This is a genomic window from Geothrix paludis (assembly GCF_022808815.1).
Classification (GTDB): domain Bacteria; phylum Acidobacteriota; class Holophagae; order Holophagales; family Holophagaceae; genus Geothrix; species Geothrix paludis.
This window is the reverse complement of sequence record NZ_JAKZLC010000001.1, coordinates 956,504-1,071,477: the sequence shown is the minus strand read 5'-3', so window position 1 is coordinate 1,071,477 and position 114,974 is coordinate 956,504. Positions and strand designations below refer to the sequence as shown.

92 protein-coding genes and 1 pseudogene (2 of these 93 running past the window's edge) are annotated in these 114,974 nt (G+C 69.0%); 53 read left to right on the top strand and 40 right to left on the bottom strand.

The window, feature by feature from the left end; genetic code table 11:
* Together carB and MLE64_RS04840 are read left to right on the top strand one after the other, a co-directional pair.
* Positions 1-2,683: the 3' portion of a carbamoyl-phosphate synthase large subunit gene (gene carB / locus MLE64_RS04845; protein WP_243316664.1), read on the top strand. The gene continues 527 nt to the left of window position 1, outside the view; 2,683 of the gene's 3,210 nt are visible here — the last part of the coding sequence; its start codon lies beyond the left edge, outside the window; it ends in the stop codon at positions 2,681-2,683.
* A 124-nt stretch (positions 2,684-2,807) separates the two neighbouring features.
* Positions 2,808-3,209, top strand: a complete 402-nt coding sequence (locus tag MLE64_RS04840; RefSeq protein WP_243316663.1) for a CoA-binding protein — start codon at positions 2,808-2,810, stop codon at positions 3,207-3,209.
* Between the two features lie 79 nt (positions 3,210-3,288).
* Here the strand turns inward: MLE64_RS04840 and MLE64_RS04835 are convergent, their stop codons facing one another.
* Entirely contained in the window at positions 3,289-4,323 is a 1,035-nt protein-coding gene (locus MLE64_RS04835) for a hypothetical protein (protein WP_243316662.1), read from the bottom strand.
* A gap of 51 nt (positions 4,324-4,374) precedes the next feature.
* Between MLE64_RS04835 and MLE64_RS04830 the strand changes: the two genes are divergently transcribed.
* From MLE64_RS04830 to MLE64_RS04810, 5 genes are all read left to right on the top strand, one after another.
* Positions 4,375-5,274: an ACP S-malonyltransferase gene (locus MLE64_RS04830; RefSeq protein WP_243316661.1), complete on the top strand. Its 900-nt coding sequence runs from the start codon at positions 4,375-4,377 to the stop codon at positions 5,272-5,274.
* 87 nt (positions 5,275-5,361) lie between these two features.
* On the top strand, positions 5,362-7,137 hold the full coding sequence (locus MLE64_RS04825) for an HD-GYP domain-containing protein (protein ID WP_243316660.1): 1,776 nt from the start codon (positions 5,362-5,364) through the stop codon (positions 7,135-7,137).
* 21 nt (positions 7,138-7,158) lie between these two features.
* Positions 7,159-7,683, top strand: a complete 525-nt coding sequence (locus MLE64_RS04820; protein ID WP_243316659.1) for a type II secretion system protein — start codon at positions 7,159-7,161, stop codon at positions 7,681-7,683.
* 10 nt (positions 7,684-7,693) lie between these two features.
* On the top strand, positions 7,694-8,830 hold the full coding sequence (locus MLE64_RS04815) for a D-alanyl-D-alanine carboxypeptidase/D-alanyl-D-alanine-endopeptidase (RefSeq protein WP_243316658.1): 1,137 nt from the start codon (positions 7,694-7,696) through the stop codon (positions 8,828-8,830).
* Positions 8,831-8,870: 40 nt separating this feature from the next.
* Positions 8,871-9,776, top strand: coding sequence for a DMT family transporter (locus tag MLE64_RS04810; RefSeq protein ID WP_243316657.1), 906 nt, complete (start codon positions 8,871-8,873; stop codon positions 9,774-9,776).
* A gap of 1 nt (position 9,777) precedes the next feature.
* On the opposite strand, the gene MLE64_RS04805 is transcribed toward MLE64_RS04810, so the two are convergent.
* From MLE64_RS04805 to MLE64_RS04795, 3 genes are read right to left on the bottom strand one after another with little or no spacing between them, the layout of a single operon-like run.
* A complete protein-coding gene (locus MLE64_RS04805; RefSeq protein ID WP_243316656.1) occupies positions 9,778-11,067 on the bottom strand; it encodes a carbohydrate porin in 1,290 nt (429 codons plus the stop codon).
* A 3-nt stretch (positions 11,068-11,070) separates the two neighbouring features.
* Complete coding sequence (locus tag MLE64_RS04800; RefSeq protein WP_243316655.1) at positions 11,071-12,372, bottom strand: ABC transporter ATP-binding protein; 1,302 nt, start codon at positions 12,370-12,372, stop codon at positions 11,071-11,073.
* 7 nt (positions 12,373-12,379) lie between these two features.
* Positions 12,380-14,125, bottom strand: coding sequence for an ABC transporter permease (locus tag MLE64_RS04795; protein ID WP_243316654.1), 1,746 nt, complete (start codon positions 14,123-14,125; stop codon positions 12,380-12,382).
* A gap of 285 nt (positions 14,126-14,410) precedes the next feature.
* Here MLE64_RS04795 and MLE64_RS15715 point away from each other — a divergent pair, with 285 nt between their 5' ends.
* Positions 14,411-17,575, top strand: coding sequence for a protein kinase domain-containing protein (locus tag MLE64_RS15715; RefSeq protein ID WP_279342874.1), 3,165 nt, complete (start codon positions 14,411-14,413; stop codon positions 17,573-17,575).
* Here MLE64_RS15715 and MLE64_RS04785 read toward each other — a convergent pair.
* Both MLE64_RS04785 and MLE64_RS04780 read right to left on the bottom strand, forming a co-directional pair.
* On the bottom strand, positions 17,572-17,925 hold the full coding sequence (locus MLE64_RS04785; RefSeq protein ID WP_243316653.1) for a hypothetical protein: 354 nt from the start codon (positions 17,923-17,925) through the stop codon (positions 17,572-17,574). The genes MLE64_RS15715 and MLE64_RS04785 overlap by 4 nt on opposite strands.
* 43 nt (positions 17,926-17,968) lie before the next feature.
* Positions 17,969-18,919 carry an AAA family ATPase gene (locus tag MLE64_RS04780; RefSeq protein ID WP_243316652.1) on the bottom strand — a complete coding sequence of 317 codons (951 nt, stop codon included), beginning with the start codon at positions 18,917-18,919 and terminating at the stop codon, positions 17,969-17,971.
* A 110-nt stretch (positions 18,920-19,029) separates the two neighbouring features.
* Here MLE64_RS04780 and MLE64_RS04775 point away from each other — a divergent pair, with 110 nt between their 5' ends.
* From MLE64_RS04775 to glgP, 3 genes and pseudogenes are all read left to right on the top strand, one after another.
* Positions 19,030-23,310, top strand: coding sequence for an amylo-alpha-1,6-glucosidase (locus MLE64_RS04775; RefSeq protein ID WP_243316651.1), 4,281 nt, complete (start codon positions 19,030-19,032; stop codon positions 23,308-23,310).
* A gap of 26 nt (positions 23,311-23,336) precedes the next feature.
* Positions 23,337-25,226 (top strand): annotated as a pseudogene (glgB, locus tag MLE64_RS04770) (1,4-alpha-glucan branching protein GlgB); the annotation flags it as partial.
* Positions 25,227-25,256: 30 nt separating this feature from the next.
* On the top strand, positions 25,257-27,380 hold the full coding sequence (gene glgP / locus MLE64_RS04765) for an alpha-glucan family phosphorylase (protein WP_243316649.1): 2,124 nt from the start codon (positions 25,257-25,259) through the stop codon (positions 27,378-27,380).
* A gap of 4 nt (positions 27,381-27,384) precedes the next feature.
* Here glgP and glgA read toward each other — a convergent pair whose 3' ends face one another.
* Together glgA and glgC are read right to left on the bottom strand one after the other, a co-directional pair.
* Positions 27,385-28,815, bottom strand: a complete 1,431-nt coding sequence (glgA, locus tag MLE64_RS04760) for a glycogen synthase GlgA (RefSeq protein WP_243316648.1) — start codon at positions 28,813-28,815, stop codon at positions 27,385-27,387.
* Positions 28,816-28,818: 3 nt separating this feature from the next.
* The gene (glgC, locus tag MLE64_RS04755) at positions 28,819-30,078 is read right to left on the bottom strand and encodes a glucose-1-phosphate adenylyltransferase (protein ID WP_243316647.1); all 1,260 of its coding nucleotides are present in this window, start codon (positions 30,076-30,078) and stop codon (positions 28,819-28,821) included.
* 249 nt (positions 30,079-30,327) lie between these two features.
* Here glgC and MLE64_RS04750 point away from each other — a divergent pair, with 249 nt between their 5' ends.
* The 5 genes from MLE64_RS04750 (at position 30,328) to MLE64_RS04730 (ending at position 38,818) form a co-directional block, all read left to right on the top strand.
* Positions 30,328-31,476 (top strand): thiolase family protein, encoded by a 1,149-nt coding sequence (locus MLE64_RS04750; protein WP_243316646.1) that lies wholly within the window; start codon positions 30,328-30,330, stop codon positions 31,474-31,476.
* A 34-nt stretch (positions 31,477-31,510) separates the two neighbouring features.
* Positions 31,511-33,874, top strand: a complete 2,364-nt coding sequence (locus MLE64_RS04745; RefSeq protein ID WP_243316645.1) for a 3-hydroxyacyl-CoA dehydrogenase/enoyl-CoA hydratase family protein — start codon at positions 31,511-31,513, stop codon at positions 33,872-33,874.
* A 128-nt stretch (positions 33,875-34,002) separates the two neighbouring features.
* A complete protein-coding gene (locus MLE64_RS04740) occupies positions 34,003-36,042 on the top strand; it encodes an elongation factor G (protein WP_341482256.1) in 2,040 nt (679 codons plus the stop codon).
* Positions 36,043-36,263: 221 nt separating this feature from the next.
* Positions 36,264-37,742, top strand: coding sequence for a DUF512 domain-containing protein (locus tag MLE64_RS04735; protein WP_243316643.1), 1,479 nt, complete (start codon positions 36,264-36,266; stop codon positions 37,740-37,742).
* A 170-nt stretch (positions 37,743-37,912) separates the two neighbouring features.
* Positions 37,913-38,818 (top strand): DMT family transporter, encoded by a 906-nt coding sequence (locus MLE64_RS04730; RefSeq protein WP_243316636.1) that lies wholly within the window; start codon positions 37,913-37,915, stop codon positions 38,816-38,818.
* Positions 38,819-38,861: 43 nt separating this feature from the next.
* Here the strand turns inward: MLE64_RS04730 and MLE64_RS04725 are convergent, their stop codons facing one another.
* From MLE64_RS04725 to MLE64_RS04710, 4 genes are read right to left on the bottom strand one after another with little or no spacing between them, the layout of a single operon-like run.
* On the bottom strand, positions 38,862-39,356 hold the full coding sequence (locus tag MLE64_RS04725; RefSeq protein ID WP_243316634.1) for an ExbD/TolR family protein: 495 nt from the start codon (positions 39,354-39,356) through the stop codon (positions 38,862-38,864).
* The gene (locus tag MLE64_RS04720; protein ID WP_243287948.1) at positions 39,356-39,856 is read right to left on the bottom strand and encodes an ExbD/TolR family protein; all 501 of its coding nucleotides are present in this window, start codon (positions 39,854-39,856) and stop codon (positions 39,356-39,358) included. Before MLE64_RS04720 ends, MLE64_RS04725 begins: the two co-directional genes overlap by 1 nt.
* Before the next feature lie 59 nt (positions 39,857-39,915).
* Positions 39,916-40,644 carry a MotA/TolQ/ExbB proton channel family protein gene (locus MLE64_RS04715; protein ID WP_243294054.1) on the bottom strand — a complete coding sequence of 243 codons (729 nt, stop codon included), beginning with the start codon at positions 40,642-40,644 and terminating at the stop codon, positions 39,916-39,918.
* A gap of 51 nt (positions 40,645-40,695) precedes the next feature.
* Positions 40,696-41,496 carry an energy transducer TonB gene (locus MLE64_RS04710; RefSeq protein ID WP_243316632.1) on the bottom strand — a complete coding sequence of 267 codons (801 nt, stop codon included), beginning with the start codon at positions 41,494-41,496 and terminating at the stop codon, positions 40,696-40,698.
* A gap of 262 nt (positions 41,497-41,758) precedes the next feature.
* On the opposite strand from MLE64_RS04710, the gene tgt reads away from it, so the two are divergent.
* Genes tgt through secD form a run of 3 tightly spaced genes read left to right on the top strand, consistent with a single transcriptional unit; the run spans position 41,759 to position 46,123 of the window.
* Complete coding sequence (tgt, locus tag MLE64_RS04705; RefSeq protein ID WP_279342872.1) at positions 41,759-42,907, top strand: tRNA guanosine(34) transglycosylase Tgt; 1,149 nt, start codon at positions 41,759-41,761, stop codon at positions 42,905-42,907.
* Complete coding sequence (gene yajC, locus MLE64_RS04700; RefSeq protein WP_243316622.1) at positions 42,908-43,222, top strand: preprotein translocase subunit YajC; 315 nt, start codon at positions 42,908-42,910, stop codon at positions 43,220-43,222.
* A gap of 54 nt (positions 43,223-43,276) precedes the next feature.
* A complete protein-coding gene (secD, locus tag MLE64_RS04695; RefSeq protein WP_243316621.1) occupies positions 43,277-46,123 on the top strand; it encodes a protein translocase subunit SecD in 2,847 nt (948 codons plus the stop codon).
* Between the two features lie 54 nt (positions 46,124-46,177).
* On the opposite strand, the gene MLE64_RS04690 is transcribed toward secD, so the two are convergent.
* Positions 46,178-47,194 (bottom strand): alpha/beta hydrolase family protein, encoded by a 1,017-nt coding sequence (locus MLE64_RS04690; RefSeq protein ID WP_243316612.1) that lies wholly within the window; start codon positions 47,192-47,194, stop codon positions 46,178-46,180.
* Between the two features lie 58 nt (positions 47,195-47,252).
* Complete coding sequence (locus MLE64_RS04685; protein ID WP_243316610.1) at positions 47,253-48,143, bottom strand: polysaccharide deacetylase family protein; 891 nt, start codon at positions 48,141-48,143, stop codon at positions 47,253-47,255.
* A gap of 122 nt (positions 48,144-48,265) precedes the next feature.
* Here MLE64_RS04685 and MLE64_RS04680 point away from each other — a divergent pair, with 122 nt between their 5' ends.
* From MLE64_RS04680 to MLE64_RS04650, 7 genes are all read left to right on the top strand, one after another.
* A complete protein-coding gene (locus MLE64_RS04680; RefSeq protein WP_243316608.1) occupies positions 48,266-49,249 on the top strand; it encodes a hypothetical protein in 984 nt (327 codons plus the stop codon).
* Positions 49,250-49,380: 131 nt separating this feature from the next.
* Positions 49,381-49,857, top strand: a complete 477-nt coding sequence (locus tag MLE64_RS04675; RefSeq protein ID WP_243316606.1) for a 4Fe-4S dicluster domain-containing protein — start codon at positions 49,381-49,383, stop codon at positions 49,855-49,857.
* A 12-nt stretch (positions 49,858-49,869) separates the two neighbouring features.
* Positions 49,870-51,720, top strand: coding sequence for an aldehyde ferredoxin oxidoreductase family protein (locus MLE64_RS04670; RefSeq protein ID WP_243316604.1), 1,851 nt, complete (start codon positions 49,870-49,872; stop codon positions 51,718-51,720).
* Between the two features lie 13 nt (positions 51,721-51,733).
* The gene (locus MLE64_RS04665) at positions 51,734-52,978 is read left to right on the top strand and encodes an NAD(P)/FAD-dependent oxidoreductase (RefSeq protein ID WP_243316603.1); all 1,245 of its coding nucleotides are present in this window, start codon (positions 51,734-51,736) and stop codon (positions 52,976-52,978) included.
* Positions 52,975-53,229, top strand: a complete 255-nt coding sequence (thiS, locus tag MLE64_RS04660) for a sulfur carrier protein ThiS (RefSeq protein WP_243316602.1) — start codon at positions 52,975-52,977, stop codon at positions 53,227-53,229. Before MLE64_RS04665 ends, thiS begins: the two co-directional genes overlap by 4 nt.
* Entirely contained in the window at positions 53,229-53,513 is a 285-nt protein-coding gene (locus MLE64_RS04655; protein WP_243316600.1) for a hypothetical protein, read from the top strand. Before thiS ends, MLE64_RS04655 begins: the two co-directional genes overlap by 1 nt.
* A gap of 29 nt (positions 53,514-53,542) precedes the next feature.
* Positions 53,543-55,015, top strand: a complete 1,473-nt coding sequence (locus MLE64_RS04650) for an MFS transporter (protein ID WP_243316597.1) — start codon at positions 53,543-53,545, stop codon at positions 55,013-55,015.
* Positions 55,016-55,031: 16 nt separating this feature from the next.
* Here the strand turns inward: MLE64_RS04650 and MLE64_RS04645 are convergent, their stop codons facing one another.
* The 4 genes from MLE64_RS04645 to MLE64_RS04630 are packed head-to-tail and all read right to left on the bottom strand — an operon-like array spanning position 55,032 to position 59,487.
* On the bottom strand, positions 55,032-55,727 hold the full coding sequence (locus tag MLE64_RS04645) for a PilZ domain-containing protein (RefSeq protein ID WP_243316594.1): 696 nt from the start codon (positions 55,725-55,727) through the stop codon (positions 55,032-55,034).
* A gap of 13 nt (positions 55,728-55,740) precedes the next feature.
* Complete coding sequence (locus tag MLE64_RS04640; RefSeq protein WP_243316584.1) at positions 55,741-56,475, bottom strand: metallophosphoesterase family protein; 735 nt, start codon at positions 56,473-56,475, stop codon at positions 55,741-55,743.
* A 34-nt stretch (positions 56,476-56,509) separates the two neighbouring features.
* On the bottom strand, positions 56,510-57,661 hold the full coding sequence (locus MLE64_RS04635) for a shikimate kinase (RefSeq protein WP_243316582.1): 1,152 nt from the start codon (positions 57,659-57,661) through the stop codon (positions 56,510-56,512).
* 38 nt (positions 57,662-57,699) lie between these two features.
* Entirely contained in the window at positions 57,700-59,487 is a 1,788-nt protein-coding gene (locus tag MLE64_RS04630; RefSeq protein ID WP_279342871.1) for an ABC transporter ATP-binding protein, read from the bottom strand.
* 90 nt (positions 59,488-59,577) lie between these two features.
* On the opposite strand from MLE64_RS04630, the gene MLE64_RS04625 reads away from it, so the two are divergent.
* Genes MLE64_RS04625 through MLE64_RS04610 form a run of 4 tightly spaced genes read left to right on the top strand, consistent with a single transcriptional unit; the run spans position 59,578 to position 64,709 of the window.
* Complete coding sequence (locus MLE64_RS04625) at positions 59,578-61,329, top strand: M28 family peptidase (RefSeq protein ID WP_243316580.1); 1,752 nt, start codon at positions 59,578-59,580, stop codon at positions 61,327-61,329.
* Positions 61,326-62,390 carry a 3-dehydroquinate synthase gene (locus MLE64_RS04620; RefSeq protein WP_243316577.1) on the top strand — a complete coding sequence of 355 codons (1,065 nt, stop codon included), beginning with the start codon at positions 61,326-61,328 and terminating at the stop codon, positions 62,388-62,390. The genes MLE64_RS04625 and MLE64_RS04620 overlap by 4 nt, the downstream gene beginning before the upstream one ends.
* Entirely contained in the window at positions 62,383-64,242 is a 1,860-nt protein-coding gene (locus tag MLE64_RS15940) for a tetratricopeptide repeat protein (RefSeq protein ID WP_243316575.1), read from the top strand. The genes MLE64_RS04620 and MLE64_RS15940 overlap by 8 nt, the downstream gene beginning before the upstream one ends.
* A gap of 2 nt (positions 64,243-64,244) precedes the next feature.
* Positions 64,245-64,709, top strand: a complete 465-nt coding sequence (locus tag MLE64_RS04610) for a hypothetical protein (protein WP_243316573.1) — start codon at positions 64,245-64,247, stop codon at positions 64,707-64,709.
* Between the two features lie 38 nt (positions 64,710-64,747).
* On the opposite strand, the gene MLE64_RS04605 is transcribed toward MLE64_RS04610, so the two are convergent.
* From MLE64_RS04605 to MLE64_RS04585, 5 genes are all read right to left on the bottom strand, one after another.
* A complete protein-coding gene (locus MLE64_RS04605) occupies positions 64,748-65,581 on the bottom strand; it encodes a S1/P1 nuclease (RefSeq protein WP_243316570.1) in 834 nt (277 codons plus the stop codon).
* Positions 65,582-65,695: 114 nt separating this feature from the next.
* A complete protein-coding gene (gene lepB, locus MLE64_RS04600) occupies positions 65,696-66,574 on the bottom strand; it encodes a signal peptidase I (protein WP_243316568.1) in 879 nt (292 codons plus the stop codon).
* Positions 66,575-66,595: 21 nt separating this feature from the next.
* Positions 66,596-67,240: a hypothetical protein gene (locus tag MLE64_RS04595; protein ID WP_243316566.1), complete on the bottom strand. Its 645-nt coding sequence runs from the start codon at positions 67,238-67,240 to the stop codon at positions 66,596-66,598.
* On the bottom strand, positions 67,240-69,750 hold the full coding sequence (locus MLE64_RS04590; RefSeq protein WP_423748238.1) for a Tex-like N-terminal domain-containing protein: 2,511 nt from the start codon (positions 69,748-69,750) through the stop codon (positions 67,240-67,242). Before MLE64_RS04590 ends, MLE64_RS04595 begins: the two co-directional genes overlap by 1 nt.
* Positions 69,751-69,816: 66 nt before the next feature.
* Positions 69,817-70,827, bottom strand: coding sequence for a CobW family GTP-binding protein (locus tag MLE64_RS04585; RefSeq protein ID WP_243316562.1), 1,011 nt, complete (start codon positions 70,825-70,827; stop codon positions 69,817-69,819).
* A gap of 116 nt (positions 70,828-70,943) precedes the next feature.
* On the opposite strand from MLE64_RS04585, the gene MLE64_RS04580 reads away from it, so the two are divergent.
* On the top strand, positions 70,944-72,227 hold the full coding sequence (locus tag MLE64_RS04580) for a 3-deoxy-D-manno-octulosonic acid transferase (protein WP_243316560.1): 1,284 nt from the start codon (positions 70,944-70,946) through the stop codon (positions 72,225-72,227).
* Positions 72,228-72,241: 14 nt separating this feature from the next.
* A complete protein-coding gene (locus MLE64_RS04575; protein ID WP_243316557.1) occupies positions 72,242-73,153 on the top strand; it encodes an ATP-binding response regulator in 912 nt (303 codons plus the stop codon).
* Between the two features lie 52 nt (positions 73,154-73,205).
* On the opposite strand, the gene trxA is transcribed toward MLE64_RS04575, so the two are convergent.
* From trxA to ribB, 3 genes are read right to left on the bottom strand one after another with little or no spacing between them, the layout of a single operon-like run.
* A complete protein-coding gene (gene trxA, locus MLE64_RS04570) occupies positions 73,206-73,526 on the bottom strand; it encodes a thioredoxin (RefSeq protein WP_043483480.1) in 321 nt (106 codons plus the stop codon).
* Positions 73,527-73,543: 17 nt separating this feature from the next.
* Positions 73,544-74,038, bottom strand: a complete 495-nt coding sequence (locus MLE64_RS04565) for a cyclic nucleotide-binding domain-containing protein (protein ID WP_243316555.1) — start codon at positions 74,036-74,038, stop codon at positions 73,544-73,546.
* Positions 74,035-75,135, bottom strand: coding sequence for a 3,4-dihydroxy-2-butanone-4-phosphate synthase (ribB, locus tag MLE64_RS04560; RefSeq protein ID WP_243316552.1), 1,101 nt, complete (start codon positions 75,133-75,135; stop codon positions 74,035-74,037). Before ribB ends, MLE64_RS04565 begins: the two co-directional genes overlap by 4 nt.
* A 103-nt stretch (positions 75,136-75,238) precedes the next feature.
* On the opposite strand from ribB, the gene MLE64_RS04555 reads away from it, so the two are divergent.
* The 3 genes from MLE64_RS04555 (at position 75,239) to MLE64_RS04545 (ending at position 78,412) form a co-directional block, all read left to right on the top strand.
* Positions 75,239-76,288, top strand: a complete 1,050-nt coding sequence (locus tag MLE64_RS04555; RefSeq protein ID WP_243316550.1) for a DUF4388 domain-containing protein — start codon at positions 75,239-75,241, stop codon at positions 76,286-76,288.
* Between the two features lie 112 nt (positions 76,289-76,400).
* Positions 76,401-77,486: a hypothetical protein gene (locus MLE64_RS04550; protein ID WP_243316548.1), complete on the top strand. Its 1,086-nt coding sequence runs from the start codon at positions 76,401-76,403 to the stop codon at positions 77,484-77,486.
* A complete protein-coding gene (locus MLE64_RS04545) occupies positions 77,483-78,412 on the top strand; it encodes a cell division protein FtsX (RefSeq protein ID WP_243316545.1) in 930 nt (309 codons plus the stop codon). The genes MLE64_RS04550 and MLE64_RS04545 overlap by 4 nt, the downstream gene beginning before the upstream one ends.
* A 9-nt stretch (positions 78,413-78,421) precedes the next feature.
* On the opposite strand, the gene MLE64_RS04540 is transcribed toward MLE64_RS04545, so the two are convergent.
* From MLE64_RS04540 to murC, 4 genes are read right to left on the bottom strand one after another with little or no spacing between them, the layout of a single operon-like run.
* The gene (locus MLE64_RS04540) at positions 78,422-79,318 is read right to left on the bottom strand and encodes a carbohydrate kinase family protein (protein WP_243316543.1); all 897 of its coding nucleotides are present in this window, start codon (positions 79,316-79,318) and stop codon (positions 78,422-78,424) included.
* Positions 79,315-79,896, bottom strand: a complete 582-nt coding sequence (locus tag MLE64_RS04535) for a UbiX family flavin prenyltransferase (protein WP_243316540.1) — start codon at positions 79,894-79,896, stop codon at positions 79,315-79,317. Before MLE64_RS04535 ends, MLE64_RS04540 begins: the two co-directional genes overlap by 4 nt.
* 22 nt (positions 79,897-79,918) lie before the next feature.
* A complete protein-coding gene (locus MLE64_RS04530; RefSeq protein ID WP_243316539.1) occupies positions 79,919-82,546 on the bottom strand; it encodes a M14 family zinc carboxypeptidase in 2,628 nt (875 codons plus the stop codon).
* 7 nt (positions 82,547-82,553) lie between these two features.
* Positions 82,554-83,921: a UDP-N-acetylmuramate--L-alanine ligase gene (murC, locus tag MLE64_RS04525; RefSeq protein ID WP_243316538.1), complete on the bottom strand. Its 1,368-nt coding sequence runs from the start codon at positions 83,919-83,921 to the stop codon at positions 82,554-82,556.
* 291 nt (positions 83,922-84,212) lie between these two features.
* Here murC and MLE64_RS04520 point away from each other — a divergent pair, with 291 nt between their 5' ends.
* Positions 84,213-84,902, top strand: coding sequence for a hypothetical protein (locus MLE64_RS04520; RefSeq protein ID WP_243316537.1), 690 nt, complete (start codon positions 84,213-84,215; stop codon positions 84,900-84,902).
* A 63-nt stretch (positions 84,903-84,965) separates the two neighbouring features.
* Here MLE64_RS04520 and MLE64_RS04515 read toward each other — a convergent pair whose 3' ends face one another.
* The 4 genes from MLE64_RS04515 to MLE64_RS04500 all read right to left on the bottom strand — a co-directional run bounded on the left by MLE64_RS04515 (position 84,966) and on the right by MLE64_RS04500 (position 89,374).
* Positions 84,966-85,913 (bottom strand): diacylglycerol/lipid kinase family protein, encoded by a 948-nt coding sequence (locus tag MLE64_RS04515; protein ID WP_243316536.1) that lies wholly within the window; start codon positions 85,911-85,913, stop codon positions 84,966-84,968.
* A gap of 25 nt (positions 85,914-85,938) precedes the next feature.
* Positions 85,939-87,459 (bottom strand): hypothetical protein, encoded by a 1,521-nt coding sequence (locus MLE64_RS04510; protein ID WP_243316535.1) that lies wholly within the window; start codon positions 87,457-87,459, stop codon positions 85,939-85,941.
* Positions 87,456-88,424, bottom strand: a complete 969-nt coding sequence (locus MLE64_RS04505; protein WP_243316534.1) for a glycosyltransferase family 2 protein — start codon at positions 88,422-88,424, stop codon at positions 87,456-87,458. The genes MLE64_RS04510 and MLE64_RS04505 overlap by 4 nt, the downstream gene beginning before the upstream one ends.
* Before the next feature lie 80 nt (positions 88,425-88,504).
* Positions 88,505-89,374 carry an RluA family pseudouridine synthase gene (locus MLE64_RS04500; RefSeq protein ID WP_243316533.1) on the bottom strand — a complete coding sequence of 290 codons (870 nt, stop codon included), beginning with the start codon at positions 89,372-89,374 and terminating at the stop codon, positions 88,505-88,507.
* Positions 89,375-89,465: 91 nt separating this feature from the next.
* Here MLE64_RS04500 and MLE64_RS04495 point away from each other — a divergent pair, with 91 nt between their 5' ends.
* Positions 89,466-92,582, top strand: a complete 3,117-nt coding sequence (locus tag MLE64_RS04495) for a C45 family autoproteolytic acyltransferase/hydrolase (protein WP_243316532.1) — start codon at positions 89,466-89,468, stop codon at positions 92,580-92,582.
* A 47-nt stretch (positions 92,583-92,629) separates the two neighbouring features.
* On the opposite strand, the gene MLE64_RS04490 is transcribed toward MLE64_RS04495, so the two are convergent.
* Positions 92,630-93,058: an RrF2 family transcriptional regulator gene (locus tag MLE64_RS04490; protein WP_243316531.1), complete on the bottom strand. Its 429-nt coding sequence runs from the start codon at positions 93,056-93,058 to the stop codon at positions 92,630-92,632.
* 121 nt (positions 93,059-93,179) lie between these two features.
* Between MLE64_RS04490 and cysK the strand changes: the two genes are divergently transcribed.
* From cysK to MLE64_RS04450, 8 genes are all read left to right on the top strand, one after another.
* On the top strand, positions 93,180-94,136 hold the full coding sequence (gene cysK / locus MLE64_RS04485) for a cysteine synthase A (protein ID WP_243294010.1): 957 nt from the start codon (positions 93,180-93,182) through the stop codon (positions 94,134-94,136).
* 10 nt (positions 94,137-94,146) lie between these two features.
* Positions 94,147-94,644, top strand: coding sequence for a DUF4395 domain-containing protein (locus MLE64_RS04480; protein WP_243316530.1), 498 nt, complete (start codon positions 94,147-94,149; stop codon positions 94,642-94,644).
* Positions 94,645-94,680: 36 nt separating this feature from the next.
* On the top strand, positions 94,681-95,310 hold the full coding sequence (locus MLE64_RS04475) for a CAP domain-containing protein (protein ID WP_243316529.1): 630 nt from the start codon (positions 94,681-94,683) through the stop codon (positions 95,308-95,310).
* Between the two features lie 10 nt (positions 95,311-95,320).
* On the top strand, positions 95,321-96,130 hold the full coding sequence (locus tag MLE64_RS04470; RefSeq protein WP_243316528.1) for a transporter: 810 nt from the start codon (positions 95,321-95,323) through the stop codon (positions 96,128-96,130).
* 38 nt (positions 96,131-96,168) lie between these two features.
* Positions 96,169-96,957 carry an MlaE family ABC transporter permease gene (locus MLE64_RS04465; RefSeq protein WP_243316527.1) on the top strand — a complete coding sequence of 263 codons (789 nt, stop codon included), beginning with the start codon at positions 96,169-96,171 and terminating at the stop codon, positions 96,955-96,957.
* The gene (locus tag MLE64_RS04460) at positions 96,942-97,622 is read left to right on the top strand and encodes an ATP-binding cassette domain-containing protein (protein WP_243316526.1); all 681 of its coding nucleotides are present in this window, start codon (positions 96,942-96,944) and stop codon (positions 97,620-97,622) included. Before MLE64_RS04465 ends, MLE64_RS04460 begins: the two co-directional genes overlap by 16 nt.
* The gene (locus MLE64_RS04455; RefSeq protein ID WP_243316525.1) at positions 97,619-98,584 is read left to right on the top strand and encodes an MlaD family protein; all 966 of its coding nucleotides are present in this window, start codon (positions 97,619-97,621) and stop codon (positions 98,582-98,584) included. Before MLE64_RS04460 ends, MLE64_RS04455 begins: the two co-directional genes overlap by 4 nt.
* A gap of 196 nt (positions 98,585-98,780) precedes the next feature.
* Positions 98,781-99,335, top strand: coding sequence for an OsmC family protein (locus tag MLE64_RS04450; RefSeq protein WP_243287898.1), 555 nt, complete (start codon positions 98,781-98,783; stop codon positions 99,333-99,335).
* Between the two features lie 50 nt (positions 99,336-99,385).
* Here the strand turns inward: MLE64_RS04450 and MLE64_RS04445 are convergent, their stop codons facing one another.
* On the bottom strand, positions 99,386-99,679 hold the full coding sequence (locus MLE64_RS04445) for a YciI family protein (protein ID WP_243316524.1): 294 nt from the start codon (positions 99,677-99,679) through the stop codon (positions 99,386-99,388).
* 23 nt (positions 99,680-99,702) lie between these two features.
* Entirely contained in the window at positions 99,703-100,650 is a 948-nt protein-coding gene (locus tag MLE64_RS04440) for a carbamate kinase (protein WP_243316523.1), read from the bottom strand.
* Positions 100,651-100,783: 133 nt separating this feature from the next.
* Here MLE64_RS04440 and MLE64_RS04435 point away from each other — a divergent pair, with 133 nt between their 5' ends.
* Positions 100,784-102,574 carry a tetratricopeptide repeat protein gene (locus MLE64_RS04435; RefSeq protein ID WP_243316522.1) on the top strand — a complete coding sequence of 597 codons (1,791 nt, stop codon included), beginning with the start codon at positions 100,784-100,786 and terminating at the stop codon, positions 102,572-102,574.
* Between the two features lie 28 nt (positions 102,575-102,602).
* Here the strand turns inward: MLE64_RS04435 and MLE64_RS04430 are convergent, their stop codons facing one another.
* Positions 102,603-103,136: a GNAT family N-acetyltransferase gene (locus MLE64_RS04430; RefSeq protein ID WP_243316521.1), complete on the bottom strand. Its 534-nt coding sequence runs from the start codon at positions 103,134-103,136 to the stop codon at positions 102,603-102,605.
* 58 nt (positions 103,137-103,194) lie between these two features.
* Here MLE64_RS04430 and MLE64_RS04425 point away from each other — a divergent pair, with 58 nt between their 5' ends.
* The 7 genes from MLE64_RS04425 (at position 103,195) to MLE64_RS04395 (ending at position 113,443) form a co-directional block, all read left to right on the top strand.
* Entirely contained in the window at positions 103,195-104,136 is a 942-nt protein-coding gene (locus MLE64_RS04425) for a glycine--tRNA ligase subunit alpha (protein WP_243316520.1), read from the top strand.
* The gene (gene glyS, locus MLE64_RS04420) at positions 104,133-106,205 is read left to right on the top strand and encodes a glycine--tRNA ligase subunit beta (protein ID WP_243316519.1); all 2,073 of its coding nucleotides are present in this window, start codon (positions 104,133-104,135) and stop codon (positions 106,203-106,205) included. Before MLE64_RS04425 ends, glyS begins: the two co-directional genes overlap by 4 nt.
* 64 nt (positions 106,206-106,269) lie before the next feature.
* Complete coding sequence (locus tag MLE64_RS04415; RefSeq protein ID WP_243316518.1) at positions 106,270-108,222, top strand: hypothetical protein; 1,953 nt, start codon at positions 106,270-106,272, stop codon at positions 108,220-108,222.
* Positions 108,219-110,222 carry a DUF3857 domain-containing protein gene (locus MLE64_RS04410; protein WP_243316517.1) on the top strand — a complete coding sequence of 668 codons (2,004 nt, stop codon included), beginning with the start codon at positions 108,219-108,221 and terminating at the stop codon, positions 110,220-110,222. The genes MLE64_RS04415 and MLE64_RS04410 overlap by 4 nt, the downstream gene beginning before the upstream one ends.
* 33 nt (positions 110,223-110,255) lie before the next feature.
* Complete coding sequence (gene guaA, locus MLE64_RS04405) at positions 110,256-111,785, top strand: glutamine-hydrolyzing GMP synthase (RefSeq protein WP_243316516.1); 1,530 nt, start codon at positions 110,256-110,258, stop codon at positions 111,783-111,785.
* Entirely contained in the window at positions 111,785-112,231 is a 447-nt protein-coding gene (locus MLE64_RS04400; RefSeq protein WP_243316507.1) for a hypothetical protein, read from the top strand. The genes guaA and MLE64_RS04400 overlap by 1 nt, the downstream gene beginning before the upstream one ends.
* A 129-nt stretch (positions 112,232-112,360) precedes the next feature.
* On the top strand, positions 112,361-113,443 hold the full coding sequence (locus MLE64_RS04395) for an HD domain-containing phosphohydrolase (protein WP_243287888.1): 1,083 nt from the start codon (positions 112,361-112,363) through the stop codon (positions 113,441-113,443).
* A 3-nt stretch (positions 113,444-113,446) separates the two neighbouring features.
* On the opposite strand, the gene dsrP is transcribed toward MLE64_RS04395, so the two are convergent.
* Both dsrP and MLE64_RS04385 read right to left on the bottom strand, forming a co-directional pair.
* Positions 113,447-114,700, bottom strand: coding sequence for a sulfate reduction electron transfer complex DsrMKJOP subunit DsrP (gene dsrP, locus MLE64_RS04390; RefSeq protein WP_243316506.1), 1,254 nt, complete (start codon positions 114,698-114,700; stop codon positions 113,447-113,449).
* A gap of 4 nt (positions 114,701-114,704) precedes the next feature.
* Positions 114,705-114,974 carry the end of a 4Fe-4S dicluster domain-containing protein gene (locus MLE64_RS04385; protein WP_243316498.1) on the bottom strand. It continues 657 nt past the right edge of the window, so the window shows 270 of its 927 coding nt (coding positions 658-927); its start codon lies beyond the right edge, outside the window — the gene reads right to left on this strand; it ends in the stop codon at positions 114,705-114,707.

Sequence of the window (114,974 nt, the reverse complement as noted above, 5' to 3'; positions counted from 1 at the left end):
GAGCGGCGGCGGCATCGCCTACAACGTGGACGAGTTCGAGACCATCGTGGCGCGGGGCCTGGATCTGAGCCCCACCAAGCAGGTGCTCATCGAGGAGAGCATCCTGGGCTGGAAGGAGTTCGAGCTGGAGGTGGTGCGCGACCTGGACGACAACGTCGAGGTGATCTGCTCCATCGAGAACCTCGATCCCATGGGCGTCCACACCGGCGACAGCATCACGGTGGCCCCGGCCCTCACCCTCACGGATCCCGAATACCAGCGCATGCGCGACGCGGCCCTGGCGGTCATCCGCGCCGTGGGCGTGGAGACGGGCGGATCCAACATCCAATTCGCCCTGGATCCCGAGACCAGCCGCATCATCGTCATCGAGATGAATCCGCGCGTGAGCCGCAGCTCCGCGCTGGCCTCCAAGGCCACGGGTTTCCCCATCGCGTGGGTGGCCACCAAGCTGGCGCTCGGATATCGGCTTTGGGAACTTCCGAATGCCATCACACGCATGACCAAGGCAGCTTTCGAGCCGGTGCTGGACTACGTGGTGGTGAAGATCCCGCGCTTCACCTTCGAGAAGTTCCCCCAGGCGGAAAAGGTGCTGGGCACGCAGATGAAGAGCGTGGGCGAGGTCATGAGCCTGGGCCGCAGCTTCCAGGAGGCCCTGCAGAAGGCCATCCGGTCCCTGGAGGAAGGCCACCGCGGCATCTCCGGCGCCCTGGAGGGCAAGCTGGACCTGGGCCGCCTCAAGGAGCACCTGCTCATCCCCGGGCCCCAGCGCATCTTCTGGGTCTATCACGCGCTGAAGGCCGGGCACAGCGTCGAGGAGCTGCACCGCCTCACGAAGATCACGCCCTGGTTCCTGCGCGAGATCGAGGAGATCGTGGTGCTGGAGGGCCGCCTGCGCAGCTTCCCGGTGGACCGGCTCCCGGTGGAGCTGCTGGAGAAGGCCAAGCGCGCCGGGTTCGCGGATGACCAGATCTCCGTGTTCTGCTCGGGAACGGAAGCCGAAGTCGCCGCCCGCCGGGAGGCCCTGGGCCTGCGCCCGGCCTACAAGCGGGTGGACACCTGCTCGGGCGAGTTCAAGGCCGAGACGCCCTACCTCTACGGCACCTGGGAGGATCACAGCGAGGCGGAACCCACGGACCGCCCCAAGGCCATCGTGCTGGGCAGCGGCCCCAACCGCATCGGCCAGGGCGTGGAGTTCGACTGCTGCTGCGTGCAGGCCGTGGAAGCCATCCGCGCCAGCGGCGTGGAGGCCATCCTCGTCAACTGCAACCCCGAGACCGTCAGCACGGACTTCGACACCAGCGACCGCCTCTACTTCGAGCCCCTCACCTTCGAGCACGTGAAGGCCGTGGTCGATCGGGAGGCCGCCGGGGGCAAGCTCCTCGGCGTCTTCGCCCAGTTCGGCGGGCAGACGCCCCTGAAGCTGGCCTCGCCCCTGGACGCCGCGGGCGTGAAGCTGCTGGGCACGCCGCTGAATGCCATCCTCGACGCCGAGGACCGCGAGCGGTTCGGCCAGGCCCTCAAGCGCCTGAACATCCCGGCGCCCGCCTGGGGCATGGCCACCAGCTTCGAGCAGGCCAAGGACATTGCCCAGCGCCTGGCCTACCCGGTGATGGTGCGCCCCAGCTTCGTGCTGGGCGGCCGGGCCATGGCCGTGGTCTTCGATGACAAGGGCCTGGAGAAGTACATGCGCGAGGCCGTGGCGGTGAGCAACGACCAGCCTGTGCTGCTGGATCGCTTCCTGGACGGCGCGCAGGAGCTGGACATCGACGTGGTGTGCGACGGCGAGGATGTGGCCATCGCGGGCCTGCTGGCCCACATCGAGGAGGCCGGCATCCACAGCGGCGACAGCTACGCCGTGATCCCGGCCCTGGGCGTGCCTGAGGACATCCTGGAGACCGTGAAGGGCTACGCCCGGAAGCTGGCTCTGGACCTGGGCGTGAAGGGCCTCATGAACCTGCAGTTCGCCGTGAAGGATGGCGTCGCCTACTGCCTGGAGGCCAACCCCCGGGCCAGCCGCACGGTGCCCTTCGTGAGCAAGGCCACGGGCGTGGACTGGGCCGGCGTGGCCGCCCGCATCGGCCTGGGCCAGAGCCTCAAGCAGCAGGGCGTCACGGATGGCGTGCCCCGCGCCGTGTCGGTCAAGGGCGTGGTCTTCCCCTTCGCCAAGTTCCCGGGTGTGGACCCGGTCCTCGGCCCTGAGATGAAGAGCACGGGCGAGGTCATGGGCATCGGCGAGGGCTTCGGCGAGGCCTACGCCAAGGCCCTGCTGGCCGCGGGCATCCCGCTGCCCCTGTCGGGCACCGTGTTCCTCACGGTCAACGACCGGGACAAGGCCCGCCTGCCGGAGCTGGCCCACAAGCTGGTGGCCCTGGGCTTCGGCCTCTGCGCCACGGAAGGCACGGCCCGCACGCTGGAGTCCGTGGGCCTCAAGGTGCGGAAGATCTTCAAGGTGAACGAGGGCCGGCCCAACGCCGTGGACCTCCTGAAGAACGGCGAGGTGCAGTGGGTGATCAACACACCCCTGGGCCGCGACGCCTTCTTCGACGAGAGCGCCATCCGCCGCGAGGCCCTGCGCCTGAAGATCCCGTGCCTCACCAACCTCAGCGCCGCCCTCGCCGCCTGCGAAGCCGTCGAGACCCTGCGCGGCGAGATGACGGTGCGGGCCATCCAGTCGTTGAAATAAGAACTGGAACCGCGAAAGACACGAAATGGCGCGAAGGAAGTGAAAGCGGACATTCCGCCTTCATTTCCTTTTCGCGATCTTTCGCGTTTTTCGCGGTTAGAGTCTTCTCCTCCCGGAGGTTCCCATGTCCGTCCAAGAGCGCATCCAGTCCTTCCTGACTTCCGGCCCCTTCGCGGTGGTGGGGGCCAGCACGGATCGCTCGAAGTACGGCAACAAGGTGCTGCGCTGCTACCTGCAGCACGGGCACGAGGTCTATCCCATCAATCCCAGGGCGCCGGAGGTGGAGGGGCTGAAGGCCTATCCCTCGCTGGCGGCGCTGCCCGTGAAGGTGCCGGCCATCTCCGTGATCACGCCGCCCGCCACCACGGAGCAGGTGGTGCGCGAGGCCGCGGCGGCGGGCGTGAAGCACATCTGGATGCAGCCCGGGGCCGAGAGCGACGAGGCCGTCCGCACGGCGGAATCCCTGGGCATGAACGTCATCGCGGGAGGGCCGTGCCTGCTGGTGGTGATGGGCTATCACGAGTGAATTCGCTGCGCGAATTCACATAAGCATTTCGCTACGCGAATGCAGAAAAGCAGTTCCCATCTGAATTCGCGTAGCGAATTCAGCTCAGGCGAGGCCCAGGCTCCGCCGAACTTCCATCCGATCCGCCTCGTGGGCCTGGATCAGCTTGGGCACTTCGTTCCGCCACAGCTTCGATAAATCGGCGAAGGAGATGGTCGGCTTCGCTTCGGCGCCAGGGGTCGAGGGTTCGGTTGAGTCCTGCGAGTACGTCCCGCGGGTACCAGGTTCGGGGGTCATGGGTTTGGATCCTCAGTAGGGAAAGGTAAGCGGTCTGGAGCTGGTAGGCAACCACGGAATCGACGGGCTTGGGGCGGGCCCGCACGGCGGCGATGGCTTCGTGCCCCGTGGTCATGAGATCCGGGCCCTCGTCCTCCACGCGCACGTGGTAGAGCCGCAGGGAGCGGCCCGCCCGGGGGGCGAAGCCCAGGAAGGTGAAGGGGGCCCAGGCGTGGGCCCGGGCCATGCGATCCAGGGGCACGTAGCGGCCTTCGCGCTCGGAGCGGGCCAGCATGGCTTTGAGGGCGCCGCCGGGGTCGCGGTCGGTGTAGGCGAGGTGGACCTCGTGGCTGCCCGCGCTCCGGATGCGGTCCAGGAGGAAGGCCACGCCATCGGGATCCGTGTGGGGCGCGTCGAACACGGCGCCGAAGGCGGAGCCGAGCGCCAGGGCGTTGGTGGTCTTCCCGGTGGCCTGGCCGCCCATGAAGATGATCACCGGCCCGCCCTGGGCCTGGGCGAGGGCCCGGTCCCGGAGGCGCTTGCCGAGCGCGTTCAGGTGCACGGCGGCCCGGCCGGCGGGATCTTCCAGGGCCTCGTAGCCCTGGGTGGGGTTCTGCTGGAGGGTGGGCAGCAGGGTGGCGAGCAGGTCGCCATTCACCAGCTGGCCCTTGAGGGTGCCGGGCCGGGCGGCGTAGTCGTCGAGGGCGGGACCGGCGTGGCGGGCCAGGTCCGCGGCCTCGGCCTCCAGGGCTTCGCGCAGCTCCTTCCTCTGGCCTTCGTCCAGCTCCCAGTAGGAGCGGCGCTCGTGCCAGGGGACCTGCTGCCAGGGCAGCGGGGCCGGGGAGGGAAGGGGGGACATGGCCCCCAGCCTACTGGATGACGGGGGATCCGGCACCCTATCCTCGAGACCATGTCCGCGCCCGCCTCCATCCTCCTGTTTCCCGGCCAGGGCACCGAGGCCGTGGGCATGTCCCAGGGATGGGAGGCCCACGAAGCCTGGGTGGCGACCCTGGCAGCCGCGGAGGCCCGCACGGGCAGGCCCTTGCGGCAGGCCATGGCGGAGGGCCCCCTGGACCTGCTGCGGTCCCAGCGCCTGGCGCCCTGCGCCGTGCTGGCCCATTCCGTGGGCGTCTACCGAGCCTGGCGCGCGGCCGGCCTGCCCCTTCCTGTCGCCGCCACGGGGCACAGCATGGGGTTCTACTCCGCCCTCGTGGCGGCGGGTGTGGTGCCGCTCGAGGCGGCCCTCGACCTCATCTCCGCGGTGGAGGACCTCAGCGAGGCCACCTTCGGCCCAGGGACCATGGGCATGGCCTTCCTCATCGGGGTGCCGGAGCTGGAGGTGCGGCGCGCCCTGACGGATCACCCGGACCTGGTGCTCTCGAACCGCAACGGCCAGGCCCAGTTCACGGTCTCGGGGCCCGTGCCCGCGCTGGAGGCGCTGGTGGCGGCGCTGGGCCCCTCCGCCCTGAAGGCGGGGCTGCTGCCGGTGCGCCATCCCCTGCACGGTCCCCACATGGCGGCCCTGCTGCCCGCCATCACCCGGAGGCTGGCGGCGGTGGCGCCGGCGGAACCCGCGTTCCCCCTGATCTCCCACTTCGACGGGCGGATCCTGGACACGGGCGCGGCGGCCTGGGACGAGGGCATCGCCTCCGTGGCCCTGCCCGTGGACTGGCTGGCGGTGGTGGCCCGGCTGAAGGTGCTGGGCGCGCCCCTCGCCGAGTGCGGCCACGGCCGGCAGCTGGCGGGGCTGACCCGTTGGGCGGCCCGGGACCTGACGGTGGCATCGCTCCAGATGGTCCCGAAGCCGTAAAAAAACGTTTCGACAACCGCCCCTGCATCTAGATATGCAGGATGTCGGTCTGCCATGATGGGCCTTCTTTCGGTCTGGATGCGTCCCATGCCGGTGTCCCCCCTCATCCTCGGTGAAGCGCTGGCGAATCGCTGCTCCCAGGTGCTCTACCGCTGCATGGAAGAAGTGGGCAGCACCAAGGGCGCCCTCTACCTCCGCGTGCCCGGGCAGGGCGCCTTCGAGGTGGTGAGCTTCTACGGATGGCCGCGGGGCACCCGCCCACCCGTATCCATCCCGGAGGGCCATCCGCTCCTGGTGAGGACCCAGCGGGCGCGCCGCACCTACGTGGTGAACGATGCGTCGGAATCGCCGGAGCTGTCCGCCTTCGGCCAAGGCGGGGAATGGCCCCGCTACCTCATCACGCCGGTGTATCTCCAGGGCGACTGGGTGGGCCTCCTGATCCAGCGGGACCGCATCAAGGGCGGAACCTTCGAGGTGGAGCGGGACGAACCGCCCACCCTGGCCATCTGCGGGGACCTTGTAGCGGCGCTGAAGGAATTCCACTTCTTCGGCGGCGCCCGCGCGGTCAGCCCCGCGCCTCCCATCGGCCCGGGCGTGGTGCCGGAAGGCCTGCCCACCGCGGCCGATCTCCTCGAGGAGCTCGCGCCTGCGCCGGAACCGCTCCTGGCGCCGGCCCGGCCCACCGAGCACTCGCGCGCCCCGGGGCCGGGGGTCCACTCCGCCGGTCCTTCGACCCGGGAGCGCCTCTACGGCTTCCCCGGTGGCAGGGAAGGCTACGGTTCGCTTCCCTGGGAGCCGGACCGCTCCCTCAGCGGCTGGGTGGCCCCCGCCCCGGCGAATCCGGATCGCCAGAAGGGCATGGTGCGGCCCGAGCAGCGGACCTTCTTCTGGGAGATCGCCGGGCTCATCAGCCAGATCCTGCCGGCCACCGCCGTGGCGCTCTGGATCGAGGATCCCGAGGAGATCCGGCCCATCCTGGCCTTCAGTACGCTGCCCCTGTCGCCGGACCTGCAGCAGCAGATCCTTGCCCACGCCACCTTCCACCTCCCCACGGTGAGGGAGCCGGACCTGCGCCTCATCACCCGGACCGAGATGCCGGAAGTGCCGCCGCTGACGGGCGCCTTCGCCACCTACATGCCCCTCCTGCTCAACGAGACACCCCAGGGGCACGACCTGGTGATGGTGTTCCGCCTGGAGGACCAGTCCTTCTCCCTGGCCGAGATCGAGGCCATCCGCCAGCTGAGCCGGGTGCTGGCCCTCCACCTGCAGGAGGCGCGGCTCCACGAGCGCTACCACCAGGCCTTCCTGTCCGTGAGCCATCGCATCCTGCAATCCAGCGAGATCCGCGTGCCCAACCTCCGGCCCCACAGCCTGGCCACCGCGCGCCTGGCGAGGGATCTGGCGCTTCTGCTCGATCTGCCCACGGAGGAAGTGGAGGCGGTGAGCATCGCCGCCATGCTCCATGACGTGGGCCTGCTGCTGCTGGACCCCCAGATGCTCGCCAAGCCGAAGCTGAGCGACGAGGAGATGAAGAAGGTCCGCAGCCATCCGGAGCTGGCGGCGGTCTTCCTCAAGGACCTGCGGTTCCCCTTCGATGTGGTCCGCATGATCCGCCATCACCACGAACACTGGGACGGCCGGGGCTACCCGGACGGCCTGCGGGAGACGGCCATCCCCATGGGCAGCCGGATCATCGGCCTCATCGAGGCCTACGAGGTCATGACCAGCGGGAAGGGATACCGCCGGCCCCAGGGCTTCCGCCAGGCGCTGGCGGAGCTGCGTAACGAGGCGGGTTCCCAGTTCGATCCCGCCGTCGTGGAAGCTTTTGGCGAGCTCATGGCACGTAAGGGGGAACGGGCCTGATATTTTAGGCCTGGAGCATTCATGCGGACCGCCTCCCCATTCCGTACCCAGCGCGGCTTCACCATGGCCCTCGCCCTGGCCATGGCCGTCGTGATGGGCGTGATGCTCATGAAGGCCGGTCCCGTGATCAGCGCGGAGGTCCAGCGGGAGAACGAGGCCGAGCTGATCTTCCGGGGCGAGGCCATCGCCGCGGCCCTGCGGGTCTATTTCGCGAAGAACAACCGCTACCCCACGGATCTGGACGAGGTCATGAAGGTCAGGCCCCACATCCTGCGACAGAAGTACCGGGATCCCATGACCAGCAATGGCGAGTGGGAATACCTCACGCAGGTGCAGCCCGGAGCCTCCGGCGACACGCAGGGGCTGCCCATCGTGGGCGTGCGCAGCCGCTCCGAGAAGGACAGCATCCACGCCTACCAGGGCAAGACCCTGGTGCGGGACTGGCTGTTCAGGGCCGACGAGAACCTGCTGGGAGGCAACACCACCGAGAACGAGCGGACCCGGCGCAGCCTCCGGGGAACCACGCCGACCGTCTCGAAGCCCTGAGGTCCCGGGCGTGGCGATTCGGCTTCTCATCTTCCTGCTGCTGTGTGCGCTTCCCTCCCGTGCCCAGGGTTTCCGGACCTGGGTGAGGGGCCTGGAGGCCCGCGGGGTCACGGTGTCCGCGGGGATCTGGGACGTGGACACGGGCAGGGCGCTGGAGCGCCATGATGACGGCGTGTCCCTTGTGCCTGCCAGCACCACCAAGGTGGTCACCACCTACGCCCTGCTGAAGACGCTGAAGCCCGACACCACCATCGAGACCGAGGTCTGGGGCGACCTGAGGGACGGCGTGGTGCAGGGGGACCTCGTCTTCAAGGGCGATGGCGATCCGCTCTTCACCAGCGAGCGCGTCTGGATGCTGGCCCAGTCCCTGAAGAAGGAGGGCCTCCGGCGGGTCCTCGGCACCGTGCGCCTGGACCAGAGCGCCTTCGACGCCCAGCGGGAGCCCCAGGGCTGGGAGAACACCTCGGTCGACACCCTGCCCGTGGTGCGGGCCCTGTCCGTGGATTTCAACCGGGACGACCGGGGCCGCATCCTCGAGGATCCCGACCGCCAGGCCCGGGAGATCATCCTCAGGATCCTGCGGGAGACCGGCATCACGGTGGAGGGCGGCGCCGCGGGGCCGGAGGTGCCGCGCAAGCTGGCCACCTGGACCTCGCCGCCCCTGCGCGCCCTGGTGCAGGACATCAACAAGTGGTCCAACAACTTCATGATCGAGATGCTGACCCGCCGCTTCGGCGCGGGCTCCTGGCCCCGGGGCGTCCAGCGTATCCAGGCCTTCTACCAGTCCGCCTTCAACCTGGGGCCGGAGGCCATCCGGATCACGGATGGCTCGGGCCTCAGCAAGGAAAACCGCCTCTCGGCCCGCACCCTGGCCATCATCCTGCGCGGGGCCTACCACGACTTCGAGGTGGGGCCGGAGTTCGTCTCGTCGCTGAAGATCATCGGCGGAGAACCCTGGAAGCTGAAGATCAAGGACCCCAACCTCACGCGGCGGATCCGGGTGAAGACGGGCCACCTCGATCGCGTCACCAGCCTGTGCGGCTACCTGCAGACCTTCGACGGGAAGGTGCGGGTGTTCGCGATCCTGCTGAACGGACCCACCCGGGACGAGGACGTCTGGGAGCAGGTCTCCCGCTGGGCGAACTGACGCCTTGCGTGTGCCGCGCATCGGCGGCGATCCTGGAAGGATGGATGAGACACGGGCGGGGACGCCGGATCCGAGAGGCCTGGCGGCCCTGATCCTCGGGGCTTCGCTCCTGGGGTTCGCGGCCATGCTCGTGCGCTGGGCGGCGCCCGCGGGACCGCTGGCGGTGGGCTTCTACCGCATGGTCATCGCCCTGCCGCCCGTGGCCTGGCTCGCCTGGCGGGCCCGGAACTCGGCAAGGCGCGAGGCCGGGAAGGCCCGTCTCTGGGCCGGTGTGGCAGGCCTCTGCTTCGTGGGGGACCTCTGGATGTGGCACTCGTCGCTCCATCACACGAGCGCCGCCAACGCCACGCTGCTGGTGACCCTGGCGCCCATCTGGGTGGCCGTGGTCTCCGTGGCCTGGCTCGGAGCGAAGCTGCGGCGCCGGTTCTGGCTGGGCGTGGCGCTCGCCCTGGGTGGCGCCCTCATCCTGGGCCTGGCCAAGGGCGCCCGCTGGGGCACGGGCCTGGGCGAGCTGCTGGGGGCCCTCGCCTCCCTGGCCTACGGGGCCTTCACGCTGGCCCTGGGCCGCGCCCGCCAGGAACTCAGCGCTCCGGAGGCCCTGTTCTGGGTGGTGCTCTGCTGCACGGCGGGGTTCGGGGTCCTGGGCCTCGCGCAGGGAGAGGCCTTTTCTGGCTATCCCGCCCGGGCCTGGTGGGCCCTGGCCGGCCTGGGTCTCGTCGTGCAGGTCGTGGCCTGGTGGCTCATCACCTGGGGCATCGGCCACGTGTCCACGAACCTGGGCGCCATGGGCCTCATGACCCAGCCCGTGGCCACGGTCATCCTGGGGTGGCTGCTCCTCGGGGAATCCGTGAAGCCCTTGCAGGGCCTGGGCACCCTGCTCGTGCTGGCGGGCATCGCGGCCTGCGCCTTCGCGCCGCCGGTGGCTTCCGGATCCGCGGAGCCGTAGGTCAGACGCTGAGGCGGAGCCGGAGGCCGAACACTCGGGCGGGGCCCCGGTCGCGGTTGTAGCCGGGGTTGCGGATCAGCTGCAGGTCTGGCGATAGGCGCAGCCAGGGGCGGGGAGCCCAGGCGTAGTAGATCTCGGCCACCTGCTCCCGGGCCGGGGAGAGCCGGCCGTCCCCGAGGACGAACCCGGTCCCGCCGGCGGCCAGGTAGGCCCGGTGCTCCCGCGACAGGTCCTGGATGGACAGCGCCAGGCCCCAGCGGTCCTCCGCCGCCCAGCCTCTGCCCTGGCCGCCGAAGGACAGGGAGCGGTCGGCCTCCGTGAAGGCGAAGGACTCGGTGTGCCCGTCGTTCCAGCCCGCCCGCAGGAAGAGGCCCGAGGCGCCGTCCGGGGCCAGGGGCTGCTCCAGGTTGAGCACCCAGCCCCGCTTCGCGCGGCCCGGCGCGCGGGTGGCGATGATGTCCGGGATGATTGCCTGGGCGAGGGCCGCCGCGTAGTCGCCCATGCGGGCGTGGTTCACGTAGCCGAGCAGGCGGACGACGGGTCCGCCTTCGGGCATGAGCGTGAGCTGGACGTTGTCGCTGTGGGCCCGGGCTAGCTCGCCGTCGAGCACGTTCCCGTTGGCCTCCGTGGGCATCTGGAAGCGGCCGAGGGCCAGGGCCCAGCTGGTGAGGCGCAGCTCCGCGGCCACGCCGCGGGTGTAGCCCCGGGTGTCCGCCGCGAAGTCCCAGGCGGGCGCGTTGAACAGGCTCCAGTTCATGAACTGCGTCCGGGGGGCTCCGGCGAAGGCGCTGGTGTCGAAGAGGTCGTTGGCCGCCAGTTTCCCGAAGGTGACCACCAGGCGCTGCGCGGGCACGCGCCCTGGAAGCTGATCCATGCCGCGCTCGACGGCCTCCTCCCCGCCGCCGAGGGGCAGGGTCCACCGGCCAAACAGCCGGGCCAAGTAGGGCGCCTGCCCGAGATCGGCAGAGCCCGCGCGGATGGCGTCGCCATTCGGAAGACCGGCGAGGCCCACCGTCCGCCCTACGCCCGAGCCCCGGAACAGCTCCACGTCCAGGTAGACCTGGAGCCGTGCTGTGAGCTGGGATCCGAAATAGGCCCCGTAGGTCTGCGTGACGGCGCGGTCCCCGTCCCCGGTGAGGCTGTTGGGGCCGGCATAGGGGCTGGCGAAGGGCCGCAGGTCCTGGCCGATGAACGTGGCCTGGAGGCCCAGCAGCCGGGGCATGGCCGACTGCGCGGCGAGCGCGGCGGGCAGGGCGAGGCCCAGCAGGAAGGCGCGAGCCTGGATCCGCACGGGCTACTCCGGCGTGAGGATGCCGCGCTCTTCGCGGTAGGCGAAGATCTCGCCGAAGCGGCCCCAGGTGACCAGGGTGTCGAAGGTCTGTTCCGAATTCTCCATGGGAAGGCGCTGCTGGAGTTCCGAAAGGAGCTCGTCTTCCTTGAGCTCGCCGTGATGCAGCTCGATGAGCTCCATCACCATCCGGAAGAGGCGGAGCTCCAGGAGCTGGGCCTTCCAGATGTCCTTGCGGTCATCCATGTTGGCGCGCACGAAGCGCTGGCCCAGGGCGTTCAGGATGACCTGCCGCTTGGGGGTGTCCACGAAATCGAGCATCTCCGCCCCCTTCACGGAGACGAGCACCTTCTCGAACGGCACGTGGGTGGCGGTGGCCACCTGGAACAGATCCGAGGTTCCGCCCTGGGTCTCCAGGTATTCGAGCAGGCCGAGGATGTCCGAGGAGGAGGTGGCGGGCAGCGGTTCGACGAGGTCCGGCAGCAGGCTGGGCTCCGGCGCGCTCACCTCGACGTCCGGCAGCTCCGCGCTGGTGATGATGTCGTGGAGCTGGTCGACCAGGCGCAGGAACTCGGGGCTCCGCATGTCCCGGGGGCGGGGCAGGGGGTTCTCGACGATGGTGCGCACGCGGCCCGGGTTGGCGGACAGCACCACGATGCGGTCGGCCATGTAGGCCACTTCCTTGATGTCGTGGCTCACCATGAGGATCGAGGAGGGGTTCCGCTCCGCGTCGTCCCAGATGTCCAGGATCTCGGCCCGGAGGCCCTCGGCCGTGAGGGCGTCCACATGGCTGAAGGGCTCGTCCATGAAGAGGATCTCGGGGTCCACGCTCAAGGCGCGGGCCATGCCCACCCGTTGCTTCATGCCGCCCGAGAGCTCGCGAGGGTAGGCCTCCTCGAACCCCTCGAGGCCCACGAGGCGGATGGCGCGGTTGGCCTTGGCCTTGATGGTCTCCTCGTCCAGCCCCTTGGCCTGGAGGACGGTCTTCACGTTGGATTCCACGGTCATCCAGGGGTAGAGCGCGAAGTTCTGGAACACGATGGCGACGCCCGGGTTCAGGCCCTTCATCTCCTCGCCGTGGTAGTAGGTCCGGCCCTTCGTGGGCTCGATGAGGCCCGCGAAGATCCGGAGGATCGTCGATTTCCCGCAGCCGGACGGGCCGATGAGGCAGGCGACCTCGTTGGCGCGGATGTCGAGGTTGATGTCCTCCAGCACGCGCAGGGGCTTGCCCGTGCCGCGCTCGAAGGACTTCTGGATGCCCTTCAGCTCGCAGATGACATCGTGGCTGGCGTTGACGGCGTGGATCATGTCGCCCTCACTTGGACAGGGAATAGCGGGTGCTGGCCAGCCGGTACAGGGGCTTCCAGACCATGCGGTTAAAGAGCACGACCGTTCCGGCGAGGACCAGGGTGGAGGCCGCCAGGAGGGCGAAGTCCTTGTCGGCCGTGGCCTGGCTCACGATGGCCCCCAGGCCGAAGGTCTGCAAGGTGTAGCCCTTCAGGGACACGTACTCGGAGACGATGCTGGCGTTCCAGGCGCCCCCCGCGGCCGTGAGGCAACCCGTGATCAGGTAGGGGAAGATGGCGGGGAAATAGAGCTCCTTGAAGCGCTGCCAGCGGCCGAAATTGAAGGAGGTCGCCACCTCGCGGAGGTCGCTCGGGATCGCGCTGGCGCCGGCGATCACGTTGAAGAGGATGTACCACTGGGTGCCCAGCAGCATCAGCACGATGCTGCCCCAGCCGAGGCCCACCTTGAGGGTCGCCAGCAGGGCGATGACGGTGGGGAACAGCATGGGGGCCGGGAACGAGGCCGCCACCTGCACCACGGGCTGGAAGATCCGGGACAGGCGGTCGGAAAGCCCGATGGCCAGCCCCGCGGGCAGGGCCCAGGCCACGCCGATGCCCATGGAGATCATCACGCGGGAGAGGCTCAGCGCGTCGGCCTTCAGGAGGCGGATCCAGGCTTTCCCGGGCAGGTGGGCCAGGAGGTGGTAGATGCCCACGGTCCCCACCAGCAGGAGGGTCGTGACCACCCCGAGGGCGCCCAGGGCCATCCAGGGGGCGACCTGTTCGGCCCTGCGGGTTCCGGTCCGCTCGCCAGCGCGATGGCGCAACCGGTGCGCCCGGATTCGGCGCCGGCGGGCGAGCCAGAGATCCCACCACCGGATGAGGCGGCTCCTCCTCACGAAGTCGAGGAACCAGCTCGAGGGGGCCTCGCTCTGGACCGTGTCCTCCACCTTGAAGCGCTGGGCCCAGACCACGATGGGCCGCCACAAAACCTGATCGAGGAACACGATCATGAGGATCATGGCGAGGATGGCGTAGATCTGGGCTCGGCCGTTGCCCTGCTCGACGGCCACGCTCATGTAGGAGCCGAGCCCCGGCAGGCGGAAGTCCTTGTCGCCCACGGTGAGGGACTCGTTGATCATGAGGAAGAACCAGCCGCCGGCCATGCTCATCATGGAGTTCCAGGCCAGGCCGGTCGTGGCGAAGGGCAGCTCGATCCACTTGAACCGCTGCCACCAGTTGAACCGGTAGACGGTGCCCGCCTCGTGGAACTCCGAGGGCACGCTCTTCAGGCTGTGGTAGAGGCTGAAGGTCATGTTCCACACCTGCCCCGTGAAGATCGTGAGGATGGCGGTGATCTCCAGGCCCACGTTGCTGTGGGGGAAGAGGGCCACCATCACCAGCAGCAGGGGCATGAGGAAGGTGAGCACGGGGATGCTCTGGAGGATGTCGAGGAGCGGGATCAGCAGGCGCTCCGCCCGGGCGTCCTTGGCGGCCCAGTAGGCGTATATGAGCGTGAACACGAAGGACAGCGCGTAGGCAGCCAGGCCGCGCATCATCGAGAAGAAGGTGTACTTCGGAAGGGCTAGGGGCGAGAGGTCCACCTGGATCTGGGGCCGCTGGAGGGCGGTCCATTCGTGCCCGAGCAGGATGAGGCCGTAGAGCATGCCGAAGGCCGCCGCGACGAGCAGCAGGTCCACCCATCGCCGGCGGCGGAAGGGCGCGAACAGGGCGTTGGCCTGGCCCCACATCGTGTCGAGGATTCGGTGCATCATGGCCGGTCCGGAGACTCGGAAGGGGCGCGGACGAGCGCGCCGCCATCCCATTCAGGGTGCGGATTCGGGGGAGCCGGGGATGGCCGCCTCAGCGGACGGCGCACCACGACGGAGGTTCAGAGATGTCGGATTGTCGTCCCATCGAACCTCCTTTCCGGCGCCGGGGCCATGGCCAGTCTGACCGCCCGGCACGGGGGGGGTCAACCCGGGAAGTGCTTCACCTGCAGCCCCAAAAGGGGCACCATGAACGGTCCAACGGGAGCGGAATCGTGCGTGAAGGCAGTCATGGCGACCGCTGAGGAGCGGGTGCTGGCCTTGGCCGTGGCCCGTGGCCTGCTCGAGCCCGCCGACGCCGCCTCCCGCGGGCTCGACGAGCTGGTCGCCGCCGGGCGCCTCGCGGAAGGGGACCGGCGGATGCTGGAGCAGGACCTGGCCGATCTGCAGGCGGCGGACTCGACCCACTGGTCCCTGGAGGTCACGGCCCAGGCACGGGAGACACCGGACGGGGCCCTGCCGGAAGTGGCCCTCCTGGCGGATCCGTCGGACCCCGCCCTCGAATCGGCCCTTCCCCCGGCGGCCCATCGGCAGAGCGGGATCTTCCGGGCCCGGACCCTGGAGCGCTGGGGCCGCTTCGAATCCCTGGAGCTGCTCGGCGAAGGCGGCATGGGCCGCGTGTTCCGCGCCACGGACTCGCGTCTCCGCCGGGTGGTGGCCCTGAAGCTCCTGCGGCGGGACGATCCTGAGCTCATCCGGCGGTTCATCCACGAGGCCCAGCTCCAGGCCCGGGTCGATCATCCCAACGTCTGCCGGGTGCATGAAATCGGCGAATGGCGCGGCCAGCCCTACATCGTCATGCAGTTCATCTCCGGCGAGACCTTCCTCCAGGCGGCCCGCACCCTGTCGCTGGAAGAGCTGCTCCGCCTGATGAAGGAGGTCTGCGAAGGGGTCCACGCGGCCCATCGCATGGGGCTCATCCACCGGGACCTGAACCCGGCCAACCTGATGGTGGAGCGGCTGGAGGACGGATCCACCCGGGCCAGCGTGCTCGACTTCGGCCTGGCGCGGGGCCTCGGCGAGGGGCGGCTCACGGAGACCGGCCGGGTCATGGGCACTGTCAGCTACATGTCGCCCGAGCAGGCCCGCGGGCACACGGCCCTGCTGGACCGCCGGACGGACGTCTACTCCCTGGGCGCCACCCTCTACGAGCTGCTGACCGGGAACCCGCCCTTCGAAGGGGAAGGGCTCGAGCGGATGTCGCGCATCGTGAGGGACGACCCCGTGCCGGTCCGGAGGCTGGTGCCCACGATCCCGGCCGACCTCGATACGGTGGTGCTCACCTGCCTCCAGAAGGATCCGCGCCGCCGGTACTCCACGGCCCGGGCCCTGGGAGATGACTTGCAGCGCATCCTGGACGGCGAGCCCATCCAGGCCCGCGCGGCCACGCGCCTGGAGCAGCTGGGGCGCTGGATTCGGAAGCACAAGGCCCTGGTGACGGCTTCGGCGGCGATCCTCCTCACCGCCGCCGTCTTCGGCGGATTCGCCCTGAGGGAGCGGCTGCGCGCCCAGGCCCAGGCCGCCTACGCCCAGCGGTTCGCCCAGGCCGCGGAACGGATCGAGGCCCTGGCCCGCTACCTGCGCATCCAGCCGACTAGGGACCTGACCCGGGACCAGGCGGATCTCCGATCCCGGGTCGAGGCGCTATCCCAGGAGGTCCAGGCCGCGGGATCGCTGGCCGCGCCGCCGGGCGCCTACGCCCTGGGGCGGGCGCGCCTGGCCCTGGACGATCCCGCCGGGGCCCGGACCCAGTTGGAACGGGCCTGGGCCCTGGGGTTCCGGACGCCGGAGGCGGCCCATGCCGAGGGCCGGGCCCTGGCCGCGATCTACCAGATCGAGCTGGGCAAGGCCTCGGCCCTTCCGGATCCGGAGCTGCGCCGGCGCCGGCTCGATGAGCTAAAGGAGACGCTGAGGATGCCCGCCGCGGATTGGCTGCGCCGGGGCGCCAGCGCCAGCCTCGAGCCCCAGGCCTTCCGGACGGGCCTGCTCATGCTGATGGAGGGCCAGCCCCAGGAGGCGATCCGGCTGGCGCGGGAGGCCCAGGCGCAGGCTCCCTGGTTCTACGAGGCCCTGCGCCTGGAGGCTGAGGCCTGGCTGGTCCAGGCCCGCTTCGCCCAAGAAGCGGCGGTGGCCAGCCCGGCCCTGGAGGCCGCAGGCAGGGCCCTCGCGGAGGCTGAGCTCAGGGCCCCCTGCGACGTGGACCTCCTCGAGCTGGATCTGCGGCGCTGGCAGGAGGCGGTGGCGCAGGGCTGGCAGACCGGGGCGGACCCGGAGATCCCGGTCCTGGCCCAGGTGGCCGTGGCCGACCGCTGGGCCCGGCTCGAGCCCACCGCGGCCGCGCCCTTGGCCTGGCGGGCCCGGGCTCGCGGGGAGATGGCGCGGTTCCTGGCCTTCCGGGACAAGGATCCCGGAGCCTGGCTGATCCGGGCCAAGATGGACGCGGAAGAGGCTCTCCGCAGGGATCCCGGCGAAGTCGAGGCCTCCGCGGCCCGGGCCTCCGTGCTCCGGACCGAGGGCTTCCGCCTGATGAGCCAGGGGGAGGATCCCTCGCCGCGGCTGCAGGAGGCCATGGCCGCCGCCGATCAGGGCCTCCGCCAGGATCCGGCGCACATCGTCCTCATGAACATCCGCAACTCCGCCCTGCTGGCCTGGATCGACCATGCCCGCCTGAGGGGCACGTACCAGCGCGCCGCCGCGCTGCCGTACCTTCAGCAGGCCCGGGCGGAGGCGAAGGCGCACCCCGGCGATGCGTACTTCCAGGCGAACCTCGGGGGTGTGGCCCTGGCCGTCGCTAGGGCCGAGGTGGATTCCGGCGGAGATCCCTCGGCGGATGCCGAAGAGGCGGTCCTGGCCTACGAGGCCGCCCTGAAGACCCAGCCCCGCCATGTGGGATTCCACCGGGGCATCCTCATGGCCCGCGCCGCCCAGGCCCGGGCGATGACCTGGGACGGGCGAGATCCCGAGGTTGTGCTGGCCCAGGCGCGAACCGAGTTCCAGCGGGCCAGGGAAGCTCAACTCCCGTTGGCTACCCTGGCGCCTTATGTCATGGACGCCCTGCTTTCTGCCGCCACCAGGGCTCAGACGCAGGGCCGGAATGGCCGGGGCTACCTGGATGAGGCCAGCCAGCTGCTCCCCCACCTGGAATCGACCACGGAGGATCCGGTGGAGCTGGGCACCATCCGGCTCCACTACATCGTGCTCATGCTGCGCTCGGGTTCGACGGACCTTCGTGGGTCGGGGGAGGCCGTGGCCCGGTCGCTGGTCCGGCTCCGGCCTGTGAACCCGTCCTTCTGGATGACCCTGGCCGAGTTCCGGGATGCCTGCGGCGACGCCGATGCCGCGGCCCAGGCCCGGGCCCGGGGCAGGGCCCTGAATCCGAAGGGCCGGTTCTTCTAGCCGTTCGTCGGGTTCATGGTGCTCTTGCAGAGGAACGCCGGGGTCGTGCCATCGGGTTTGGGCAGGGTCCAGAGCTGGTCCACCACGGCAGGGTTTATCAGGATGTCGGGCTGGTCGCCGATGAGGCTCACGGCCTGGGGAAAGTGCTGGAGGAAATCCTCCCGGGTCATGCGCTTGCCTTCCGCCGGACCGCCCTTGTCGTAGAACTTGCGGAACACCTGCACGGCCCGGTCGCTCCACACGAGCGCATCGGAGGTGGTGGGATCGATGACGTGGGCCTGCGTCGTGCCGTCGGGCATGAGCACGTCCAGGGTGATGCCGGTGATTTTGGGCCGGGGTGCGGTGGGCATGGGACCTCCTGTGGGATGAGCCGGAGGGTGGGCTCGGTCCGGCTCAGGGGCGGGGCACGGCTTGGAGCAGCTGGGCGATGACCTGGTCCGTGGTGGCGCCGTCGGCCTCGCTCTCGAAGGTGAGCAGCAGGCGGTGGCGCAGCACGTCTGGCGCCAGGTCCACCACGTCCTGGGGCAGCACGTGGTCGCGGCCCTGGAGGTAGGCCAGGGCGCGGGTGGAGGCCTGGAGCGAGAGCGAGGCCCGGGGACTGGCGCCGCAGCGCAGCAGCTCCTTGCCCTTCCACACCTTGCCGTGGCCGGGCCGCGTGGCCTGCACCAGCTTCACGATGTAGGTGCGGATGGCGTCGTCCAGCCGCACCTTCTGGGCTTCGCGGCCTGCGGCCAGCAGGCTGGCGGCGTCCACCACGGGGTTCACCTCGTCGCCGTTCAGGTGGGCGCGGCGCAGGACCTCCACTTCCTCCTCGGCCTTGGGGTAGTCCACCCGGAGCTTGAAGAGGAAGCGGTCCATCTGGGCCTCGGGCAGGGGGAAGGTGCCCTCCTGCTCCAGGGGGTTCTGGGTGGCCAGCACCAGGAAGGGATCCGGCAGGCGGAAGCTCTCCTCGCCCAGCGTGACCTGCCGCTCCTCCATGGCCTCCAGCAGGGCGGCCTGCACCTTGGAGGGGGCCCGGTTGATCTCGTCCGCCAGCACCAGGTTGGCGAAGATGGGGCCGCGCTTGGGCGTGAAGGTGAGCTGCTTGGGATCGAACACCAGGGTGCCCACCACGTCGCTGGGCAGCAGGTCCGGCGTGAACTGGATGCGGTGGAAGCTGGTGTGGCTGGCCGAGGCCAGGGTCTTGATGGTGCGCGTCTTCGCCAGGCCCGGCAGGCCCTCCAGCAGCACGTGGCCTCGGCAGAGCAGGGCCACCACGAGGCGGTTGAGCAGCTGGGGCTGGCCCACGATCACCTTGCGGCATTCGGCGAGCAGGGGTTCGAGGGCGGCGGAGGCGTTGGACATGGTGCGACCATTCTGACCGGCCCCCTCAGGGCCTGGGAACCCGCAATCGGAGGATCCGGCAGAGGGGCCTGGTCGGGCGTACCATGGGGGCACGTCCGCCCGGGGGAGCGATGCTCCGACCCGCCATGACACCCGCGCCTGGGGACCACGTCGTGCGCTACGTGGGCGACCGTTTGCGCGTGGACCTGGCCCACCCCGCGCCGGGGCAGGCCGGCTGGCGGGCCTTCCTCCGCACGAACCTCACCCGGGGCGACCGCGCCCGGGAGGAGATCCTGGCGCGGGCCGGCACCCTCCCGGGCGAGGCCCGCACCTTCGCCGGGGCCGCCTGGCGGGACCTGCCCCTCCAGGCCGAAGAGGGCGGCTGGTCCCTGGACCTGGCCCTCACGGAGCCGGGCCCCTTCCGTGCCAAGGCCTACGCGGTGGACTCCGCCGGCTACCAGCACTGGCCGGCGGGGGACGACCTGGGCGTGAGCGTCCTGCCGGACCGGCTGCGCACGGCCAACCTCGTCTACTGCGCCTTCCCCCGCATGTTCGGTCCCGCCCGCGCCTTCCGGGAGACGCGGGATCCCGCCCGGGAGGCCGCCTGGGCGGAGCTCGACGGGCAGGGGATGACGGTGATCCCGCCCTCGGGCACCCTGCGGGACCTCACGGCCTGCCTGCCCCACATCTTCGACACGCTGGGCTGCCGCATCCTGCACCTGCTGCCGGTGGGGCCGGTGCCCACCACCTTCGCCCGCATGGGGCGCTTCGGCAGCCCCTACGCCCAGCTGGACCTGACGGCCATCGACCCGGCCCTGGTGGTCTTCGACCGGCGCACCACGGCCGTGGACCAGTTCCGGGAGCTGGCGGACGGTGTGCACCTCCGTGGCGGAAGCCTCTTCCTGGACATCGTGGTGAACCACACGGGCTGGGGCTCCCGGCTGATGGAGACTCGTCCGGAATGGTTCCGCCGCGAGCCGGACGGGAGCTTCCACAGCCCCGGCGCCTGGGGCGTCACCTGGGGTGACCTGGCGGAGCTGGAGGGCGGTCCGCCGGCCTTCTGGGAGACCGTCGCCGAGTCCCTGCTCACCTGGTGCCGCCGCGGGGTGGACGGCTTCCGCTGCGATGCCGGGTACCTGGTGCCCATGCCTGTCTGGCAGTACCTCGGCGCCCGGGTCCGGCGGGAATTCCCCGACTGCGCGTTCCTCCTCGAGGGCCTGGGTGGAAGCTGGGAGGACACGGAGCGACTCCTGGGCGAGGGCGGCCTGCAGTGGGCCTACTCGGAGCTGTTCCAGAACTACGAGCCGCGCGCCGTGGCAGCCTACCTGGACCACTGCATCCGCCAGGCCTCGCGGATGGGCCCCCTGGTGCACTACAGCGAAACCCACGACAACGACCGCCTGGCCGCGCAAGGGGCCGCCTGGTCTTTGATGCGCACCCGGCTCTGCGGCCTGGCGAGCCACAGCGGGGCCTACGGCTTCACCGCCGGCGTCGAGTGGCTGGCGGCTGAAAAGCTGGATGTCCATGAGGCCCGGGGCTTGGCCTGGGGCGCCGAGCCGAACCTTGTGCCGGAGCTGGCGGCCCTCCATCGCCTGCTGGCGGAGCATCCCTGCTTCTTCGACGGCGCGGCGGTGGCGCGCCTGAGCCCGGAGGATTCGCCGGTGCTGGCCCTGGCCCGCCGCTCCGCCGAGGGCCAGGACCGCTGCCTGGTGCTTGTGAACCTGGATGTGCGCGAGCCCCGGGAGCTGGTCCTGGCGGAGGCGGTCTGGACCGGCCTGGGCGCGCCCGCTCGGGACCTGTTGGGCTCTCCGCCGGAGATCCGGCGCTCCGACGGTCGCGTGCGGGTCGTCCTCCACCCCGGCGCGGCCCACTGCCTGGCGGACCGGCCTGCCCCCGCAGGGCTCTCCGGCGAGGCCTATCGCGCCCGGCGGGCCCAGGCCGCCTGGGGCTTCCAGCGGCTGGCTGAGGCCATCCCCGCCGAGGCCATCGGGCCCTGTGACTGGCGCCTGCTGGCGGCGTGGGTGGACCGGGATCCCGCGGCCTTCCTGGCAGCCCTGCCGCGCCTGGACCCGGTGCGGGCCTCGGCGGACCTGCTTGGCGCCCTGGACGCGGCGGCGAGCGGGGAACGCTATCCCGCCGTGGTCCGCTGGGGACCCGGGGATGCCGCCCGTATCCTGCCCGTGCCGCCGGGACACTGGGTCCTCATCGAGGATGCCCTGCCGTTCTCCGCGACCCTCCGCAGGGCGGGGGCCCTGGATCTGAACCTGCGCTCGATCCCGGCCGGCGGCCGGCACCTCGCCGCGCTGCCCCCGCGGTCCGGCGACGCGGCCGGCCTGGCGGACCTCCACCTGGACCGCTTCGGCGAGGAAGGGCCCCCGATCCGGGGCCAGCTCCGGTTCTGCCCGACGCTCCCGCGCTTCTCCGGCCACGGGGAACAGGGGCTGGCCCTGCTCACCAATGGCCGCGGTGGTATGGCCAGGCTGCACGCGGACCTGGGGGCCATCGCCTCGAAGTACGACTGCCTGCTGGGCGCGAACCTGCACCCGGACCTGCCCTGCGACCGCCAGGTGCTGGCGAAGCGGCTCCGGGCCTGGGTCATCGCCGACGGGTTCCTCTCGGCCCTCGGGGCGGACAACCTCGAGCGCTTCGAGCCCGGTCCGCCGGTCCGCTGGCGCTTCCGGGCCCACGCCGGGGACGGGCGCACGGTGCCCGTCCACCTCGAGGCCGAGATGCCGGAGGGCCGGAACGCCGTGGTGCTGCGGTTCAGCCGCGGGGTGGAGGAGGAGATCTCCGGAGAGGTCCGCGTGGACCTCACGGTGCGGCTGGACCTGGAGGACCGCAGCTTCCACGAGGAGACCTCCTGGAGCCCGGAGCTGGACCGCCACTTCGTCGCAGCCACCACTCCGCTGAGCGGCCGGCCGGGCTTCCAGGTCCGTCTGGCGCCGAACCGCGAGCTGCGCGCCTGGAGCGAAGGGGGGGCCTACCACCCCGAGCCCGAGTGGTGCCGGGGCATCCCGCATCCGGTGGAGGCTGGCCGGGGGATGCGGGCTCAGGGGGATGCCTGGAGTCCCGGCTGGTTCGAGCTGCCCCTTCCTCCGGGCGGCAGCCTGTCGATCACCGTGGATGCGGATCCGCGGGAGCGGTCCGCGAGGATCACCCTGGAACCGCCCCTCTCCAACAGGCCCGGGGCGGACAGCTTCGGCCGGCAGCTGGAGACCGCCTGCGCGGCCTTCCTGGCACGCCGGGGGGCGGGGACCACGGTCATCGCGGGCTATCCCTGGTTCCTCGACTGGGGCCGCGACACCTTCATCGCTGTGCGCGGACTGCTGGCCGGGGGCTGGATCCGCGAGTCCCTGGAGATCCTCCGGACCTTCGGCGCCCTGGAGCGGCAGGGCACGCTGCCCAACCGCCTGGCGGCCTCGGAGGACGGGGACCGCGACACCTCCGACGCGCCGCTCTGGTTCGCCCTCGCCCTGGCGGAGGCCGCCGCCGTTTTGGGTCCCGATGTCTATGCGGCCGACGCGGGAGGGCGGCCCCTGGGGTCAGTGCTGCACAGCATAGCGGCGGGCAACTTGGCGGGCACGCCCAACGGCATCCGCGTGGATCCGGCTTCCGCCCTGGTCTGGAGCCCCGCCCACTTCACCTGGATGGACACGGCCCATCCCGCCGGCACGCCGCGCGAGGGCTACCCGGTGGAGCTGCAGGCCCTCTGGATCCGCCTGCTGCGCCAGCTGGCGCGGCTCGATGGCGAGGCTTCCGGGCGCTGGGACACCCTGGCCCTCCAGGCGGAGGCCTCGCTGGACCGCTTCTGGCTGCCCGCCTCCGGCTGGTACGCGGACCTGCTGGCCGCGCCGGCGGGGCTGCCTGCGGCCCAGGGCGTCCCCCAGGAACACCTGCGCCCGAACCAGCTCTTCCTCGTGAGCCTGGGACTCCTGCAGGGGGCCCGCGCCCGCCGGGTCGTGGAAGCGGCCCAGCGTCACCTGCTGGTGCCCGGCGCGCTGCGGAGCCTGGCGCCGCTTCCCGTGGCCTCGCCGCTGGAGATCCGCGACGCCGCGGGCCACCTGCTGAACGACCCGCGGCACCCGTACTGGGGCCGCTACGAGGGCGACGAGGACACCCGGCGCAAGCCCGCCTACCACAACGGCACGGCCTGGGTGTGGCTGCTGCCCACGTTCTGCGAGGCCCTCGCCGCCGCCTGGGACCAGGCGCCCGAGGCCGTGGCCGCGGCCCGGGCCATCCTGGGAACCCTTGAGACGCCGCTCGCGGAGGGCTGCGTGGGCCACCTGCCCGAGCTGCTGGACGGCGACGCCCCGCACGCCCAGCGGGGCTGCGACGCCCAGGCCTGGAGCGCCACGGAGGCGCTGCGGGTGTGGATCCAGCTGTCCGGAGGCCTCTGGAGCGGAGGACGCTGATGCCACGGAACCCGTTCCCGTCGCGGCTGGGGCCGCTGGACCACCACCTGCTCGCCGAGGGCACGCACCGCCGGGCCTACGAGAAGCTGGGCGCCCATCCGATGGTCCTGGACGGCGTGGCGGGGACGGCCTTCACGGTCTGGGCGCCCAACGCCCGCCGGGTGAGCGTGGTGGGGCCCTTCAACGCCTGGGACGGCCGCCGGCATCCCATGCGGCCCAGCGACGCCGGCGTGTGGGAGTGCTTCATCCCGGAGGTGGGGCCGGGCGAGCTCTACAAGTTCGAGCTGCACGGCCCGCGGGGGAACCTGCTGCCCCTGAAGGCGGACCCGTACGCGTTCCGCTGCGAAGTTCCGCCCGGCACGGCCTCCGTGGTGCACGGCCTGGGCGACTACGCCTGGGGCGATGCCGAGTGGATGGCGGCCCGGGGCCGCGTCCCCATCCACCGGGCACCATTCAGCGCCTACGAGGTGCACCTGGGCTCCTGGCGCCGCCGCCCGGACGGCCGCTACATGAGCTACCGCGAGATCGCCGAACAGCTCATCCCCTACGTGCGCTACCTGGGCTTCACCCACGTGGAGCTGCTACCGGTCGGCGAGCACCCCTTCTACGGCTCCTGGGGCTACCAGCCGCTGGGCCTCTTCGCGCCCACGGGGCGCTACGGCACGCCGGAGGACTTCAAGGCCTTCGTGGACGCCTTCCACCAGGCGGGTCTCGGGGTGGTGCTGGACTGGGTGCCCGCCCATTTCCCGGGGGACGCGCATGGCCTGGCCTTCTTCGACGGGACGCACCTCTACGAGCATGCCGATCCCCGCCAGGGCCGTCACATGGACTGGGGCACCCTGATCTACAACTACGGGCGTCGGGAGGTGCAGACCTTCCTCATCTCCAACGCCCTGTACTGGCTGGACCGCTTCCACATCGATGGCCTGCGCGTGGACGCGGTGGCCTCCATGCTCTACCTGGACTACAGCCGGAAGCCGGGCCAGTGGATCCCCAACCGCTACGGAGGTCGGGAGAACCTGGAGGCGGTGTCCTTCCTCCGCCGCTTCAACGAGACGATCTACGCGGAACACCCGGACACCTTCACCGTTGCCGAGGAATCGACGGCCTGGCCCATGGTCTCCCGGCCCACGTCCGTCGGCGGCCTGGGATTCGGCTTCAAGTGGAACATGGGCTGGATGCACGACACGTTGGGCTATTTCGCCCGCACCATGCTCCACCGGCGGTACCACCAGGATGAGCTGACCTTCAGCATGCTCTACCACGGCACGGAGAACCACGTGCTGCCGCTCTCCCATGACGAGGTGGTCTACGGCAAGCGGAGCCTGCTCGGCCGCATGCCGGGCAGCGAGTGGGAGCGACTGGCGAACCTGCGGCTCCTGCTGGCCTGGGCCTTCGCCCACCCGGGCAAGAAGCTGGTCTTCATGGGGACGGAGCTGGGCCAGACGCGGGAGTGGAACCACTCGACGGCGCTGGAGTGGGAGCGGCTCGACCAGCCGGAGCCCAAGGGCATCCACGATCTGCTCCGGGACCTGAACGCGCTGCACCGGGCGCGTCCGTCCCTCCACGAGGGCGACTGCGAACCCTGGGGCTTCGCCTGGATTGATTGCGGTGACCGCGCCAACAGTGTGCTCTCCCTGCTCCGGAGGGGCGCTGATTCCCGCGATGCCACCGTCGCGATCCTCAATTTCACGGCGATGGTCCACCGGGACTACCGCGTGGGCGTCCCCTTCCAGGCGGATTGCCGGGAGATCTTGAACACGGATGCCCAGGCCTACGGCGGCCAAGAGTTTGTAAACCCGGGGAGACTGCGTCCGGAACCCATCCCGCGGCACGGGCACGGCCGCTCGCTGGCCTTGACCCTTCCACCCCTCGGCGCGGTCTTCCTGGCGGCCGAGGCTGGAGATGAAGCGTAGAATACCCGCCAGAGAATCGAGGCCGGCGCCATGGAGATCCTGCGGCAGAAGCTCGAACGACTCACCCAGAACCTCTGGTGGACTTGGCGGCCCGAGGTACGCTCCATCTTCCGGGACCTGGACCTGGACCTGTACCAGCGCGCTCACCGCAACCCCATCTCCGTGCTGCGCCAGATCGACACGCGGCAGATGGAGAACCGGGCCATGGAGGTGGACGTGCCGGCGCGGATCGACCGTGCCCTGCGCCAGCTGGACGAGTTCCTGCATCCCGTGACCACCTGGGGCCTCTTCCACGCGGGCCCTCTGAGCACGCGGCCAGTGGCCTACTTCTGCATGGAGTTCGGCATCCACGAGTGCATTCCCATCTACTCGGGCGGCCTCGGCATCCTGGCCGGGGATCACCTGAAAGGCGCCTCCGACCTGGGCGTCCCCCTGGTGGGGGTCGGCCTCCTGTACCACCAGGGCTACACCAACCAGGTGCTGGATCCGTCCTTCTGGCAGCAGGACGTGCTGGAGCCCTTCGACCTGAAGGACCTGCCCCTGCGGCCCGCGCTAACCTCCCGGGGCGAGCCCGCCCGGGTGGGGGTGGAGATGCCGGGACGGACCGTCTGGGCCCAGGTGCTGGAGGCCTGCGTGGGTCGCGTGCGCCTCATCCTGCTGGACACCCGGGATCCCCAGAACAGCGAGGCGGACCAGGCCCTCGCGGCCCGCCTCTACGGCGGCGACCAGCGCACGCGCATCCAGCAGGAGCTGATGCTCGGTGTGGGGGGCGCGCGGGCGCTGCGGGAGCTGGGCATCACCGCCAGCGTGTTCCACCTCAACGAGGGGCACACCGCCTTCGCCATCCTGGAGCGGGCCCGGCACAGGGTGCAGGCCGATGGCCTGGAGCCCTGGACGGCGCTGAAGGAAGCGGCTGCGGCCACGGTGTTCACCACCCACACCTCGGTGGACGCAGGCCACGACCGGTTCCCGGTGGAGCTGGCGGAAGAGCACCTGCGCCCCCTGGCGGACGGGCTGAAGCTCCCGGTCCAGGAGGTGGCGAACCTGGGCCGCGTGAACCCCGGGGACCATGGGTCGCCCTTCATGCCCACGGTGCTGGCCCTCCGGCAGTCCAGCCGGGCCAACGGCGTGTCGGCCCTCCATGGCGTGGTGTCGCGGGCCATGTGGACGGGCCTCTGGCCCGGCCGGCCCGAGGCCCAGGTCCCCATCGGGCACATCACGAACGGCGTGCACGTCTCCACGTGGCTGGCCACGGAGATGGAGCAGCTCTTCGAGTCGCGCATCGGCATCAACTGGCTGGAGGGCATGGTCCACCACGACCTGTGGACGAAGATCGAATCCGTGGATTCGGCGGAGATCTGGGAGATCAAGCAGGTGCTGAAGGCCCGGACGCTGCGTTTCGTCCGGGAGCGGGTGGCCGCCACGCGCGCGCGCCTAGGCCTCCCACCCGTGGATCCGCCGCCGCTGGATTCCGACGCGCTCACCATCGGCTTCGCCCGCAGGTTCGTCTCCTACAAGCGCCCGGACCTCCTCTTCACGGACCTGGACCGCCTCGCCGCCCTGGTGAACCACCCGACCCGGCCGGTGAACCTCATCTTCGCCGGGCGCGCCCACCCCGCGGACCAGCGCGGCAAGGGCCTCATCCAGAAGGTCAACCGCCTGCTGGAGGACCCGCGCTTCCGGAACCGGATCGTGTTCGTGGAGAACTACAACATCCACGTGGGCCGCAACCTCTACCAGGGCGTGGACGCCTGGCTCAACAACCCCGTGCGTCCCCTGGAGGCCTGCGGCACCAGCGGCATGAAGGCGGCCATGAACGGGGCGCTTCACATCTCGGTGCTCGACGGATGGTGGGCGGAGGCGTTCGACGGGAAGAATGGCTTCGCGATCGGAAGCGGGGAGTCCCACGCCGATGGGGAGATCCAGAACCGGCGGGACACCGAGGCGCTCTTCCGGGTGCTGGAGGAGGAGGTGGTCCCCTGCTACTACGACCGCGACGCCGCCGGTGTGCCCCGGGCCTGGGTGAAGCGGGTGAAGCGCTCCATCCGGACGCTGGCCTGGCGCTTCAACTCCGATCGCATGGTGATGGACTACGTGCGGAACTGCTATCTCCCCGCCGCGGTGGCCGCCTCCTGCCAGATGCCTCCGGTCTGAGGGCTCAGCCTCTCCGCCCCGCCATTTCGCCGTAGAGACCGAGGTAGGCCTGGGCCGGGCGGTCCCAGCCCCTATCCTGGCCCATGGCCGCGCGCTGCATGGTCCGCCACGCGGCTGGATCGCTCCGGTACCGGGCGCAGGCGCGGTCCAGGGCACCGGCCAGGTCCGCGGCCGTGGCCTCCTCGAACACGAAGCCCGTGGCGGGAGGGCTCCCGGGTTGCGAGTCGTCTGGATCCAGGACGGTGTCGGCCAGGCCACCCGTGCGCCGCACCAGGGGCAGGGCCCCGTAGGCCTGGGCGTAGAGCTGGGTGAGGCCGCAGGGTTCCTCACGGCTGGGGACGAGGATCACATCGGCGCCGCCATAGCAGCGGTGGGAGAGGCCGGTGTCGTAGCCGATCCGCGACGCCACGCGCCCCGGATACCGGCGTGGCGCGGCGCGGAAAGCAGTCTCTAGAGCCCCGTCACCCTGGCCCAGGACCGCCAGCTGGGCGCCGAGGCGCGCCAGGTGAGGCAGGACCTCCAGCACGAGGTCGAGGCCTTTCTGGGGCGCGAAGCGGCTCACGATGGCGAAGAGGAGCGCCTCCGGATCCTCCCGCAGCCCCAGTTCCCGCTGGAGGGCCGCCTTGTTGAGCGTCCGGCGGTCTAGGCGGTCCAGATCGTAGGGGAAGGCCAGGTGGAGGTTGCCGGAAGGGGTCCACACGCCGGCGTCCACGCCGTTCAGGATGCCCGCCAGATCCCGCCCCCGCGCGGCGAGGAGGCCGTGGAGCCCGCCCTTCGAGGGATCCTGGATCTCCCGGGCGTAGGTGGGGCTCACGGTGCTGATGCGGTCGGCGTGGACCAGTCCGGCCTTCAGGAAGCAGATCTGGTCGTAGTACTCGAGGTCGGCCGGAGTGAAATGCTCCAGGGGCAGCCGCAGGTCCGGGAGGAGGCTCTTGGGGAAGATGCCCTGATAGGCCAGGTTGTGGATCGTGAGCAGGGCGGCGGGGCGAGGGCCGGGTTCAAAGGCCAGGTAGGCCGGGGCGAGGGCGACCGGCCAGTCATGGACGTGCAGGATGTCCGGGCGCCAGCCGTCGTCGCCCTCCTTCGCGAGCCGGGCCGCGACCCAGGACAGCGCGGCGAACCGCCGGGGCGTGTCCACGCGGTCCTCGTAGGGCGGTCCGCTCCCGAAGAAGGCGGGCTGATCCAGCAGGTAGACGGGGACGCCCGCGGGGGTACGGCCGAGAAGCAGGCGCGCGCCGCCGCCCATGAGATCCGGCAGCTGGCGGACCGGGGCCAGCGGAGCCGCCGCCTGGAGGAGGGCCGGGAAGCCCGGGAGCAGCAGGCGCAGGTCGGCGCCCCGGGCTCTCAGGGCCAAGGGAAGGGCGGCCATCACGTCCGCCAACCCACCGACCGTCACGTGGGGATAGAGCTCCGTGCCCGCGAAGAGGATGCGCATGCGTCAGGTTCCGAGCCGCTCGATCATCGCCTGGGAGACGAGGGTGACGCCGTTGGGAGTCCGGTAGAACCGGCGACCATCCGCTTCCGGGTCGAACCCGACGGCCAGACCCGCCGGGATGCGGCAGCCGCGGTCCACCACCACCCGCCTGAGGTGCGCGCGATGACCGATGTCGGCCAAGGGGAGGATCACGGATTCGTCGACGCGGCTGTTCGAGTGGATCCGGACCTGGGTGGAGATCAGGGAGTTGCGGACGTGGGCGCCGGAGATGATGCAGCCGGTGGAGACCAGGCTTCCGATGGCATAGCCCTGCCGGGCGGCGCCACTGAGGACGAACTTGGCCGGAGGCAGCTGCTCCTGGCGGGTGAAGATGGGCCAGCAGTCATCGTACAGGTTCAAGGCGGGACGGACGGAGACCAGGTCCATGTTGGCCTCCCAGTAGGAATCCACCGTGCCCACGTCCCGCCAGTAGGGTTCCGGGCTGGCCTCGTTGGGCACGCAGCTGCGCTCGAACCGGTGGGCGAACACCTTCGCGCGGTTCACGAGATTCGGAATCAGGTCGTGGCCGAAGTCGTGGCCAGTCTCCTCCTGCGCGCCGCGTTCCAACTCCTCGAAGAGGAAGGGGGCCTTGAACAGGTAGATCCCCATGCTCGCCAGGCATTGGGAGGGATTGTGCGGAATGCACGGCGGCTCCGCCGGCTTCTCGACGAAGGCGCGAACCCGATCGTCCTCGTCCACTTGGACGATGCCGAAGCCTTTGGCTGAGATGCGGGGCACCTCCAGGCAGGCGATGGTCATGTCCGCGTCGTGGTCCAGGTGGTCCGCCAGGAAGTACTTGTAGTCCATCCGGTAGACGTGGTCGCCCGCCAGGATGAGGACATTCAGCGGGTCGTAGCGGCGGATGTTGTCCAGGTTCCGGAAGACGGCGTCCGCGGTGCCGTTGTACCAGGCCTCCTTGGACATGTCCTGCTGGGCCGGCCAGACGTGGACGAACTCCTGGAGGGACCCGGGGAGGAAGCTCCAGGCGAAGTGGAGGTGCTCCAGCAGCCGGTGGGAGTTGTACTGCGTGAGGATGGCGATCTTCCGGAAGCCCGAGTTCACGCAGTTCGAGAGGGCGAAGTCGATGATCTTGAACCGGCCGCCGAAATCGAGGCCGGGTTTGGAGAGCCAGTCCGTGAGGTCGTGGAGGCGCCGCCCCCTCCCGCCGGCCAGGATCACGGTCAGGATGCGGCGGGGGCTGAGGTACGACTCCTTCAGGGGCATGAGGTCTCCCCGGGAGCGAACCTGCACAAGCCATCGCGGGGCAGACCCCTCATGGCGAGTGATCGGCGGCAGGGAAAGGTCGGTCCATCGTCAAACCCCGTCAAGGAGACGGGATGAGATTGGCGACCCTCTCATCATCCGACCCACGGTAGGGCCATTCCCGACCTACGGTAGGTGCTTTCTCTGGCGCACATGGCTGCTAGGCTCACCAAAACCCAGCTCTTCAGAGAGTCCCCATCCGGAGGTTCCATGCGATCCGCAGTCATCGTCGAAGCCAAGCGCACGCCCATCGGCCGGGGCGTCAAGGGCGCCTACGCCGCCACCCGACCCGAGCAGCTCGGGTCGGTGGTCATCGAGGCCATCAAGCCCCTGCTGAAGGACTGGTCCGGTCTGGAGGATGTGCTGGTCGGCTGTGCCATGCCGGAGGGCGAGCAGGGCATGAACATGGCCCGCCTCATCAGCTTCCGTGCGGGGCTGCCCATCACCGCTGGCGCCGCCACCATCAACCGGTTCTGCGGCAGCAGCCAGGAGACCATGCTCATGGCCGCCCGGGCCATCATGGCGAACCAGGGCGACCTCTTCCTCGCCGGCGGCGTGGAGAGCATGTCCAAGGTGCCCATGATGGGCTTCAACCCCAGCGTGGATCCCTACCTCACCGAGCACTACCCCGAGGCCTACTGCTCCATGGGCATCACGGCCGAGAACCTGGCCAAGGAGTACAAGATCAGCCGCAAGGACCAGGACGAGTTCTCCTACCAGAGCCACCAGAAGGCCGCGGCCGCCTGGAAGGCCGGGAAGTTCGAGAAGGAGATCGTCCGCTTCGAGACCAAGGGCCTGGACGGCAAGCCCGTCACCCTGCAGCAGGACGAGTGCGTGCGCGCCGACACTAGCCTGGAGAAGCTGGGCGAGCTGAAGGCCGCCTTCCTGGCCGACGGGTGCGTCACCGCCGGCAACAGTTCCCCGGTCACGGATGGCGCGGCCTTCCTGCTGGTGATGGAGGAGGGGCTGGCGAAGTCCCTGGGCCTCAAGGCCCGCGCCCGCATCATCGGCGGGGCCGTCGCCGGCGTGGAGCCGGACCGCATGGGCATCGGCCCCGTACCCGCCGTGAAGAAGGTGCTGGACCGCTTCGGCCTCAAGCTCGACCAGATCGACGCCATGGAGCTGAACGAGGCCTTCGCCGCTCAGAGTCTGGCGGTCATCCGCGAGGGCGGTTACGACATGGCCAAGGTGAACGCCTGGGGCGGCGCCATTGCCGTGGGCCACCCCCTCGGTGCCAGCGGCGCCCGCATCCTGACCACCCTGCTGAACCGCCTCGAGACCGATGGCGGCAAGTACGGCATCGCCACCATGTGCATCGGCGGCGGGCAGGGCATCGCGTCGATCATCGAGAAGCTCTGATCCAACCACGCGACACGACACCAGGAGGTTGGACATGAACATCAAGAAGATCGGAGTCCTCGGGTCCGGCGTGATGGGCTCGGGCATCGCGGCGCATGTAGCCTCGGCGGGCTGCCAGGTGGAGCTGCTGGACATCGTCATCGACGAGGCGGCGCCGGACAAGCTGGCGGAAGGGGCCCTGGCGGGCCTGGCGAAGTCCAAGCCGGCCCTCGCCATGCACGCCTCGTTCCTCAAGAAGATCCGGCCCGGCAACCTGCGCGACCACCTCGACCGCTTGGCCGATTGCGACTGGGTGGTGGAAGTGGTCAAGGAAGACCTGGCCATCAAGCGCGAGCTCTACGGCCGCCTGGAGGCCCATCTCAAGCCTGGCGCCTGGGTGAGCTCCAACACCTCGGGCATCCCGCTCAAGCTCCTCGTGGAGGGCCGCGGGGACGCCTTCCGCAAGCACTTCGTCATCACGCACTTCTTCAATCCGGTGCGCTACCTGCGTCTGCTGGAGTTCGTGAAGGGCCCCGAGGTGGATGAGAAGGAGGCCCAGGCCTTCCGCACCTGGCTGGAGGAGGCCCTCGGCAAGGAAGTGGTGCCGGCCTACGACAGCCCCACCTTCATCGGCAACCGCATCGGCATCCACAGCATCATGGCCACCCTGCAGCTGGCCCTGAAGGAGAAGATCCCCTTCGAGGTGCTGGACTCGGTGCTGGGCGACGCCGCCGCCCGGGCCAAGAGCGCGGCCTTCCGCACCGCGGATCTTGCGGGCGTGGACATCCTCGCCGCCACGGCGAAGAACGTCTACGATCTGTGCCCGAACGACGAGGTGCGCGACGTCTTCAAGTTCCCGGAGTTCCTGCAGTACATGCTGGACAACAAGCTCCTGGGCAACAAGACCAAGCAGGGCTTCTTCAAGAAGGGCCCCAAGGACGCCAAGGGCAAGAAGACCTTCCTGGCCCTCGATCCCGCCACCCGCGAGTACGTGCCCCAGGTGAAGCGGGACTGGCCGATCCTGAAGGAACTGAAGGGCATCGACGACCCCGCCGAGAAGGTGAAGACGCTGCTCACCAGCGACAGCGAGGCCGGACGCCTGGCCTGGCGCTGTATTGCGCCGAACCTGACCTACGCCGTGAACCGCCTGGGCGAAGTGACGGACGGGCCCCTGAACGTGGACCGCGCCATCAAGAACGGCTTCGCCTTTGAGCTGGGGCCCTTCGAGACCTGGGACACCCTGGGCGTCGAGCGGGTCGTGGCCCGCATGAAATTCGAGGAATTGCCCGTACCGCCCCTCGTGGAGCAGATGCTGGCCAAGGGCATCACCAGCTTCTACCGCTGGGAGCACGGCGTCCCTGTGGCGCAGCTCAACCCCAAGACCCTGGCCTACGATCCCATCCTCGAAGACAAGCGCATCATCATCCTCAAGCGCGAGGAGGGCCGCGGCAAGGTGATCGCCGAGAACGGGAGCTGCCAGCTCTACGACCTGGGCGACGATGTGGCCTGCCTGAGCTTCCACAGCAAGATGAACGCCCTCGACGACGGCATCATCATGCTGATGGAGGACACGGTCCAGAAGCACGTGCCTGGCCGCTTCAAGGGCCTGGTGGTGGGCAACCAGGGCCAGCACTTCAGCGCCGGCGCCAACCTGGTGATGGTACTGAACGCGGCCAAAGACAAGCAGTTCGACCAGATCGAGGAGGTGGCGCGGCGCCTGCAGTACGCCGGCCGCATGCTCACCTACGCGCCGTTCCCGACGGTGGCGGCCCCCTTCAACCTGGCCCTGGGCGGTGGCTGCGAGATGACCATGGCCTGTCAGCGGGCCGTGGGCCACGCCGAGCTCTACATGGGCCTGGTGGAAGTGGGCGTGGGCGTCATTCCCGCCGGCGGCGGCTGTCTCCAGATGCTGCTCCGCATGGAGGACGCCCTGGCCGCCAAGGGCCAGCTGGGCCCCATGCCCAAGGTGAAGGCCGCCTTCCAGGCCATCGGCACGGCCAACGTGAACACCAGCTTCGACGAGGCCCAGCGCAATGGTTACTTGCGCCGCACGGACCGCCGCGTGATGAACAAGGCCTTCCTGCTCCACGAGGCCAAGCAGGAGGTCCTGAAGATGGCCGCGGACTTCCAGCCCGTGAAGGAGCGCACCCTGCGCCTGCCGGGCCTGGGCGGCAGCGAGGCCCTCAAGCTGGCGGTCAAGGACTTCCAGCTCCAGGGGCTGGCCAGCGAGCACGACGCCGTGATCATGGGCGAGCTGGCCAACATTCTCTGCGGCGGGGACGTGAGCCTCGTCCAGGAGATCACCGAAGAGCGGATCCTCGAACTGGAGCGGCAGGCCTTCGCCCGCCTCTGCAGCTACGAGAAGACCCAGGCCCGCATGGACGCCATCCTGAAAACGGGAAAACCCCTCCGCAACTAGCCTGAACTGCCGCTATTTTGTGACTTAAGCCGCCTTTTCCCGGGCGGCTTTTTTTTGGGTTGCCAGGGCATGGGCAGATCGGAACACTTGGGGCGGTCGATATCCAACACCCACAATCAGGAGGCACTGTGAGCGGAAATTCTCAGTCAACTCCACGCGTAGCGGCCATCGTGGGCCCCTACCTCTCCGGAAAGACCTCCTTGATGGAGAGCCTTCTCTTCGTGGCGGGCGCCCTGCCGCGCAAGGGCTCCGTCAAGGAGGGGACCACCGTCGGCGACGCCTCCATGGAAGCCAAGGCCCGCCAGATGAGCGTCGAGGCCAGCCTGGCCTCCTGTGAGTACCAGGGCGAGGCCTGGACCCTCATCGACTGCCCGGGCTCGGTCGAGTTCCGCCAGGAGGCGGTGCATGCCCTCATGGCGGCGGATGTCGCCGTGGTGGTGTGCGACCCCGATCCCGCCCGTGCCCTGATGGCGGCCCCGGCCCTGAAGTTCCTCGATGACCACAAGATCCCCCACGTGATGTTCATCAACAAGCTGGAGGCGGCGGGCAGCGCCGGGAAGCTGAAGGACGTGCTCAACGCCCTCCAGCAGATCTCCGAGCGCCCACTGGTGCTGGTGGAGATCCCCATCAAGGAGGGGGATCAGGTCACCGGCTATGTGGACCTCATCAGCGAGCACGCCTACAAGTACGAAGCGGGCAAGGATGCCGACCTCAAGCAGATGCCCGAATCCGTGCTGCCCGAGGAGCACGAGGCCCGCCAGCTCATGCTGGAGAAGCTCGCCGACTTCGACGACCACCTCATGGAAGAGCTGCTGGGCGATGTGGTGCCCTCCCTCGAGGAAGTCTCCGAGGATCTGGCCAAGGACGTCCGCGACGACCTGCTGGTGCCGGTCTATTTCGGTTCCGCCGACAAGGACGCGGGTGTGCGCCGCCTCTTCCAGGCCCTGTGCGACGAGGCTCCCCGGGTGGACGCCACGGCGGCCCGCCTGGGCATTCCCGAAGGCAAGGACACGCTGGTGCAGGTGTTCAAGAGCGTTCACGCCCAGCATGTGGGCAAGCTGAGCATCTCCCGCGTGTGGCGGGGCGAAGTGGCCGATGGCGTCATCCTGGCGGGCAACCGCGTGAGCGGCATCAACAGGCTCTTCGGCTCTCAGCAGATCAAGCAGACGAAGGCCTCCGCCGGCGAGGTGGTGGCGCTGGGCCGCATGGACGAAGTGCGCACGCGGGAAGCCCTGACCCCCGCCGCGAAGCTGGCCCTGGATTGGCCGGAGCCCCTCCAGCCCATGCTGGCCCTCAGCCTGCACACCACCAAGAGCGGCGACGACGTGAAGCTGTCGCTGGCCCTCCAGAAGCTCTGCGAGGAGGATGCCTCCCTCCAGGTGGAGCAGAACGCCGAGACCCAGGAGCGCATCCTCTGGGGCCAGGGCGAGGTGCACCTCAAGTGTGCGCTGGACCGCCTCAAGAGCCGCTTCGGCCTGGACGTGCAGGCCAACCCGCCCATGGTCCCCTACCGCGAGACCTTCACGAAGGCCGCCAAGGTCCACGGGCGCCACAAGCACCAGACCGGCGGCCACGGCCAGTTCGGCGATGTGTGGTTCGAGATCAAGCCCCTGCCGCGCGGCACGGGCTTCCAGTTCGAGGAGCGCATCGTCGGTGGCGTGGTACCCAAGAACTTCTTCGGCGCCATCGAGCACGGCGTCGTGGACTGGATGAAGCGCGGCCCCCTGGGCTTCCCCGTGGTGGACATCCACGTGGCGCTGGTGGACGGCAGCTACCACACCGTGGACAGCTCCGACATGGCCTTCAAGACCGCCGCCCGCATCGGCATGACCGAAGCCGCGCCCGTCTGCCACCCCGTGCTACTGGAGCCCATCTCCGAGGTGCACATCAGCGTCCCCAGCGAGTACACACCCAAGGCCCAGCGCCTGGTGACCGGAAGGCGTGGAGGCCAAGTCCTCGGCTTCGACGCCAAGCCCGGCTGGAAGGGCTGGGACGTGGTCTCCGCCTACATCCCCCAGGCCGAGATGAGCGATGTCATCGTGGAACTCCGGAGCCTCACCATGGGCGTCGGCTCCTTCACCTGGTCCTTCCACCACCTGCAGGAACTCGTGGGCCGCGACGCCGACAAGGTGGTGGAGGCCCGGAAGCAGGCAAAAACGACGGCCTGATCATTTCTCCGGGGGTTCCTCGCCTCGCTCCGCTGCGCGAATACCCCCGGACCCCCGCGACCGAGCCCGGCCAAGCCGGGCTCGGTCTTTGGTAATCACGCCAGGCCCACCGGAGCCCCGGCCCTGGCGGGCCGGAGAATAGGAAAAGCCATAAAGCCGTTGCGATGAGACAATCCATACTCCGGAATTCCGCAGGAATTCCGGAGCAGACGGAGCGTCCCTTGGCCCAGAAAGGCGTGCAGATCATCGCGGTGGAACCCGGCAGCCTGGCCGAGGAAGCGGGGATCCGCCCGGGCGACACCCTTCTGGCCATCAACGGCGAGGCCGTACTGGACCAGCTGAACTACCAATTCCTGGTGACCCAGCGGGACGAGACGGACCTGCGCCTCCAGCGGCCGGACGGCAGCACCTTCGAGGCCTCCGTGGAGAACGGCGGGGAAGGGCTCGGCGTGGACCTCGCCCAGGACGAGGTGAAGGTCTGCAAGCAGAACTGCGTGTTCTGCTTCGTGCACCAGATGCCCAAGGGCTTCCGGAAGTCGCTCTACCTCAAGGACGAGGATGTTCGCCTCTCCTTCCTCTACGGCCATTTCACGACCCTCTCCAGCAGCGACGAGGCCGAACTGGACCGCATCATCCGCGAGCGCCTGAGCCCCATCCACGTCTCCGTCCACGCCACGGACCCCGAGGCCCGGGTGAAGGTGGTGGGCAATCCTCGCGAGGGCCACATCCTGGAGAAGATTGACCGGCTGCTGGCGGGCGGCATCGATGTCCACACCCAGGCCGTGGTGGCCCCGGGGCTCAACGATGGGGCCGTCTGGCAGCAGACGGTAGACGACCTCTGGGCACGCCGGAAGGAGGGGCGCGGCAGCGTCCTCAGCCTTTCCTGCGTCCCCGTGGGGCTCACGGCCCACCGGGAGAACCTCCCCTCGGTACAGGACGTCGACCTGGCCTTCGCCCGGGAGTGGGTGGCCCGCTGGACGCCGGAGGTCCGGACCTTTGCCAGGGCCAACGACGGCGAGCCCTGGCTGCTCCTGGCGGACGAGTGGTTCACCCGCGCCGGGATCGAAGTTCCCGGCCGGGCCTTCTATTCGCGCTCCTGGGCCCAGCTGGAGAATGGCGTGGGCCTGGTGCGCCGCTTCCTGGAGCACAGCCGGCGCTTCATCAAGAGCCCCCGCGCCAGGGGGTTCGCCGGACGCCGCGTGCTGCTGCTGACGGGCTCGAGCTTCGCGCCCACGCTCTCGCGGGTGGCCGCGGAGCTGAACCGCGCGGTGGGCAGCCACCTGCGCGTGGTGCCGGCCCGGAACTTCAGCTTCGGCGACAGCGTCACCGTGGCGGGCCTGCTTTGCGGCGAGGATCTGAAGTACGCCGCCCACGCGGACCGGGATCAGAAGGGCGGCCGGACCGACTGGGTGGATGCGGTGGTGGTGCCATCCGCCAGCCTCCGCACTCATACGGGCCCCACGGACCAGTACACCCTGCGGGGGCAGGTGGTCCGCGAGGAGGGCACCTTCCTGGACGACCTCACCTTGCCTGAGCTGGCCCTGGATCTGGGTGTGCCCACGGTGCCCAGCGGGGCGAATCTGTCCCACCTGCTGGATCATCTCGAGGCCGCAGACCGCGGCGCCTTCCGGGGCGGGGCCCTGAGTTCGGCCTTCCACACCGCGGGCCTGAACCTGCCGCAGGGCGCCTACAACCCCTGATTCTCCTGGTGCGGGAAACGCACGCAGAGGAATGCTGAGGGAGCGGAGGGTGCTGAGAAAAGAGGGGAGCTGATGCAGCTTCCTTGCCCTCTGCTGTCTCCGCGCCCCTCCGCGAGCGTGGTTGAAGCTTTTCAGGCCCCACCTCTGTCAGTCCCGGCAGGATGGAAGGCATGCCAGCCTCGATCCCCCTCCACTCCCACCGCCGCATGGTGGCCCGCGCCGAGCTGGCGGGTTCCGCGCTCTGCTTCGGCCTCATGGCCATCCTGGCGCGGAAGCTCACGATGCCGGGCATGGGGTTCTCGGCGGGCCACCTGGCCGTCCTGCGCTTCGTGGTGGGCGCTCTGGCGAGTCTCGTGGCTTTCGCCCTGATTCCGGGGCTCTACCGGCCCAGCAACTACCGGCTGCTGGTGACCCGCGGCCTTTCGGGCGGCGCGGTGGTGGTGCTCTATTTCTACGCCCTGGCCCACATCCCGGCGGGTGAGGCAGGCATCCTCTACAACGTCTTCCCGGTGATCGCGGTGGCGATGTCGCTGGCGATCTTCAAGGAACGTCCCACCATCCACCTCTGGCTGGCGATCCTGGCAGCCTCCCTGGGCGTGGTCCTGGTGCTCAGCCAGGGGCACTTGGGGCTGGGCCTGGGATTGGGCAGGGGGGAACTGGCGGCCCTGGCAGCGGCGGTGTTCGCGGCCACCAGCGCCAACGCCATACGGGCGGCGCGCCACACGGAGAACGCCGCGACCATCTTCTTCTACTTCTGCCTGGCGGGCCTGCCCGTGGTGCTTCCTTTCGCCCTCTCGCCCTGGCCCCGCCTCCTCCATGGGGGCCTGGGCGCCTGGGGGCTGGCGATTCTCATGAGCTTGCTGGCGCTTGGCGGGCAGATGCTGATGTCGGAGGCCTACGGGGCCCTGTCCGTATCCGAGGCGGCGGTGTGGCTCCAGCTGCTGCCCATCGTCCAGTATCTCCTGGCCATGCCCCTGCTGGGCGAGCGCGCCACGGTAGCCGGGCTGGCGGGGGTCCTGATCACCGTGGCCGGAGTGGCCTACGGCACCGTGCTGGGGCACCGGGCACGGGCATGAAAAAGGGCCCCGGAGGGCCCTTTTCATGTGGATCGGGGAGCACCTAGCTGACGGGTGCGGCCACGATGCGCTTCTTGAGGGAGACGGCCACTTTCACGTCGCCGCCATCCTGGCCCTGGAACTTGTCGAGGTTCTCGAGGGACTTCTTCTTGGCGGTTTCCGAGGCGACGCGGACGGCATCGAGCACGTCCACCATGGCCTGGAACTTCACGTCCTCGTCCACCTTCAGGAAGACCTTCCGGTAGTTGAGGGGCTGCAGCATCACCGCATCAGGAAGCTTGTCCTTGAGACCCTGGGCGTCGATCTTGTCCTGCTGGAGGGTCATCGTGCCGTCCTGGTCCACCTGGATCAGGATGTTGTTCGGATCGGCCTTGGGAGGGGTGGCGGTCTGGACGACCTGGGGCACCACCACCTTCATGGCCTTGCTGAGACCGGGCACCATCACGATGAAGACGATGAGGAGCACCAGCACGATGTCGATCAGCGGGGTGACGTTGATATCGGTTTTGGCTTTACCCTTGGCGCCGCCGGTATCCATCAGTTACCCCCTTCCTTCTTGGTGTCCTTGTCCTCGCTGGTCACGATGGACGCCTCGTCGGCGCCACCCTTCCGGCAGGACTGGAACAGCTCGTTGATGTACTTGAAGGGCAGGTCGGCATCGGCCTTCACGAACACGCGCTTGTCGTTCAGCATCGAGACGTTCTTGTTGATGAAGTCCTCCAGCTGCTGGCGCTGGCCTTCGTCATTGATGTAGAACCGCATGTCCTTCGCGTCTTTGTCGTCGATGAGGACGGCGCCGGGGCCGATCACTTCGTACTTGTCGTTGCGCTTCGAGGTGAGCATGAGGGTCAGGTATTTCTGGCCCGCGTCCTGCTGCTGATCCACCTTCGGGGCATGCTTGGACAACGGCAGCTTCACAGCGTTGTTCACGGCGGGGGTGATCACGATGAAGATGATCAACAGCACCAGCACGATGTCCACAAGTGGCGTGACGTTGATGTCGGACTTCATCCCACCCTTGGAACCACCTGTATCCATGGTGTGTTCTCCTTAGAAATAGCCCGGGAGCTCGCGCCCCCGGGCTGGGTGGCGGTTCCTTAGCTCTGGCTCTCGCGGCGGATGAACTCGTCGATCATCTGGGAGGCCGCGTTGTTGATGTTGGTGACGACAACGTCCTGCTTGTTGGTCAGCAGGTTGTAGATCCACACGGCCGGGATGGCGACGAACAGGCCGAGGGCGGTGGTGGCCAGGGCCTCACCGATGGAGCCGGCCAGGGCGTTGATGTCGCCGGCGCCCTTGGTCTTCAGGTCGGAGAAGACCTTGATGATGCCGATCACGGTGCCGAGCAGGCCGATGAAGGGGGCCAGGGCGCCGATGGTGCCCAGGCCGCTCATGCCCTTCTTGAGGAGCTCGACCACTTCGGCGGTGCCGCGCTGGATGGCACGCTCCACGGGCTGGATGGCGTCGTGGTTGGGGTTCATGGTCTTGAGCTGCTTCTCGTACTGGAAGATGTCCAGGCCGTGCTTCAGCACCAGGGCGATGTGGCTCTTGTTGTGGGTGGTGGCGGCACGCTTGGCGGCCTCGAAGTCGCCGCGGCGGAGCGTGTCCATGAAGAGCTTGAGGAACTTGTCGGAGGCCTGCTTGCTCTGCGCGTAGGTCACGAAGCGCTCGATGGCCACGTAGATCTGATAGGCCATCAGGATGAAGAGGACGGAGATGATGAACTTGTTGGCGATGGAGGCCGAACGCCAGATCTCGGCGGCGGAGAAGCTGTCGTGGCCGCCTTCGGCAAGACCGAGCATCAGGGGGGTGGTGAACAGGTTCATGAGGTTTCCTTATGGAATGGAGAGAGGATTGGACGTGGGAAGGGGCGCGGGCTACCGGAGCCGGAACGGCATGGTGAGCTTGAATCGCGCGTACTGGGGTGCGCCGTTCAGGAGGGCGGGCTCGAACTTCCACTGCATGGCGTAGGCTTCAGCCGTGGGCCGCAGCTGGGGAGGTCCTTCCTTCGCGACGGCCGAGGTGGGCACACCATCGGGGCCGACCACGATCTCCACGACCACCGTGCCCTGGATCTTGGCGATCTTGGCGAGAGGAGGATAGGGCGGGGCGGGGGGCTGGTACTTCACCTTGATCTGGCTGAAGTCGAAGTCCACCACCTTGCCGGTGCCGCCGACCACGCCGCCGACCACACCGCCGACCACGCCACCGATGACGCCGCCTGGAACACCACCGGGAACGCCGCCGGGGACGCCGCCGAGGGAGTGATCCTGCTTCGGAAGCTCCTTGGGCGCCTGCTCAGGCACCACTTCCTGACGCGGATCGATGGGAGTCGTGTCCACCTTGCCGGCGGACACGGCCATCGGCGGCGGCGGCGGCGGTGGTGGCGGCGGAGGAGGCGGCGGAGGCGGAGGCGGAGCGGCTTCCACCTGCTCGGCCAGGTCGATGCCCACCGTCTTGATCACCTTCTTCCCGGCCTCGGTGTGCTTCGCCAGCTGGAACCCGATGAACGCGAAGAGCGCGTACATGGTGATCGTCGTGGGAATGGTGACCTTGGGGTTGCCCCGCTTGATCGCCTCATTCCCGGCGACGAGTGAGGACTTGTATACAGCGTCCTCTAGCGTCTCCACGGGAGCCACCGGCTTGGCGGGGGGTGATTTCTTGGGATCTTTGCTCATGCGACTCCCTTGAAAAATCCAGGGGAAAAAACAGCGCGCCGGACCCATGGGAACTTCGGTCCGGCAACGAAAGGTGAGGATAAAGAGCTGGGGCTGGCCCAACGGCTAAGATGGCAAAGGGCGAACCGATGGTCAAGCTCGAAAGACGGGCCTGATCCCCGCCATATCTGTCTTTCGCTGTTTTTTGCTTGGTTTCGCAACACCCGTCTGCGACCCAAGCAAATGAAATTGTTAATTTTTGTTAAGAAGGTCTATGCGTCCCATGTCGAAGGTCACAACCCCATATTTTTCATTTACCCCCGCCTCCACCCCCCCCTCCGGGGCCGCGAGGGCGGGTGGGTTTTACACCTCGCATGGCGAGGTTCTGACCCCGGCTTTCATGCCCGTCGGGACCCAGGGGACGGTCAAGGGCATCACGCCGGTCCAGCTCCGGGAGGTGGGGCCCCAGGTGATCCTCGGCAACACCTATCATCTGGGGCTGCGCCCCGGAGACAGCCTGGTGGCGCGCCTGGGGGGCCTCCACCGGTTCATGGGGTGGGATGGGCCCATCCTCACGGATTCAGGCGGGTTCCAGGTCTTCTCCCTGGCCTCGCTCCGGAAGATGACCGAGGACGGCGTCACCTTCCAGAGCCACGTCGACGGCAGCCCGCAGTTCCTGTCTCCCGAGCGGAGCCTGGAGATCCAGCGGAACCTGGGCTCGGACATCTGCATGGCCCTGGACGAGTGCCCGCCAGGCCGCATGGAGCGCACCAAGCTTGAAGTGAGCATGGCCCGCACCACGCGGTGGCTGGCCCGCAGCCGGGCCGTGCCGCTCCAGCCGCACCAGGGGCTCTTCGCCATCAACCAGGGCGGGACCCACCTGGACCTGCGCCGGCGCCACCTGGCGGAGGCGATGGAGCTTGATGCGAAGACCCCCTTCCAGGGCTTCGCCGTTGGCGGCCTCAGCGTGGGGGAGCCCAAGGACGAGATGAACGCCGTCCTGGCGGAGTTCGTGAAGGAGCTCCCCGCGGACCGGCCGCGGTACCTCATGGGCGTGGGCACGCCAGAGGACCTGCTCTTCGGCATCGAGCAGGGGGTGGATCTCTTCGATTGCGTGCTGCCCAGCCGGGAGGCCCGCCACGGCCGCATCCTCACCAGCCGCGGCAAGCTCAACCTCAAGAACGCCCGGCACCGGGAGACCGACCTGCCGCTGGATCCGGACTGCGGCTGCTACACCTGCCGGACCTTCAGCCGGGCCTACCTCCACCACCTCTTCCGCTGCGGCGAGCTGCTGGGCTTCACGCTGAACACGATCCACAACCTGAGCTACACTGTGGGGCTCACCCGCGACGCGCGGCAGGCCCTGCTGGAAAACCGATTTCCGGCGTTCGCCCAGATCGCGCGCGCCCGATGGCAGACCGAGGAGCCCTAGATGATGTACGCCCTTCTTCAGCAGACCCAGGCCGGCGGCGGGCCCGCTTGGATCCAGTTCGTGTTCATCGGCGGCATGGCCCTGATGTTCTACTTCCTCCTCATCCGGCCCCAGAGCAAGGCCCGCAAGGAGATGGAGACCCGCCTGTCCAAGCTGAAGGCCGGCGACGAAGTCGTGCTGACCTCCGGCCTCTACGCCACCATCGACCGCGTCGAGGACAAGCACATCTGGATCAAGCTTGGCGGCTCCGTGGTCAAGGCCCGGCGCGCGGCCGTGGCGGCTCTGGCCTCCGAACCTGAACAGCAGCAGAACTGACCCCCTGACCTTCCGGGCCGGCCCCCGCCGGCCCGCTTCTTGTAGGAGCGCCCCGTGACCAAGCGGAGCCTCTGGCGCCTCGCCATTGTTCTCGCCGTGCTGTTCGGCTGCGGCTACTTCTTCACGCCCCTCTCGAAGGTGAAGCTGGGCCTCGATCTCCGGGGCGGCGTCCACTTCGAGCTGGAGGTCCAGGGCCAGGAGGCCCTTGCGGCCGACCTGCGCGACAGCCGGGATCGCCTCACCGCCCGCCTCAAGGAGAAGGGCCTCCCCGGCGCGGTGGTGCAGGTGGACGGCAGCGCCCTCCGGGTCGACGGCGTGGGCGCGGACCAGAAGGCCACGGTGGAGAAGGTCGCCAAGGACTACTTCTCGGGCTACACCTTCAGCGCCGATGGGGACGTCTTCCGGCTCACCCAGCGCGACTCCTACCAGAAGCAGCTGAAGGACGACGCCAACAAGCGCGCCCTGGAGGTCATCGAGAAGCGCATCCGCGACATCGACCCCGCCAACGTGCTGGAGCCCGAGATCACCGCCAGCGGCGCCGAAGGCAACCGCATCGTGGTGGAGATCCCCGGCATCGAGGAAGGTGACCGCGAGCGTATCAAGAAGCTGCTGGCCACGCCGGGCCACCTGGAGCAGCGCCTGGTGGCCAAGGCCCCCCAGGTCTACTTCAACACCAAGGAGGAGGCCCTGGCCTTCTTCAAGGGGACCATCCCGCCTGAATTCGAGCTGTTCCCGGAGATCGAGAGCGAGCGCCAGGCCCGCCGCACGGGCCAGCCCGTGGAGAAGGCCAAGCCCGGCGAGGAGAGGATCAGTAAGTGGGTCCTCCTGGAGAGCCGCGTGGCCGTGGACGGCGCCGACATCATCGATTCGCACCGCGCGTCCAACTCCCAGACCGAGGCCAACGAGGTCAACTTCACCCTCAACAAGAAGGGGGATGACGACTTCGCCCGCCTCACGGGCATCGCCTCGGAGGAGAGCCGCTACATCGCCATCGTGCTCGACCGGAAGATCGTCACCGAGCTGACGGCCAAGGAGAAGATCATCGGCGGCGCCGTCCGCATCAGCGGCAGCTTCACCGCCCAGGAGGCCGACGACCTGGCCAGCCAGCTCCGCAGCGGCGCCCTCCGCGCCCCCATGAAGTTCCTTGAGGAGCGCGTCGTGGGCCCCGGCCTGGGCCGCGACTCCATCCACGCCGGCGTGCGGGCGGCCGTCATCGGCTTCGCCGCCATCATCGGCTTCATGGTCATCTTCTATCACTGGTCGGGTGTCAACGCGATCGTGGCCCTCACCGTGAACGTGATCGTGATGATGGGCCTGCTGGGCTCTTTCCGCGCCACGCTCACCCTGCCAGGCATCGCGGGCTTCGTGCTCACCCTGGGCATGGCGGTGGACGCGAACATCCTCATCTTCGAGCGCATCAAGGAGGAACTGGGCCTCGGCAAGAGCGTGCCCGGCGCCATCGACGCGGGTTTCGACCGGGTGTTCTGGACCATCGTGGACAGCCACGTGACCCAGCTCTTCGCGGCCCTGCTGCTCTTCATCTTCGGCACGGGCCCCGTGAAGGGCTTCGCCGTGACCCTCACCGTGGGCGTCGTGGCCTCGCTGTTCACCAGCATCTACATCAGCCGCTACATCTACGACTGGGTGCTCGAGCACCACCCCGGCACCAAGACCCTCTCCGTGGGCACCCATACCTTCTTCAAGGGTTCGTCCTACGACTTCATGAAGTACAAGGGCACGGCCATCGCCATCAGCTGGGGCATCATCCTGATCTCGCTCCTCTATGTGCGGCCTTGGAATCTCACCCACAGCAACCGCATCCACCTGGGCATGCAGTTCGTGGGCGGCAACGACATGACCGTGCGGTTCCGCGGCGCCATGGAGCCCGAGACCATCCGGGCGGCCCTCGCCCGGCAGGGTTATGCCGACGCCTCCGTGGTGGCCTATGAGAACCCCGACAAGTCGATCCATGACTTCTCGGTGAAGGTGAAGGCCAAGAAGGAGGGGGACCAGAAGGACAGCACCATCCAGGCCAACGCCCTGCGGGCCATCTTCAAGCAGCTGGATCCCGAAGGCGCGACCAGCGCGCTGCCGGCCCTCAACCTCGAAGGCTCCAAGACGCTGACGGACACGCTGGTGAAGGCCAATCCCGCCGGCATCGGTGGGGACGAGATGGCGCTTCAGGCCGCCTACACCCCCTTCGCGGAGAAGATCATCGCCAGCCGCGACCGGCTGCCCTCGGGCCTCTATCAGGGCTTTGCCGAGCTGCCGCAGGATCTGCCCCAGGTCGTGCGGGACACGGTCCAGAAGAGCTACCGGCTGGGCGCGGTGGGCATCCTCAAGGACGAGAGCTTCTCTCCCAGCATCTCCGGCGAGTGGACCCGCAAGACCCTCACGGCCGTGGCCTGGGCCCTGGGAGCCATCCTCGTCTACGTGATGTTCCGGTTCACGGCGAGCTACGCCGTGGGCGGCATCGTGTCCCTGGTCCACGACATGCTCATGGCCCTGGCCCTCTTCGCGGCCTTCGGCTATGAGTTCAACGTGCCCGTGGTGGCCAGCTTCCTCACATTGATGGGCTACTCCATGGCCGACACCATCGTGGTGTTCGACCGCATCCGGGAGAACAGCCACCGACCGGAGTACCGCCGTGCCACGGTGACCAAGCTGGTAAACGATTCCATCAACCAGACCCTCGGCCGGACGATCCTCACCTCCATGTCCGTGCTGTTCGTCTCCGTCTGTCTCTGGCTCTTCGGTGGCCCGGCCCTCAAGGACCTGGCCTTCCCGCTGGTCATCGGCGTCATCACCGGCACCTACTCGTCCATCTACATCGCCAGCCCCGTGGTGGTGTACTGGGATCAGTGGTTCGGCGGGAAAGACAAATTAAAACAGCACGCGTAGCGGTTCCACCTTGCGAAAATCGTGGCCCGTTCGGGCCACGATTTTCGTATGGAACTACTTGAGGTGCTTCTCAAGAAAGGCGTAGATCTCTTTCCGCGACTCCTGGGCCACCGTGGTGTCGATGCGGTTGAAGCTGTGGCCGCCGGGGGCGTCCTGGTAGATCCTGCTCTCGAAGGTCTTGCCGGCGGCCTTGAGGGCGTTGATGAGGGTCTCGACCTCCACCACGTTCACGTCCCGGTCATTGGTGTTGGTGTGGATGAGCAGGGGGGTGCGCAGCTTCTGGACGTTCCACACGGGGCTGCGCCGCCGCACCATCTCCACGTCCTCGCTAGGGGTCTTGCCGGCGAACATGGTGCGGACGACGGCGTCGTCCCGATACTCCTCGCCGGCGTAGCCCACCCGCATCAGGAGGTCGGAGACGGGCACGCCGGCGTAGCAGGCGGCGAACTTCTCCGGATGGTCGAAGACGGCCATGAGGGCGATGAGGCCGCCGTGGCTCCAGCCCACCATGGCGCAGCGCTGCGGGTCCACGGAGAGGTGCTCCACGGCCCAGTCGCGGCCGGCCACCACGTCGTCGATCTCCAGGCCGCCGTAGTCGATGGCGTCGTACAGCCCCTTGCCGTAGCCCGTGGAGCCCCGGTAGTCGGGCGCCACCACGATGTAGCCCCGCTCGATCATCTCCCGCACGATGTGGACGTGGTAGGTGCCGAAGTCGCCGTGGACGCCCCCGTGGGGCAGCACGATGAGGGGCAGCTTCCGGCCCTTCTCGGCCTTGCGAGGGACGAAGACGTACTGCTGGATCTTCAGGGGGTGCCGCTGGTTCTTGATGCCATAGGTCTCCTCGCCCCGGGGGTTCGGGGGCCCGGTGTAGGTCACCTTGTCCACCACGGCCACATCCGACAACCGCAGGAACCAGAGCTGGTCGTCCGCGGCCTTTCGCACCGCATCCAGTTCCCAGTTGAGGCCGTTCACGCGGGATTCCACCCGCTTCAGGCGCGCCTCTTCGGGAGCCTGGGCCACGAGCGGGGGCAGGGCCAGGGCGGAGAGCAGAAGCGGGGCCGGAAGGCGCATGGGGACCTCGGGATGAGCTATCCCGAAGGTTACTGCAACAGACATCGTCTTGCGATGATCAGCCTTCCCAGCTCACCCAGCCCGCCCGGCCCGGGATCTCCCGGCGGGAGACGGCCTTGGCCGGCGGATTCGCCGCCTTCAGCTCCGGCAGCCAGTCCGCGTGGGTGCGGGCCACCACACTGCGCTCCCGCAGGCCGCCCAGGAAGGCGTCGAAGGTCTCGAACAGGGCCCCTCCTTCGACCTCCGTGTGCAGGGCGTAGACGTTCAGGGCGTCCTCCCGCACCAGATCCCAGACCTCGCGGTTGACCTGGTCTGGCGTGCGGCCCTCCAGGCCCAGCAGCTCGTCCAGGGTGGGCAGGGTGGTGGGGATCTGGAGGGTGCGGAGCGTGCGCCCCTTCACGATGGGGTAGAAGGGCGCGAGGCCCCGGCAGTCCCCGGCATAGGCCAGGCCGTAGGCCTCCTGCAGCTCCAGCGTGGTGTCATTGCACCGCCAGGCGGGGCTCACGGCGCCTAGGGGCTTCTCGCCGAAGACCGTGCCGAAGGCCTCGTGGGCGTTCGCGTACCAGTCCGACAGCCACTTCCGCGACTTGCGGTCCAGCAGGTCGTGGTACTGCACGTGGTCCCAGGCGTGGATGCCCACCTCGTGACCGGCGGCCTTGGCGGCCCGCATCTCGGCGGCGGCGCGCTTCCAGATGATGGGCGCCGGCAGCAGCACGCCGTACATCATGGTCTTGAAGCCGTAGAGCTTGGTGGCGTTCGTGCGCCGCATCTTGGCCAGGAAGCCCTTGCGGAAGATGCGCCGGATGGCCTTGCCGCTGTTGTCGGGGCCGAAGCTGAAGTAGAAGCTGGCCCGCATCTGGTGCTTGTCCAGCAGGCGCAGCAGGGTGGGGATGCCCGTGACCGAGCCTTCCAGGGTGTCGACGTCCACACGGAGGGAGATGGCTTTCATGAGGGTTCCTTCCCGCTCCCATTGCACCCGCGAACCTGGGCAGAGGCAAGGCGCGCGGGTGGTTCCAGGAATGGCGATGCCCAGGTATCCTGAGTCGACCCCACCCTGAATATGAGGAAATCATGACCCAGAAACGTCTCGTACGCCTGGCGGAACTCACCGGCCTGAAAGCCGTCGCCAAGGGCCCCTGGCAGAACGCCGCCGCGGTGGGGTCCATGCAGGGATATCCCGTGGCGGCCGCCTGGAGCAGGAACCAGAACCATTCACAGGTTTCGTTCCTGGTGCGGTTCGCCAAGGGCTCCTGGTCGGCGGGGCCCGACGGGCTCGCCGCCTTCGCCGCGGGTTCCGAGGATCTCCGGCAAGCCACGGGCAAGAAGGCCGTGCCCAAGGCCCTCCTGAAGTCGCTGACGCTGATGGAAGATGGCATCGTCTGCCACTGGCCTTTTTCGCTGTTCGCCCCCAAGCCCGAGGCCGTCGCTGCCGTGCTGAAGGTCCTGGTGGGGTTCGCGGCGAAGGCTGCGAAACCCGTGGCGGAGCAGTGCGAAGGCTGTGGACGGGAGACTCGCGAGGGACTCTGGACGGCGGATGGCGTCCCGGTGCGGATCTGCACGCCCTGCCGTGCCTCGCAGGATGAGCAGGCGCGACGGGCCAAGGAGGCCTACGACGGTCTCGTGTCCAATCCCATGGCCGGGCTCCTCTACGGCGCTGTCACCGGAGCGGTGCTGGCGGTCCTGTGGGGCGGCCTCGCGTACCTGATCCACCGCATCTTCCTGTGGGGAGCCATCGGCATCGGCGTGGCCCTGGCGTGGGCCATCAACCGGGGCATGGAGAAGGTGAACCACGTCGGCCGGGCCCTGACGGTGCTGCTGACCGTGGCCACGGTCCTGGCGGGCGACTACCTGTTCATCCTGTTCTCGGCCGCGAGGGAGGTGGAAGGTGGACTGAGCCTCCGTCTCGCCCTCGTGGCGGCGCAGCATTTCTTCGAGGCGGATTTCCAGGAGGGATCAGGTTACGTGAGCCTCCTATTTGCCCTGATCGGCGCGGGTTACATCCTCTACGTGAACCGTCCGCCGAAATTCCAGGTGAAATACGAGCCTTTGGGCTGAAGAAAAGGGCGCCTCGAGGCGCCCTTTTCCTTTCAGCCCGGCCGTAAAAATGGGCATCACCCTCCACCGTTATCCGATCTATGATCATCGCGATCCATTCCTGACAGCGCCATCACATAGGAGGTTCCGCCATGCAGAAGTCCCTCCACATCGACCCCAACAAGTGCACGGCCTGTCTCCAGTGCGAGATGGCCTGCGCCTGGGAGAACCACCGCAGCTTCACCATCGCGAAGTCGCGGATCAAGGTGTTCACCTTCCACAAGGAAGGGCGCTTCGTGCCCTACACCTGCACGCAGTGCGATGAGGCCTGGTGCATGACGGCCTGCCCGGTGGACGCCATCCGGTTGGATCCCGTCACCGGCGCGAAGATCGTGCTGGAGCCCACCTGCGTGGGCTGCAAGGTCTGCACGATCGCCTGCCCCTTCGGCACCATCAACTACGTGGCCTCCACCGGCAAGGTGCAGAAGTGCGACCTCTGCGACGGCGAGCCGGCCTGCGCCAAGGCCTGTCCGACCGGAGCCATCACCTACGTGGATGCCGACTGGACAGGGCTCGGGAAGATGCGCCAGTGGGCCGGCAAGACCGACACCAACCCGGCGACGGTGTGAGGAGCGACTGCCATGGCATGGACCAAGAACGTTCTCCGCGTGAACCTCGAGGCCGGCACCTGCACCACGGAGCCGCTGAACATGCAGTGGGCGCAGGACTACCTGGGCCAGCGGGGCCTCGCCACCAAGTACCTCGTGTCCGAGATCGACCCGAAGGTTGATCCCTTCTCGCCCAAGAACAAGCTCATCTTCGTGACGGGCCCGCTCACGGGCACCATGGCCGCCACGGGTGGACGCTATTCCGTGGTGACCAAGGGCCCGCTCACGGGCGCCATCGCCTGCTCGAACTCCGGCGGCTACTTCGGCGCCGAGCTGAAGTTCGCGGGCTGGGACATGGTAATCTTCGAAGGGGCTGCCCCGAAGCCCGTCTACCTCCTCATCAACGACGGCAAGGCCGAGCTGGTGGACGCCTCCCACCTCTGGGGCAAGACCGTCTGGGAGACCGAGGAGACCATCAAGACCCAGCACCAGGATCCCCAGATCCGCGTGGCCGCCATCGGCCGGGCCGGTGAGAACCGCGTGCTCTACGCGGCCATCGTGAACGACCTGCACCGTGCCGCGGGCCGCTCCGGTGTCGGCGCCGTCATGGGCTCCAAGAACCTCAAGGCCGTCGCCGTGCGCGGCACGCGCACCGACGCCTACCAGATGGCCAACCCGGAGGCCTTCTTCGCCGCCACCGAGGCCGGCAAGAAGGTGCTGGCGGCCAACGGCGTGACGGGGCAGGGACTCCCCACCTACGGCACCCAGGTGCTGATGAACGTCATCAACGAGCTGGGGGCGCTGCCCACGCGCAACCATCGCGAGGTGCAGTTCGAGGGCGCCCACGACATCTCCGGCGAGGCCATGCACGAGAAGCGGCCCACGGACGGCAAGGCCAACCTCGTCACTAACGGCGCCTGCTTCGGCTGCACCATCGCCTGCGGGCGCATCTCCCGCATGGATCCCGGCCACTTCAGCATCAAGGACAAGCCCCAGTACCACGGCGCTTCCGGCGGCGTGGAGTACGAAGCCGCCTGGGCCCTGGGCGCCGCCAATGGTGTGAACGACCTGGAGGCCCTGACCTACGCCAACTTCCTCTGCAACGAGGACGGCTTCGATCCCATCACCTTCGGGGCCACCGTGGGCGCGGCCATGGAACTCTACGAGATGGGCGTCCTCACGGAGAAGGAGACCGGCCTCAAGATGCCCTTCGGTTCCACGGAAGCCCTGGTCAAGCTCGCCGAGATGACTGCCAAGGGAGAGGGCTTCGGCAAGATCATGGGCCTGGGCTCCAAGCGGCTCTGCACGAAGTACGGCCATCCCGAGCTGTCCATGACCGTCAAGAGCCAGGAGTTCCCGGCCTACGACGGGCGCGCCCTGCAGGGCATGGGCCTGGCCTACGCCACCAACAACCGCGGGGCCTGCCACCTGCGCGGCTACATGGTGTCCCCCGAGGTCTTGGGCATCCCCGTGAAGATGGAACCCCAGGCCACCGAAGGGAAACCCGCCATGCTGAAGGCCTTCCAGGACCTCACCGCCGTGGTGGATTCCGCCGGCATCTGCCTCTTCACCACCTTCGCCTGGGGCCTGTCGGACATCCAGCCGCAGATCCAGGCCGCCTGCGAAGGCGACTGGTCCGAGGAGCGGCTGCTGCTGGTGGGCGAGCGCATCTGGAACATGGAGCGCGAGTTCAACCTCGCTGCCGGCTTCACGGCCAAGGATGACAACCTCCCGCCGCGCCTGATGAAGGAGCCAGCCAAGACGGGCCCCCAGAAAGGCGCCGTGTCCAAGCTCGACGTCATGCTGCCCGAGTACTACCAGGTGCGCGGCTGGACCAAGGATGGCGTCCCCACCGCTGAAACACGCAAGCGCCTCGGCGTCTGAACGAAGGTCTCCCATGAAACACCTCATCATCGGAAGCGGACCCGCCGGGGTGGTCGCGGCGGAGACCCTGCGCAAGGCCGACCCCGCCGCGGAGATCACCCTGCTCTGCGGCGAGGGGGAGCCGCCCTACGCCCGCATGGCCATTCCCTACCTGCTGAAGGGGGAGATCGAGGAGGCGGGCACCCGCATCCGGAAGGACGCCGACCACTACGACCGCCTGCGGATCCAGCTCGTGCAGGCCCGGGCGAAGGGCATCGATACCGCCCGCCGCACCGTCGACCTGGGCGGCGGCCGCCAGCTCCCCTTCGACCGGCTGCTCATCGCCACCGGCTCCCACCCCAGCCTGGAGAAGATCCCGGGCATGGACCTTCCGGGCGTGCACAGCTGCTGGACCCTCGAGGACGCCCGCACCATCCTGGCCGAGGCCCGCCCCGGCACCCGCATCGTCCAGATGGGCGCGGGCTTCGTGGGCTGCATCATCATGGAGGGCCTGCTCTCCCGTGGCGTGGACCTCACCATCCTCGTCCGCAGCGGCTACATGGTGCGCCGCATGATGAACCCCACCGCCAGCGGCCTGATCCGCAAGTGGTGCGAGGCCAAGGGTGTGAAGGTCCTCACCCACACCCAGCCCCAGGGCCTCTCGATCAAGGAGGGCGTCCTCCAGGTGGCTCTGGGTGAAGGGCGCACGCTGCCGGCGGACCTCTACCTCAGCGTGGTGGGCGTGGATCCCACCCTGGGCTTCCTGGAAGGCAGCGGCATCGAGGTGGGCCACGGCATCCTGGTGGATGCGGCCATGCAGACCAGCGCCCCCGGCATCTACGCGGCGGGGGATGTGGCCGAGGCGACCGACTGCCTCACGGGCCAGCGGCGGATCAACGCCATCCAGCCCAACGCGGTGGAGCAGGGCCGGATCGCCGCGCTGAACATGGCCGGGAAGCCCGCCCAGTTCCGCGGCAGCTTCGTCTTCAACGTGCTGACCACCCTCGGCCTGGTGTCCTCCTCCTTCGGGGAATGGCAGGGGGTTCCGGGCGGGGAATCCACCGAGGTGCTCGACGAGGTCCACTACCGCTACCTGAACCTCCAGTTCGACGGGGACCGGCTGGTGGGCGCCAATTGCGTGGGGTTCGCCGACCATGTGGGCGCCTTCCGCGGGCTCATCGAAGGCCGGGTCCGCCTGGGCATCTGGAAGCAGCGCCTCCTGGAGGATCCGACGCGGATCATGCAGGCCTACCTCGCGGCCGCGCACCGGGTGGCATGAAGATCACCTTCAAGCTCTTCGCCTCCCTCGCCGTCCATCTGCCGATGGAGGCGCGAAGGCGGCATCGCATCGACCTGGAGGTGGATCCGGGCTGCACGGTGGGCGAGGTGATCCGCCGCCAGGGCGTTCCGCCCGCCCAGTGTGCCATCGTGCTGGTGGACGGCGCCTGGGTGGCCGCCTCGGAGTGGGACTCCCGCCGCTTGACCGAAGGACAGGCTCTGGCCATCTGGCCACCGGTGGCCGGCGGCTGATGGATCACCGCCTGGATCTGGAGATGGCCATCTCCCGGGAGGAGTTCCTGCGCCTGCTGCCCGGGGCTGTGGGGTACTTCGCCGAAGGGGAGGAAGGGCTCTTCCGAGGCGCCGACGGGGCCGGGCCCTGGACCATCCGGCTCGTGCCCCTGGCGGATCTCCGCCTGGGCAGCGTCGTCCTGCCCCGACACCGTGTGGAAGTCCGACTCGCCGGCTGTCCGGCGGAGGCGGCCCAGGCCTTCCTGGCCCGGCTCCTGCGCGGCTTCATGCGGGGCGGGGGCTAGAAAACCTCAAGGTCCCGTATAATCCCCGGATGCCCACCCAGCGCTCCTCCGGAATCCTCCGCTCCTTCCCGCCTGTTTTCTGGCTGGCGAACGTCATGGAGCTCTTCGAGCGGGCGGCCTACTACGGCCTCAACTCGGTGCTCGCGGTCTACCTCACGAACGAAGTCGTGAGGGGTGGCCTGGGCTTCACGGAACAGTCCGTGGGCTTCCTCCAGAGCCTGATCTACGCGTTCACCTACGTCATCCCCATCGCCGGCGGGGCCCTGGCGGATCGCTACGGCTACCGGCGCATGCTGCTCTTCGCCTTCTCGATCCTCACGGCGGGCTATTTCGTGGCGGGGAATGTCACCTCGTACGGCGCCGTCTTCGCGGGGCTGCTCGTGATGGCGACCGGCGCCGGCCTGTTCAAGCCCATCATCTCGGGCACCCTGGCCCGCACCACCACGGAGGAGAACTCCGGATTCGGATTCGGCATCTACTACTGGATGATCAACATCGGCGCCTTCCTGGCGCCCCTTGTGGTGAGCGTGCTGAAGGGTTTCTCCTGGCGCTACGTGTTCATCGCTTCGGCCCTCTACTGCGCGGCCATGCTGGTGCCCACGGTCTTCCTGTTCAAGGACCCGCCGAAACCCGAGAACACGAAGAGCCTGAAGGAGGTGGCCCACGGGGCGGCCCTCGTGCTGGGTGACGCGCGCTTCATGCTGATGATCGTGGTGTATTCCGGCTTCTGGATCCTCTACTTCCAGAACTTCGGATCCGTGCTCTGGTACCTGCGCGACTTCGTGGACGCCACGCCCGTGAACCGCTTCTTCGCGTCCTTCGGCGTGCCCCTCAAGTTCGACGCCGAGCACGTCACCGTGGTCAACGGCGGCACCATCATCCTGCTGCAGGTGCTCGTCAGCCGCATCGTGAAGAAGATCCGGCCCCTGCCCACCATGGTCTCGGGCATCGTCATCGGCACCCTCGGCTTCCTGTGTCTGGCCGCCTCCACCAACGTGTGGGTGTTCATCCTGGGCATCTCGGTCTTCTCCATCGGCGAGATGACGGCCCATCCGAAGTACTACAGCTATGTGGGCCTAGTGGCGCCGGCGGACAAGAAGGCTGTCTACATGGGCTATGCCTTCCTCTACGGCGTCATCGGCAGCCTCATCGGCTCCAGCCTGGGCGGCGCCCTCTACGGCGCCATGCTGAAGCCCATGGTTGGCCAGCCCGGCGGCCCCGCCGCGGCGCGCGCCTTCTGGCTGTTCTTCGTGGCGCTCAACGTGGTGGCCGCCGTCGGCCTCGTCCTCTACGACCGCTTCTTCGCCATGGACACGCCGGAGACCAATGAGAAGGCCCGCAAGATCATGCTGGGGATCTACATCCTGCTCCTCGCCGCGGGCGTGGCGTTCGTCTGGTCGGCGGTGGCCGGCCCCTCCGTCTCCTACAAGACCCTGGTCCAGGCGGTGATCATGCTGGCCCTGGGCGCGGGCGGAACGGTGGTCAGCCTCCGCAAGGGCTGAAACCTCGTTCCGGGGCTCAGCTCTGCCGGAACCCCTGGGAGCGGTCCGTGCGCCGCGCCTGGATGAAGCGGTGGATGGGCTCCAGGTCCATATCCGGGCCCGGGTGCAGCACCACGCCGAGACGCGTGGGGTAGTCCTGGCCTTCGAGGTAGGCGAGGTGGCGGACCTCGCCGGGACAGTGGAGGACCGAACCGTCTGGCAGTTTCGCGTCGATCTCCACCGGGGCGTGGAGGTCTACCATCAGGGGCTCGTCGAGGGCGAGCCCCACGCCGGTCTCGGTGAGGTTCACCAGCAGGGCGTCCAGGGTGCGCCCCCCCAGGCCCACCCGAACCTTCAGCGGCGCCTGCTCCGGCGCGGCCACGCGCATGTCCCGCCGCCGGTGCAGCTGCGCGGACTCGTGGGGCCAATCCAGGCGCAGGAGCGGATCACCGGCCTCGTCCTGGAGGGGCGCCAGCAGGATGGAGTCCAGGGTGAGCACCTCCTCGCCCAGCAGCACGGTGAGGGTGACGGCGGTGCCCTCGGCGGGCATCGCATCCCGGGCATGCAGGCCGGACAGCTCCAGGGTCGAACCGGGGCGAAAGCTGCGGAGGCGGAGGTCCCCCAGCAGCCGGGAACTGAGGCCCTGGAGCCTCAGGCTGGCCACCGCCTTGGTGAGGCGGGCCTGGATGAGGAACTGTTCCAGGACGGGGGCCGACAAGGTGGAGTGTCCCATGGGGTGATGCCTTTCAAATGCCCTGGCTCAGCCGTTCGGCCAGGGTGCGGTGCAGTCCCGCCTCCAGGATGGCCTTGGCCGCGCCCTTCACGTCGTACTCGATGCGGTGGAGGCGGAGCCGCTTCCGCCTGGGGTCGAAGGTCATGAAGGATACCCTCGGATCGCGATCCCGGGGCTGGCCCACGGAGCCGGGGTTCACCAGGTACCGGCAGTGCGGCTGCATCTCGAACCAGACGCCGGGATCGAGGCAGATCCAGTTCAACCGGCCCTGGGTCTCGTCGAGCTCGAAGCAGCCCGGCAGGTGGGTGTGGCCGAAGAAGCAGAGGGGCCCCTGGAAGGCGTCGAAGGCCTGGCTGATTTCGCGCATGTGCAGGAGGTAGGCGTCCTCATCCACGGGGGACCCGTGGGCGATCTGGTAGTCGTCCCCCACCCACTGGGGCCCCACCGGGAGGTCCGCCAGGAAGCGCCAGTTGTCCTGCCGCAGCTTCTCCCGGGTCCAGTCCGCGGCCATGTGGGCGGGCAGGCTGAAGGTGCCGTCGGGCTCGAGGCCCGCGCAGACCTTGTCGTGGTTGCCCCGGACCATGAACCGGGGCCGCAGCTCGCGGACCTTGTCCAGCAGCTGGTTCGGATGGGCCCCGTAGCCCACCAGGTCACCCAGGAGCACGAAGCGGTGGATGGCCCTCCGCCGCGCGAACCGCAGCACGGCCCGGAGGGCGTGCAGGTTCGAATGCAGATCGGAAAGGATCAAATCCAATGGGATATTCCTGGGGGAGACCCCCATTCTAACAAGCCCTCAACAGGGCGGAGACAAGATCCTCGGGATTTCGGCCGAAGGAGAGCAGGGCGGGGGCGAGGGACCAGGCCGAGGCGCGGGCCGCGCACCGGGCCATGAAGGCGCTCCGATCCTGGGCCAGGGGGCGCAGGGGATCCCGCCCCACCCGCTCCCAGAACCGGGCCGGCGGCTCCGCCAGCCAGAGCGGGGCGAAGCCGGCGGCGGCGACGGCCTCCCGGTTGGCCGGGGCCTCCCAGGCGCCGCCCCCCAGGGCCACTACGGCGGGCCGGGTCATGAGGGTGGGCAGCAGGGCGGTTTCCAGGGCCCGGAAGGCGCTTTCGCCCCTTTCGGCGAAGATGGTGCTCACCGGAAGGCGCTGATCCGCCTCGATCACCTCGTCTAGATCCTGGAAGGCCAGGTCCAGCTGGCGGGCCAGAAGCTGGCCGAGGGTGCTCTTCCCGGCGCCGCTGCCGCCCAGGAGCACCACGCCCTGGCCCCGCCGGAAGGGTGGCCGGGCCCGCCACCGCGCCTGCTGGACCTCCCAGCCCAGGGCGGCGGGATCGGCGCTGCGGTGGACCTCGCCCACCATGGCCAGGGATTCGGCCCCGGCCTCGAAGCAGGCGGTGGCGTCCGCGGGCCCGAGGCCGCCGATGGCGATGGGCGCGAGGTCCTGGTCTCGCAGGGCCGCGCAACCCGCGCGGAGCCCTTCGAGGCCGATGGGTGCGGCGTGATCGGATTTCGTGGCCGTGCCGCGGAAGGGGCCCACGCCGGCATGGTCACAGGCCGGGTCGACGGCCTCCCACTCCGCGGGGCCGTGGGTCGAGGCGCCGACATGGCAGCTTCCCAGACCCGGGAGGCGGAGCGCCTCGGCCGCGGGCAGGTCGCCCTGGCCCAGGTGCAGGCCCCAGGGGACGAGCCCCTCCTGGGCCGCGAGCAGGGCCAGGTCCGCCCGGTCGTTCACGCAGATGAAGGGCCAGCCGCCGTTCGCCGCCGCGTCCGCCAGGGCGGCGCGCAGCTCCAGCCACTGGGATCTCGCATCCAGGGGCTTGCCCCGGAACTGCACCAGCGGGAACCCCGCCTCGCCCAGGCGGCGGATCTGGGCGGACAGCGGCTCGGGACGCGAGGCGTCCGTGATCGGGTAGAGGGGCGGAAGATGGAGCATGGGACACCAGTCTACAGACCGGACTCCCGACCTGCCTGCTAGGCCGCCTCGCCCTCCGCGAACTGCAGCCGCACGAGCTTGGCGTAGACGCCGTCCTGGGCGATGAGGGCGTCGTGGTTGCCGCGCTCCACGAGGACGCCCTGGTCCATGACCCAGATCTCGTCCGCGTCCCGGATGGTGGAGAGGCGGTGGGCGATGGTGAAGGTGGTCAGGCGGTGGCTCACGTGCTCGATGACGTTCTGGATCTTGGCCTCGGTCTCGGAGTCGATGTTGGCGGTGGCCTCGTCCAGCAGCAGCACGGCGGGCTCCAGGTAGAGCATGCGGGCGAAGGCCAGGAGCTGCCGCTCCCCGGCGCTGAGCTTCTGGCCCCGCTCCCCCACCTGGGTCTCCAGGCCCTGGGGCAGTCGGGACACCAGGTCCTTCAGCTGGCTCTGCTCCAGTACCGAGGCCAGGCGGGCCTCGTCGAGGGCGCGGTCCAGCACGATGTTGTCGCGCAGGGTGCCGGAGAAGACGAAGACATCCTGGAGCACCAGCCCGAAGAGGTCCCGCAGGCTGCGGATCTTCAGCTCCCGCACATCCACGCCGTCCACGGTGATGCGGCCCTCGTGCACGTCATAGAAGCGCATGAGCAGGTTGATGAGCGTGCTCTTGCCGGCGCCGGTGTGACCCACCACGGCCACGCGGCGGCCCTTGGGGATGACGCCGCTCAGTTCGCGGACCACCTTCCGGCCGCCCTCCTCGTAGGCGAAGGAGACGTTCTCCAGGCGCACTTCGCCGGCGAAGGCGGCGGGTTTGGCGTTGGCGGCTTCCGGGATCTCCTCCTGGTTGTCCAGGAGGCGGAAGATGCGCTCGCTGGAGGCCAGGGCCGTCTGCATCACGTTGTAGCGCTCGGCCAGTTCCCGGATGGGCCGGAAGAACCGCCCCGACTGCTGGATGAAGGCCAGGAGCAGGCCCCAGGTGATGGCCCCGGCCTGGAGCTTGAAGCCCGCGTAGAAGATGAGCGCCGCGAGGGTGCCGGAGGTGATGAACTCCACCACGGGGAAGAACACGGCGTAGGCGAAGATGGTGCGGAGGAAGGCCTGGAAGTAGTCCTCGTTCAGGCCCTTGAACTGCGCGTCGCTGCGTGCCTCCTGGGCGTTCACCTGAACCAGACCCATGCCGGAGATCTGCTCCTGGAGGAAGGCGTTGATGCTCGCGTAACGGCGCTGGGTCTCCCGGAAGGCCTCGCCGGCCCGGCGACGGAAGATCTCCGTGGCCACCAGCAGGAAGGGCAGAATCCCCAGGGCCACCAGGGCCATGCCCGGGTGGGTCCAGAACATCCAGGCCACGATGGCCAGCAGGGAGAGCGCGTCCCCCACGATGGCCACGAAGCCCGAGGCGAACATCTCGTTGAGGTTCTGGACGTCGCTGGTGACCCGCGTCATGAGGCGGCCCACGGGGTTACGGTGGAAGAAGTCCGTGCTGCGGCCCATGAGGTGCTCGAAGAGCTGCACCCGCAAGTCGAGCATGGCCTTCTGGCCCACCCGGGCCAGCAGGAAGTAGCGCGCGAAGCTCACGAGGAACCCGGCGATGAGCACCCCGAAGAACCCGGCGATCATGGGGGCCGCGCCGCTGAGACTGCCCTGGGCCATGAACCGGTTGATGAGCCGGAGCGTCAGCTCCGAGGGCATGACCTCCAGGAAGGCGCCCAGGGCCATCAGGAATAGCAGGGCCAGGAGGGCGGTCCACTGCGGGCGGAGGTAGCCGGCCAGGCGCCAGAGCAGCGTGTGGCGCATGGGCCGCTGGTCCATCCGGTCGGATTGAAAGTAGGCTTCCTGTTCGGACATGGGGCCATTCTCCCACAGGCGCCCCGATTCCCGTCGTGAGCAGGACGGATCGGGGCTGCGCCTGTAAAGTAGAAGACTGCCGGAGACGTCATGGGCCCCTGGATTCCCGCCTTCCTCGCCGTCGCCCTCGTGGCGCAGGTTCCGCCCTCCGGATCCGCGGTCGAGGGCCGGCTGCGCCGGGATGTGGCCTTCCTGGCCTCGCCGGCCCTCCAGGGCCGGGGCAACGGGTACCCGGGGCTCGACCAGGCCGCCGCGCATGTCCTGCGGGAGTGGAAGAACCTGGGCCTGAAGGCTCAGATCCAGCGGTTCCCGTTCGTCGCCAAAGTGGTCCGGGAGGCGCAGGGCGCCCTCCTGACCCACGGCGAGGAGGCCCGGCCGCTGGTCTGGGGCCGGGACATCGAGGCCGTCGGCTACAGCGGGGACGCGGACTTCCGCATGAAGCCCCTCGCCTTCGCCGGCTATGGCGTGCAGATTCCCGGCGGCTACGACGATCTCGCGGGTCTCGAGGTGAAGGATCACGTGGTGGTCATCGTCCGCACCCTGCCGGATACGGACGCCTTCGCCCACCTGCCGCGAGGCGAGCGGAGCCTGCTGGCCCGCGTGAAGCGCCTGCAGGCAGGGAGGGCTGCTGCGGTCCTCGTGCTGGAGGATGGCCCGGCCCGGCCCCTGCAGCGGGAAGAGGGGCCGATGAAGCTGGACATCCCCGTGCTTAGCCTCTCGGCGGGCGCCCTCGGGGACGCCTGCGGCGACCTCCCTGCGCGCCTCAAGGCCATCCGGGATACCGGGAAGCCTGCCAGCCAGGACTTCATCTACGCTCCCTGGACCACACTCACGCTGAAGCTGAGGCTCCGCCGCGAAGAGGCCCAGGTGCCCAACGTGGTGGCCGTGATCCCCGGTCGCGATCCCAAACTGCGGAAGGAATACATCGTCATCGGCGCGCATCTGGACCACCTGGGCCTGGGCGAGCGCCACAGCCTGGGGGGCGCGGAATCGCGGGGGCAGGTGCATCCCGGCGCCGACGACAATGCCTCGGGCGCGGCCCTGGTGGTGGAGCTGGGCCGGGAGCTGAAGCGGGCCCGCCCGCGACGCTCCATCCTGCTGATGCACTTCGGCGGTGAGGAAGAGGGCCTGCTGGGCTCCAGCTATTGGATTCAGCACCCCACCCACCCGCTGGAATCCGTGAAGGTCATGCTCAACTTCGACATGGTGGGCCGGCTGGATCCCGCGGCCCCGAAACTGCTGATGGGGGGGCTGGGCGCGCCCAAAGCCGCCCTGGAGGCCGCGAAGAAGCTGGCGCCGGAGGGCTTCTCCATCAGCGGGGACGTGGGGGCGGCCGTGGGCGGCTCGGACCACATGGTCTTCTCCCAGGCGAAGATCCCCACGTTCTTCTTCTTCACCGGAGTCCACGGCGAGTACCACCGGCCCACGGACACGGCGGACCGCATCAACGTCGCCGGCATGGCGGCCCTGGCGGCTTACGGACGCGCGGTGGCGCTGGATCTCGCCAATGCGGACACGACGCCGGCCTTCGATCCAGATACCGCCAAGGTGGTCCTGCGGGGCGATGGCGGCCCCATGCGGGTGGCTTTCGGCACCCTCCCTGACTACGCGGACAATCCACGGGGTTTCCGCATCAACGGGGTGTCCCCCGGCTCCACGGCCGAGGCCATCGGGCTCCAGGCCGGCGACATCATCATCAGTTTCGGTGGCCGGCCGGTGAAGAACATCTACGATTTCATGGACGCCCTCGGCGCCCACAAGCCCGGTGACAAGGCCGTGGTTCGATGGCTCCGGGGAGATCAGACCATGCAGGCCGAGGCCACCCTGAAAGGCCGCTCATGAGACTCGCCACCCCCATCGGGTTCGCCACCGAGGTCTTCTTGCAGGAGGCGCCGGATCCGGCCCTGCTGCCCGAGGGGCCCTGGACGCTGGTGGGCGACCTGCACCTGAGGGAGGCCTGGACCCGCGCGGGCCTCCCCGAGCCCAGCCACGCCCTGTGGGTGGCGGTGTCCGAGGAGGAGAAGAAGCTGCGGACCATCCTCCCCTGGCTGGAGCACTGGGCCCGGGTGCCCCTGCACCGGGACGCCACCGTGGTGGCCCTGGGCGGCGGTGTCCTGTCGGACATGGCTGGCCTGGCCTCGGCCCTTTACCTGCGGGGCATCGCCTGGCAGGTCTGGCCAACCTCCCTGCTGGCCATGGCGGACGCGGCCCTGGGCGGCAAGACTGCCGTGGACCTCGCCGCGGGCAAGAATCTGGTGGGGGCCTTCCACTCCCCCAGGCGCCTGGTGGCCTGCACGTCCTTCCTGGCCAGCCTGCCCGAGCGGCACCTGGAGAATGGCCGCTGGGAGCTGGTCAAGACCGCCCTCATCCAGGGGGAGACGCCCTGGGCCGCGGAGATGCTGCAGGACGGGCCCGTGAAGGTCCCCTGGGTGGAGCGGGCCCTGGCCTACAAGGCTGGCGTGGTGCACCGGGATCCCCGGGAGGCGGGCGAGCGTCGGCTGCTGAACCTCGGCCACACCCTCGGTCACGCCCTCGAGGCGGCGTCGGGCTACGACCTGCTCCACGGGGAGGCCGTGGGCCTCGGTCTGCTGGGCTCCTGCCTCCTGGCGGAGGACCTCGGCCTCAAGCCTTTTCCCCCGGCGTTCCTCGCTTCCCTCGCCCGGCGGCTCGCCCCGCTGGCGCCCATGGTCGCTCCCTGGTCGGCCTGCCTTCCCCTGCTGCACCGGGACAAGAAGGCCAGGCACGCTCCCGGGGCCACCGAGGACGCGCCGGCCACGGAGATCCACTGCATCCTTCCCCGCTTCGGGGAGCCCGCGATCCAGCGCGCCCTGGCTCCCGAGGTCTGGGAGTCGCCCCATGCCCGTCTTGTCGATCTGCTCCACCGGGAGGCTCCCCGTGCCTGATGTCCGCCTTCCCCTCCTCGCCGTTCTGCTGGCGGCCAGCCTGGCCGCGGCGCCGCCGGAAGACGTCCGGGCCCTGATGCTCCAGGCCCGCGCCCTGCAGCTGCGCGGCGGCGGTTCGGATCCCGCCGCCGCGGTGGCGATCTACCGGCGGGTGGCGGCCCAGGTGCCCGAGAGCGCGGAGGTCCACCTGAGGCTGTCCGAGGCCCTCCAGGAGGCCCAGGACCCCCAAGGCGCCTTGGCGCCGGCCCGCAAGGCCGTGGCCCTGGCGCCCCGGAACGCGGAGGCGCGGGCCCACCTGGGCCTGCTCCTGTACCAGCTCTCCCAGTCGGATGAGGCCATGGCGGCGGAGGCCGCGAAGGAACTGCGGGCCGCCACGGCCCTGCTGCCCCAGGATCCGGAACTGTGGGCCCGGCTGGGCGAGGTGTCCGAGAAGCTGAAGGATAACGAGGGGGCCCTCCAGGCCTGGCTGCATCTGGGCCGGCTCCGTCCCAGTTTCCAAGCGGCCTGGGAGCGGGCGGCCATCCACGCGCGGGCCCTCCAGAACTACGAGGGACGGCGCGAGTCAGTGCTCGCCCTCAATGCCCGCAACCCCGACGAGCGCCAACTCCGCATGCTGGAAGAGCTGGCCCGGGATCAGATCCAGGCGGGCTACCTGGCCCACGCCGAGGAGAGCTTCCTCCTGCTCGCCCAGCACCTTCCCCGGGAGGCGGGCCTCTGGGAGAACGTCGCCCTGGTGCGCCTCCAGACTTCGCGGTTCGAGGAGGCGCTGGATAGCCTGGCCAAGGCGGAGGCCCTGAAGGTGACGCCCCGGACGACCTTCAACACGGCCCGGGCCCTCATGAACCTGGGGCGCTTCCAGGAGGCCGAGGCCCGGCTCGCGACGCTCCTCGCCGGCAAGATCCAGGAGGACTGGATCGCCGACGGATCGCAGGCCCTCTATGCGGAGACGCTCCTCCTCCAGGGCAAGGGCGGCGCACTGCTGACCTACCTCAAGGAGCACCCGGGGCGGGAGCAGGTCGCGGGCGAGCTGCAGGTGTTCACCTGCCAGGCCCTCATCAGCCGCAACGACTGGAAGAGCGCCCTGGCCGCGCTGAAGGACGGCATCACGCGGTTCCCCAAGGTGCCCTTCTTCCAGCAGGCCGCGGAGCTTCCGCCCGAGTGCCTGGAATACCGCTTCTTCTCGCGGAAGGAGACCCGCGCCGCCCTGGAGCAGCTCCACCTGGAGGGCATGGCGGCCATCTGGTCCGAGTTCCGCCGCTGGGACAAGTGCCTGGAGGCGCTGGAGCGGGCCCGCAGCCTGGGGCCTGTGAAGAACGTGGACATCCTGATCATGCAGAGCAGCGCCTATGACCAGCTTGGGCGGGCCGACGATTCCCTCCGCGTGCTCCGGGAGGCGCAGAAGACGAATCCGGGCAATCCCATGGTGCAGAACAACCTGGGATACCAGCTGCTGGAGCAGGGGCAGAACCTGGAGGAGGCCGCCTCGCTCATCGAGGCCAGCGCCAAGGCCACCCCGGACAACGGCAATGTCATCGACAGCCTGGGGTGGGCCCAGTTCAAGCTGGGGAAGATCGCGGAGGCGGAGGCCACCCTCCGCCGTGCGGCGGAGCTGAGCCCCTTCAGCCCCGAAGTGCGGAAGCACCTGGGTGAAGTGCTGGTGAAGCAGGGCAAGCTGGCCGAGGCGGCCGAGCAGTGGGAACGGGCCCTGGCCTTCGTCTTCCCGGACCGTCCTGCACTGGAGAAGCGGCTGGGGGAACTCCGCGTCCGCCTGGCCCGGGAGCAGGCACGGAAGGTGGGAGAGGCCCAGGCGCCCGCGCCGGATGCCGCCCCGGATGATGACGACGAGGAATGATCATGATGGTTTTCCAGGTTCCCCCCGCTGATGTGGCGCCAGCCCCGGCGACGCCCGTGCGCGCCCAGTACGGCTGGGGGTATTCAGGCTCCGGCGGTGAGGGGACCGGCACCCTGAACCTGCTCATGGAACCGGTCTCCGGCCGCCTGGTGGCCGAGCTCCACGGGCTCGGCGAGCGCCTGCTGCTCCTGGAGGGCGATCGCGCCTCCGGCTACCGGCTCCGGGTGCCTCGGCAGAAGGTCGATCAGCGGGCCGCCACCCTGGCGGAGCTGCCGCTGCCCTTCCTGCCCCAGGTGGCCAGCGTCGAGGCCCTGCTGCGCATGCTCCGCCAGGGAGAAGGCCCGGGCGTGTCCGTGTTGAAGAAGGATGCCGCGGGACCCCGGAAGCTCCACTGGCAGGGCCGGGATCCCCAGGGCAAGGCCGAGCAGGTCTGGCTGGACCGGAAGAGATGGGAGGAAGCTCCCTAGAGCTGTCCTCTGCTGAAATCGCCGCGTCCGCGGCGATTTCAGCGGGCCGGCTTCACCGGGGGAGCAGGCCGGCCCGCCTCGACCCAGGCGCTGAGCACCGCGTCTCCCAGGTGCTTGCCCGCCAGCTGGAGCTGCCGGGTCACCACGGGGCCCTGCCTGGCCCAGAAGATCATCCAGAAGGCGGGGGTGCGCATGGCCCGACCGCGGGTGTCGGCGGGCGTGGTGCGGTCTGCGGTCCGGTCGTCCTCCAGGAGCTGGGGGATGAGCGCGTGGGAGGCGCGGAGCCATTCCCAGGGCCGCTCCATGAAGCGCGGGTCCACCTCGGCGGGAAGTGGGGTCAGGGTCTCCGGCTGGACGTAGCGCTCCACCAGGCCGGTCTCCCAGCGGCTGTGGACGCCGCGCTGGTTCGTGGCCTGGCCGTCGTGGTTCGCGGTGGTGTGCAGGGGCACATGGGCGTCCGCCACGTAGTGGCTCAGGATGGACGTGGCCATGGCCACCCGGGCGGCGTCGCCGGATCGGAAGGCATCCACCAGGTCCCGCCAGCGGTCCTGGATGATCCAGGGCACCACGCCCGTGCGGTAGAAGTCGCCGCCCAGACGGGTCTGGGCCTCTTCCACGGTGCGGGGGAGATGATCGGGTCCCCCGTAGGGCTCCATGTCCAGGAAGTGGCGAGGGCCCTCCTTGCGATCCTGGCGCCAGTGGTCCGGGTCCGAAGCATGGTCCTCCACCTCGCCCTCGCGCCCCGCGTACCAGGCGCGAAGGTCCGGCGGCAGGCCTTTCAGGGCCAGGGTGCAGGTGGCGCGGTGGCCCTTGTCGCCCCAGGCGGAGAGGGGAAGGGCCGCCAGGAGCAGCGCGAGCAGGGGGATCTTCATGGTGTTCGGCGACTCTCTGAAAAGGATCCCCACAAAGGACACTAAGAAAAACGTGAAGGACACGAATATGGAGGCATTTATTCGTGCCCTTCGTGGAGATCTTTTGTGGCTGGGTTACTCGGGGATGGTCCCGGTGCGCTCCCAGCGGGTGCGGGTGAAGAAGTGGCGGGCGGCGTCGATGAAATCGGCGGCCACGTCCGTGGGGCCGTCAGGCACGCGGCCATTGTCGTTGTCCGTGTCGCCCTCGCGGAAGCTCCACCACACGATGAAGGGCCGGCCCCGCAGATGATCCATGGGCAGGAAGCCCCAGTAGCGGCTGTCCATGCTGTTGTCGCGGTTGTCGCCCATGGCGAAGATGTGGCCCGGCGGCACGGTGATGGGGCCCAGGTTGTCCTTGAAGCCGTCCTGGATGAGGCTGTTCATGGCCTGCATCTGGTTGTGGTCATGGAGGGCCAGCACCTCCGGATCCGCATGGCGCCAGAGGCCCACGGGATGCTCCGCCTCGCCGGCGTTCCGGGTCAGGGGCCAAGGGCCGGGCGTGGGGCCCTCGGGGCTCCGGCCGAACTGGAACTCGAAGGGGCCGGTGACCAGCTTGTCGTTCACGTAGAGCCGCTTGTTGCGCATCTCCACCGTGTCGCCCGCCAGGGCCACGCAGCGCTTCACGTAGTCCTGGTCGCGGTCGATGGGGTAGCGGAACACGATGATGTCGCCGCGCTTCACGCTCCGCATGGGGAAGAGCTTCTCCTCCCAGGCCCACTGGGGCTCGGCGAAGATGAACTTGTTGGCCAGCAGGTGGTCCCCGATCATCAGCGTGTTGCGCATGGAGGCGGAGGGGATCTTGAACTGCTGGCCCACGAAGGTCTTGAAGAACAGGATCAGGATCATCGCGAAGCAGATCACTTCCAGGTTGTCCCGTACGGCGCCCTTGGCGGCGCCGGGGGGCAGCTCGATCTCGAGGTCGGTGGAGGTGTCGGAAGCGGGTTCAGCGGCCATGTCGGCTCCGGGATTGGTCGATCAGGGACGTTGGCCGGGGAACGGGCCGGAGAGGGGGGCGGCAGGCAGGTCCACGAAGCCGCGGGCCACCAGCCGGTTGGTGGTCACCCAGGCGCCGTCGCGTTCCTCCTGGGACTCCACCTCGCCGAGGTTCGGCAGGTAGAGGGTGCGGCGCCGGAGCCCGTGGGGCGGCTGGGCTTCCACCCACACGCCGACGGGATCCGAGGTGGCCGGCAGGAGGGCGGCGCCCTCCCAGGTGGCGCGTCCCACCACCCGGAACCGGGTGCCGCGGTCCTCCCAGGTGGCGGTGGAAGGGAATCCCGGCGGCAGGGGCTGGGCCAGCACCTGGCCATCCTCGCCCAGGAGGGTGATACCGCCGTCCTGGTGGCGGACCAGCAGGCTCATGTGGCCGCGGAGGTTGGTGAGATCCAGCTGCACCACGCGGGGAGAGCCTGGCGCCATGGACGACCGGGCTACGCGCACCTGCAGGCGGTCTGAGGAACGCTCAGGCTGGGGCCGGGACGGGTCCTCGAAGGCCAGGGTCAGCCCTTCTTCCCAGGGACCGTAGATGGGGGCGGCCGGACGCGGCTGGCAGGCCAGCGCCAGCACCAGGGCCGCAGGCGCCAGCAGGGCCGCGGGCGCCAGCAGGGACAGGCGCGGACGCATCAACGGGGTCCCTTGTTGAACTTGGCCATCAGGTCGGTCAGCGAGGCGCCCGAGGCCGGAACCGCCGGCTCACGCTTGGGCTGGGGCGGACGGGCCTCGCGCTCGGGCCGGGCCGGGCGAGCTTCCTGAGGGCGCGGGGGCCGGGCGCCTTCCGGCCGGGGACCTTCGGGTCGGGGAGGCCGGGAGCCTTCGGGCCGGGGCGGCCGCGGACCTTGCGGCCGGGCGCCAGCCTGGGGACCGGACTGGGGACGGGGAGAACGGGGAGCGCCCTGGGGTCGGCCCTGAGGGCGGCCCTGGGGATGACGATGGTGAGGCTGCGGCCGCTCGGCGCCCTCGGGGGCGGCCAGCAGGGCCTTGATGGAGAGCGCGATGCGCTTGGCCTCCAGATCCACGGCCAGCACCTTCACCTTCACGGCCTGGCCCACGCTGAGGGCGTCCGCGGGGTTCTTCACGTAGCGGTGGGCGATCTCCGAGAGGTGCACCAGGCCGTCCTGGTGGACGCCGACATCCACGAAGGCGCCGAAGTCGGTGACGTTCGTGACGATGCCCTGGAGCTCCATGCCCACTTCCAGGTCGCTGGGCTTGTTGACGCCCTCGCGGAACTGCACGGCCTCGAACTGGTGGCGGGGGTCGCGGCCGGGCTTCTTCAATTCCGCCAGGATGTCCTTCACCGTCTCCACGCCGAACTTCTCGTCCACGAGCAGCTTGGGATCCAGGTCGTCCAGCACGGCGTCGTTGCCGATGAGTTCGGGCACGGTCTTGCCGGCCAGCTGGCAGATGCGCTGCACGACGGGGTAGCTCTCGGGATGCACGGCGGAGGCATCGAGGGGATCCTCTCCGCCAGGGATCCGCAGGAAGCCCGCGGCCTGCTGGAAGGCCTTGGCGCCGAAGCGGCCGACCTCTAGGAGCTGCTCCCGGCGCTTGAAGGCGCCGTGCTCGAAGCGATGAGCCACGATGTTCTTCGCCAGCCCCTCGCCGATGCCGGCCACATAGGCCAGCAGCTTGTAGGAGGCGCTGTTGAGATCGACGCCCACGCGGTTCACGCAACTCTCGACCACATCATCGAGGCCCTTCTTGAGGGCGGTCTGGTTCACGTCGTGCTGGTACTGGCCCACGCCGATGCTCTTGGGATCCACCTTCACCAGCTCGGCCAGGGGGTCCTGGAAGCGGCGGGCGATGCTCACGGCGCCGCGCACGGTGACGTCGTGCTCCGGGAACTCCTCGCGGGCGATGTCACTGGCGGAGTACACCGAGGCGCCGGCCTCGCTCACGCTCACGCAGATGAGGCCCTGGCGGTTCGTCTCCTTCAGCCACTCGCGGATGAAGGCCTCCACCTCCCGGCCGCCGGTGCCGTTGCCGATGGCGATGGCCTCCACGGGGTTCTCGGTGCAGAGCTTCTCCAGGAGGGCGCGGCTGCCCTCCAGATCCCGCTTGGGCTCCAGTGGGTAGATCACCTCGTTCTGCACCAGCTGGCCCAGGCGGTTGATGACCACCAGCTTGCAGCCGGTGCGGATGCCGGGGTCTACGCCCAGGGTGCAGCGCTGGCCCGCGGGCGGCGCCAGCAGCAGGTGGTCCAGGTTGGTCTGGAAGACCTTGATGGCCTCGCCGTCGGCCTTCTTCTTGGCCTCGTAGCGCACCTCGGATTCGATGGTGGGCGAGAGCAGGCGGTCGAAGGCATCGCCGGCGACCTCGTTGAGGAAGCGCCGGTAGCCGCTGGCCGGGTTCACCTGGACCTTGGCGACGAGCTGGCTCACCAGGTTCTCGCGCTCCACCAGAAGCTTCACGGTGAGGATCTCCTCCTTCTCGCCACGGCGCAGGGCCAGCAGGCGGTGGCTGGGGATCTTGCGGATGGGCTCGGAGAACTCGAAGTAGGGCTTGAAGCGCAGCGCGGCCTGGTCGGCCTTGCGCTCCTCGCGGATCTCGGACTTCAGCACGCCCTGCTCGTGGAACTCCAGGCGCAGCCAGGCGCGGATCTCCGCGTCCTCCGCCAGGCGCTCGGCCAGGATGTGACCCGCGCCTTCCATGCATTCCGAGGGGGAGCGCAGGCCATCCTCGTCCTTGATGAAGGGCTCGGCGATGAGGAACGGGTCGGCGCCGCTCTCGTCGGCCAGCAGGGAGTCCAGCAGGGGCTCCAGGCCGCGCTCCCTGGCCACCGTGGCCTTGGTGCGCTTCTTGGGCTTGTAGGGCAGGTAGAGGTCCTCCAACTCGGCCTTCACCCAGGTGCCCTCGATCTTTGCCTTCAGCTCGGGCGTGAGCTTGCCCTGTTCCTCGATGGACTTGAGCACGGTCTTCCGGCGGTCCAGCAGGTCCTTGTAGTAGGCGTTGCGGTCTTCGACGGCGCGGATGGCGACCTCGTCGAGCGATCCCGTCGCCTCCTTGCGGTAGCGGGCGATGAAGGGCACGGTGTTGCCCTCCTCCAGCAGCGCCACGATGGCGGCCACGCCGGCGCGGGGGAGCTTGAGCTCCTTGGCCATGAGGTCGAGCACTTGATCCACACTTGCTCCTTGCATCCCGGGTCCGGGCGAACTGCGATGATACCAAGCCCGACGCGGATCCGGTGATGAGCCAGATCCGCGCTAGAGAAAGGCCTTGCGCCGCGCGCCCGCCGGGGCGCGCTCGAGGTCCCGCAGGGACTTCTTCCAGTGGGCGGAATCCAGACCGGTGCCGATGACCACGGCCGCGCAGGCGGGAGCGGAGCCGTCCGCGAGGAGGGGCAGGGGCGAGATCTCCAGGCGCCCGTCCGCCAGCTGGAAGGCCCAGCGGTCGCTGCCGTCGTTGCGCGCGGCCCAGCCCGCGAAGGCGCAGACGCCCTTCGCGCGCAGGAGCTCGCCGGATGTCGGCGGCGCCAGCAGCAGGACTTCCAGCGCCGCGGGGTCGATGGGGTGGTCCCAGTTCAGGGTAAGGGATCGGGCCTCGGCGAAGCTGGGGCCGCTCACCGCTTCCCAGCCCTCGGGCACGGGACGCAGGTCCCCGTGCCAGGGATCGGGACTGCCCTCGGGGGCGAGCCCGTGGCGCGTGGGGATCAGGGGGATGTGCTTGAAGGCTGTGCGCAGCTCGCCCTCCCAGGCCACGGCCGCCGAAGGATCCAGGTCACCCTTGCTGAGGTGGATGAGGCTGGCCAGGGCCGCCTGCCGATGGAGCAGGGGCTTGGTCCTCAGGTGATCCACGGGGGCTAGGCTGGAGACCACCGTGAGCAGACCCGCCAGCCGCAGGCGTCCGGCCAGGGGCGGCTCCTGTTCGAGGTCCAGCAGGTCCGTGGGGTCCGCCAGGCCCGTGGTCTCCAGGACCACGCGCTCGGGCCGCTGGCCGTCCGGCTGGTCGCACCAGGCCTGGAGCGTCGCCACCACGTCGTTGCGGAGGCTGCAGCAGACGCAGCCGTTCACCAGGTTCTCCACGCCCGCCAGCTCGGGACGCTCGGCATCCACCAGCGTGCCGTCCACGCTGATGGCGCCGAATTCGTTGATGAGCACCGCCACGCGGCGTCCAGCGGTCACCTCGGCCTTCAGCAGGCGGTTCACGGCGGTGGTCTTCCCGGCACCCAGGGGGCCGGTGACGATGAGGACTTCGAGCGGAGCGCGATCGGACATGCCTCCATGATGCCCTGGAGAAACAGCGGAACGCGAAGACCGCAGACATGCCCTTCGCGTTGGTCTTTTCAAGGTCTTCTTTGTCCTGCGTCGGGCAAGTGTGAGAGCGTAAACGGGTGGATGTCCTGGACCTGAGCTACCTCGCGGCCGTCTCCCTGGCGGGAGCCGTGGCCCGGTCCTGCGTCCGGGGGCTGCCGGAGGGCTGGCGGATCCGGCTGCAGGCGGAGGCGCCGGACCTGCCCGAGGGTCGCTGGATCTGGCTGCACGCGGTGAGCGTGGGTGAGCTGCTGCTGGCGGACGGCCTGGTGGGGCGCCTGCGCGAGGCCGGCCACCGCGTCCACCTGAGCACGGGCACGCCGGCGGGGTTGGCGTTGATGGCGAAGCGGCTGCCGGGTTGGGACGCGGGCACGGGGCGGATCAGCGGCGGGGCCTTCCCCCTGGATGATCCCGAGGGTCTGGAGCCGTTCCTGCGGCGCCCGCCGGGGCTGTTCCTGGCACTGGAGACCGAGATCTGGCCTGGGCTGCTCCAGGCGCTGGAGGTTCGCGGCATCCCGCGCGTCATCGTGAACGGGCGGCTCACGGAGAAGTCCCTCCGGAAGGGCGGCCCCTGGATGCGGCGGGCGGCCTCGCGGCTGAGCCTGGTGGCGGCCCGGGACGAGGCCAGCGCGGAGGCCTTCCGGCGCCTGGGTGCTCCGGAGGTGCGGCTGGGCGGCAACCTCAAGGCCGACCTTCCGCCCCCGCGTCCCCTGCATGTAGGCTGGGCGGCCCTGCGCGAGGCTTGGGCGGGCCTGCCCGTGGTGGTGGCGGGCAATACGGTGGAGGGTGAGGAGGACCTGATCCTCGAGGCTTGGCGCACGGCCCGGGAGAAGCACCTTGGCCTGAAGCTCATTCTGGCCCCGCGTCAGCCCCGCCGCTTCGATGCCGCGGCGGATCTGATGACGGCCCGGGGCCTGGCCTTCCACCGCGCTTCCCGCGGATGGCCGGAGGGCGCCCCCTGGTCGGGGACGGACGTGCTGCTCCTGGACACCCTGGGCGAACTCTCGGCCGCCTATGCCGAAGGCACCGTGGCCCTGGTGGCCGGCGGCTGGGCTGCGGCTGGTGGGCACAACCCGCTGGAGCCGGTCCGCGCGGGAGTTCCGGCCCTGGTGGGCCCGGGCTTCGCCAATTTCGAGGATCTGGTGCCGCCCCTGCGCGAAGCGGGGCGGCTCCAGGTGGTTCCTGCCGCCGGACTCGGCCCCGCGATGGAGGCCGCCCTGGCCGCCGCGCCGCTGCGCTCCGGGGGCCCGGCATCGCTGCCCGAGGCCATGAGGGGCACGCTGGACCGCACCTTGGGACTTGTGGAGCCCTATCTGGCCGCCCTTCCGGCCGACAGCCGGCTGGAACCTCATCGAGTATCCTGAAGCGTGGAGCCGCCATGACTCGCCGTGGGACGCACATCCTCCTGATCGATGACGACCCCTCGGTGCTCGAGATGGTCCAGTCCGCCCTGGCCCACTACGGCATGGAGGTCCACGGCTACCCGGACGCCGCCCAGGCCCTGGAGCTCCTCCAGAATCCCAAGGCCCCGCCCTTCGACCTGGTCATCAGCGACATCAACATGGAGGGCATGGACGGGTTCGAGGTGGTCCACAAGGTGAAGGCGTCGCATCCCCACCTGCCCGTGGTGCTCATGACCGGCCAGGCCTCGGTGGACTACGCCATCCAGGCCATGCGGCTGGGCGCCTCCAACCTGTTCATGAAGCCCATCGCCATGAAGGACCTGGTGCACAGCGTGTTCCACCTGGTGGATCTGCACCGGGACCTCCGCAAGGCGGACGACGGCCTGCGCGGGCTGGTGAACGAGCGGCGGCATTTCCTGTTTCGCTCGGACGAGCTGGACATCCCGAGCCTCACGCACCACCTCACGGACCGGCTGGTGCCCATGGGGTTCGCCTCCGCCGGCAACATCGACGTCATCGCCATGGCCATGCACGAGGCCCTGGTGAACGCCCTGGATCACGGCAACCTCGACCTGGACTCGCGGCTGAAGGGGGATCTCTTCGCCAAGGAGGATGCCTACGCGGCGCTCCGCGCCAAGCGCATGGCGGATCCCGAATACGCGGGGCGGCTGATCGAAGTCCGCCTGGCCATGGACACGGAGCGGTTCGAGGTGGAGATCAGCGACGAAGGCCGCGGCTTCGACGCCGGCCGGCTCTCCCCGCCTCCGCCCGATTCGGAGATGGCTTCCCACTGTGGGCGCGGCCTGCCCCTCATCCTCCTCGTGATGGATGAAGTCCACTTCAACGAGAAGGGGAACCAGGTGAGGTTGGTACTGCGCAGGAAGTAGCCATACGAAAAACGCGGCCGAAGCCGCGTTTTTCGCAGGGAACGGCGCTGGTTTAGAACGCACTCTCCACGAACGCCTTGAGCTGGGGCTTGGGCTGGCCGCCGATGAGCTTGTTCACGGGCTTGCCGTCCTTGAACACGATGAGCGTGGGGATGCTCATGATGCCGAACTGGCCGGCGACCTGAGGGTTCTCGTCCACGTTCATCTTCACGAACTTGGCCTGGCCCTTCATCTCGGCGGCCAGCTCGTCCAGGACGGGGGCGATCATCTTGCAGGGGCCGCACCAGGGGGCCCAGAAATCCACGAGGGTGACGCCCTGGGCGACGGCCTGGGGAAACTCGGCGTCGGTGATGTGTGCGACGAGGTCGGACATGGGAACTCCTTTCAAGTTCAGGGTACGGGAATGGGGCCGCCGGGATTGGCGCCGCCCCACTGGGCGATGGTGAAGATGCTCATGTAGCGGTCGTTGGTTTCCCGCAGGCGCTGCGCGAGCACTTCGCAGAGGGCATAGAGGATCTTGAGCGCGATCTTGTGCTGGGTTTCGATGATGGACCGGAGATCCTGCAGGGGGATGAAGAACAGCTCGGAAGGCTCGTTGGCGATGGCGTCCGCCGCCCGAGAGGCCAGGTCGATGAGGGCCATTTCGCCGAAGTAGGCGGGGGGCGCCAGGACCGCGAGGGCCTCTTCGCCCGTGGCGCCGCGTTTGGAGATCCGCACCGAGCCCTTCAGCACGATGAAGAGGCCGTCGCCGGCATCGCCTTCCCGGAAGATCACCTCGCCGGCCTCGACCAGGCGCTTCTGGCCGATGATCAGGATCTGGGCGCGCTCGACCTCGTCCAGGTTCCTGAACAGGGGCGACTGGGTCAGGAAGCGGGCGTCGATCACCGGGGATCCGAGGAAGGTTCCAGGGGCACGTGGGCACAGATGTCGAGGCCGAAGCCACGGAGTCCAATGTACTTGGTTTCATGCCGGCTGAGCAGGCGCATTTTTCCAACCCCCAGCTGGCGCAGGATCTGCGCGCCCACACCGAAATCCCGGTCGTTCATGGCCTGGAGCTGGGCGTGGCCCTCCTCGGCCACTCCCGGGGTGTGGGCATGGCGGCGCAGGTAGACCATGGCGCCGCGGCCTTCCTTTGCCAGGGCGGCCATGGCCCGCTGGAAGAGGCCGGTCTCGAAGCCGTGCAGGTCGTCGGGCAGCGTCTCCACGTGCACCCGCACCAGGGGCGGGTCGCCCCCCAGGTCGCCCAGCACAAAGGCCAGGTGGCTGCCGCCATCCAGCAGGCTCCGGAAGCTGTGGACCTTGAGGGCCCCCCACTGGCTCGCCATGTCGCGGGCTCCCAGGTGCGTCACCAGGGGCTCCTGGCGAAGGCGATAGGCCACCAGGTCCGCCACGGTCACCAGCGGCAGGCCGTGCTGTTTGCAGAAGGGAACCAGGTCCGGCACCCGGGCCATGGTGCCGTCGTCCTTCATGATCTCGCAGATGACGCCGCTGGGATGCAGGCCCGCCAGGCGCGCCAGGTCCACGCTGGCCTCGGTCTGGCCCGTGCGCGTGAGCACCCCGCCGGGCCGGGCCCGCAGGGGGAACACGTGGCCGGGCTTCACGAAGTGCTGGGGCTTGGCGTCCGGAGCGATGAGGGCCTGGATGGTGCGGGACCGGTCCTGGGCGCTGATGCCGGTGGTGGTGCCTTCCCGGGCTTCCACGGAGATGCAGAAGGCCGTCTCGAAGGGGCTGGTGTTGTCCCGGACCATGAGGGGGATCTGGAGGCGGTCCAGCACCGGCCCTTCCAGGGCCGCGCAGATGAGGCCGCGCCCATGGGTGGCCATGAAGGCGATGGCTTCCGGGGTGACATGCTCGGCGGCCAGGGTGAGGTCGCCCTCGTTCTCCCGGTCCTCGTCATCGACCACCACGACCATGCGGCCCTGCCGGATGGTGTCGATGGCTTCCTCGATGGAGGCGAAGGGGGAGTCGGGGCGGGTGCTCATAGACCCATCAGGATCGCTCAGGAGGACCCGGGGGGGAAGGGCGCACTCCATGGTAAGGTTGACCATCTTCTGTAGGCCTTCATTTTCCCGAGAGGAACGACCCATGTCCCAGGGTGTGATCCAAGGCTCCATGCGTGAGGCGCCGCTGCCCGACATCATCCAGCTCGTGAGCCAGGGCGGGAAGTCGGGGTGCTTCCACGTGCAGCAGGAGGCCTCCCGCGCCCGCATCTACCTCAAGGATGGGCGGATCATCCACGCCGTGACCCACGCCGGGGAAGGCTTCGAGGCCCTCATGGAAGTGGCCCTGTGGCTCGACGGCACCTACCGGTTCGAGGAGCTGGTGCCCGATGTCCCGGCCACCATCACCAAACCCAACGCCTCCATTCTCATGGAGTTGGGTCGGCGCATGGACGAATGGCGCGTCATCAGCCAGAAGGTCCCTTCGGTGGACCTCTACCCCGCCTCCACCCTGCTCCCCGGGGAGACGCCCCACGGCGTGAACGCCCGGGAGGCGCGGGTCCTGGCGCTCTCCACCGGGTACTACAGCGTCGCCGAGGTGGCCGAGGCCATGCAGAAGCCCGTGCTCACCATCGCCAAGGATCTCTATGGCCTGGTGATGGCCGGCCACGTGACGCTGAAGGGCATCCGGTCGGGCAAACCCCCCAAGATCGATGTTCCCGCCGCTCCCCAGGCCGCCCCTCAGCCTGGGCCCCCGCCCGGATCGTCCCAAGCCCTTCCGGACATCCGGGAGGCGGATGCCGCCGGGCTGTCCATTCCTCCTCCTCCCGTCGCCGCAGGGTTCCCGGAGAACGCCGAGCCGTTCCCGGAGACCGTGGGCGGAGGGGTCGCCGGAACGCCGGCTCCCGCCCCGGCCAAGCCCGCGCCGGCGGACGATCCCCAGCGCATGGTGAAGCTGATGAATTTCACCCAGCGCATCGCCCAGGCGGCGAAGATGGTGCTTCCCGAAGCCCAGCACGAGATGGTGCACCGCTACCAGGCCAAGGCCACCCAGCAGATCATCTCCGGCGACGGCCCGGAGGCGGTGAAGAACCTCGCCCTGGCCATCAGCCGCGGAGCCGTGGATGCGGGCTGCGATGCCGACATGGTGCGCACCCTGAACACCCACCTCAAGGCGCTCTTCGCCACCAAGTAGGCGGTCTCCCATGATCCGACCTCTACCCGCACCGGTGTCCGGCACCGGGAACATCGCGCGCGCCCTGGGCATCCATCTCAAGGCGCCCCTCGCCACCACGTAGGCGGTTTCCATGATCCGACGTCTTCTCGCAGGCCTTGCGGCAGTCCTCTCGCTGGTGGCCATGGGGTGCAAGGAACCCGATGGCAGTTCGGGCGGGACCACGGGCGTGGCCCTGTACGCCTACGACAGCACCACGAGTTCGGTGTTCGTCTGGAGCGACTTGAGCGCCCTGTACGACAGCACCGCCACCTCGGTGGCCCCCACCAAGACGATCACCTCCTCGGTGTTCAGCACCAAGATCGGCAGCCTGGCCTGGGGCGGCCTCTGCTTCGACCGGCAGAACGGCTATCTCTACCTGGTCTCGGACACCGGTACCATCGTGCGCGTGAGCAACATCCGGACGCAGAGCGGCGACGTGGCCAGCTCCGACGTGGTCTCCTTCAGCCTGTCCAGCACGGGTCGGCTCTCCAGCTCGACGTTCGGGCAGGCCAGCCTGGACCCCCAGACCGACACCCTCTACATCACCGAGAACGGCACCAGCGGCACCCAGATCTGGGCCGTCAGCAACGCCAGCACCCAGCCCCAGAGCGCCACGATCACGCTCCAGGCGCTGATGGCCAGCGGGGACACCGGCGGCACCGGGGTCGCCTCCGCCTCGGGTTCGGTCTACGCCTTCATGCTCTCGGGCGACACCGTGGGCACCGTGACGACCTACACGGGGCCCCGCCTCCGGAAGGGGACCGCTTCGGGGTTCGTCAGCGCCAACACGATCATCGGTCCCTCGACGCTCCTCGGCCAGTACGGCGCCCTCGCCCTGGACTCGGGTAACGGCTACCTCTTCGTGGCCCGCCACAACACCGATGCCGGCGCTTCCACGGCGCCGATCCTGGTGTTCACCACCGGGATGTTCGGCCAGGCCTATGATCAGGCCCCGACGGCGACCCTGGGCAGCGCCACGGACCAGCCCAACCTGCGCGTCATCGCCCACGCGGGCACCAAGGACTGGCTGGTGGGCCTGCGCGGGAACGGCTCCACCGCCTTCGCCACCATCGACCTGTGGAAGTCGCCCATGGGCGGCACCGCGGCCAAGACCATCGTAGCCTCGCCCACCACGGCCCTCTTCAAGGGCGTGGCGGTGGATGGGAACGCCTCGTGACCGCCCTCCGCCTCCTGGGATTGCTGCTCCAGGATGTGCTGCGGGACCTCTTCCGGCACCGAGGCCAGTACTTCCTCGCCGTGCTCACCCTGGCGTCGGGCCTCCTCCTGGCGGGCGGCGGCCTGCTCCTGGTGGAGAGCCTCGACCGCTTCGTGGGGCGCCTGGAGGACATGGCCAAGGTGGTGGTCTACGCCGCCGATGGCAAGACCCTCGATGAGGCCGAGGCCCGTCTCCGGCGGGATCCGCGCTTCCGGGAGGTGCGCCGGGTGACCGCCGTGGAGAACCGCAAGCGCTTCCAGTCGGCCACGCGCGAAGCGGGCCTGCTGCTGGAGAGCGCCGGCCAGGACGCCCTTCCGGAGAGCCTGGAGCTGAGCCTCCGCCAGGACCTCGCCGAAGGCGCCAAGGCGGTGGAGGTGGCCGCGAGCCTCCGGAACCTTCCGGGCGTGGGCGATGTGCTGGCGGACCAGGAACGGCTGGAGCAGATCCAGCGCATGGCCCGGATGCTGCGCTCGGCCCTGGCCAGCCTGGGCGTGCTCCTCCTGGTGGCCGCGGGCTTCGCCACGGGGAACGTCATCCGCATGAGCATCCTGGCCCGGGAGGAGGAGATCAGCATCATGCGCCTGGTGGGGGCCTCCGAGAGCTTCATCCGCACGCCCCTGGTGCTGGAAGGCGCGGCCCTGGGCTTCGGGGGCAGCATCCTGGCCTTGCTGGGCCTGTTCGGCCTGTGGCTGCCCGTCTCCCGGGGCATGGGCGGCCTCTCGCCGCTCCTGGTGGACCTGGCCCGCCTGGGCTTCTTCTCCGCCGGAAGCATGGCGCTGCTCGCCTTCGTGGGAGCCGTCACCGGCGCCCTGGGCGCGCTCTGGGCCTTCTGGAGCACCCGCCGGGCCCAGCGCGCTGAGGCCGCGCTGATGGAGAGCGCAGGCTGATTCCGGGCCTCAGCGGGACCGGGCGTCCAACTCCCGGGCCGTGATGAGGCCGGAGGAGGTTCCCCGCAGGGTGCAGGTGTGGCGGGCGGCGATCTGACCCCGCCGGATGGACGCCTCCAGCGATCGCCCTTCCAGCACGTAGCTGGTGAGGAACCCGACGGCGAGGGCGTCGCCGGCGCCGTTGGTGTCCACCACGGGCCGCTCGTTGGCCACGGGCGGGAAGAAGGCGATGCCGCCGCGGGTACCCAGGGCGCAGCCCTGCGCGCCCATGCCCGACACCACGATGCGGTCCGGATGACCCGCCAGGAAGGCCCGGATGAGCGTGGAGGGATCCCCGTGATTGGCGGCGGAGAAGAAGAGGATGTCCGCCTGCTCGATGAAGTCGCGCCGATAGGAATCCGCCGGGTCGAGGACATCCTGGAGGTCGCAGGCCACGGTGAGGCCCAGTTCCTTCGCCATCGGCAGCAGGCGGCGAGCCCAGTCCGGGATGTTCAGGTGCGCCAGCCGGGCCCCGGACATCACCTCGCGGCAGAGCGGCAAGTCCAGATCGAGGCCGGTGCGCCCCTTCCCGTCGTAGAAGTTCTTCCGCCGGCCATCGGGATACATCAGGTTCACGCTCCGGGCGGTGCCCGTCGGATCCACGCCCAGGCCACGCAGGTCGACGCCGGCATCCGCGAGCCGCTGACGGACGGCCCCGCCCGCGGCGTCCTCGCCCACATGGCCGATGAAGCCCACGCGCCGCCCCAGGGCCGCGTAGCCCAGGCTGGCATAGCCCCCGGCCTGGCCCACGCAGTCCAGGTTCTCCGTGAAGTTCCCCTCCACGGTCCAGTCGATGCCTTCCGGCGGAAGGTACACGTTGGTGTCGAGGCCCGCGCACCCGACGACGACGACCTCCGGGGGGATCATTCCTTCCACCGGCGGGAATCGCTTTCCCGCAGTCCCAGCTGGTCCAGCACACGGGTGGCGAAGGTGTCGTAGAGGTCGTCGAGGGCCTTGGGGGCGGTGTAGAAGCTGGGCATGAGGGGCATCACGATGGCGCCGGCGTCGTGGACGCGGAGCATGTTCTCCAGGTGGATGCGGTTGAGCGGCGTCTCCCGGAGGCAGAGCACCAGGGGGCGGTGCTCCTTCAGGCATACGTCCGCGGCGCGGCTCACGAGGGATTCGCTCACGCCGGAGGCGATGCGGCCCAGGGCGCCGGCGCTGCAGGGCACGATGGCCATGCCGTCGTGGCGGTGGGAGCCCGAGGAAATGTCCGCGCCCAGGTCGCGCTCATCCCGCAGGCCCACTTTCGGCAGGGCCGCCAGGTCCTTCGGCATGAGGCCCGTCTCGTCCAGCAGGCAGCGCTTTCCGGTGGGGGAGAGCAGCAAGGCGATCTCCTCGACCGCAGGGTTGGCGGACAGGCGCCGCAGCACGGCCACACCGAAGGCCGAGCCGGAAGCGCCGGTGATGGCGAGGGTGAAGCGGCGGCCGCTGGGGTTGGTCATCGGGCGTCCCTCATTCCGGGCTTCATTCTGGAGCAGGCCGGTAGGCCCCGAAGAAGATGGCGTTGAACAGCAGGCGGCGCGTGAAGGGCTCCTGCCCGCGGAAGACCGGATCGCCCGCCACCAGGATCACCGCCCCCAGGCCCAGCTTCTCGCGAAGGGCATAGGCGGTCTGCTGGAGCTTGGCTTCCATGGCCTTCGGCACCAGGCCGGAGACCTTCAGCTCCTCCTTGCCGTAGTGGAGGGGGTTCTCGCCGCCCTGGCTCAGCTCGAGGATGGGGTCGCTGGTGTCGAGCACCGCCGCGCCGCCCTCGGCGTGGAGGCCCCAGGCCAGGGGATGGCCGCCGTCCACCTGGACCTTCAGGAAGGCCCCGGGGATGCTCTCCTCCAGGGCCCGCTCCTCGCGCTTGTCCCAGGGGCGCACCAGGTCCGCGGGATCGGCCTTGGGCGCTTCGCGCTTGGGGTCCTTCTCCTTCAGCCGGGCCTCCTCCGCCGCTTTGGCCAGCAGGTGGTAGCCCGTGGGGGTGAGACCGGCCCGGGAGGCGTAGGCGGCCCCGCCCTGGAAGGCCAGCAGGCTGCCGCCCTCGGTGATCCAGGCCTTCAGCTTCGCCGCGCCGCCCTCGCCGAGGGTCTGCTGCCAGGCTTTGCCCTGGGCGCCATCGTCCACGACGAGGACGTGGGTGAATCGGGCCAGGGGGACGGCTCCGAACCGGTCGGCGCGCAGCTGCACGAAGGGCAGGCCGGCCTCGGTGAGGGTGTGGGCGAGGGCGCCGAAGGCCATGGGGTTGGCGGGGCGGTCCATGAGGATGGCGATACGGGGGGTCCGCAGGATCAGGGCCCGGTTGGACCCCAGATCGGGCCCCGCGTCCATCTGGGCGGTGTCCATGGCCACCACCGGGTGATGGTTCTCCCGGGCCAGGGCCTGCAGCCGCCCGGCCAGGGATTCCAGGTTCGTGCGTCGGGGCAGGACGATGGTGCCCGCTCCGAACCGCTGGCTCCGGTAGGCGGCCGGTTCGGCCAGGACGGTGGCCTTGAAGCCTTCCTGAAGCAGGGCCGCCACCGTGCGTTCGACCCCCTCGTGGCCGGCGGGGATGAGGTAGCCCCAGGCCGCCTCGGGGAGCGTACCCTCCTCGGCCACCGTGAGGGGCGCCGTGGCGATCTTGGGGCGGGCCTTCGCCCGCCAGGCGGGCACATGGAAGGCCAGGGGCAGGCTCCAGGCCGTGAGGTCGTAGGTGGGCTTGGGGCCCATGTGGGCCTCGCCCTCCAGCAGGGCCTGGGCCAGATCGCCCCGGGGCTGGTCCAGGGACACCAGGTAGCTGCCCGCGGGCAGGCCCGGGGCCTTGGCGAGGCCGATGGGCTCCAGGCCGGCCGTGCCCACCGGCCCCGTCGTGCGCAGCACCTCGATGCCGTTCCGTCCCAGCAGGTCCACCAGGGCCCTCGTCCGGCCCGGATCGTCCCCCTCCGCCAGGAGGAAGGCCCCGGCGCGGTCGCCCTGGGCCACGCGCTCGCGGCGGGCCCGCTGGTAGTCCCAGAGGAGGGCCTGGCGCTCGCTGGCGGCGGTGGCCACGGTGGCCAGGCTGGCGGCCACGTGGCGCTGGATGCGTCCCTCGAGGGTGAGGATCTCGCCATCCTGCCGCTTGTAGGCGGGCCCGCCCTGGCCCGCCACTTCGAAGGTCATGCCCACGGCGCCCTGGAAGGTGGGCCAGGAGTCTCCGTAGCCGGGGTAGAAGAGGTCGAACACGTCCCGGCTGAAGTAGGCCCAGCCGTGGGCGTCGAAGGCCCGGGCCACGCCCTTCCCGAAGGCCGCCTGCCAGCGGCCGGAGAAGGCCGCGGGGAGCGCCTCGTGGATGGGCTGCATGGTGGGCGGGAAGTAATAGGTGGCTTCGGGCCACATCTCGTGGTAGTCCGCCAGCACCTGGGGGTTCCAGCGCAGGAAGGCGGCGGCCTTGGCCCGGGACTCGCCCTGGGTCTGCCAGGCCCAGTCACGATTCAGGTCGAAGAGCCGGTGGTTGAATCGTCCCCCGGGCCAGCGGCCTGTGTTCGTGGCGTCCATGGGGTCGTTGGTGTTGAAGGGGGTCGAAGCCTCCGCCACGGCTTGCCTGTGCCGGGCCAGCCCGTCCGGGTTCTGCGTGAGGTCCATGAGCAGCACCACGCGGTCGAGCTGCTTCAGAACCTCCGGCTGGCGGGCGGAGGCGAAGTGATAGGCCACGGCCAGGGCCGCCTCGGAACCCGAAGCCTCGGAGCCGTGCACCGAATAGCCCAGCCACACGAAGGCGGGGTTGGTCTCCGCGATGCGGCGGGCCTCGTCCTCCCCGCAGGTGCGGGGGTCCGCCAGCTTCGCGTTGAGGGCCTGCAGCTCGTCCAGGCGCTTCAGGTTCTCCGGCGCGCTGATGACGAGGAAGGGCTGTTCCCGCCCTTCTTCCGTGACGTTCAGGGTGAGGAGCTTCACCCGGTCCGGCGCCGCCGCGGCCAGGGCCCGGACGTAGGCGAACAGGTCATGGTGGGAGGTGTAGCGGGAGCCAAGATCCGGCCGGGGCACGTCGGGGCGGCGGTCTCCGGCCGGCAGCAGGCCGGGCGGAAGGCCGGCCAGGAGGCTGATCGGGGCGCAGGCCGGGGCGATGAGGACAGGCAGGAGGAGGGAGCGCCGCCTCATGCGCGCCTCAGGCCAGGCCCAGGAAGGCCGGTCCGGCCTGCGTGATGGAACCCGCGCCGAAGGTGATGAGGAGATCCCCGCTGCGGGTCAGGCGCCTGAGGACCTCGGGCAGATCGTCGATCCGGCCGGCGAGGTGGACGTCCTTCTGGCCGTGGGCGCGCAGGGCCTCCACGACGGCGGCGCTGTCCACGCCCTGGATGGGGGGCTCGCCGGCGGGGTAGATGTCGGTGACCACCACGGAATCCGCCTCGAAGAACGCCGTGCTGAACTCTTCCAGCAGTGCCCTCGTGCGGCTGTAGCGGTGGGGCTGGAAGGCGGCCACGATGCGGCGGTCCGGGAAGCCGGCGCGGGCCGCGGCGAGGGTGGCGGCGATCTCTGTGGGGTGGTGGCCGTAGTCGTCCACCACCAGCACGCCATCCTTCTCGCCCTTGACCTGGAAGCGCCGGTCGGCGCCCGTGAAGGCGGCCAGGCTGGTGCGAATGGTCTCGCGGTCCACTTCGAGCTCCAGGGCAACGCCGATGGCGGCCAGGGCGTTCAGCACCATGTGGTGGCCCGGCACGCCCAGGCTGAAGGCCCCCAGATCCTCGCCGTAGGCCCGGACCTTGAAGTGGGTGCGGAAGCCCTCCTGCCGGATCTCCTGGGCGCGGATGTCCACCTGGGGGTGGGTGCCGTAGGTCCGCACCTGCCGCTTCAGGCGCGGGCGCACGGCGGCGGCGTGGGGATCGTCCATGCAGAGGAACACCGATCCGTAGAAGGGCACCTTGTTGGCGAAGGCCACGAAGGCCTCCTGGATCTCCTCCAGGTCGCGGTAGTGGTCGAGGTGCTCGCGGTCGATGTTGGTGATGGTGGCCAGGGTGGGGTTCAGCATGAGGAAGCTGCCGTCGCTCTCGTCGGCCTCCGCCACCAGGATGTCGCCCTTGCCCAGCTTGGCGTTGCTGCCGATGGTGCCGAGCTTGCCGCCGATGACGATGGTGGGGTCGAGGCCGCCCTGGCTGAGCACCTGGGCCACCATGCTGGTGGTGGTGGTCTTGCCGTGGGAGCCGGCCATGGCGATGCCGTACTTCATGCGCATCAGCTCCGCCAGCATCTCGCCCCGGGGGATCACGGGCACCTTGGCGGCATGGGCCGCCACCACTTCCGGGTTGTCGCCCTTCACGGCCGACGAGATCACCACCACCTGGGCGCCTTCGATGGCCTCGCCCCGGTGGCCCAGGTGCACCTCGATGCCCAGGCCCCGCAGGCGCTGGGTGACGGCGGTCTCCCGCAGGTCCGAGCCTGACACCCGGTAGCCCAGGTTGGCGAGGACCTCCGCGATGCCGGACATGCCGATCCCGCCGATGCCCACGAAATGGATGTGCTGGATCTTGCCGAACACCTGGAGGCCCCCATGTTTAAGCAGGTGTCAGGATACCCCAGCTCCTGGCATGGCTCTGGCATCCTGATGGGGTTCCCACCGGAACCATGGGGGTGTGTGATGAGGAAGCTCGATACGCAACTCCGCGCCACCGCGATCTTTTCCTGTCTTCTCGCCATGGCTCCCGTCTGTGGCGCTTCGCCACAGCAGGAGCGAGGCCGTCGCGCAACGCCACAGCCCATGCGCCCCACGGCCGATCGGCCCGCCCCCGACGCATCGCGGTCTGACAGTCCCAGGAACCTGGCCGGGCCCATGGCGGCCGACCGGATGGACCGGATGGAGCGCCACCCGGGGATTCGCACGCCCCGGGTCGATCCCCGTCCGGCGGACCTCGCCCCCCGCGCCACCCGCATCAGCCTGTACCCGGGCACCCAGGTGGTGGTGCCCCCGGCCTGGAACCGCTGCTCCGCGATCCCCTCGGCCCACTACTGGCAGCGGCGCGACATCATGGCGGAGATCCAGTGGCTCTCCCGCCGCGGCTACATCCCCGTGACACCCCTGGGCGGCACCGTGGAGTCCCTCTCGGACTATGTCCAGGTTCCCGCCGGGTGGCGCGCTTATGGGATCTCCGTCCCCGCGGGCGGTACCGTCCAGATCGAGGTCCAACACACGAAGCTGGCCTGGTTCCGGCTCATGCTGGTGGACAAGTGGGGCCAGCCCGGGCCTGGCATGATGCAGGCTGCCTATGCGCCCCAGCCCATCCTGGTGACCTACAAGAACCCGCACAAGGAGGCCACGGCCGTCTACGTCATCGTGGATGATCCCGCCTGGTGGTCAGATGCCCGGGACCCCTACACCCTGGTCGTCCGCCGGAACTGGGATCCCGCCACGGTGGACCTGAGCGGGGTGAAGATGGTGACCGGCCTCTGGGGCGCCAGCCCCAGCGTCAGCGCCGAGTTCCGCGGACCGAGCCTCACCGGACCCGCGGTCTTCCCGCATTGACTCATCTTTTTCACCATGCGCAGAAACGGCCCCGTTCGGGGCCGTTTCTGCGCATGGCTCCGCCTAGCTCCAAGGACAAGCGCCTGTCACCCACATCCGGAAGGCCCGGGGTTCCACGGTGAGCTCGGCGCGGTCGCGCTCTGCGACGGGTTCGCCGTCCAGGTGCCAGGGCAGGGGGCGCTCCAGGCGCAGGGTGGCCCGGCGGATCCGTCCCTCGTGGCGGAGGGCTGTGTGTCCGCCCTCCTGGAAGAGCCTGGGCGCTTCGGTGAACAGGGTGAGCCAGGTGGGCCGGGCCAGGGTGGCCCACTGTAGGCAGCCGTCCGTGGGGTCGGCGTACGGGGCGATCCACAGCCCGCTGCCGTAGGTGGGGAGGTTGGCGAAGCAGAGGCTCCAGGCGGCTTCCGGCAGCCTTGACGCGCCCGGATGGAAGGCGGCGCGGATTCGCTCGATCCGGCCGTCCGAAGGGGGCATGGGGGCCTCCTCCGCCTCCCAGGCCAGGGCGGCCGGCTTCCAGGTGCGCCACAGCTCCAGGGTGGCCCGGGCGTAGGCGGCGAACCCGCGGCCGGGAACGGCCGCGAAGCGGTGCGCCACGGCGGCTTCGAAGCCGGTGCCGCAGACATTCACGAAGGGGGTGCCGTCCAGGCAGGGGAGGTCCATGCGCACCTCCCGGCCTTCGAGCAGCCGCCGGAGGGCGCCGGCGGGCTCCAGCGGGGTCCTCAGGCCCCGCACCAGCCCGTTCCCGCTGCCGCCGGGGATGGCTCCGAGGGGCACGGGGCAGCCCCGCTCGACCAGGGCCCGGGCCGCGTGGTGGATGGTGCCGTCCCCACCCCAGACGAGCAGGGGACCTTCCGCCCGCCGGGCCTGGTCGATGGCGGGTTCGAAGTCCCAGGGCGGCCCGAAGGGGAGGACCTCCACGCGGTCCCGCAGGTTCTTCGGGAGCGGCCGCAGCAGGGTGTCCGGATCCTTCGGGGTTGTGCCCGAGGCGGGATTGAAGAGGATCGGAAGTCTCATGAGGCGAGGATACCCGCTCGTCCCCTCAGTCCAGGGCGACCACCAGGGCGGTGGGGTCCTCGTAGGCCACCCGGAAGGGGGCCTGGCGGAGCTCGGGATAGGCGGGAGCCCGGGCGGCGCGGAGGACCAGGTACCGCGCGTGGAACTGGGCCTTCATCTGCTCGGCGTCCAGGCGGACCTGATGCCGTCGCAGGCGCTCCAGGAGCTTGGCTCGGTCCGGATCCTCCCGCAGGGAGTAGGTGGGGTCCAGGCCCCAGAGGAACCGTTGCCGGTAGCCGTCGTAGAACAGCTCGGGGAAATCGTCCCAGTAGAGGTTGATGACCGTTTCGCCCGGCGCGAGGTTCCGGGCCATCCAGGCGCAGGCGCCGGTGAAGAAGCGCGGAGGCGACGCCTGGGTCTGGTAGACCCGGTAGAACCCCAGGGATCTCGCGTGGAACCCCGCGAGGACGACCAGGGCCAGCGCGCCCGCCGCCAGGCGGACCGGACGCCGGGCGGTCCACCAGGCTGACGCGTCGAGGATGGGCCACAGGTCGCGGACCACCAGCGCCCAGGCGGCGGGTACGAGCAGGGCGGAGTATTCGGCGAAGCGGGGCGTGGCGACGGTCAGGCCGAACCAGAAGAGGGCGGCGGCCCCCAGGCCTAGAGTGCCCGGGGCGAGCCGCTTCCGGGCGAGGAGGAGGGCCAGGGGCAGCGCGAAGGCCAGGATCAGCAGGAGGGGATAGATGTCCCAGAAGACCGGCCACGAGTAGGGATAGAGCTCGTTCCCCAGCTCGAAGCCGGAGGCCGCCGATCCCTGCAGGCCGAGGCGGAAGACCTGCACATAGGTGAGGAAGGTCTCGAGCGTGAGGGGCGTGTAGGGATGGATCGCCAGCCCCAGCACGGAACCGGCACCCGCCGCCAGGGGCAGCCGGAGGTCCGGCCGTTCGCCGCCGAGCCACATCCCCAGCACGAAGGACACCGCCGTCATGAGCAGCACGAAGGGGACGGTGTAGGCCCAGGCATAGACGAAGCCCAGGACGAGGAGGGCCTTCCAGCGCTTCTGCAGCAGGAAGTGCAGGCCCATGACCAGGAGCAGCATGCTGAGTACGTGGGAGCGGATCATCCCCAGGCGGGCGATGAAGAGGCCGCCCGTGGCCAGGGGAAGCGCCGTGAAGAAGGCGGGGAAGCGGACGCGATGAGCCCGGAGCACGGCATAGAACGCCGCCAGGACCGCCACCGAGAGCAGCACGCCGAAGATCCGGGCGCCCAGGATCGGATCGTGGCCGATCCGCGCGAAGGGGGCCATGGCCAGGTGGTAGAGGAACTCCTTGTCGCAGAAGTGCTCCCGCCAGGTGCTCAGCTGGGTCCACGGGAAGGCCTGCGACAGGCCCTGGACGGGCATTAGCGCCGTGAAGCGGGCGTGGAAGTAGCCGTCCCGTTCGAAGAGGCCCCGCTGGAGCCAGGCGGTGCCCCCGAACAGGAGCAGGGCGTAGAGGAGGAGGCCTCCCGGGGCCGCCCAGGCCTTCAGCCGGGACGTCCATCCTCCCTGGGGCTGGACCAGACTCATCGGCCATCCTCCACTCCGTCCGGCCGTCCGCCCAGGGGTGGGATGGCCAGGTAGGCCATGCGCTTCAGCTCCTTGCGGCCCCGGGTGACCGTGTCGAGGATCAGGCCGCAAGTGTAGCCCAGGGCCGAGATGACCATCATCCCGGTCACCAGGATCGCCGTGGGGAACCGCGGCACCAGGCCCGTGCGGAAGTAGGTCACGAAGAGTGGCACCGACAGGCCCACCGCCGTGAGCGCCAGGAGGGTCGAGAGGATGGAGAAGAACTGGAGCGGCTTCTCGTTCCGGTAGAGCGAGGCGATGAGCCGCAGGATCCGGAACCCGTCGGCGTAGGTGCGGAGCTTGCTCGCCGAGCCCTCGGGCCGGGCCCCGTAGGGCGCGGGCAGTTCGGCCACGGGCATGGCCAGCTCCAGGGCGTGGACGGTGAGCTCCGTCTCGATCTCGAAGCCCCGGGACAGGGCGGGGAAGCTCTTCACGAAGCGTCGCGAGAAGACGCGGTAGCCCGAGAGGATGTCCGTGAAGCGCTGACCGAACAGCAGGCGCACGGCGGAGGTGAGCAGGTGGTTCCCGAACCGGTGGCCCCGGCGGTAGGCCGCGGTCTCCGTCTCGACCCGGCAGCCCACCACCATGTCCAGCTGGCGGCTCCGCAGGAGGTCCACCAGGGCCGGGGCGCTGGCGGCGTCGTAGGTGGAGTCCCCGTCCACCATCACGAAGATGTCCGCGTCGATGTCCGCGAACATGCGGCGCACCACGTGGCCCTTGCCCTGCGCGGTCTCGAAGCCCACGAGCGCGCCCGCCGCCCGGGCCACCTCGACCGTGCGGTCCGTGGAGTTGTTGTCATAGACGTGGACTTCCACGCCGGGCAGGGCCGCGCGGAAATCCGCCACCACGCGGGCGATGGCGGCCTCCTCGTTGAAGCAGGGGATGAGGACCGCCACGCGGACAGATGCTTGGGCAGGGAGGTTCATGCGTGCCTTCCGTGCAGGGCCCGTCGAGGCTCCGTGGGCCCATTCTGGACCAGGAGATAGGTTGGGGCCAACGGCTTCGGTCAGGCCCGGAACCGCAGCGGCGGGGCCTCCAGGCGCAGGTCCTCCCCGGTCACGGGATGCTTCAGTCCCAGGCGCCAGGCGTGGAGCCAGAGGCGGTTCGAGGGCGCCCCGCCGTAGAGGGCATCGCCCAGGACGGGCCGGCCCAGGTGGGCGAGGTGGACGCGGATCTGGTGGGTGCGGCCCGTATGGATGCGGGCCACGACGTAGTGCCCCGGCACCAGTCCGACGATCTCCTCCGCCGTGGCGGGCCGGAAGTCCGTGCGGGCCGATTTCGGCTCCATGAGGTCGCCTTCGCAGCCGAATCGGCCGGGGTCCGCGCCCCGCAGGCGGCCGATGGGGGCCTCCACGGTGCAGGCCTCCAGAGGCTCGGAGATCCGCGCCAGGTAGAGCTTCTCCAGGTTGCGGTCCGCGAAGGCCGCCGCCAGGCCTGGGTTCGCCTTGGCGTCCTTGGCCAGCACCAGCAGGCCCGAGGTGCCCTGGTCCAGGCGGTGGTGGAGGAACAGCTTCAGCTCCGGCCGCTGGGTCTTCAGCAGGGCCAGCAGGTCGTGGCGGTCCGTGGCCCAGGTGCCCTGGGTGGCGATGCCCGCTGGCTTGTCCACGGCCAGGAGCCAGGCGTCTTCGAACACGATGGGGATGGCGGTCGTCGGCACCGGGGGGAGGTCGGGATCGTAGGCCACGCGGACCTCGAGCCCCGGCTTCACCAGCTTGCCCGCCACTTTCACCCGCTTGCGGTCCACCTGCACACCGCCCAGCTTCAGGGCCTCGCGGGCCGCCCGGCGGGACAGGTCTGTGCGCTTGGCGATGAGCTGGTCGAGGCGCAGCTCGGCATCGTCGGGATCCACGGTGAAGGTCCATTTTTTCAGCGCCATATCCCCAGGGTAGCCGCGGCGCAGAATTGCCTCAAAAAGCGAGGCAATTCCGCGGCGGGTTTTGGCATGCTGGAGGGCGGAGGCTCCCCCCATGATTCAAACGCTTCGCGCCGGGCTGCTGATGGCCCTGGCGGTGCTGGCCACCGCCGCCGACCTTCCTGTGTCCGGGTTCGCCCTGAAGCCGGGATCCACCGCCAAGGCCCAGGGCCTCCGTCTGGCGGCGGCGCCGGAAGGTTCCGAAGCCACGCTGGTGTCCGCGCCCGTGACATTGAAGGTGGGCGAGCTGTACCAGCTCAGCGCCAAGGTGCGCACGGAAGGCGTGAAGGCCGATGCGCTGGCCCGCTATCCCACGGCCCTGGGCGCCTGCCTCTCCATGGAGAGCTTCCCCTTCACCAACGCCTCCCAGAGCGTGGCTGGCACCTCCGAGCGCAAGGTCTCCTTGCTGTTCCTGGCCACCAGTCCCACCGACCGCGTGCAGCTGCACCTGGGCCGCAACGGGAAGGCCACCGGCGCGGCCACGTTCAGCGGCGTGAAGCTGGAGAAGGTGGAGGACGTCACCGCGCTCATTCCCCTGCAGACTGTGCGCTGGGCGGGGAAGGGCTTCCGCTACGAGATGGGCGGCTGGACCTTCTTGCACATCGAGGGTGCGCCCTACGCCCGGGGCCGCCAGCATGGCGAGCTCATGGCCGACGAGATCGTGCGCTACATCACCAAGCTGGGCGTGTTGAAGAACGCGGCGGATCCCGCCCGCGGCTGGGCCGACCAGCGGCAGACGGCGGACGCCCTCTTCTTCCGCAAGTACGACGTGGAGTTCCTGGAGGAGATGAAGGGCATCGCCGACGGCGCCGCCAAGGCGGGGGCGGCGTTCAAGGGCCGGCCCGTGGACCTGCTGGACATCGTGACGCTCAACAGCGCCGTGGACATGAGCTCCCTCCAGGAGGGCCTGGCCCGCGCCGCGAACCCGCTCACCGGCCGCACCTTCATGACCGGCGAGGATGAGATGGCCAAGGGCGGCGAGGGCGACCATTGCTCCTCCTTCGTGGCCACCAAGGACGCCACCAAATCCGGCCGCTTCATCTTCACGCAGATGTTCATGTGGAACGGCTACACGGGCACCGAGTGGAACATGATGCTGGACGTCGTCCCCGAGAAGGGCCACCGGTTCGTGATGCAGACCTTCGCCGGCGGCATCCACAGCGGCACGGACTGGTACCTGAACGCCGCAGGGCTCGTGATGGGCGAGACCACCGTGGGGCAGACGCCCTTCAACCCCGACGGAACGCCCCAGAGCAACCGCATCCGCAAGGCGGCCCAGTACGCCAACAGCATCGACGAGGCCGCGGAGATCCTCTTCAAGCAGAACAACGGCCTCTACACCAACGACTGGACCATGGCCGACACCAAGACCGACGAAGGCGCCTGCTTCCTGCTTGGCACCGAGAAGACGCGCCTGTGGCGCACCGGAGGAAACGGGAAGGGCGCCGACACGCCCGGGCATCACCGGGACTTCATCTGGGCCAACAACAACAACCGCGACCTCGAGGTGCGCGGTGAGTACGTGGCCAACCCCGACAACGCCCCCGCCGATCTGGCCTTCAACACCTGGAACCGCGATATCGCCTTCCAGGAGGCCTTCAAGACCTACGGCAAGAGCGGCTTCGACATCGACGCCTCCACACGCCTCATGGCCAGCAGCCCCATCAACCGGCCTCACGCCTGCGACGCCAAGCTGACCACCTCGGAGATGGCCGAGAAGCTGGTGTTCATTGCCCACCAGGGCAAGACCACCCAGCGGGAGAAGATGGTGGGCGGCCGCTGGATCGCCGACCTGCCCGGCGCCACGCCGCACCTGACCTATGGCTACACGGCCTTCAGCCCCATCTGGGTGACGGCGAAGCTCCAGGCCGCGAGGGCCGCCTGGAGCATGGAGAAGCCCACCAAAGCGGCTCCGGCACCTGATGTAGCTGGGGTGAAGGAGGCGTTCAGCTTCGATCCCAAGGGGCTATGGACAGGGACTGTCAAGCCGGCCTCGGACGCGGACAACTGGTTCATCAGCGGGTCCGCGGCCTACTGGCAGCAGCTGAAGCACCTACCGGTTGGGCCTGCCAAAGCCTTCGAGGCCCAGGGCACGGCCCTGGCCGACCTCGCCACGCGCCACCTCTGGTTGGAACGCGAAGAGGGCGTCAAGGCCCCGCTCGCCACGGTCACGGACTACGACCACTACGGCGCCTACCAGATTCCCCGCATCCGCGGCGTGTTCGCCCTGCACCAGCTTCGCCTGCACCTGGGCAACGCCGCCTTCGCCAAGGCCATGCAGTCGGTCCATGGCCGCTACGCCGGCAAGGCTGCGTCCACGGCGGACATCCTGAAGGCCCTCTCCGATGGGGCCGGGAAGGATGTGGCGCCGATCCTGAAACCCTGGCTGGAGCGGGCGGACCTGCCCGCTCCCAAGGTCAGGGCCCGCGTCGGGAAGGTGGGTGGTGCCTACGAGGTGAAGGTCGAGGTGGACCAGTCCGGCTTCGCCTATCCCTTCGTGGCCTTCGCCAGCCTGGAGACAGACAAGGGGGCCAAGCTGGAGCGACTGGAGGTGAACGGTGCGAAAGCGGCCTTCACGCTCCGCAGCGAGTCGAAGCCCACGCGGCTCGTCTTCAATGCGGGGAGCGACCTTCCCATGCCTCGCGCCAATGTCTGGGTTCCGGGCAACCTGTTGGACGACTGGGGCCACGCGCTGCTGGTCTTCGGCACCGCCCGCGAGGTGGAGGCCCAGCGCACGCTGGCGCTGAACTACCGCGAGACTCTGGCGGACAACATGACCGAGGTGCTGCTGCCTCTGAAGCCCGATGCCGAGGTGGGCGACGCCGACCTGGCCGCCAGCGACCTGGTGCTCTTCGGCGGCCCCGCCGACAACGGCGTGGTGGCCCGCCTCCAGGCCGAAGGCAAGCTGCCCTTCGAAGCCGGCCCGGGCTGGTTCAAATGGCAGGGGCGCACCTATGGCCGACCCGACGACGGCCTGCTGGCCGCCTTCCCCAACCCCTGGAACCCCAAGCGCATGATGGTTCTCGTCCTCGCCAACAGCCGTGTCCAGCAGTGGGCCATGACGAAGACCGTGCCCCGCGGCCTGCCCGGATGGTCGGTCTACCGCGGCGGCGAGGTGAAGGAGAAGGGCCAGCCCGCCACTGAAGGAACGGTGGTGGACTTCCAACCCTGAGCGCCGTTCTGCTTGTTCGGAATCCGCGGCAGCGGATTCCGAGCTGGTCAGATGGAGTACCCCTGGCTGTCCACCTCGATGGCCTGCTGCTTGAAGGCGAGGTCGGCGAGGGTGGCGCCGCGGAGGACGGCGCGGGCGGCCTCGGTGCTGCGGGTCCAGAGGTCCCGAACGGCGCGGGCGCCCGGGGTGGCGTCGGGGGGGAGGCTGGCGGGGCCGAGGCGCCCTTCCAGGGCCTCCAGCACCTCCAGGGCCGTGATGTGGCTGGGGTGCCGGGCCAATTCGCAACCACCGTTGGGGCCCCGCTGCACCTTCACCAGCCCTGCGGCCTTGAGTGGGCCCAGGAGCACCCGGAGGAACTTGGAGGGAAGGGCCTGGCGCTGGGCCACGGCCTCCACCTGGATGGGGCCGTGGCCGGTCTGTAGAGCCAGTTCCACCATGAACTGCAGGCCGTAGCGCCCTTTGGCCGATCCCCTCATGGCGAGCCCTCCTCCAAACCTGGACAGCTTAATACATAACAAAATAAATTGACAAACTTGACAATTTATTTTTCTTCTTCATACTCCAGGACTCGGCAGCGTCCGAAGCTTGGAGGAAGCCATGGCCCGCCCCACTGAACGCCCCAACCGCGTCGAACACGCCTATGAGCTGGTGGGCTACACGCCCGTCGTGCGCCTGAACCGCCTCGTGCCCAAGGGCTCGGCCAAGGTCTACGTGAAGCTCGAGAGCGCCAACCCCGGCGGCAGCGTGAAGGACCGCATCGCCCTGAGCATGATCCAGGACGCGGAAGCGCGCGGCGCGCTGAAGCCCGGCATGACGCTGCTGGAGGCCACCAGCGGCAACACGGGCATCGGCCTCGCCTTCGTGGCGGCGGCCAAGGGCTACAAGATCACGCTGGTGATGCCCGACACGATGACGCAGGAGCGCCGCTCTCTGCTGAAGGCCTACGGCGCCGAGCTGCTGCTGACGCCCGGTTCGGGCGGCATGAAGGCCGCCGTGGACAAGGCCCAGGAGCTGGCCGACGGTGATCCCTCCTACTTCCTGGTGCGCCAGTTCGAGAACCCTGCCAATCCCGCCGTCCACCGCCGCACCACGGCCCTGGAGGTGCTGGAGCAGGTGCCGGAACTGGACGCCTTCGTAGCCGGCGTGGGCACCGGCGGCACGGTCACCGGCGTGGGCGAGGTGCTGGCCGAGAAGAAGCCCGGCACCCTGGTCGTGGCGGTGGAACCCGAAACGTCGCCCCTGCTGAGCGAGGGGAAGGCTGGCCCGCACAAGCTCCAGGGCCTGGGGCCGAACTTCGTGCCGGGCATCTTGAACAAGAAGGCGTTCCAGCGCGTCCGCCCCGTGGGCTACGACGACGCCATCGCCATCGCCCGCCGCCTGGCCCGCGAAGAGGGCCTGCTCACGGGCATCAGCACCGGCGCCATCGTCTTCGCCGCCCTGGAAGTGGCCAAGGAGCTGGGGGAAGGGAAGACGGTCGTGGCCGTGCTCTGCGACACCGGCGAGCGCTACCTGACGCATCCGCTGTTCGCGGAGATCGATGGGCCGGCGATCTGAGGGACCCCGGATGAACCAGAAGGCGCTTCGCCCGGGGCCGAGCTGCCCCATCACGCCGGACCTGACCGATGAATCGGCCGGGCGGATCGCCGCCTTCCTGTCGCTCGGCTTCCTCGGGGTGTCCGTCTGGCAGGGCTGGGGCTGGGCGGTCCTGGCCCTGGCCGCGGATTTCCTTCTCCGCGCCGCGGGCCGCCCGGCCTTCAGCCCGGTGGCCCGCGCGGCAGGTGCCCTCCGCCGCCGGGCGGGCCTTTCCGAGCGGAGGATCAACGCGGGTCCCAAGCGCTTCGCGGCTTCCGTGGGCTTCCTGTTCTCCCTGGGCATCGGCCTGGCATTCGTGGCCGGCCTCCGATCCCTCGGCCTCGCCTTGGCGTTCATCCTGGGAACCTGCGCGGGTCTCGAAGCCTTCTTCGGGTTCTGCCTGGCCTGCCGGATCCATCCCTGGCTGCCCTGGGTGCGGAACGCCTCGACCCGGCTGCTTGCCACCGGAGCCGATGAACCGGCGCGCTGAGAGCGCCTATCCTTGAGGGTCCGTCGGGAGATGCCCATGAGGATCGCCGTCCTGTCCCTTGCCGCGCTGCTGTGCCCCATCCATGGGGTGTCTGGTGAACCCGCGAAGGCCACGGCCTTCGAGCGGGCGGTGGTCCAGGAGATGAGCGACGCGCGCGTGCGGCCGAAGGCCTACGCGAAATACCTCCGGGAGCTGCGGCCGTATTTCGAAGGCACCCTCTGGAGCCGCCCGGGCCGCGTGCCCCTGCGTACGGAGGAGGGTGTGACCGCGCTGGACGAGGCCATCGCGTTTCTCGAGTCCGCTCGGCCGGTGGGCCCCCTGCGCTTCAGCGAGGGGCTGGCGCGGGCGGCCCGCCTGCATGCCCAGGACATCGGGCCGAGGGGCAGCATCGAGCACACGGGTTCGGATGGCAGCCGCCTCACGGACCGGCTGAACCGGCTGGGACGCTGGCAGGGGCTCATCGCAGAGAACATCAGCGCCGGCGAGGACGAGGCCCGGCAGGTGGTGATCCAGCTGCTGGTCGACGATGGAGTGGCCAGCCGCGGCCACCGGAAGAACCTCTTCAACCCGGATCTCCACCAGGCCGGCGCCGGCTCGGCGCCCCATCGGGAGTACCGAACGGTGACCGTGATCGACTACGCCGATGGGTTCGTGGAGAGCCGGTAGGGGACGCGTCATGGGACGTGATGTGACCCTTCTCCTGCGGGCCGGTCGGTGGCGGGCGCTGGTGGTGGCCGGGCTCCTGGGGACCTGGCTGCAGGCGGGCCCACCCTTCTTCACGGACGACCCGGAGCCGGTGGAGCACCACCACATGGAGCTCTACCTGAGCTGGATGGGACTTCGAGCACCCGGTGGCGCGTCGGGCAGCCTACCCCTGGCGGAGTTCAACGCCGGCATCCTGCCGGAAACGCAGTTCCACCTCGTGGCGCCCCTCGCCTACGCCAAGCCCGCGGGAGGGCCCGTGACGCGGGGCTACGGCGATACGGAGGTCGGGCTCAAGATCCGCCTTCTGCGCGAAACCGGGGTCCTTCCCCAGGTGGGCGTCTTCCCGCTGGTGGAGGTTCCCACGGGGGCCGCGGAACGGGGGCTCGGCGCGGGGCACACCCAGGTGTACCTCCCGCTGTGGCTCCAGAAGAGCTGGGGCCCATGGACCAGCTACGGCGGGTACGGCTGGTGGCGGAACCCGGGGGAGGGCCAGCGCAATTGGCACTACCTCGGGTGGCTCCTCCAGCGGGATCTGTCGGAGCGGATCACCCTGGGCGGGGAGCTGTTCCAACGCTCGGCGGCCACGCAAGATGGCGTGGCCTCGACCGGCTTCAACGTCGGGGCCATCCTCAACCTGTCGGAGCGGGACCACGTCCTGATCAGCGCCGGCCGGAACCTGTCGGGCGACCGGGAGATCCACCTCTACCTCGGCTACCAGGCGACCCTCAGCCTGGAGGCGGGGAGGCCGCGCCTCGGCAGGGGTGGTGCGGCTCAGCCCTGAACGGTTTTCTGCTAGCCTTGGAGCCATCCCTCGGGTGAATGATGGCTTTCCTAGCGCGGATTGGCGCGCCGGTGCGCGGCTTCCTGGAGTTCCTGGGCGACCAGGCGCACCTGGTATGGCGGACCCTGCGTTCCGGGCTGGCGCTCCGGGCCGGCCAGCTGGCGGTGGTGGGCGGGCAGACAAAGCTCCAGATCCGCTTCACGGGCCTCGACGCCGGGGTGCTCGTGGCGGGCACGGCGCTGCTGCTGGGCGCGGTGACGCTCATCCAGGCCTTCAGCCAGCTCTCCGGCCTGGGCGCAGAGAACTACATCGGCACGCTCATGGTGGTCATCATCCTGCGGGAGTTGGGCCCATTGCTGACCGCCGTGCTGGTCATCGGCCGCAGCGCCACAGCCATCGCGGCGGAACTGGGCACCATGCAGCTCAACGGAGAGGTCGATGCGCTCGCGGCCCACGGGGTGGACCCCTACCGCTACCTGCTCCTGCCTCGCTGGGCGGGCGTGCTCGTGGCGATCTTCGCCCTGGTGGTGTGCTTCGATGCGGCGGCGCTTGGGGGTGGCTTCCTGGTGGCCCGCTTGAAATACGGCATCACCTGGGGCTTCTTCATGGAGTCCGTGCGACAGGCGCTGTCAAATCTGGATTTCACGGCCACCCTGCTGAAGGTCTTCTTCTTCTCGGGCGCCATCACCTTCCACGCCTGCCACTTCGGCCTCCGCGTCCGGCGCAGCCAGACCGAGGTCCCCCAGGCCGTCACGAAGACGGTGGTCTCCGCCCTGGTGGCGGTGTTCGTCATCGACGGCCTCCTGGCCGCATGCTTCTACTTCTGATGCTCCAGGTCCGCGGCCTCGCCTGCGATCTCCCCGATGGCCGGCCTCTGGTGGAGGGCCTGGATCTGGACCTCCCGCCGGGCCGGAACCTCCTGGTGGCGGGCGCCGGCGGAACGGGAAGAGGCCACCTGCTGAAGGTGCTTGCCGGCACAGAGCGCCCCAGGGCTGGCGAGGTGACGATCGCGGGCATCCCCGTCTGGCCAGGGGAGGGCGCCCTGGGGCTGGCGGGACGGGTCCGCATGGGGTTCGCCTTCCCTGCCGGCGGGCTGCTGTCGAACCTCAGCCTGGCGGACAATGTGGTCCTCCCGCTGAGATTCCTGGGGCTTCCCAGAGGAGAGGTCGACCGCCGGACGGGAGAGGCCCTGGCGCGACTCGGGCTGGAGCCCTTGGCGGGCCTCCGTCCCCATGCGGTGAGCGCGGCGGCGCGGAAGCACGCCAACCTGGCCCGGGTGCTGGCCCTGGACCCGGAGCTGATCCTCCTGGACGGGCCCCTGGAGGGACTGGATGCCACCGACCGCGGCCTGGTCCTCGACCTCATCTCGGGCTGGGCCCTGGATTCCGGCCGCACCCTCCTCCTGGCCATGGAGGAGGCGGATCTGCCCCTGGGGGCGGAGTTCCAGACGCTGGACCTCCGCGCGCCCCACCCGCCTTCGGAGCCGTCATGAACTTCGAGAAGCAGGACGCCCGCCTGGGCCTCTTCATCCTCCTGGCGCTGGGCTTCTTCGGGGGCCTCCTGGCCTACAAGAACGCCGCGGTGGTGACCGAGAAGACCTATCCGCTGGTGGTGCGGCTGGACCAGATGGAGGGACTGGCGCCCGGCACCGACGTCCAGCTGAAGGGCTATCGCGTGGGGTCCGTGGAACGGGTGGACATGCGGCGAGAGGGCACGGACTACCACTTCCTGGCCACCCTGGCCGTGCGCTCGGATATCCAGCTGTGGCGCGGCACCCGGGCCGTGGTGGCCCCCAGGGGCGTGGGCAGCGTGATGCTGGACCTGCGACTGCCGCCGTCAGACATGCGCATGGTGCCACTGGTGCCGGGCGAGCAGATCCCGGGCGAGCAGGGGGTCTCCCTGAGCGGCGTGCTGGAGCGGGCGGACCGTCTGCTGGCCAGCCTGAACGCCTCTCTGGACGCGGTGCGCGATCGCATCCAGGCGAAGGGGCTGGGAGACCTGCTGGAGCATCCTTCCGTGGCCCGGGCGCTGCGATCGCTGGACGCCACCCTGCGCGAATTCCAGGCCCTGGCCAGGGATGGCCGCGGACTGGCCGCCCATGCGGACCGCAGCATGGGAGAGGCCGACAAGGCCCTCGCCGACCTGGAGAAGAGCCTGGCGGTGACCCGTACCCTCCTTGAAACGCGCGCGCCGGACTTGGATCGGATTCTCGTGAGTCTGGCGTCGGTGCTGCAGCAGTCGGATGCGCTGCTGGCCCGGTTCCGGGCCGAGGACCAGCCGGAGCTGGAGGCCAGCCTCAAGGCGCTGAGGCGTTCCCTGGATTCCGCGGAGGAACTGCTGCAATTGTTGAAGCAGAAGCCCAGCCGGGCCGTCTGGGGCACCCCCAGTGATGCGGAACGGGCCCGGGCCCGGCAGGCGGTGGAAGCCGCCAAGGCAGCGCCGGCGCTGAAGTAGCTGTGCCTTGGACAGATGGACCAGCGGGTCCCTGGTTCGAATTTTGCGACCTTGTTTCAGGCTCAACCGGGCCCATCCTGGAGGTCTCTTTCCAGGGGGCCCCGTGGCTTGCGGGACCCTTGTGGGTGTCCTACACGCGCTTCCCCTCGGAGGCCCGACCCCCGTACGGGCAGCGCCCGATCCACGAGGAGGATCCATGGGCAGCATCGCAACCATCCACAACGGCGTGAACGTGGATGCCCTCAACACCACTGTCTCGATGGTGAAGGCCAATCCCGCCCTCGCCAAGTTCACCTTCCGGTCCAAGGCCAAATGGATCAACGGCGCCCACTCCCAGAGCACCTTCGATTCGCTCTACGGGGCCGGAATGGAGCACAAGCGGACCACGCCGATGTTCCTCGAGGCCGATGAGCCGGAGGCCCTGCTGGGCTCGGACCTGGCGCCCAATGCGGGGGAAGCGGCCCTGCACGCCCTCAGCTCCTGCCTGAGCGTGACCTACGCCTACACGGCCGCGGCCATGGGCCTGGACATCAGCAGCCTCAGCTTCGACATGGAGACGGATTCCGATCTCCGGGGCTTCCTTGAGCTCGACAAGAACATCCGTCCCGGGCTGTCCCAGATCCGCGTGAAGGTGAACCTCGCCTGCAGCGGCACCCCGGCGCAGATCCAGGAGCTCCACGACTGCGTCATGCGGACGTCGCCCCTCTACGACACCTTCAAGAACCCGGTGGACATCAAGCTCAGCCACTGAGCGAACCGCGGAAGAATCTCCGCCCGCGGGGGAGGCCCGGCGGGCGGAGATCAGATCTTGTCGAACGCTTCCTTGCCGGCCATCACCTTCCAGGGCAGCAGCTCATAGTTGGCGAGGCCCGCCTTGTGGAAGGGATCGCCATCGCGCAGGGTGTCCAGGTCGGCGAGGGGGTTCTCGTCCTGTACCCGTACCAGCCAGGCGCCGCCGAACCGGGGATCCAGAGGCCCCGAGGCCAGGAGGACGCCCTGCTGCTTCAGGGTGTCGAGGTAGGCCCGGTGGGCTTCCGTGACGGCTTCGACCTCGGTGAGGGGCCGGCGGTAGCGGACGAGGATGAGGGCGTACATCGGAAGCTTCCTCCCAAGAAGCCTCAGTCTCGCACGATGCGAGTGCCCACGGTGGCGGGGTCCTCGGTGGCCAGGGCCTCAGCGGTGGTGATGAGCACCTCGTGGCCGCCGCCTTCCAGGTAGGCCAGGGCGCTCTCGATCTTGGGACCCATGCTGCCGGGCGGGAACTGGCCCTCGGCCAGGTGCTTCCGGGCTTCGCTGGCGGTGAGGCGGTCCACCCAGCGCTGGGTGGGCTTGCCGAAGTCGAGGGCCACCTTGGCCACGCCCGTGAGGATGATGAAGAGGTCCGCATCGAGCTGGGCGGCCAGCAGGGCGCTGAGGCGGTCCTTGTCGATGACGGCCTCCATGCCCACCAGGAAGCCGCTGGCGTCGCGGATGACCGGGATGCCGCCACCGCCGCCGGCGATGACGGAACTGCCGGACTGGAGCAGGGTCTTGATGGCGTCGAGCTGGACGATCTCGATGGGCTTGGGCGAGGGCACCACCTTGCGCCAGCCGCGGCCCGAATCCTCCTTCATCTTCCAGCGCTTGGACCGCATCAGTTCCAGGGCGCGGAACTCGGGGTAGAAAGGACCAACAGGTTTCGTCGGGTCCTGAAAGCCCTTGTCCTCTTTGTCCACCACCACCTCGGTGAGCACGGAGGTCACCGGCGCATCCAGGCCCATGAAGCGCAGGCGGTTGATGAGCATGCGCTCCAGCATGTAGCCCATGGAGCCCTGGGTCATGGCCCCGCAGATGTCCAGGCTGTAGGGCGGGATCTGGCCAGATCCGGCCTCCTGCTGGATGAGCAGGTTACCCACCTGGGGCCCGTTGCCGTGCACCACGCAGAGGGCGTAGCCCTCGGCCACCACTCGCGCCAGCATCTCCGCCGTCTCCCGGGCGTTCTCCAGTTGCTCCTCCTGGAGCCCGCGCTCCTTCTCTTTGAGCAACGCGTTGCCACCGATGGCCAGGAGTGCGATTTTTCGGGTCATGCAGGTCCCCGGGAAACGAGGATTCTACAGGGCCCGGGGGGCAGGCCAAAGGACGGGCGTCACAGTGCGGGGCAGTTCGCGGAATTTCCTTGCGGGAATCCCCATGGTTTTTGCACCCTGTCAAAGGTCTCCCATGCGCCCCCCGATCTCCAGGCTCCCCGTCCTCCCGTGGCTGCTCGTGCCGGCGGCGGCCGTGCTCGCCCAGACGCCGGGCGCGCCAGGCCTCGAAGGTGGACTCGTGGCCGAGGGGCACCGCCGGTGGCTCGGCTCGGAGGGCTGTCCGCGGGATTGGGCCAGGGCGGCGGCCTGCTACCGGGCGGCGGCCGAGGCCGGCGATGCTGAGGCCATGGCCCATCTCGGGCGCATGCACTTCCGGGGCGAAGGCGTCCCCAGGGATTCCACCGAGACCCTGAGGTGGCTGAAGGCCAGCGCGGCCAAAGGCAATGCCCGGGGTCTCTACCACCTGGCGGAGCTCCATCAGAACGGCTTCGGCGTGCGGGTGGATCACGCCCAGTACGCCAAGCTGCTCCGGGAGGCAGCGGAGAAGGGATCTCCGGATGCCATGGCGGAGCTGGGGCAGTGTCTTGACAGCGGTGCGGGTGTCGCCTGGGATCCGTCGGCCGCCAAAGTCTGGTTCAGCCGGGCCGCGGACCAGCCCCAATCGCGCTTCTACCCCATGACGCTCGCCTGGATGCATGAGCGAGGGCTGGGGTTCCCCAAGGACACCGCGGCGGCCTTCCGGTTCGCCAAGCAAGCCGCCGAGGCGGGCTACACGGATGGGCCGCGACTCATGGGACGGTTCCTCCTCGACGGCACCGGCGTGCCCAAGGATCCGACGGGAGCCCTCTCCTGGCTCACGCAGGCCCAGGGGCTCGAGGATCCCTCGGCCCTGGTGATGCTGGCCGGGATGCTCATCCGGGGCCAGGGCGTCCCCAAGGATCCGGAGCGCGCCGTCACGCTCTGCAGGCAGGCTGCGCGGATGGGTTCCCCTCAGGCCATGGGATGGCTGGGGGAGTGCTACGAATACGGCCTCGGGGTGGCGGCGGACTACTCAGAGGCCGCCTTCTGGTACGCGAAGGCCGCGGAACATGAATACCCCGGGGCGTTTCCCCAGCTCGCCTGGCTCTACCACAAGGGCCAGGGGGTCGGTCAGGACGACCGGCGCGCCCTCGTCTGGCTGAAGCAGGGAGCCAGGCAGGGATCTGCCCGGTCGATCTACCTCCTGGGATGGTTCTCGGAGAACGGGTGGGGCGCGGCCAAGGACCTTCAGGCGGCCGTCAGCCACTACCAGCAGGCTGGAGAGCGGGGCTGGGTGCAGGCCTGGGCGCAGCTGGGTTTCTGCTACAAGCGCGAGGGGTGGGCGGACAGGGATCTCGGCAAGTCGCTGGACTATTTCCGCAAGGCCGCGGACCTCGGCCATGTGGTCGCTCTGCATCAGGTCGGCTGGGCCCACCAGAACGGTGAGGGCGTGCCCGTGAACCTCACCGAGGCCATCAGGTGCTACCAGGCGGCCGCGGACCAGGGGAACGGAGCGTCCATGAACCAGCTCGGCTGGTTCTACGAGCAGGGCCTGATCGTGCCCAGGAACCCGGACATGGCCCTCGGGTGGTATCTCCGGGCCGGAGCCAAGGGAAGCGCCAGCGGGTGGTGGAATGCAGGCCTGATCTACGAGTCGGGCGAGGGCACGATTCCGAAGGACTCCGAGAAGGCCCGGCACGCCTTCGCGGAGGCTGCCGGGGGCGGGAACGCGGCCGCCATGCGGAAACTCGGGAGCTACCTGGAGCAGGGGCTGGGCGGTACCAGGGACATCGACCAGGCACTCTCCTGGTACCGGAAGGGCATGGAAGCTGGCGATGCGGAGGCCCGGGCGGCCTACCTGCGCCTCACCCTGCCTCCGCTGCCCGAGCCCAACGAGGATTCCTGACCCAGCAGAACCCCGGATCGGGGAGGCCTTAGAAACCCAGGTTCATCAGGTTGTGCACCAGCACCCGGTCCCGGTCCACCTGCTCGCCCACGCGGAAGGTGGCCTCGCCGACATCCTGGAAGCCCGCCTTGGCGTAGAACCGGATGGCGCGCGGGTTCTGTTCCCAGACCTGCAACCAGACGCCGTCGTGGCCAGCGGATGCGGCGTGGTCGAGCGCCGCCGCCATCAGCGCCTGGGCGGCACCACGGCCATGCAGGGAGGCATCCACATAGAACCGGGCCACTTCGAGCGGATTGACGAAGTGGAAAGAGGCTCTTCCTTCCTCCGGGCCGCGGGCCTGGAGCAGGGTGTAGCCCAGAAGGGCGTTCCCCTCCACGATCACCAGCGTCCGGCAGGCAGGATCGGCAAGCTCCTCAGCCTGCTGCCGGGGACCGAAGGTCTCCGCCAGATGCAGCTCCAGATTCGAAGCAGGGATGAGTCCGGTGTAGGTTTCGCGCCACAGGCGCTCACCCAGGGCCGCCAGGGCAGGAGCTTCGGAAGGAAGGGCGATCCGGATCAGCATTCCAGCAGCTTATCAAGGGGCCGAAAACCCGCTACAATGCTCGTTTTGGTAGGCCTCCATGCACATCCAGGAACTGATCCTCCGTCTGCAGCGGTTCTGGGCCGACCGGGGCTGCCTCATCGGCCAGCCCTACGATCTGGAAAAGGGCGCGGGCACCATGAATCCGCTGACCTTCTTCGGCGCCCTGGGATCCAAGCCCTGGAACGTGGCCTACGTGGAGCCTTCGCGCCGCCCGGCGGACGGCCGCTACGGCGAGAACCCCTTCCGCGTCTACAAGCACCTGCAGTTCCAAGTGATCCTCAAGCCCAGCCCGGCCAAGGTGCAGGATCTCTACATCGAGAGCCTGGAGGCCCTGGGCATCGACCTCTCCAAGCACGACCTCCGCTTCGAGGAGGACAACTGGGAATCGCCGTCGCTGGGCGCCTGGGGCGTGGGCTGGCAGGTGGTGCTGGACGGCATGGAGATCAGCCAGTTCACCTACTTCCAGCAGGTGGGCGGCCTGGACTGCCGGCCCGTCTCCGCGGAACTGACCTACGGCATCGAGCGCATCTGCATGTTCCTGGGCGGCTACGACAACATCTTCGACCTGGTGCACGGCGAGGTGAAGACGGACGACGGTGTGTTCCCCGTCACCTACGGCCAGATGCGCCAGCGTGAGGAGTTCGAGCTCAGCGCCTACAGCTTCGAGCACGCGGACCTGGGCCTGCACAAGACCCTCTTCGACGCCTACGAGAAGGAGGGTTGGCACCTACTCAACGACCTGGGCCACTTCCTCAGCGCCTACGAGCAGGCACTCAAGATGAGCCACACCTTCAACGTGCTGGACGCCCGCGGCGCCGTGAGCACCACCGAGCGCCCCGGCATCATCAAGCGCGTGCGTGACCTGGCGTGCGCTTGCGCCCGGGCGTACCTGGACTTTGAAAATGCAAAAACGCCAACCGCAGAGAACGCGGAGAGCGCAGAGAAAAACGTGGTGGCTGGGAAGGGGGGTGCGAAGTGAGCGGCACCGCGACCTTCCTGCTGGAACTGCACTGTGAGGAGATCCCGGCGCGATTCCTGGGGCCGCTGACGGAGGAGTTGGCTGCAGCCTTCACTGCCTGGGCAGGTGGGCAGGGCTTGTCCACGTCATCGCTCGAGGCCTTCTACTCACCGCGCAAGCTTGCGTGGCGAGCCCAGGACCTTCCCATGGCTCAGCCCGATCAAACCGACACCCAGGTCGGTCCGCCCCAGCGCATGTGTGTGGACGCAGACGGCAAGCCGACGATCCAAGGGCTGAAGTTCGCGGAGAAGTGGGGTGTGGACTTCTCGGCGGTGCGCTTCGAGCAGCCCGCGGGCAAGAAGGAGCCCTGCGCGGTGGTGACGATCACGAAGCAGGGGCGGCCCACGAAGGAGCTGCTGGCGGAGGCGCTGCCGGGGCTCGTCGCTGGGCTACACGTGCCCAAGGCCATGCGCTGGGGGAACTCCGAATTCGAGTTCGTTCGGCCCATCCGGAACATCCTCTGCCTCTTCGGCGGAGAAGTCGTGCCCATCACCGTGGATGGCGTGGCAGCCACGGCCACCACCTGGGGGCACCGGCTCCACCATCGCCAGCATCCCGAACCCGTGAAGGTCGCTTCGCCCGATGCCTACGAGGCCACACTGGAGGCTGCGGGCGTCGTGGTCAGCGTGGAGGCCCGTCGCGCCCGCATGGCTGAACAGCTGGACCGGCTGGCGGCCGAGGCGGGCGGCCGCGTGGTGGCCGACGCCGAGCTGCTGGACACCCTGGCCGAGATCGTGGAATTCCCGAAGGTTGTGCGCGGCGAGTTCCCGGCAGACTTCCTGGAGCTGCCCAAGGAGGTGCTGGTCACCAGCCTCCGCGAGCACCAGAAGAGCTTCTGCATCGAGGGATCGGACGGTGCGCTGCTGCCCTTCTTCCTCACCGCCGCCAACCGCACGGACGACCCGGCGGGTTTCGTGAAGGCCGGCAACGAGTGGGTGCTGAAGGCGCGGCTCTACGATGCGCGATTCTTCTTCGCGGAGGACCGCAAGCACCCCCTGTCCGACCGGCTTGAGAAGCTGAAGGCCCTCACCTTCCAGCGGGAGCTGGGCAGCTACCACGACAAGACCGGCCGCGTGGTGGCCCTCACCAAGGCTCTGGCCACGCGCCTCTCCACGGACGACGAGCACGTCGACCGCGCCCTCGAGGCCGCCCGCATGGCCAAGTGCGACCTCCGCACGCTGATGGTGGGCGAGTTCCCCGAGCTGCAAGGCGTCATGGGCGGCGAGTATCTCAAGCACGAGGGCGCCCACGAGGAAGTCTGGAAGGCCGTCAAGGAGCACTACCGGCCGGTGGGTGCCGAGGATGCCATCCCCGGTACACCCATGGGCTGCCTGCTGTCCCTCTGCGACAAGCTGGACACGGTGGCGGGCTGCTTCGCCGTGGGCCTCATCCCCAGCGGCTCGAAGGATCCCCTCGCCCTGCGCCGCGCGGGCCAGGGCCTCGTCCGCATCCTCTGGGAGCAGGGCTGGCCCTTCACGCCCTCAGACCTCATCGCCGCCGCCCTGAAGGTGGTCGGACCGAAGGCCACGAAGCCCGAGGCGGAGACCCGCGAGGCCCTGCTGGCCTTCTTCAAGGACCGCGTGGCCTACCAGCTGGAGCTGGCCGGGTACGCCGGTTCCGTGCGCCGCTCGGCGCTCGCCGCCGGCTGGGAGGACCTGGCGGACCTCAAGGCTCGCTGCGAGGCCCTCTCCGCCTTCGCCGAGGACGCCCGCTTCGCCAGCCTCGCCCAGAGCGCCAAGCGCATCGGGAACATCCTGAAGGACGAAATCGCCGCAGGCGATTTCGATAGAGGCCTGCTGGCGCAGGCAGAGGAGAAAGTGCTGGCTGAACACCTCGGCCGGCTCGAGGGTACCGCCGACCAGAAGGCCCTGCTCGCGGCCCTCGCCGATCTGGCCGGACCCCTGGAGGCCTTCTTCAACGCCGTCATGGTGAAGTGCGACGACCCCGCCCTCCGCGCCGCCCGCCTCAGCCTTCTCCACCGTCTCCGCCAGGCCTTCCTGCGGATTGCGGACTTCAGCATCTGGCAATAACTTCCTGAGGCTGCCTTTCACCTTCAGATTTAGGATGGATCCATCCCTCCTTGAGGATTGATCCATGCGCATCCACCTGATGGCGTCAGCCCTGATGATCTTGTGCCTGCGTGGCCTGATGGCGGAGCTACCGCAGATCAAACCTGACGTGTGGGAGGTCAAGGAGGCCGAAACCAAGGGCTTCGGCGCCATCATCCTCGAACGGACGATCAGGTTTCATGCCACTTCTGTGGAGCACGCCTACCTCATCCGTGTCCTGAACGAGCAAGGCAGGAATGCGGTGGAGTTCCCCAAATTCCTGCCCACGAGCACCATCGAGGGCCGAACCATCGCGCGAGGAGGGGTCGAGACCCCTTTCAAGGCTTCTTCCGATTTCCAGACCAAGGCTCTGGTGGAGACCGGAAAGGGGTCTCTTAACCGTACTTCGGTGATCCCCCCCGGACTGACGTTGGATTGCGTCGTGCAGATCCAGTGGACCGAGCAGGCCTTCTTTGGGGTTGCGGGGCCCTTCTGGGATTACCAGGTGCAGGACCGGGTGTTCTCCCTGGGGGCACGGCTTCCAACCCGGCGGTTGGAACTGGAGGTCTATGACGACCTCGCCTGGGGCTACGACCTCCAGACCGGCCCCCGGGGCGCTCAGATCGTGAACGGGAAGGGATTCAGGAAGGCGATCTTCAAGGAGATCCCGGCCTACGAGTGGGTGCCCTATTCGGAGGAGAGCGCCAAGGACAATCCCCGCTTCGTCCTGTACCAGCAGCCCCGGTACCTGGTGGAGGCGTCTCAGAAGGGGGAGAAGGTGTTCTGGGAGGAGGTTGCGAACCATTGGTACCGGCCCTTCTACGATCAGAAAATCCAGTACGGGAAGGTCTGGGGAGCTTTCTCGGACGAGATCCGCCAAGGGCTTCCGCCTTCCCGGCAAGCGGCCGCGCTCGAGCTGCATCGCCGCCTGGTGGCCCGGTTTCTGGACGTCACGGCTCTCACCCCCGAGGAATTGGCGGCCCGTTCGGAGAAGCAGAACAAGCGGAAGATCGATCCTCGGGATTTTGGAGAGGTCCTGAAGACCGGCGAAACCACCGGCGCCGGCCTTCACCTGCTCCTCTGGAGCCTGCTCGGTTCGGCTGGGATTCCAGCCAAGCCCGTGTTCATAGTCGACCGGCGCGAGCGGAAGCTGAGGCCCAAGGAGTGCAACATCGCCCAACTGGGAGACTGGGTCCTGATGATCGAACAGGAGGGTGCGCCGCCGATCTTCATCGAACCGGCCCGACGCTTTGCGCCACCGGACCTCATTCTGCCGAAATTCCAGGGAACGGAGGCTCTGGCGCTCACGCCCGCCGACCCCAAGTGGGGCTATCAGGTCGTGAAAGTGCCGATCCAGGATGGATCCCGCAATACGCAGGTGGTGAAGGTGACCACCATCGTGGGCGAGGATCGGGATCAGATCCATCTGACCTCCCACAGCACCGGCATCAAGGATTGGGAGGAGCGAGCCCAGTGGTGGTCCATGCTTCCCGCGGAGCGGAACAAGAACCTCAAGGAGATTCTCGAGAAGAGGGATGCGGCCGTGCAGATTGAGACGGCCACGGTAGGCCCCTACAAAAGAGGTCCCTTCGAGTGGAAATGCGATGCCGTGAGAGAGCGTGATGCGGCGCGCCACATCGAGGTGAACCCGTTTCCGCTGGTGGATCCTCCCATGGACCTTCCGAGGGATCTTCCGGCCCAGCGCCAGGAACGGATCGCGCTCCCTCTACTCGGCCTTCAGGAATACCAGGCGACCATCGTATGCCCGCAGGGGTTCGTCTGGTCCGGCGCTCCTCCGATCCAGCGGTCGAACACCTTCGGCGAGGTGAGCTGGACCGCCGGCCCCGGGGACTCCCCCTCCGAGATCCACGTGCTGCTCAAGGTCCGCACCAGGACATTGTTGGCTGAACCCTCCAGCTATCCCGAATTCAAAACCTTCCTGGCCTGGGTACGCGAGAGCTTCTCCAGGACCATCACCCTCTCCCGGTCATCGTCATGAGCCGCACGATCGCCCTGCTGTTCCTGCTCCTCGCTGGGGCATGGCCGGTGCGAGCCCAGTTCTGGGGTCTTCCCAACTGGGCGGACCGCGCCGTTCGGGATTCAGCGACCCGAATGCCGCCAGAAGGGGAAGATGCGTGGATTCTTCTGGATCAAACCCTGGTCAGCTACCGCGGCGCGGGAGAGCTCCGGAAAATCCACACCAGGGTCGTGCGCGTGCTCACCAAGCAAGGCAGGGATGAAGGCACCTTCCTGAGCCGCGGGTTCGGCAAGACGGTGTCCAAGATCCAGAAACTCAAAGGCTGGAATCTACGCCCGGATGGCTCTACGCGGAAGATCGACCGGGACGATCTGGTGAGCATCGACGCGGATGCCTTCGCGGGGCGAACGGTTTCCACCGAGGTTCTGTCCGCAGCGACCCTGCCAGATGTCGAGGTCGGCTGCATCATCGCCTTCGAGTCCCAGGAGACCCTGAAGCTCCCGTTGGGACCAGTGGATCTTGTGTTTCCCTTGGAAAGCCACCCCATCCGGCGCTACATCCTGGCGGTGGGGGTGGACCTCCCCTTCCGGACCACCAGCAGAGAGGAGCTGCTCTCCGTCCGCGTCGACTCCCGGAACCTGAATGCCTGGGCCTCCGTCATCCGCCAGAGCGACCGGCTGGTCGAACTGGAGGATCTCCCGGCACTGCCGAAGGACGAGCCCTGGGCGGCCGCGGGCCTCGAGCAGGTTCCTTTCGTCAGCCTTCGCTTCCAGGATCCGGCGCTGACCGTCTGCCCTGACCTGTCGAACTGGGATGGCTACGCGAAGTGGATCCACCAGCGTTACGCACCCATGATCGAGAAGGTCCAGCCCGTTCCCATGGAGGGGGTGAGCGTCCGGGACGCGCTTGTGCGCCTCAGCCAGTGGATGAGGACCTCACTCGTCTATCGCATGGTCTACCTGAGCCCTGAGCGTGGCTGGATCCCCGAGCGCAGCACGGAGACCCTCCGGCGTCGCTACGGGGATTGCAAGGACCTGGCCACCTGCCTGCTGGGCGGGGCCAGCGCCCTCCGGTTGGATGGCAGTCCCGTCCTGGCGCGCCTGGGTCAGGGGCGTATTCCAGGGGACGCACCCGTGAATCCGTTCCTCTTCAATCACGTCATCGCCGCCATCCGCCTGGACCAATCCCTGGAGTTTCCCGCAGAGGTTCAGACACCGCGGGGCCGCTTTCTCCTGGTGGATCCCACCTCCCGGACGACGCCGCTGGGGTGGCTGCCCGTGGGGCATCGGGGGGCCCGGCTCATGATCTGCACCGCGGAGGGGGCGGCCTGGGTGGAAGTGCCGGATTCGGCCCTCGACCGGGAACGAGTCGAGTACCACCTCGAAGGCCAGATCTCGTCCGAAGGTGTCCTGACGGGCACCTTGCGAATCCTGGAATCCGCCGACGCCCTTGGACTTCAGAGCATCGCCCAGACCGAAGGAGCCAAGGGACTGAAGCAGCACTCGCTGCGGTTCGCTCCTCAGGCCCTGCCGGCGCACTGGGAGGTGTCCTCCATCCGGCCACCGATGCGACCAGAGGACCCCTTTGAGACGATCCTGAAGATCGAGTACTCCGGTGCCCGGATCCAGAAGGGGGGCGAATGGGAACTGAACCTCCCCGCCCTGGTGAGGCCTCCCGCTCCGCTCAAGCGGACGAAGGCGAAGCGCCGCTTCCCGATCGAGGTCCCCCCAGGGGTGGATTACCATTGGACGGCTTCCCTCAAGGTGGGGACTGAAGCCAGTCCTGTGTGCGCCAGCGGCCGTCTGGCCACGCCCCTGCGGGAGGCCACCTGGAAGGCCTCCTCCCAGGGCGGCATGCTGGACTTGGCCCTGGACCACCGGCAGAAGCCCGTGCGATGGGAGATCAAAGACCAGGATGCCGGCCTGCAGGCTCTTAGGAAGGACCGCAGCGACTGCCTTCGCTTCCTCGAAGAAGCCCTGGCCTTCCAGCCCGGTCAGGGACCCGCCACTGGTCACAAGTGACTCCCCTTGAGAGAATGTCCTTTTGGGACATCCATGCACCACGAGCGCATCGCCATCATCGACTACGGCAGCCAGTACACGCGGCTCATCACGCGACGGCTGCGCGAGCTGGGGGCCTTCGGCCTGGTGTACAACTCCGGCGCGACAGCCGCGGAGATCGAGGGGGCGGACCTGAAGGGCGTGATCCTGTCTGGCGGGCCCAACTCGGTGCTGGAGCCCGGGGCGCCGGACCTGGACCCGGCCATCCTGGACCTCGGCGTGCCCATTCTCGGCATCTGCTACGGCCAGCAGCTCCTGGCCCGGAACCTGGGCGGGCAGTTGCACCGCTCCGCGAGCCGGGAATACGGCAAGGCGGAGATCCAGGCCACGCCTGAGGGCTCGATGCTCTTCGAAGGGCTGCCCCACGCCCAGCAGGTGTGGATGAGCCATGGCGACCATGTGGAAGTCGCCCCGGCGGGCTTCACGGTCACGGCGAAGACGCCCAGCGTGCCCGTGGCGGCCATGGAGGACCCGAGGCGCGGGATCTACTGCCTCCAGTTCCACCCGGAGGTCACCCACAGCACCCAGGGCACGCCCCTGCTGCTGAACTTCCTCAAGCGCTGCGGCATGGCGTTGGACTGGAACGCGGGCAACTTCATCGAGGAGAAGGTCAAGGTCATCCGCGAGCAGGTGGGCCAGGGCACGGTGGTGCTGGGGCTCAGCGGCGGCGTGGACTCCAGCGTGGCGGCGCTGCTGCTGCACAAGGCCATCGGGAAGCAGCTCACCTGCGTATTCGTGGACCACGGGCTCATGCGCAAGGACGAGATGAAGCAGGTGCAGGCCTACTTCGCCCCCTTCGAGCTCAATGTGATCTGGGTGGATGCCTCGGATGAGTTCCTGGGCGCCCTGGCGGGCGTGACCGATCCCGAGCAGAAGCGGAAGATCATCGGCGGCAAGTTCATCGAAGTCTTCGAGCGCGAGGCCGGCAAGGTGAAGGCCGACTTCCTGGGCCAGGGCACCACCTACCCGGACGTCATCGAGTCCAGCGGCATCGGCGGGGCCATCCTGGTGAAGTCCCACCACAACGTGGGCGGCCTGCCGGAGCGCATGAAGCTCAAGCTGGTGGAGCCCCTCCGCGAGCTGTTCAAGGACGAGGTGCGGGCCACGGGCTTGGCCCTGGGCCTGCCCGAGGAGATGAACCAGCGGCATCCCTTCCCCGGGCCGGGGCTAGCGGTGCGCCTGCCGGGCGCCATCACCCGGGAGCGCGCCACCATCCTCCAGAACGCCGACGCCATCTTCCTCCAGGAGCTGCGCGAGAGCGGCTGGTACGGCCGCACCAGCCAGGCGTTTGCCGTGCTGCTGCCCGTGCAGACCGTGGGCATCATGGGCGATGAGCGCACCTTCGAGTGGATGTGCGCCCTGCGCGCCGTCACCAGCGAGGACTTTATGACCGCCGACTGGGCCCGGCTCCCCCACGAGCTGCTGGACCGGATCGCCCAGCGTATCGTCCGTGAGGTGAAGGGCATCAACCGAGTGGTCTTCGACATCACCTCCAAACCCCCCGCCACGATCGAGTACGAATAGTGGCGAAGCGACAGGAACCCGTCCGCAAGTCGGTGAAGGAGATCCTGGCGGACCTGCTGGCGGGGCACCGCGAGGCGGCCTTCAGCGGGCCGGAGTCCGCGCTCAAGTACCTGCGCCGGACCCTGGAGGGGCAGGCCAGCCTGCCGAACGCTGTGAAATGCGTGGCCCACGATCTGACTTCCGAAGCCCTGGCGCAGCTGGGCCAGTGGGAGGCCTGCGCCGGATCGGTGGCTGCGGTGATCGGCCACTTGCCGGATCTGGAAGCGGCCTTCCCGCATGAGTACCGGCGGATGCTGGAGAACCTCACCTGCTTCGAGCGTGGCATCCAGGCCCACAGCGAGCTTGGAGACTTCCACGAAGCCCTGGCCCTTTGCGAGCGGGCCATCGGTCTGGATCTGGGCGCCCACTTCCGGGCCAAGCGGGACTCCCTGGAGTGGGCCCGGTAGCGGGGGGACAAAGCAGGCGCGCCAGGCCTGCCTCGCACCGATGCTTCATGGTTTTTTCCACCTGTGCCATCATCGTTCCCGATAGCTATCCGACAGACTTGCCGTTCAACACCAGTCCCGGGAAGGTCCATGGGCGAAGACATCCAAGTGGTGCCCCAGCAGGTCAGCATCCTGATCGTGGATGACCTGCCCATCATTCGCCTATCGCTCGAGCGGATCCTGGCGAAGGCGGGGTACCGGTGCCGGACGGCCGGCGATGTGCCGGCCGCCCTCAAGGCCCTGGAAGAGGAACCCTCCGACCTGGTGCTCAGCGACATCCAGATGCCGGGGGCCTCGGGGCTCGACCTGGTGAAGGCGCTCCAGCCCCGCATCCCGGATATCTCTGTGGTGATGGTGAGCTCCACGGAGGCGGCGGAGACGGCCATCGAATGCCTCCAGGAGGGCGCCTTCGGCTATGTGCTGAAGCCCTTCCAGCCCCGGGAGATCCTGGTCCAGGTGAATGCCGCGCTGAGGCGGCGGATGCTGGAGATCGCCTTCCGTGACCGGGAGGCCCAGCTCGCCCAGAAGGTCCGGGAGCAGACCGAGCAGATCCGGGCTTCCCGGGAGGAAGTGGCGCTCCGGCTCATCTCCGCCAGCGAGCACCGGGACCACGAGACCGGGACGCACGTCCGGCGGATCGGCCTCTACGCCGCGGAGATGGGCCGGCTGCTGGGCTGGGACGAGGAGGCCATCGAGACCATCCGGGCCGCCGCGCCCATGCACGACATCGGGAAGGTCGGGGTGCCCGACGCCATCCTCCAGAAGCCGGGCGCCCTCACGGTGGAGGAGTGGGTGACCATGAAGCGGCACACCTCCATGGGGGCCACCATCCTGAAGGGGTCGAAGGTGCCCTTCATCCAGATGGGGGCCCGCATCGCCTTCGGCCATCACGAAAAGTGGGACGGCACTGGCTATCCGAGAGGCCTGAAGGGGGAGGCCATCCCCATCGAGGCCCGCATCACCACCCTGGTCGATGTCTTCGATGCGGCCAGCAGCCGGCGCCACTACAAGGACGCCTGGCCCGAGGACCAGGTGGTGGCCCTGCTCCAGAGGGGGCGGGGCGTCCATTTCGACCCCCATCTGGTGGATCTCTTCCTGGCCCACGTCGACCGGTTCGCCGCGATCCTCGCCGCGAACCCCGATGAGGAGCGCGACGAGGATCCGGGAATCTGAGCCCTAGACGTTCTGTGGCGGAGCCTCCTGCGGGGGCTGTCCCTTGGAGATCGTGAACTCGCCCAGCATCATGGGCACGGCGGCCTTCAGCATGAGGGTGAAGACCAGGAAGCCGGTGGCGAAGATGCCCGCGGCCACGGCGATCTCCGTGAAGGATGGGCGGTAGACGTAGATGTCCCCCAGCACGTCCGGCGTGAGACCCGGGATGATGAGGCCCATGCCCTTCTCGATGTAGACGCTGGCGTAGATCAGCACGCAGCCGATGTTGAGCGTCACCCAGTTGGTGCGGGTGCGGGGCACCAGGAACAGGATGAAGGCCGCCAGGCCGCAGAGAATGGAGGCCCAGGCATAGGGCACCAGCGTGGTGTGGCCCTTGAGGCCGAACAGGAGGTACTGGAAGTACACCATGTGCTCGGTGCCGGAGTAGAGCTCCTTGAAGGCCTCGGCCGCGGTGAGGAAGAGGTTGAAGCCCATGGTGTAGGCCATCAGCTCGGCCACCTTGAAGATGGCCTCGTCCTTGATGCTGAGCTTGGTGGTCTTCCGGAGGATCTGCAGGAGGATGAGCAGGATCGCCGGGCCCGAGCAGAAGGCCGAGGCCAGGAAGCGCGGCGCCAGGATGGCGGAGTTCCAGAAGGGACGGGCGGCCAGGCCGTTGTAGAGGTAGGCGGTGACGGTGTGGATGCTCACGGCCATGGGGATGGAGAGCAGCACCAGCGGCAGCACCAGCTTCTTCACGTAGTGACGCTCGGTGTAGGCGCAGAAGAGCAGGTAGGTGACCACGAACCAGTTCAGCAGCAGGTAGAGGTTCAGCACGATCACGTCCCAGGCCAGCATGGACTGCGGCCAGTTCAGCCGTCCTACCAGAGGGATGATGTGCCAGAAGCGGTCGGGCCGGCCGATGTCCACCATCACGAAGCCGAGGCACATGATGAGGGCGCTGATGGCCAGCATCTCGCCCAGGATGGTGATCTCCTTGATGGGCTCCCAGTCGTAGATGTAGGCCGGGATGACGAGCATGATGGCCGCGGCGGCCACGCCCACCAGGAAGGTGAAGTTGCCGATGTAGAAGCCCCAGGAGACCTGGTCGCGCATCTTGGTGACGATGAGGCCGCTGTTGAGCTGGCCCAGGTAGGCCGCCGCGCCGATGGCGATGAGGAGCACGAGGAACCCCACCCAGGCGTAGTAGAGGCGGTCGCCCTTCAGGATGATCCGCAGGGTGTCGGTGATGAACTGCCAGAAGTTCTTCAGCGTGATCATGGCCCTACACCCCGTAGAAGTAGAAGAAGTTGGGTTGGGTGTTCAGGTCTTCCTTGAACTTGAAGACGCGCTTGTTCTCGAGGACGTAGCGGATCTCGCTGTCCTTGTCGAGGAGGTTGCCGAACTTGCGGGAGCCCGTGGGGCAGATCTCCACGCAGGCCGGGTACTGGCCGTTGCGGGTGCGCTGGATGCAGAAGGTGCACTTCTCCACCACGCCCTTGGGCCGGGGGCGGTTGCCCAGGTAGTGCGTGTTGGTGTTCACCTGGTCCGCGGG

Coding starts and splice junctions, on each gene's coding strand:
- MLE64_RS04410 (WP_243316517.1), top strand. CDS start 108,219: ATGAGCCGCACGATCGCCCTGCTGTTCCTGCTCCTCGCTGGGGCATGG.
- MLE64_RS04610 (WP_243316573.1), top strand. CDS start 64,245: ATGATGGTTTTCCAGGTTCCCCCCGCTGATGTGGCGCCAGCCCCGGCG.
- glgC (WP_243316647.1), bottom strand. CDS start 30,078: ATGCCCCTGAAGGAGTCGTACCTCAGCCCCCGCCGCATCCTGACCGTG.
- MLE64_RS04415 (WP_243316518.1), top strand. CDS start 106,270: ATGCGCATCCACCTGATGGCGTCAGCCCTGATGATCTTGTGCCTGCGT.
- MLE64_RS04800 (WP_243316655.1), bottom strand. CDS start 12,372: ATGATCCACGCCGTCAACGCCAGCCACGATGTCATCTGCGAGCTGAAG.
- MLE64_RS04835 (WP_243316662.1), bottom strand. CDS start 4,323: ATGTCCCCCCTTCCCTCCCCGGCCCCGCTGCCCTGGCAGCAGGTCCCC.
- trxA (WP_043483480.1), bottom strand. CDS start 73,526: ATGTCCGACCTCGTCGCACACATCACCGACGCCGAGTTTCCCCAGGCC.
- MLE64_RS04475 (WP_243316529.1), top strand. CDS start 94,681: ATGAGGATCGCCGTCCTGTCCCTTGCCGCGCTGCTGTGCCCCATCCAT.
- MLE64_RS04520 (WP_243316537.1), top strand. CDS start 84,213: ATGGCGGCCGACCGGATGGACCGGATGGAGCGCCACCCGGGGATTCGC.
- MLE64_RS04595 (WP_243316566.1), bottom strand. CDS start 67,240: ATGCGTCCGCGCCTGTCCCTGCTGGCGCCCGCGGCCCTGCTGGCGCCT.
- MLE64_RS04820 (WP_243316659.1), top strand. CDS start 7,159: ATGCGGACCGCCTCCCCATTCCGTACCCAGCGCGGCTTCACCATGGCC.
- MLE64_RS04620 (WP_243316577.1), top strand. CDS start 61,326: ATGAGACTCGCCACCCCCATCGGGTTCGCCACCGAGGTCTTCTTGCAG.
- MLE64_RS04455 (WP_243316525.1), top strand. CDS start 97,619: ATGAACTTCGAGAAGCAGGACGCCCGCCTGGGCCTCTTCATCCTCCTG.
- MLE64_RS04435 (WP_243316522.1), top strand. CDS start 100,784: ATGCGCCCCCCGATCTCCAGGCTCCCCGTCCTCCCGTGGCTGCTCGTG.
- MLE64_RS04685 (WP_243316610.1), bottom strand. CDS start 48,143: ATGAAAGCCATCTCCCTCCGTGTGGACGTCGACACCCTGGAAGGCTCG.
- thiS (WP_243316602.1), top strand. CDS start 52,975: ATGAAGATCACCTTCAAGCTCTTCGCCTCCCTCGCCGTCCATCTGCCG.
- MLE64_RS04470 (WP_243316528.1), top strand. CDS start 95,321: ATGGGACGTGATGTGACCCTTCTCCTGCGGGCCGGTCGGTGGCGGGCG.
- MLE64_RS04655 (WP_243316600.1), top strand. CDS start 53,229: ATGGATCACCGCCTGGATCTGGAGATGGCCATCTCCCGGGAGGAGTTC.
- MLE64_RS04510 (WP_243316535.1), bottom strand. CDS start 87,459: ATGAGTCTGGTCCAGCCCCAGGGAGGATGGACGTCCCGGCTGAAGGCC.
- MLE64_RS04460 (WP_243316526.1), top strand. CDS start 96,942: ATGCTTCTACTTCTGATGCTCCAGGTCCGCGGCCTCGCCTGCGATCTC.
- MLE64_RS04450 (WP_243287898.1), top strand. CDS start 98,781: ATGGGCAGCATCGCAACCATCCACAACGGCGTGAACGTGGATGCCCTC.
- MLE64_RS04780 (WP_243316652.1), bottom strand. CDS start 18,919: ATGTCCAACGCCTCCGCCGCCCTCGAACCCCTGCTCGCCGAATGCCGC.
- MLE64_RS04515 (WP_243316536.1), bottom strand. CDS start 85,913: ATGAGACTTCCGATCCTCTTCAATCCCGCCTCGGGCACAACCCCGAAG.
- MLE64_RS04630 (WP_279342871.1), bottom strand. CDS start 59,487: ATGTCCGAACAGGAAGCCTACTTTCAATCCGACCGGATGGACCAGCGG.
- MLE64_RS04830 (WP_243316661.1), top strand. CDS start 4,375: ATGTCCGCGCCCGCCTCCATCCTCCTGTTTCCCGGCCAGGGCACCGAG.
- MLE64_RS04730 (WP_243316636.1), top strand. CDS start 37,913: ATGCCAGCCTCGATCCCCCTCCACTCCCACCGCCGCATGGTGGCCCGC.
- MLE64_RS04440 (WP_243316523.1), bottom strand. CDS start 100,650: ATGACCCGAAAAATCGCACTCCTGGCCATCGGTGGCAACGCGTTGCTC.
- dsrP (WP_243316506.1), bottom strand. CDS start 114,700: ATGATCACGCTGAAGAACTTCTGGCAGTTCATCACCGACACCCTGCGG.
- MLE64_RS04430 (WP_243316521.1), bottom strand. CDS start 103,136: ATGCTGATCCGGATCGCCCTTCCTTCCGAAGCTCCTGCCCTGGCGGCC.
- MLE64_RS04395 (WP_243287888.1), top strand. CDS start 112,361: ATGGGCGAAGACATCCAAGTGGTGCCCCAGCAGGTCAGCATCCTGATC.
- MLE64_RS04785 (WP_243316653.1), bottom strand. CDS start 17,925: ATGCCCACCGCACCCCGGCCCAAAATCACCGGCATCACCCTGGACGTG.
- MLE64_RS04530 (WP_243316539.1), bottom strand. CDS start 82,546: ATGAGGCGGCGCTCCCTCCTCCTGCCTGTCCTCATCGCCCCGGCCTGC.
- MLE64_RS04425 (WP_243316520.1), top strand. CDS start 103,195: ATGCACATCCAGGAACTGATCCTCCGTCTGCAGCGGTTCTGGGCCGAC.
- MLE64_RS04495 (WP_243316532.1), top strand. CDS start 89,466: ATGATTCAAACGCTTCGCGCCGGGCTGCTGATGGCCCTGGCGGTGCTG.
- MLE64_RS04465 (WP_243316527.1), top strand. CDS start 96,169: ATGATGGCTTTCCTAGCGCGGATTGGCGCGCCGGTGCGCGGCTTCCTG.
- MLE64_RS04775 (WP_243316651.1), top strand. CDS start 19,030: ATGCTCCGACCCGCCATGACACCCGCGCCTGGGGACCACGTCGTGCGC.
- yajC (WP_243316622.1), top strand. CDS start 42,908: ATGATGTACGCCCTTCTTCAGCAGACCCAGGCCGGCGGCGGGCCCGCT.
- MLE64_RS04675 (WP_243316606.1), top strand. CDS start 49,381: ATGCAGAAGTCCCTCCACATCGACCCCAACAAGTGCACGGCCTGTCTC.
- MLE64_RS04690 (WP_243316612.1), bottom strand. CDS start 47,194: ATGCGCCTTCCGGCCCCGCTTCTGCTCTCCGCCCTGGCCCTGCCCCCG.
- MLE64_RS04505 (WP_243316534.1), bottom strand. CDS start 88,424: ATGAACCTCCCTGCCCAAGCATCTGTCCGCGTGGCGGTCCTCATCCCC.
- ribB (WP_243316552.1), bottom strand. CDS start 75,135: ATGAGCACCCGCCCCGACTCCCCCTTCGCCTCCATCGAGGAAGCCATC.
- MLE64_RS04750 (WP_243316646.1), top strand. CDS start 30,328: ATGCGATCCGCAGTCATCGTCGAAGCCAAGCGCACGCCCATCGGCCGG.
- MLE64_RS04575 (WP_243316557.1), top strand. CDS start 72,242: ATGACTCGCCGTGGGACGCACATCCTCCTGATCGATGACGACCCCTCG.
- MLE64_RS04535 (WP_243316540.1), bottom strand. CDS start 79,896: ATGACCAACCCCAGCGGCCGCCGCTTCACCCTCGCCATCACCGGCGCT.
- MLE64_RS04795 (WP_243316654.1), bottom strand. CDS start 14,125: ATGATGCACCGAATCCTCGACACGATGTGGGGCCAGGCCAACGCCCTG.
- MLE64_RS04625 (WP_243316580.1), top strand. CDS start 59,578: ATGGGCCCCTGGATTCCCGCCTTCCTCGCCGTCGCCCTCGTGGCGCAG.
- MLE64_RS04715 (WP_243294054.1), bottom strand. CDS start 40,644: ATGAACCTGTTCACCACCCCCCTGATGCTCGGTCTTGCCGAAGGCGGC.
- MLE64_RS04650 (WP_243316597.1), top strand. CDS start 53,543: ATGCCCACCCAGCGCTCCTCCGGAATCCTCCGCTCCTTCCCGCCTGTT.
- guaA (WP_243316516.1), top strand. CDS start 110,256: ATGCACCACGAGCGCATCGCCATCATCGACTACGGCAGCCAGTACACG.
- MLE64_RS04635 (WP_243316582.1), bottom strand. CDS start 57,661: ATGCTCCATCTTCCGCCCCTCTACCCGATCACGGACGCCTCGCGTCCC.
- MLE64_RS04540 (WP_243316543.1), bottom strand. CDS start 79,318: ATGATCCCCCCGGAGGTCGTCGTCGTCGGGTGCGCGGGCCTCGACACC.
- MLE64_RS04810 (WP_243316657.1), top strand. CDS start 8,871: ATGGATGAGACACGGGCGGGGACGCCGGATCCGAGAGGCCTGGCGGCC.
- lepB (WP_243316568.1), bottom strand. CDS start 66,574: ATGGCCGCTGAACCCGCTTCCGACACCTCCACCGACCTCGAGATCGAG.
- MLE64_RS04645 (WP_243316594.1), bottom strand. CDS start 55,727: ATGGGACACTCCACCTTGTCGGCCCCCGTCCTGGAACAGTTCCTCATC.
- MLE64_RS04555 (WP_243316550.1), top strand. CDS start 75,239: ATGTCCCAGGGTGTGATCCAAGGCTCCATGCGTGAGGCGCCGCTGCCC.
- MLE64_RS04665 (WP_243316603.1), top strand. CDS start 51,734: ATGAAACACCTCATCATCGGAAGCGGACCCGCCGGGGTGGTCGCGGCG.
- cysK (WP_243294010.1), top strand. CDS start 93,180: ATGGCCCGCCCCACTGAACGCCCCAACCGCGTCGAACACGCCTATGAG.
- MLE64_RS04720 (WP_243287948.1), bottom strand. CDS start 39,856: ATGGATACAGGTGGTTCCAAGGGTGGGATGAAGTCCGACATCAACGTC.
- tgt (WP_279342872.1), top strand. CDS start 41,759: ATGTCGAAGGTCACAACCCCATATTTTTCATTTACCCCCGCCTCCACC.
- MLE64_RS04840 (WP_243316663.1), top strand. CDS start 2,808: ATGTCCGTCCAAGAGCGCATCCAGTCCTTCCTGACTTCCGGCCCCTTC.
- MLE64_RS04710 (WP_243316632.1), bottom strand. CDS start 41,496: ATGAGCAAAGATCCCAAGAAATCACCCCCCGCCAAGCCGGTGGCTCCC.
- MLE64_RS04745 (WP_243316645.1), top strand. CDS start 31,511: ATGAACATCAAGAAGATCGGAGTCCTCGGGTCCGGCGTGATGGGCTCG.
- MLE64_RS04725 (WP_243316634.1), bottom strand. CDS start 39,356: ATGGATACCGGCGGCGCCAAGGGTAAAGCCAAAACCGATATCAACGTC.
- glgA (WP_243316648.1), bottom strand. CDS start 28,815: ATGCGCATCCTCTTCGCGGGCACGGAGCTCTATCCCCACGTGACGGTC.
- MLE64_RS04500 (WP_243316533.1), bottom strand. CDS start 89,374: ATGGCGCTGAAAAAATGGACCTTCACCGTGGATCCCGACGATGCCGAG.
- glgP (WP_243316649.1), top strand. CDS start 25,257: ATGGAGATCCTGCGGCAGAAGCTCGAACGACTCACCCAGAACCTCTGG.
- MLE64_RS04445 (WP_243316524.1), bottom strand. CDS start 99,679: ATGTACGCCCTCATCCTCGTCCGCTACCGCCGGCCCCTCACCGAGGTC.
- MLE64_RS04585 (WP_243316562.1), bottom strand. CDS start 70,827: ATGTCCGATCGCGCTCCGCTCGAAGTCCTCATCGTCACCGGCCCCCTG.
- MLE64_RS04825 (WP_243316660.1), top strand. CDS start 5,362: ATGCCGGTGTCCCCCCTCATCCTCGGTGAAGCGCTGGCGAATCGCTGC.
- MLE64_RS04670 (WP_243316604.1), top strand. CDS start 49,870: ATGGCATGGACCAAGAACGTTCTCCGCGTGAACCTCGAGGCCGGCACC.
- MLE64_RS04680 (WP_243316608.1), top strand. CDS start 48,266: ATGACCCAGAAACGTCTCGTACGCCTGGCGGAACTCACCGGCCTGAAA.
- MLE64_RS04480 (WP_243316530.1), top strand. CDS start 94,147: ATGAACCAGAAGGCGCTTCGCCCGGGGCCGAGCTGCCCCATCACGCCG.
- MLE64_RS15715 (WP_279342874.1), top strand. CDS start 14,411: ATGGCGACCGCTGAGGAGCGGGTGCTGGCCTTGGCCGTGGCCCGTGGC.
- MLE64_RS04550 (WP_243316548.1), top strand. CDS start 76,401: ATGATCCGACGTCTTCTCGCAGGCCTTGCGGCAGTCCTCTCGCTGGTG.
- MLE64_RS04590 (WP_423748238.1), bottom strand. CDS start 69,750: ATGCAAGGAGCAAGTGTGGATCAAGTGCTCGACCTCATGGCCAAGGAG.
- MLE64_RS04605 (WP_243316570.1), bottom strand. CDS start 65,581: ATGAAGATCCCCCTGCTCGCGCTGCTCCTGGCGGCCCTTCCCCTCTCC.
- MLE64_RS04490 (WP_243316531.1), bottom strand. CDS start 93,058: ATGAGGGGATCGGCCAAAGGGCGCTACGGCCTGCAGTTCATGGTGGAA.